Source organism: Nissabacter archeti (assembly GCF_018257325.1).
Taxonomy (GTDB): domain Bacteria; phylum Pseudomonadota; class Gammaproteobacteria; order Enterobacterales; family Enterobacteriaceae; genus Chimaeribacter; species Chimaeribacter arupi.
This window is the reverse complement of the sequence record NZ_JAERKB010000015.1, coordinates 1-114,825: the sequence shown is the minus strand read 5'-3', so window position 1 is coordinate 114,825 and position 114,825 is coordinate 1. Positions and strand designations below refer to the sequence as shown.

General features: G+C 59.2%; 105 protein-coding genes, 6 tRNA genes and 1 rRNA gene (1 of these 112 only partly in view). 30 read left to right on the top strand and 82 right to left on the bottom strand.

What is annotated here, in order from left to right; translation table 11 throughout:
• From tatC to JK232_RS19545, 9 genes are all read right to left on the bottom strand, one after another.
• A protein-coding gene (gene tatC, locus JK232_RS19585; RefSeq protein ID WP_072931429.1) for a Sec-independent protein translocase subunit TatC crosses the window boundary here: on the bottom strand, positions 1–684 show its 5' portion. It extends 90 nt beyond the left edge of the window; the window shows 684 of its 774 coding nt (coding positions 1–684); its start codon is at positions 682–684; the stop codon falls past the left edge of the window.
• Positions 685–687: 3 nt separating this feature from the next.
• Positions 688–1,311: a Sec-independent protein translocase protein TatB gene (gene tatB / locus JK232_RS19580; RefSeq protein ID WP_101829363.1), complete on the bottom strand. Its 624-nt coding sequence runs from the start codon at positions 1,309–1,311 to the stop codon at positions 688–690.
• Positions 1,312–1,314: 3 nt separating this feature from the next.
• The gene (tatA, locus tag JK232_RS19575; protein WP_072931425.1) at positions 1,315–1,581 is read right to left on the bottom strand and encodes a twin-arginine translocase TatA/TatE family subunit; all 267 of its coding nucleotides are present in this window, start codon (positions 1,579–1,581) and stop codon (positions 1,315–1,317) included.
• Positions 1,582–1,689: 108 nt separating this feature from the next.
• Complete coding sequence (gene ubiB / locus JK232_RS19570) at positions 1,690–3,324, bottom strand: ubiquinone biosynthesis regulatory protein kinase UbiB (protein WP_072931423.1); 1,635 nt, start codon at positions 3,322–3,324, stop codon at positions 1,690–1,692.
• Positions 3,321–3,929 carry a ubiquinone biosynthesis protein UbiJ gene (gene ubiJ / locus JK232_RS19565; RefSeq protein ID WP_072931421.1) on the bottom strand — a complete coding sequence of 203 codons (609 nt, stop codon included), beginning with the start codon at positions 3,927–3,929 and terminating at the stop codon, positions 3,321–3,323. The genes ubiB and ubiJ overlap by 4 nt, the downstream gene beginning before the upstream one ends.
• 12 nt (positions 3,930–3,941) lie before the next feature.
• Positions 3,942–4,697, bottom strand: coding sequence for a bifunctional demethylmenaquinone methyltransferase/2-methoxy-6-polyprenyl-1,4-benzoquinol methylase UbiE (gene ubiE, locus JK232_RS19560; protein ID WP_072931419.1), 756 nt, complete (start codon positions 4,695–4,697; stop codon positions 3,942–3,944).
• 122 nt (positions 4,698–4,819) lie between these two features.
• Positions 4,820–6,379, bottom strand: coding sequence for a DNA recombination protein RmuC (gene rmuC, locus JK232_RS19555; RefSeq protein ID WP_212589602.1), 1,560 nt, complete (start codon positions 6,377–6,379; stop codon positions 4,820–4,822).
• 335 nt (positions 6,380–6,714) lie between these two features.
• Positions 6,715–7,476: a uridine phosphorylase gene (gene udp / locus JK232_RS19550; RefSeq protein WP_072931415.1), complete on the bottom strand. Its 762-nt coding sequence runs from the start codon at positions 7,474–7,476 to the stop codon at positions 6,715–6,717.
• An 804-nt stretch (positions 7,477–8,280) separates the two neighbouring features.
• Positions 8,281–8,622, bottom strand: coding sequence for a hypothetical protein (locus JK232_RS19545; RefSeq protein WP_165698511.1), 342 nt, complete (start codon positions 8,620–8,622; stop codon positions 8,281–8,283).
• Position 8,623: 1 nt separating this feature from the next.
• Between JK232_RS19545 and JK232_RS19540 the strand changes: the two genes are divergently transcribed.
• Together JK232_RS19540 and JK232_RS19535 are read left to right on the top strand one after the other, a co-directional pair.
• Complete coding sequence (locus JK232_RS19540) at positions 8,624–11,197, top strand: autotransporter family protein (RefSeq protein ID WP_212589601.1); 2,574 nt, start codon at positions 8,624–8,626, stop codon at positions 11,195–11,197.
• A gap of 174 nt (positions 11,198–11,371) precedes the next feature.
• On the top strand, positions 11,372–12,205 hold the full coding sequence (locus JK232_RS19535; protein WP_212589600.1) for a dienelactone hydrolase family protein: 834 nt from the start codon (positions 11,372–11,374) through the stop codon (positions 12,203–12,205).
• A 112-nt stretch (positions 12,206–12,317) separates the two neighbouring features.
• Here JK232_RS19535 and metE read toward each other — a convergent pair whose 3' ends face one another.
• The gene (gene metE / locus JK232_RS19530; RefSeq protein WP_212589599.1) at positions 12,318–14,609 is read right to left on the bottom strand and encodes a 5-methyltetrahydropteroyltriglutamate--homocysteine S-methyltransferase; all 2,292 of its coding nucleotides are present in this window, start codon (positions 14,607–14,609) and stop codon (positions 12,318–12,320) included.
• 105 nt (positions 14,610–14,714) lie between these two features.
• Between metE and metR the strand changes: the two genes are divergently transcribed.
• Entirely contained in the window at positions 14,715–15,671 is a 957-nt protein-coding gene (gene metR, locus JK232_RS19525; protein WP_072931407.1) for an HTH-type transcriptional regulator MetR, read from the top strand.
• Here the strand turns inward: metR and JK232_RS19520 are convergent.
• Positions 15,556–16,455, bottom strand: coding sequence for a carboxylate/amino acid/amine transporter (locus tag JK232_RS19520; protein WP_101829357.1), 900 nt, complete (start codon positions 16,453–16,455; stop codon positions 15,556–15,558). The two genes, metR and JK232_RS19520, sit on opposite strands and share 116 nt — an antisense overlap.
• A 198-nt stretch (positions 16,456–16,653) precedes the next feature.
• On the opposite strand from JK232_RS19520, the gene JK232_RS19515 reads away from it, so the two are divergent.
• Positions 16,654–16,941: a DUF2756 domain-containing protein gene (locus JK232_RS19515; RefSeq protein ID WP_101829356.1), complete on the top strand. Its 288-nt coding sequence runs from the start codon at positions 16,654–16,656 to the stop codon at positions 16,939–16,941.
• Between the two features lie 13 nt (positions 16,942–16,954).
• On the opposite strand, the gene JK232_RS19510 is transcribed toward JK232_RS19515, so the two are convergent.
• The 12 genes from JK232_RS19510 to JK232_RS19455 all read right to left on the bottom strand — a co-directional run bounded on the left by JK232_RS19510 (position 16,955) and on the right by JK232_RS19455 (position 29,313).
• Positions 16,955–17,911 (bottom strand): AEC family transporter, encoded by a 957-nt coding sequence (locus tag JK232_RS19510; protein WP_212589598.1) that lies wholly within the window; start codon positions 17,909–17,911, stop codon positions 16,955–16,957.
• A gap of 95 nt (positions 17,912–18,006) precedes the next feature.
• Positions 18,007–18,750 carry a glycerophosphodiester phosphodiesterase gene (gene ugpQ / locus JK232_RS19505; protein WP_072931400.1) on the bottom strand — a complete coding sequence of 248 codons (744 nt, stop codon included), beginning with the start codon at positions 18,748–18,750 and terminating at the stop codon, positions 18,007–18,009.
• Entirely contained in the window at positions 18,750–19,823 is a 1,074-nt protein-coding gene (locus JK232_RS19500; RefSeq protein WP_072931397.1) for a sn-glycerol-3-phosphate import ATP-binding protein UgpC, read from the bottom strand. The genes ugpQ and JK232_RS19500 overlap by 1 nt, the downstream gene beginning before the upstream one ends.
• A gap of 3 nt (positions 19,824–19,826) precedes the next feature.
• A complete protein-coding gene (gene ugpE / locus JK232_RS19495; RefSeq protein ID WP_072931395.1) occupies positions 19,827–20,672 on the bottom strand; it encodes a sn-glycerol-3-phosphate ABC transporter permease UgpE in 846 nt (281 codons plus the stop codon).
• Complete coding sequence (gene ugpA, locus JK232_RS19490; protein WP_072931393.1) at positions 20,669–21,556, bottom strand: sn-glycerol-3-phosphate ABC transporter permease UgpA; 888 nt, start codon at positions 21,554–21,556, stop codon at positions 20,669–20,671. Before ugpA ends, ugpE begins: the two co-directional genes overlap by 4 nt.
• A gap of 15 nt (positions 21,557–21,571) precedes the next feature.
• Positions 21,572–22,906, bottom strand: coding sequence for a sn-glycerol-3-phosphate ABC transporter substrate-binding protein UgpB (gene ugpB, locus JK232_RS19485; protein ID WP_212589597.1), 1,335 nt, complete (start codon positions 22,904–22,906; stop codon positions 21,572–21,574).
• Between the two features lie 211 nt (positions 22,907–23,117).
• A complete protein-coding gene (locus JK232_RS19480; protein WP_072931390.1) occupies positions 23,118–24,305 on the bottom strand; it encodes an aminotransferase-like domain-containing protein in 1,188 nt (395 codons plus the stop codon).
• Between the two features lie 66 nt (positions 24,306–24,371).
• A complete protein-coding gene (livF, locus tag JK232_RS19475; RefSeq protein WP_072931388.1) occupies positions 24,372–25,073 on the bottom strand; it encodes a high-affinity branched-chain amino acid ABC transporter ATP-binding protein LivF in 702 nt (233 codons plus the stop codon).
• 20 nt (positions 25,074–25,093) lie between these two features.
• Complete coding sequence (livG, locus tag JK232_RS19470) at positions 25,094–25,864, bottom strand: high-affinity branched-chain amino acid ABC transporter ATP-binding protein LivG (RefSeq protein ID WP_072931386.1); 771 nt, start codon at positions 25,862–25,864, stop codon at positions 25,094–25,096.
• Positions 25,861–27,162 (bottom strand): high-affinity branched-chain amino acid ABC transporter permease LivM, encoded by a 1,302-nt coding sequence (locus JK232_RS19465; protein WP_072931384.1) that lies wholly within the window; start codon positions 27,160–27,162, stop codon positions 25,861–25,863. The genes livG and JK232_RS19465 overlap by 4 nt, the downstream gene beginning before the upstream one ends.
• A complete protein-coding gene (gene livH, locus JK232_RS19460; protein ID WP_072931382.1) occupies positions 27,159–28,085 on the bottom strand; it encodes a high-affinity branched-chain amino acid ABC transporter permease LivH in 927 nt (308 codons plus the stop codon). The genes JK232_RS19465 and livH overlap by 4 nt, the downstream gene beginning before the upstream one ends.
• Before the next feature lie 112 nt (positions 28,086–28,197).
• Positions 28,198–29,313 (bottom strand): branched-chain amino acid ABC transporter substrate-binding protein, encoded by a 1,116-nt coding sequence (locus tag JK232_RS19455; protein ID WP_072931380.1) that lies wholly within the window; start codon positions 29,311–29,313, stop codon positions 28,198–28,200.
• Positions 29,314–29,708: 395 nt separating this feature from the next.
• Between JK232_RS19455 and panM the strand changes: the two genes are divergently transcribed.
• Positions 29,709–30,089 (top strand): aspartate 1-decarboxylase autocleavage activator PanM, encoded by a 381-nt coding sequence (panM, locus tag JK232_RS19450; RefSeq protein WP_101829352.1) that lies wholly within the window; start codon positions 29,709–29,711, stop codon positions 30,087–30,089.
• Between the two features lie 62 nt (positions 30,090–30,151).
• On the opposite strand, the gene rpoH is transcribed toward panM, so the two are convergent.
• The 4 genes from rpoH to ftsY all read right to left on the bottom strand — a co-directional run bounded on the left by rpoH (position 30,152) and on the right by ftsY (position 34,356).
• Positions 30,152–31,009 carry an RNA polymerase sigma factor RpoH gene (gene rpoH, locus JK232_RS19445; RefSeq protein WP_072931376.1) on the bottom strand — a complete coding sequence of 286 codons (858 nt, stop codon included), beginning with the start codon at positions 31,007–31,009 and terminating at the stop codon, positions 30,152–30,154.
• Positions 31,010–31,296: 287 nt separating this feature from the next.
• The gene (ftsX, locus tag JK232_RS19440; RefSeq protein WP_072931374.1) at positions 31,297–32,277 is read right to left on the bottom strand and encodes a permease-like cell division protein FtsX; all 981 of its coding nucleotides are present in this window, start codon (positions 32,275–32,277) and stop codon (positions 31,297–31,299) included.
• Positions 32,267–32,938 (bottom strand): cell division ATP-binding protein FtsE, encoded by a 672-nt coding sequence (gene ftsE, locus JK232_RS19435; protein WP_072931372.1) that lies wholly within the window; start codon positions 32,936–32,938, stop codon positions 32,267–32,269. Before ftsE ends, ftsX begins: the two co-directional genes overlap by 11 nt.
• Before the next feature lie 5 nt (positions 32,939–32,943).
• Positions 32,944–34,356 (bottom strand): signal recognition particle-docking protein FtsY, encoded by a 1,413-nt coding sequence (gene ftsY / locus JK232_RS19430; protein WP_101836060.1) that lies wholly within the window; start codon positions 34,354–34,356, stop codon positions 32,944–32,946.
• Between the two features lie 224 nt (positions 34,357–34,580).
• Here ftsY and rsmD point away from each other — a divergent pair, with 224 nt between their 5' ends.
• Positions 34,581–35,204 (top strand): 16S rRNA (guanine(966)-N(2))-methyltransferase, encoded by a 624-nt coding sequence (gene rsmD / locus JK232_RS19425; protein WP_072931369.1) that lies wholly within the window; start codon positions 34,581–34,583, stop codon positions 35,202–35,204.
• A complete protein-coding gene (locus JK232_RS19420) occupies positions 35,194–35,478 on the top strand; it encodes a DUF1145 family protein (RefSeq protein WP_072931367.1) in 285 nt (94 codons plus the stop codon). Before rsmD ends, JK232_RS19420 begins: the two co-directional genes overlap by 11 nt.
• A gap of 7 nt (positions 35,479–35,485) precedes the next feature.
• On the opposite strand, the gene JK232_RS19415 is transcribed toward JK232_RS19420, so the two are convergent.
• Complete coding sequence (locus JK232_RS19415) at positions 35,486–35,845, bottom strand: DUF2500 domain-containing protein (protein ID WP_212589596.1); 360 nt, start codon at positions 35,843–35,845, stop codon at positions 35,486–35,488.
• Positions 35,845–36,165, bottom strand: a complete 321-nt coding sequence (locus JK232_RS19410) for a DUF1820 family protein (RefSeq protein ID WP_072931364.1) — start codon at positions 36,163–36,165, stop codon at positions 35,845–35,847. Before JK232_RS19410 ends, JK232_RS19415 begins: the two co-directional genes overlap by 1 nt.
• A 205-nt stretch (positions 36,166–36,370) precedes the next feature.
• Here JK232_RS19410 and JK232_RS19405 point away from each other — a divergent pair, with 205 nt between their 5' ends.
• Positions 36,371–36,997, top strand: a complete 627-nt coding sequence (locus JK232_RS19405; protein ID WP_072931362.1) for a lysoplasmalogenase — start codon at positions 36,371–36,373, stop codon at positions 36,995–36,997.
• A gap of 56 nt (positions 36,998–37,053) precedes the next feature.
• Here JK232_RS19405 and tusA read toward each other — a convergent pair whose 3' ends face one another.
• Positions 37,054–37,302 (bottom strand): sulfurtransferase TusA, encoded by a 249-nt coding sequence (gene tusA / locus JK232_RS19400; protein ID WP_072931360.1) that lies wholly within the window; start codon positions 37,300–37,302, stop codon positions 37,054–37,056.
• A gap of 250 nt (positions 37,303–37,552) precedes the next feature.
• Here tusA and JK232_RS19395 point away from each other — a divergent pair, with 250 nt between their 5' ends.
• A complete protein-coding gene (locus tag JK232_RS19395) occupies positions 37,553–38,218 on the top strand; it encodes a 7-cyano-7-deazaguanine/7-aminomethyl-7-deazaguanine transporter (protein ID WP_101836058.1) in 666 nt (221 codons plus the stop codon).
• Positions 38,219–38,319: 101 nt separating this feature from the next.
• Positions 38,320–38,889, top strand: a complete 570-nt coding sequence (locus JK232_RS19390) for a DcrB family lipoprotein (protein WP_072931357.1) — start codon at positions 38,320–38,322, stop codon at positions 38,887–38,889.
• A 76-nt stretch (positions 38,890–38,965) separates the two neighbouring features.
• On the opposite strand, the gene JK232_RS19385 is transcribed toward JK232_RS19390, so the two are convergent.
• Genes JK232_RS19385 through JK232_RS19375 form a run of 3 tightly spaced genes read right to left on the bottom strand, consistent with a single transcriptional unit; the run spans position 38,966 to position 42,509 of the window.
• Positions 38,966–40,054, bottom strand: a complete 1,089-nt coding sequence (locus JK232_RS19385) for an ABC transporter ATP-binding protein (RefSeq protein ID WP_101829438.1) — start codon at positions 40,052–40,054, stop codon at positions 38,966–38,968.
• Between the two features lie 16 nt (positions 40,055–40,070).
• Complete coding sequence (locus tag JK232_RS19380) at positions 40,071–41,450, bottom strand: phosphohexomutase domain-containing protein (protein WP_212589595.1); 1,380 nt, start codon at positions 41,448–41,450, stop codon at positions 40,071–40,073.
• A gap of 42 nt (positions 41,451–41,492) precedes the next feature.
• Entirely contained in the window at positions 41,493–42,509 is a 1,017-nt protein-coding gene (locus JK232_RS19375) for a LacI family DNA-binding transcriptional regulator (protein WP_212589594.1), read from the bottom strand.
• A 256-nt stretch (positions 42,510–42,765) separates the two neighbouring features.
• Between JK232_RS19375 and JK232_RS19370 the strand changes: the two genes are divergently transcribed.
• Genes JK232_RS19370 through JK232_RS19350 form a run of 5 tightly spaced genes read left to right on the top strand, consistent with a single transcriptional unit; the run spans position 42,766 to position 48,391 of the window.
• Positions 42,766–44,037 carry an extracellular solute-binding protein gene (locus JK232_RS19370; RefSeq protein WP_246538733.1) on the top strand — a complete coding sequence of 424 codons (1,272 nt, stop codon included), beginning with the start codon at positions 42,766–42,768 and terminating at the stop codon, positions 44,035–44,037.
• Positions 44,038–44,040: 3 nt separating this feature from the next.
• Positions 44,041–44,916 carry a carbohydrate ABC transporter permease gene (locus tag JK232_RS19365; RefSeq protein ID WP_072931347.1) on the top strand — a complete coding sequence of 292 codons (876 nt, stop codon included), beginning with the start codon at positions 44,041–44,043 and terminating at the stop codon, positions 44,914–44,916.
• Between the two features lie 2 nt (positions 44,917–44,918).
• Positions 44,919–45,746 carry a carbohydrate ABC transporter permease gene (locus tag JK232_RS19360; RefSeq protein WP_212589609.1) on the top strand — a complete coding sequence of 276 codons (828 nt, stop codon included), beginning with the start codon at positions 44,919–44,921 and terminating at the stop codon, positions 45,744–45,746.
• A gap of 10 nt (positions 45,747–45,756) precedes the next feature.
• A complete protein-coding gene (locus tag JK232_RS19355; protein WP_072931344.1) occupies positions 45,757–47,352 on the top strand; it encodes an alpha-amylase family glycosyl hydrolase in 1,596 nt (531 codons plus the stop codon).
• The gene (locus JK232_RS19350; RefSeq protein WP_212589608.1) at positions 47,333–48,391 is read left to right on the top strand and encodes a glycoside hydrolase family 130 protein; all 1,059 of its coding nucleotides are present in this window, start codon (positions 47,333–47,335) and stop codon (positions 48,389–48,391) included. The genes JK232_RS19355 and JK232_RS19350 overlap by 20 nt, the downstream gene beginning before the upstream one ends.
• Positions 48,392–48,436: 45 nt before the next feature.
• Here the strand turns inward: JK232_RS19350 and yigL are convergent, their stop codons facing one another.
• Together yigL and pldB are read right to left on the bottom strand one after the other, a co-directional pair.
• The gene (gene yigL, locus JK232_RS19345; RefSeq protein WP_072931337.1) at positions 48,437–49,246 is read right to left on the bottom strand and encodes a sugar/pyridoxal phosphate phosphatase YigL; all 810 of its coding nucleotides are present in this window, start codon (positions 49,244–49,246) and stop codon (positions 48,437–48,439) included.
• A gap of 27 nt (positions 49,247–49,273) precedes the next feature.
• On the bottom strand, positions 49,274–50,305 hold the full coding sequence (pldB, locus tag JK232_RS19340; protein WP_101828928.1) for a lysophospholipase L2: 1,032 nt from the start codon (positions 50,303–50,305) through the stop codon (positions 49,274–49,276).
• Positions 50,306–50,419: 114 nt separating this feature from the next.
• On the opposite strand from pldB, the gene rhtB reads away from it, so the two are divergent.
• Entirely contained in the window at positions 50,420–51,040 is a 621-nt protein-coding gene (gene rhtB, locus JK232_RS19335) for a homoserine/homoserine lactone efflux protein (protein ID WP_101858063.1), read from the top strand.
• A 513-nt stretch (positions 51,041–51,553) separates the two neighbouring features.
• On the opposite strand, the gene rhtC is transcribed toward rhtB, so the two are convergent.
• The 3 genes from rhtC to pldA form a co-directional block, all read right to left on the bottom strand.
• Entirely contained in the window at positions 51,554–52,177 is a 624-nt protein-coding gene (gene rhtC / locus JK232_RS19330) for a threonine export protein RhtC (protein ID WP_072931448.1), read from the bottom strand.
• Positions 52,178–52,276: 99 nt separating this feature from the next.
• On the bottom strand, positions 52,277–54,109 hold the full coding sequence (gene recQ / locus JK232_RS19325; RefSeq protein WP_101828927.1) for an ATP-dependent DNA helicase RecQ: 1,833 nt from the start codon (positions 54,107–54,109) through the stop codon (positions 52,277–52,279).
• 67 nt (positions 54,110–54,176) lie between these two features.
• The gene (pldA, locus tag JK232_RS19320) at positions 54,177–55,055 is read right to left on the bottom strand and encodes a phospholipase A (RefSeq protein WP_072931322.1); all 879 of its coding nucleotides are present in this window, start codon (positions 55,053–55,055) and stop codon (positions 54,177–54,179) included.
• Between the two features lie 211 nt (positions 55,056–55,266).
• On the opposite strand from pldA, the gene JK232_RS19315 reads away from it, so the two are divergent.
• Positions 55,267–55,737 carry a thioesterase family protein gene (locus JK232_RS19315; RefSeq protein ID WP_072931320.1) on the top strand — a complete coding sequence of 157 codons (471 nt, stop codon included), beginning with the start codon at positions 55,267–55,269 and terminating at the stop codon, positions 55,735–55,737.
• A gap of 82 nt (positions 55,738–55,819) precedes the next feature.
• Positions 55,820–56,707: an EamA family transporter RarD gene (gene rarD, locus JK232_RS19310; protein WP_072931317.1), complete on the top strand. Its 888-nt coding sequence runs from the start codon at positions 55,820–55,822 to the stop codon at positions 56,705–56,707.
• Here the strand turns inward: rarD and JK232_RS19305 are convergent.
• From JK232_RS19305 to JK232_RS19265, 9 genes are all read right to left on the bottom strand, one after another.
• On the bottom strand, positions 56,704–57,777 hold the full coding sequence (locus JK232_RS19305; RefSeq protein ID WP_246538727.1) for an AbrB family transcriptional regulator: 1,074 nt from the start codon (positions 57,775–57,777) through the stop codon (positions 56,704–56,706). The genes rarD and JK232_RS19305 overlap by 4 nt on opposite strands.
• A 132-nt stretch (positions 57,778–57,909) precedes the next feature.
• A complete protein-coding gene (gene corA, locus JK232_RS19300; protein WP_072931315.1) occupies positions 57,910–58,860 on the bottom strand; it encodes a magnesium/cobalt transporter CorA in 951 nt (316 codons plus the stop codon).
• 384 nt (positions 58,861–59,244) lie between these two features.
• A complete protein-coding gene (uvrD, locus tag JK232_RS19295) occupies positions 59,245–61,407 on the bottom strand; it encodes a DNA helicase II (RefSeq protein WP_072931313.1) in 2,163 nt (720 codons plus the stop codon).
• Between the two features lie 86 nt (positions 61,408–61,493).
• Positions 61,494–62,210 carry a 5-amino-6-(5-phospho-D-ribitylamino)uracil phosphatase YigB gene (yigB, locus tag JK232_RS19290; protein ID WP_072931311.1) on the bottom strand — a complete coding sequence of 239 codons (717 nt, stop codon included), beginning with the start codon at positions 62,208–62,210 and terminating at the stop codon, positions 61,494–61,496.
• The gene (gene xerC / locus JK232_RS19285; protein ID WP_101828926.1) at positions 62,210–63,136 is read right to left on the bottom strand and encodes a tyrosine recombinase XerC; all 927 of its coding nucleotides are present in this window, start codon (positions 63,134–63,136) and stop codon (positions 62,210–62,212) included. Before xerC ends, yigB begins: the two co-directional genes overlap by 1 nt.
• Positions 63,133–63,837, bottom strand: a complete 705-nt coding sequence (locus JK232_RS19280; protein WP_072931307.1) for a DUF484 domain-containing protein — start codon at positions 63,835–63,837, stop codon at positions 63,133–63,135. Before JK232_RS19280 ends, xerC begins: the two co-directional genes overlap by 4 nt.
• On the bottom strand, positions 63,834–64,658 hold the full coding sequence (dapF, locus tag JK232_RS19275; protein ID WP_072931305.1) for a diaminopimelate epimerase: 825 nt from the start codon (positions 64,656–64,658) through the stop codon (positions 63,834–63,836). Before dapF ends, JK232_RS19280 begins: the two co-directional genes overlap by 4 nt.
• Before the next feature lie 76 nt (positions 64,659–64,734).
• On the bottom strand, positions 64,735–64,932 hold the full coding sequence (gene lptM, locus JK232_RS19270; RefSeq protein ID WP_072931302.1) for an LPS translocon maturation chaperone LptM: 198 nt from the start codon (positions 64,930–64,932) through the stop codon (positions 64,735–64,737).
• Between the two features lie 159 nt (positions 64,933–65,091).
• Complete coding sequence (locus tag JK232_RS19265) at positions 65,092–67,647, bottom strand: class I adenylate cyclase (protein ID WP_101828925.1); 2,556 nt, start codon at positions 67,645–67,647, stop codon at positions 65,092–65,094.
• A gap of 314 nt (positions 67,648–67,961) precedes the next feature.
• Here JK232_RS19265 and hemC point away from each other — a divergent pair, with 314 nt between their 5' ends.
• The 6 genes from hemC to JK232_RS19235 all read left to right on the top strand — a co-directional run bounded on the left by hemC (position 67,962) and on the right by JK232_RS19235 (position 73,497).
• The gene (gene hemC, locus JK232_RS19260; RefSeq protein ID WP_072931298.1) at positions 67,962–68,903 is read left to right on the top strand and encodes a hydroxymethylbilane synthase; all 942 of its coding nucleotides are present in this window, start codon (positions 67,962–67,964) and stop codon (positions 68,901–68,903) included.
• Complete coding sequence (gene hemD, locus JK232_RS19255) at positions 68,900–69,640, top strand: uroporphyrinogen-III synthase (RefSeq protein WP_072931294.1); 741 nt, start codon at positions 68,900–68,902, stop codon at positions 69,638–69,640. The genes hemC and hemD overlap by 4 nt, the downstream gene beginning before the upstream one ends.
• A gap of 22 nt (positions 69,641–69,662) precedes the next feature.
• The gene (gene hemX, locus JK232_RS19250) at positions 69,663–70,790 is read left to right on the top strand and encodes a uroporphyrinogen-III C-methyltransferase (protein ID WP_072931292.1); all 1,128 of its coding nucleotides are present in this window, start codon (positions 69,663–69,665) and stop codon (positions 70,788–70,790) included.
• A gap of 3 nt (positions 70,791–70,793) precedes the next feature.
• Positions 70,794–71,987, top strand: coding sequence for a protoheme IX biogenesis protein HemY (gene hemY / locus JK232_RS19245; protein WP_072931290.1), 1,194 nt, complete (start codon positions 70,794–70,796; stop codon positions 71,985–71,987).
• A 702-nt stretch (positions 71,988–72,689) separates the two neighbouring features.
• Positions 72,690–73,085: a polymorphic toxin type 44 domain-containing protein gene (locus JK232_RS19240; protein ID WP_212589593.1), complete on the top strand. Its 396-nt coding sequence runs from the start codon at positions 72,690–72,692 to the stop codon at positions 73,083–73,085.
• Positions 73,063–73,497, top strand: coding sequence for a hypothetical protein (locus JK232_RS19235; protein WP_101828922.1), 435 nt, complete (start codon positions 73,063–73,065; stop codon positions 73,495–73,497). The genes JK232_RS19240 and JK232_RS19235 overlap by 23 nt, the downstream gene beginning before the upstream one ends.
• A 218-nt stretch (positions 73,498–73,715) precedes the next feature.
• Here the strand turns inward: JK232_RS19235 and JK232_RS19230 are convergent.
• From JK232_RS19230 to trxA, 18 genes are all read right to left on the bottom strand, one after another.
• Positions 73,716–73,792 (bottom strand) — tRNA-Pro (locus tag JK232_RS19230).
• A 55-nt stretch (positions 73,793–73,847) separates the two neighbouring features.
• Positions 73,848–73,934: transfer RNA gene (locus tag JK232_RS19225), tRNA-Leu, on the bottom strand.
• A 13-nt stretch (positions 73,935–73,947) separates the two neighbouring features.
• Positions 73,948–74,023: transfer RNA gene (locus JK232_RS19220), tRNA-His, on the bottom strand.
• 84 nt (positions 74,024–74,107) lie between these two features.
• A tRNA-Arg gene (locus JK232_RS19215) sits at positions 74,108–74,184 on the bottom strand.
• Positions 74,185–74,327: 143 nt separating this feature from the next.
• The gene (gene thrP / locus JK232_RS19210) at positions 74,328–75,722 is read right to left on the bottom strand and encodes a bifunctional threonine/serine APC transporter ThrP (protein WP_072931288.1); all 1,395 of its coding nucleotides are present in this window, start codon (positions 75,720–75,722) and stop codon (positions 74,328–74,330) included.
• Between the two features lie 313 nt (positions 75,723–76,035).
• Positions 76,036–76,776: a lipopolysaccharide N-acetylmannosaminouronosyltransferase gene (wecG, locus tag JK232_RS19205; protein ID WP_212589592.1), complete on the bottom strand. Its 741-nt coding sequence runs from the start codon at positions 76,774–76,776 to the stop codon at positions 76,036–76,038.
• Positions 76,777–76,784: 8 nt separating this feature from the next.
• Positions 76,785–78,155 (bottom strand): ECA oligosaccharide polymerase, encoded by a 1,371-nt coding sequence (gene wzyE / locus JK232_RS19200; protein WP_212589591.1) that lies wholly within the window; start codon positions 78,153–78,155, stop codon positions 76,785–76,787.
• Positions 78,152–79,237 carry a TDP-N-acetylfucosamine:lipid II N-acetylfucosaminyltransferase gene (locus JK232_RS19195; RefSeq protein ID WP_101855094.1) on the bottom strand — a complete coding sequence of 362 codons (1,086 nt, stop codon included), beginning with the start codon at positions 79,235–79,237 and terminating at the stop codon, positions 78,152–78,154. The genes wzyE and JK232_RS19195 overlap by 4 nt, the downstream gene beginning before the upstream one ends.
• Positions 79,234–80,484, bottom strand: a complete 1,251-nt coding sequence (gene wzxE / locus JK232_RS19190) for a lipid III flippase WzxE (RefSeq protein ID WP_072931281.1) — start codon at positions 80,482–80,484, stop codon at positions 79,234–79,236. The genes JK232_RS19195 and wzxE overlap by 4 nt, the downstream gene beginning before the upstream one ends.
• Position 80,485: 1 nt before the next feature.
• Positions 80,486–81,616, bottom strand: a complete 1,131-nt coding sequence (rffA, locus tag JK232_RS19185) for a dTDP-4-amino-4,6-dideoxygalactose transaminase (protein ID WP_072931279.1) — start codon at positions 81,614–81,616, stop codon at positions 80,486–80,488.
• Between the two features lie 4 nt (positions 81,617–81,620).
• Positions 81,621–82,328, bottom strand: a complete 708-nt coding sequence (rffC, locus tag JK232_RS19180) for a dTDP-4-amino-4,6-dideoxy-D-galactose acyltransferase (protein ID WP_072931277.1) — start codon at positions 82,326–82,328, stop codon at positions 81,621–81,623.
• A complete protein-coding gene (gene rfbA, locus JK232_RS19175; protein WP_072931276.1) occupies positions 82,306–83,187 on the bottom strand; it encodes a glucose-1-phosphate thymidylyltransferase RfbA in 882 nt (293 codons plus the stop codon). The genes rffC and rfbA overlap by 23 nt, the downstream gene beginning before the upstream one ends.
• A 63-nt stretch (positions 83,188–83,250) precedes the next feature.
• On the bottom strand, positions 83,251–84,513 hold the full coding sequence (wecC, locus tag JK232_RS19170; RefSeq protein WP_212589590.1) for a UDP-N-acetyl-D-mannosamine dehydrogenase: 1,263 nt from the start codon (positions 84,511–84,513) through the stop codon (positions 83,251–83,253).
• Positions 84,510–85,640, bottom strand: a complete 1,131-nt coding sequence (wecB, locus tag JK232_RS19165; protein ID WP_072931272.1) for a non-hydrolyzing UDP-N-acetylglucosamine 2-epimerase — start codon at positions 85,638–85,640, stop codon at positions 84,510–84,512. The genes wecC and wecB overlap by 4 nt, the downstream gene beginning before the upstream one ends.
• Before the next feature lie 66 nt (positions 85,641–85,706).
• Positions 85,707–86,756, bottom strand: a complete 1,050-nt coding sequence (gene wzzE, locus JK232_RS19160) for an ECA polysaccharide chain length modulation protein (protein WP_072931271.1) — start codon at positions 86,754–86,756, stop codon at positions 85,707–85,709.
• Positions 86,757–86,776: 20 nt separating this feature from the next.
• Positions 86,777–87,874, bottom strand: a complete 1,098-nt coding sequence (gene wecA, locus JK232_RS19155; protein ID WP_101828919.1) for a UDP-N-acetylglucosamine--undecaprenyl-phosphate N-acetylglucosaminephosphotransferase — start codon at positions 87,872–87,874, stop codon at positions 86,777–86,779.
• 297 nt (positions 87,875–88,171) lie between these two features.
• Positions 88,172–89,431: a transcription termination factor Rho gene (rho, locus tag JK232_RS19150; RefSeq protein WP_072931267.1), complete on the bottom strand. Its 1,260-nt coding sequence runs from the start codon at positions 89,429–89,431 to the stop codon at positions 88,172–88,174.
• Between the two features lie 462 nt (positions 89,432–89,893).
• Entirely contained in the window at positions 89,894–90,220 is a 327-nt protein-coding gene (trxA, locus tag JK232_RS19145) for a thioredoxin TrxA (RefSeq protein WP_072931266.1), read from the bottom strand.
• Between the two features lie 118 nt (positions 90,221–90,338).
• Between trxA and rhlB the strand changes: the two genes are divergently transcribed.
• Together rhlB and gppA are read left to right on the top strand one after the other, a co-directional pair.
• Complete coding sequence (gene rhlB, locus JK232_RS19140; protein WP_072931264.1) at positions 90,339–91,631, top strand: ATP-dependent RNA helicase RhlB; 1,293 nt, start codon at positions 90,339–90,341, stop codon at positions 91,629–91,631.
• 5 nt (positions 91,632–91,636) lie between these two features.
• Complete coding sequence (gppA, locus tag JK232_RS19135; protein WP_072931262.1) at positions 91,637–93,127, top strand: guanosine-5'-triphosphate,3'-diphosphate diphosphatase; 1,491 nt, start codon at positions 91,637–91,639, stop codon at positions 93,125–93,127.
• Positions 93,128–93,210: 83 nt separating this feature from the next.
• Here the strand turns inward: gppA and rep are convergent, their stop codons facing one another.
• Complete coding sequence (gene rep, locus JK232_RS19130) at positions 93,211–95,232, bottom strand: DNA helicase Rep (RefSeq protein ID WP_072931260.1); 2,022 nt, start codon at positions 95,230–95,232, stop codon at positions 93,211–93,213.
• Positions 95,233–95,403: 171 nt separating this feature from the next.
• On the opposite strand from rep, the gene ppiC reads away from it, so the two are divergent.
• Entirely contained in the window at positions 95,404–95,685 is a 282-nt protein-coding gene (ppiC, locus tag JK232_RS19125; RefSeq protein WP_072931258.1) for a peptidylprolyl isomerase PpiC, read from the top strand.
• A gap of 61 nt (positions 95,686–95,746) precedes the next feature.
• Here ppiC and ilvC read toward each other — a convergent pair whose 3' ends face one another.
• A complete protein-coding gene (gene ilvC, locus JK232_RS19120; protein WP_072931255.1) occupies positions 95,747–97,225 on the bottom strand; it encodes a ketol-acid reductoisomerase in 1,479 nt (492 codons plus the stop codon).
• Positions 97,226–97,414: 189 nt separating this feature from the next.
• Between ilvC and ilvY the strand changes: the two genes are divergently transcribed.
• A complete protein-coding gene (gene ilvY / locus JK232_RS19115; RefSeq protein ID WP_072931253.1) occupies positions 97,415–98,296 on the top strand; it encodes an HTH-type transcriptional activator IlvY in 882 nt (293 codons plus the stop codon).
• Positions 98,297–98,346: 50 nt separating this feature from the next.
• Here the strand turns inward: ilvY and ilvA are convergent, their stop codons facing one another.
• The 7 genes from ilvA to JK232_RS19080 all read right to left on the bottom strand — a co-directional run bounded on the left by ilvA (position 98,347) and on the right by JK232_RS19080 (position 106,294).
• A complete protein-coding gene (gene ilvA, locus JK232_RS19110; RefSeq protein ID WP_072931252.1) occupies positions 98,347–99,891 on the bottom strand; it encodes a threonine ammonia-lyase, biosynthetic in 1,545 nt (514 codons plus the stop codon).
• A 3-nt stretch (positions 99,892–99,894) separates the two neighbouring features.
• Entirely contained in the window at positions 99,895–101,745 is a 1,851-nt protein-coding gene (ilvD, locus tag JK232_RS19105) for a dihydroxy-acid dehydratase (RefSeq protein WP_072931250.1), read from the bottom strand.
• 67 nt (positions 101,746–101,812) lie between these two features.
• Positions 101,813–102,742, bottom strand: coding sequence for a branched-chain amino acid transaminase (locus JK232_RS19100; protein ID WP_072931248.1), 930 nt, complete (start codon positions 102,740–102,742; stop codon positions 101,813–101,815).
• Positions 102,743–102,763: 21 nt separating this feature from the next.
• Positions 102,764–103,021, bottom strand: coding sequence for an acetolactate synthase 2 small subunit (gene ilvM, locus JK232_RS19095; protein WP_072931246.1), 258 nt, complete (start codon positions 103,019–103,021; stop codon positions 102,764–102,766).
• Positions 103,018–104,664, bottom strand: coding sequence for an acetolactate synthase 2 catalytic subunit (ilvG, locus tag JK232_RS19090; protein ID WP_072931244.1), 1,647 nt, complete (start codon positions 104,662–104,664; stop codon positions 103,018–103,020). The genes ilvM and ilvG overlap by 4 nt, the downstream gene beginning before the upstream one ends.
• Before the next feature lie 141 nt (positions 104,665–104,805).
• Entirely contained in the window at positions 104,806–104,904 is a 99-nt protein-coding gene (ilvL, locus tag JK232_RS19085; RefSeq protein ID WP_072931242.1) for an ilv operon leader peptide, read from the bottom strand.
• A gap of 133 nt (positions 104,905–105,037) precedes the next feature.
• On the bottom strand, positions 105,038–106,294 hold the full coding sequence (locus tag JK232_RS19080; protein WP_101855090.1) for an MFS transporter: 1,257 nt from the start codon (positions 106,292–106,294) through the stop codon (positions 105,038–105,040).
• A 322-nt stretch (positions 106,295–106,616) separates the two neighbouring features.
• Here JK232_RS19080 and JK232_RS19075 point away from each other — a divergent pair, with 322 nt between their 5' ends.
• Complete coding sequence (locus tag JK232_RS19075) at positions 106,617–108,140, top strand: YifB family Mg chelatase-like AAA ATPase (RefSeq protein WP_212589589.1); 1,524 nt, start codon at positions 106,617–106,619, stop codon at positions 108,138–108,140.
• Between the two features lie 37 nt (positions 108,141–108,177).
• Here the strand turns inward: JK232_RS19075 and JK232_RS19070 are convergent, their stop codons facing one another.
• The gene (locus JK232_RS19070) at positions 108,178–108,516 is read right to left on the bottom strand and encodes a MaoP family protein (RefSeq protein ID WP_072931236.1); all 339 of its coding nucleotides are present in this window, start codon (positions 108,514–108,516) and stop codon (positions 108,178–108,180) included.
• Between the two features lie 119 nt (positions 108,517–108,635).
• Here JK232_RS19070 and hdfR point away from each other — a divergent pair, with 119 nt between their 5' ends.
• Positions 108,636–109,463, top strand: coding sequence for an HTH-type transcriptional regulator HdfR (gene hdfR, locus JK232_RS19065; protein WP_072931444.1), 828 nt, complete (start codon positions 108,636–108,638; stop codon positions 109,461–109,463).
• Here hdfR and yjfF read toward each other — a convergent pair.
• The 7 genes from yjfF to rrf form a co-directional block, all read right to left on the bottom strand.
• A complete protein-coding gene (yjfF, locus tag JK232_RS19060) occupies positions 109,460–110,458 on the bottom strand; it encodes a galactofuranose ABC transporter, permease protein YjfF (RefSeq protein ID WP_072931234.1) in 999 nt (332 codons plus the stop codon). The genes hdfR and yjfF overlap by 4 nt on opposite strands.
• Positions 110,458–111,477, bottom strand: a complete 1,020-nt coding sequence (gene ytfT / locus JK232_RS19055; RefSeq protein ID WP_101828915.1) for a galactofuranose ABC transporter, ATP-binding protein YtfT — start codon at positions 111,475–111,477, stop codon at positions 110,458–110,460. The genes yjfF and ytfT overlap by 1 nt, the downstream gene beginning before the upstream one ends.
• A 9-nt stretch (positions 111,478–111,486) precedes the next feature.
• Complete coding sequence (ytfR, locus tag JK232_RS19050) at positions 111,487–112,992, bottom strand: galactofuranose ABC transporter, ATP-binding protein YtfR (RefSeq protein ID WP_072931230.1); 1,506 nt, start codon at positions 112,990–112,992, stop codon at positions 111,487–111,489.
• A gap of 79 nt (positions 112,993–113,071) precedes the next feature.
• Entirely contained in the window at positions 113,072–114,028 is a 957-nt protein-coding gene (ytfQ, locus tag JK232_RS19045) for a galactofuranose ABC transporter, galactofuranose-binding protein YtfQ (RefSeq protein ID WP_072931218.1), read from the bottom strand.
• A gap of 446 nt (positions 114,029–114,474) precedes the next feature.
• A tRNA-Trp gene (locus JK232_RS19040) sits at positions 114,475–114,550 on the bottom strand.
• 8 nt (positions 114,551–114,558) lie between these two features.
• Positions 114,559–114,635: transfer RNA gene (locus tag JK232_RS19035), tRNA-Asp, on the bottom strand.
• Positions 114,636–114,716: 81 nt separating this feature from the next.
• Positions 114,717–114,825 (bottom strand): 5S ribosomal RNA (rrf, locus tag JK232_RS19030); the annotation flags it as partial.

Genomic DNA, 114,825 nt, shown 5'->3' with positions numbered 1-114,825 from the left:
AATTTCAAACAGCAGATACATCGGGATCGCCAGCAGCGTCTGTGAGAACACATCCGGCGGGGTCAGTAACATCCCCACCACGAACGCCCCCACCAGCACGTAAGGGCGCTTGGTTTTCAGCTCTTCCGGTGTGGTGATACCGCTCCAGCACAGGAGCACAATCGCAATCGGCACCTCAAACGACACCCCGAACGCCATAAACAGCGCCATCACAAAGTCGAGGTAATTATTGATGTCAGTCGCAATCAGCACGCCCGCCGGGGCTGTTTTCGCGAAAAAGCCGAACGCCAGCGGGAAGACGATAAAGTACGCAAACGCCATCCCGATGTAGAACAGCATAGAACTGGAAAACAGCAACGGCATCATCAGCCGGCGTTCATGCTTATACAGCGCCGGGGCGATGAAAGCCCATACCTGATACAGAATGATAGGGGCGGAAACAAATACCGACACGATCATCGTCAGTTTGATCGGGGTAAAGAACGGCGAGGCCACATCGGTTGCGATCATACTGGCCCCAAGCGGCATCTGTTTAATCAATGGTGCGGAAACCAATTGGTAGATGTCATTGGAGAAATAGGCCAATGCCAGGAAAACCGCCAGCACCGCAATAATGCAATTCAGCAACCGCTTACGCAGCTCAATTAAATGGCTGATAAGCGGTTGGGTATCTTCAACAGCCATGTTTTAACGATCGCCCGTGGGTTGATGAGAAGACGACGCAGGCTGCGGTGCCGCCACCGCTTTTTCCGCCTGCGGCACACTGTGTGTCGCCGGGATTACCGTGCCGGCAGCCTGCGGCGACATCGTATCCGCCGGAAGGTGACCCGCCGTTGCCGGTGTCACGTCCGCCTTTTTCAGCGACGGCGCAGTCGTTGCCTTTTCCGGTGCCGGCACGTCCGGTACCGAGGCGGGCGCGCTGGCGACCGTGGCAGCGTCGCCCGGCGTCACGCCGTCATGCAGCGCTTCAGGGTCGGTGACGGCCGGGTGATGAATGGTACGCGCGGCCTCATCGGCTTCACTGTAAGAGCGCTTCATCGATTCCGCCGCCTCTTTCAGTTCATCCATGGATGCCTTCAGCTCCGGCGTCAGGTTTTTCAGCCCAGCCTCTTCCGCTTTTTTCAGGCTGTCCTGCAACTCCTGCAGTTTCAGCTCCTGAGACAGCTCATTCTGCACCGAGGCAGCCAGCGAACGTAATGCGCGGATCCACCCCGCTACTGTTCTGACTGCGACAGGCAACCGCTCCGGCCCAAGCACCACCAGACCAATCACCATGACCAGCAACAGTTCACTAAACCCGATATCGAACACGGCTTACACCTGCTCTTTGTCTTTGCTCTTGGCATCATCCGGCTTCACCACGATAACCGGCTTTTCAGACAGGTTTTTGGTGGTGAAATCTGCGTCGTCAGACGGTTTCTCTGATTTGGCGGCCGGTGTTGAGTCATCATTCATCGCTTTTTTAAAGCCTTTGATCGAGGCGCCCAAATCGGAACCCAGACCGCGCAGCTTGTTGGTACCAAACAGCAGAACCACGATCACTGCGATAATCAGTAATTGCCAAATGCTAATGCCACCCATTTTATTTACCTCTCAAAGCCGGAATGTAGAAAAGGAATGTCGCTAAACAGTGCCGCATTATACGGCACCTTCTTACGCTTTCTTACTCAAACACGTTCTTGCTTCACTTCATTTACCGCTGCGTTGCCAGCCCACTATCCAGGTGACAATCCCGGCGGCCATCAGCCAGGCGGGGTAAACCTCTTCCTGGCCGAGCAACAGCAGCGTACCGCTCAACAGCAGGGTGGCGCCAATCCCGAACAGATACCGTGACTGGCCGCTGCGGACCCGGTGCTCACGCATCTCGGCCGACAGCTTCTCAACGCTGTGGTGCAGCTGGCGGTGACGTTGCAGGCTCTCAAACACCAGATCCGGCAACTCAGGCAGTTTCTCTGTCCAGAACGGGGCTTTCTGTTTGAAGGCCCGGATCATGGCCGGCAGGCCAACCTGATCACGCAGCCACTCTTCCAGGAACGGCTTGGCGGTGGTCCAGAGATCGAGCTGCGGGTAAAGCTGACGCCCCAGCCCTTCCACATAGAGCAGCGTCTTTTGCAACAGCACCAGCTGTGGCTGCACTTCCATATTAAACCGACGGGCGGTGTTAAACAGGTTAAGCAGCACATTACCAAACGAGATATCTGCCAGCGGCTTCTCAAAGATCGGTTCGCACACCGTCCGGATCGCGAATTCGAAATCCTCGACGTTGGTATCCGGCGGCACCCAGCCGGAATCCACATGCAGCTCTGCCACCCGCCGGTAGTCGCGGTTAAAGAAGGCGATAAAGTTTTCCGCCAGGTAGCGCTTGTCTTCTTTGTTGAGCGAGCCGACGATGCCGCAGTCAATGCCGATATAGAGCGGGTTGGCCGGGTGCTCGTAACTCACAAAAATATTGCCGGGGTGCATATCGGCATGGAAGAAGCTGTCGCGGAACACCTGGGTAAAGAACACCTGCACGCCCCGCTCTGCCAGCAACTTCATGTTGGTACCCTGCGCTTCCAGCGCCGGCACATCCGACACCGGGATGCCGTAAATCCGCTCCATCACCAGCACGGTTTCCCGGCAGTAGTCAGAGTACACTTCCGGCACATACAGCATATTGCTGCCTTCGAAATTACGGCGTAACTGGATGGAGTTGGCGGCTTCACGCAACAGGTTCAGCTCGTCGAGCAGGGTTTTTTCATACTCCCGCACCACTTCCAGCGGGCGCAGGCGGCGGCCGTCCGGCAGCAGCCGCGGCAGCCAGCCCGCCAGCCGGTTCATCAGGCGCATGTCGGCCTTGATCACCGGCAGGATGTCCGGGCGGATCACCTTCAGCACCACCTCTTTGCCGTTCTCCTTCATGCGCGCGGTATGCACCTGCGCGATAGAGGCCGAAGCGAGCGCCTTCTCATCAAACTCATCAAACCATTTTTCCAGCGGGCCACCGAGGGCAGCCTCGATGTGGCGACGCGCCTGGCGGCCGTCAAACGGCGGCACGCGGTCCTGCAACAGGGCCAGCTCATCGGCAATCTGCGGCGGGAACAGATCGCGGCGGGTAGACATCATCTGCCCGAACTTGATCCAGACCGGCCCCAGCTCCTGCATGGCCAGCCGCAGCCGTACCCCCAATTGCTTGTCATGGTGCCGGTTCGGCATCCAGAACAGCAAGCGGCGGCCAACACGCAGCGGAAGGGTTAAACGCATCCGGGGGATCAGCTCATCCAGCCCATAGCTCAGCACAACACGTATAATCAGATAGAGGCGACGCAGTTCACCTGGGGTCATGGCTTCGTCTCCATAGCGTTGATGCGGGCGTCGAGCTTGTCCAGCTCGCGGGCCAGCGCATCGACTTCTTCATTAAACCAAACAATTTCCAGCGGGGCCGGGGCGAGTTTCCACTCCTCCGTCAGCACTTCGCTGAGGTGCCCCTGCCGGCGCACCAGCGCCGAACGGAACCGTTGTGCGCCCTTCCACAGTGACTGTGAAATGCCTTGCGCAGCGATATCACCGAGGTAAGGGGCGAGCAGATCTGCCGGTTCCCACTCTGCCATATCCAGCAGGGCCACCAGTTGCTGAACGACCTGCAAATCGCCGTCAACAATCAGTTCACCCTGGCGCATCAGCGGCGACAGTTGCTGGCGGTCACGTAATTTCATCAGCACGCCCAGGCGGGTTGAGACGGTGCAATCCGCCTCGCCGGCCCATTCCCCGACGACGTCGGCCTGGCGTTCGCTGAAGATCAGGGTGAGGGGCGTGTCCAGCTCCTGAAGCCGGATGCGCAGGATCTTGCCGGCCAGCCGCAGGCGGGCGGCTTTCATGCTGGGTTCACGGTAGAGCAGCCGGTTCAGGGCCGTTTCCAGCCCTGCCGTCAGTAGCGGGGTTAACAACATGGCATTACCCCGTCAGAATTTGAAACCGCGATGTAAGGCAACAATGCCTCCGGTGAGGTTGTGGTAGTTGACGTTGTCAAACCCGGCATCACTCATCATGCCCTTCAGGGTTTCCTGATCGGGGTGCATCCGGATCGATTCCGCCAGGTAGCGGTAACTGTCGGCGTCTTGCGCCACCAGCTCACCGATGCGCGGCAGCAGGTGGAAGGAGTAGGCGTCATAGGCTTTGTTCAGCGGCTCCAGTACCGGTTTGGAGAACTCCAGCACCAGCAGGCGGCCGCCCGGCTTGAGCACACGGAACATGGAACGCAGCGCCTTCTCTTTTTCGGTGACGTTACGCAGGCCGAATGAAATGGTAATGCAATCGAAGTAGTTGTCCGGGAACGGCAGCGCCTCGGCGTTGGCCTGCACATAGCTGACGTTGCCGACCACGCCCAGGTTGCGGAGTTTTTCGCGGCCCATTTTCAGCATGGAATCATTGATGTCCGCCAGCACGACCTCGCCCTTGTCACCCACCAGACGGGAGAATTTCGCCGTCAGGTCACCGGTGCCGCCTGCCAGATCCAGCACTTTCTGCCCACGGCGCACGCCGCTGCAATCGATGGTAAAACGCTTCCAGATACGGTGGATGCCGAACGACATCAGGTCGTTCATCAGGTCATATTTCGCCGCCACGGAGTGGAAGACGTCTGCCACCATGCCCTCTTTTTCATCTTTAGCCACGGTGCGGAAACCAAAGTGAGTGGTTTCCTGAGTCTGATCTACCATGTTTTATGCCCGCTTTTCAGTCAATCTCATGGGGGTGAGGCGTGGCCCCACCCCGCCGGTGTCCCCGCCGTGCCGGCAGGGGTCGCTTCAGTTATCGTGCTAACGTATGCAGTGCTAACGTATTAAGGGTACTGCTCATTAATGGAGGTTTTTTCAGGAGGGAAGAAGCCTGCCGGCTGATCTTCCTGCGGCTCCTCCTGCTCCGGCAACACGCTGTCGGGCGCATCCTCTGCCCTGGCCGTGGCGGCAAGCGCCGGGCTGATAGGCCGTTTAACTTCAACGCCCATCGCCCGGAAACCTTCAACTTGTCCTATAAGGTTACCACGCCCTTGCGCCAGTTTGTTCATTGCCAGCCGATAACTTGCCTGCGCCTTGTCCAGGCTCTGGCCCATCGACTCCATGTCATCCACGAATAAGCGTAATTTGTCATACAGCCGGGCGGCGCGCTCTGCAATGCGCTGCGCGTTCCGGCTCTGGTGCTCATAGCGCCACAAATTGGTGATGGTGCGCAGGGCCACCAGCAGGGTGGTCGGGCTGACCAGCATAATATTGTGCTGCAGCGCCTCGTTAATCAGCTCCGGTTCGCGGTCGATCGCCAGCAGGAAAGCCGGCTCCACCGGAATGAACATCAGTACATAATCCAGGCTGCGCAAGCCGGGCAGTTGCTGGTAATCCTTACGGCCAAGCAGGCGGATGTGGCCGCGCAATGAACTGAGGTGCTCGCCCAGCGCGATCTCCCGTTCGGCATCGTCCGTGCTGTTGAAGTAGCGCTCGTACGCCACCAGCGACATCTTGGCGTCAATCACCACATCTTTTTCCTGCGGCAGGCGCACAATCACGTCCGGTTGCATCCGGCTGCTGCTGTCCACACGGATACTGACCTGGGTTTCATACTCATACCCTTCACGCAGCCCGGAGGCTTCCAGCACCCGGCTCAGCACCACCTCACCCCAGTTGCCCTGGGTTTTGTTGTCCCCTTTCAGGGCTTTGGTGAGGTTAATCGCCTCCTGCGCCATCTGCGCATTCAGCTGCTGCAAATGGCGGATCTCATGGGCCAGCGTATGGCGCTCACGCGCTTCCTGCCCGAACCCTTCCTGTACCTGACGGCGGAAGCCATCCAATTGTTCGCGCAGCGGCAGCAACAGCCGGTCAAGGCTCTGTCGGTTTTGCTCATCCACCCGGCGGCCATTCTGTTCAAAAATGCGGTTGGCCAGCTGTTCAAACTGCGCATTCAGCCGCTGCTCGCTGTTCATCAGCAGCCGCTGTTTCTCTTCCGCCGCCATCCGCGTCTCTTCCAGCCGGATGGTGACCTCACGCAGCTCCGCCTCCTGCGCGCTGTTGTTTTCACGCTGGGCGCGCAACTCCTGATCAAGCTGTTCGCATTCACGGCGCCAATGCGCCAGTTGCTGCGCCTTCTCCTGCCCGGCCGCCACCTGGCTGTGGAGCGTGCGCAGCTCCAGCTCATTGTCACGCAGGCGCTGCTGGCCCTGTTGCACCTGCGCCAGCAGCGCCTGTTGTGCGCTTTGTGCCTGTGCCAGTGACTGCTCCAGCAGGCGCAGGGCGGTGTCATGCCGGGCCTGTTGCTGCTGTTGCCGCACCCCGGCCAGCAGCCAGCCACCCCCGACGCCCACCAGACAGGCCACCAGACAGGCCACCAGGCTGTACATTATGCTGATATCCATGCTTGTTCCGCTGTGAAACGCTGATAGCCTGCCACGTTAAGGAAAGCGCCCTCCCCTGTCCAGCAAGGTTTGGTACGCTGCGTAATGCCTCGCAAAAAGCCTCTGCATCAGCCTGCCATCACAGGAACCTGACAGGATACGCCGCCCTGAACCACCAAGCCCGTAACCTTGCGTAAACAAAGATAAACTTTTGTATAACAACCGGGCCGCCGTGTGACCGCTCTGCCTGCGCCCCCGGCCACGCATGGACTCTGAACTGACCTTATCAGATCCCTCGGGGGAATAAAAAAAGGGGCCGCCAATGCGACCCCTTTTCAGACTACAGGCAGTGCCGGTCAGAGCAGACGGCGGGCAGCTTCCACCACGATTTTCACCGCGTGGCTCTCTGTCTGCTTCATGGTTTCCGCGTTCGGGATCTCCTGCTGGGTGCGGTTTACGATAACCCCAGCCACCATCCCGGCGCGCAGACCCTGGCTGGCGCACATGGTCAGCAGCGTTGCGGATTCCATCTCGTAGTTCATCACGCCCATCTCCTGCCACTCTTGCATCGATTCTTTGAAGCGGCGCACCACGCGGCCGGAGAAGGTGTCATAGCGCTCCTGGCCTGGGTAGAAGGTGTCAGACGAGGCGGTCACACCGATGTGCGTGGTCGCACCCACGGCTTTCGCGGCGTCGACCAGCGCGGTGGTGCAGGCGAAATCAGCCACCGCCGGGAACTCCATCGGGGCGAAGTGCAGGCTGGCACCGTCCAGACGGACTGCGGCGGTGGTCACCAGCACATCACCGACATTAATGTGGTTCTGGATGGCGCCGGTGGTGCCGATACGCAGGAAGGTACGCACACCCAGCTGCGCCAGTTCTTCGACGGCGATAGAGGTGGACGGGCCGCCGATACCGGTAGAGCAGACGATCACAGGTTTGCCGTCCAGCTCCGCACGCCATGACGTAAATTCACGGTGAGCCGCCAGCTTGACCGGGTTCTCCATCAGTCGGGCAATTTTTTCCACCCGCTCCGGATCACCGGGAACGATGGCCAGCGTGGCACCTTGCAGGTCAGCCTTGGTCAGGCCAAGGTGAAAAACGTCAGATTTGGACATACGGAACTCCTGTTAACGATTCATTTCCGAAAGGAAGAGAAAGGGACTTTACTGAAATCCGGGGCTGCTTTTTGTGATGAACATCACTTACACCACAGAGAACATGCATCAGCTACAACATTTATGTGATGGATTTCACAGTAAAACCCATTATTGCGCTGATTATAAGCGACTGCACCTCATCTTGTCCTGCTTTACTCTGCCCCCTCAGGCAGCGCCCTGCCTTGCGCCAAACCTAAAAGGTAGCACCTTTCCGGTAAAGGATAACCCTCATTGCCGGAGGCAGGCGGTAAGTCCGTTTTATTTCACGCCGGCTGCCCGTTTCTCTTTGGCATTTCCTCCCACGTCTTTATAAAAAACATCCAGAAAATACTCTCTATTTTCTTATTCCTTTCTGTTTTTTTCTTATTAAAGCAGCTTGGTTTTAACGCTATATATAATTAAGTTTTAATAAAGTCATTTTAAAGAATAAATAAATATTTAGACGTTTTATTAGTTCATAGAATTGCGAGTTTCCTCACTTTTCTAATTAACTAAAATGTATAAAGGATGACATACATTGAAAAAGCTCAACACAACACGTACCCCCTTATCCTCTGGTATTATTAAAGCATTTCCAATCCTTATTGTTATGGCCGGTGGATTCGGTGTTTCCTCTTCTTTTGCTATGTCAATTAATGATCAAGGAGTTGATGGCAGTTACCCTATCTATGCTAATGGGAATTCAGAAACTGATCATACTGCTGATATTTACTATGCCGGAGGTCTTGTTATAACAACTACGGGTAAAGCTTCTCACGGGATTTATGCATTAGACGGCGGTAAGGTTTTTGAACGTAACCCATCAACCGTAGACATTATAATTAATGGTGAGGGTGCCCACGGTATATATGTTGAAAATGGCAGCATCATTGATTTATTAAGTCCGCTTTCCATTGACACTTCAAATAAAGACGCCTCAGCCCTTTTTATCACCGGCGACAATAACAGCGTTAACATCGCGTCAACCGCTACGCTGTCTACGCTGGGGGAGAACAGCGCCGGCATTAACATTAACGGCAATAAAAATATCGCCACATTTGACACGCTGGCGGCCACCACCGCTGGTGCAAACAGCGCGGCAGTGACGCTGACCGGTGACAACACGATGTTTACCGTGATGTCAGGCACCACCCTGGCGACGGAAGGCGAACACAGCGCGGGCATCGCCATTAACGGCAAAGAGAATATCGCCACGTTCGACACGCTGGCGGTCTCGACAACAGGCGCGAACAGTGCGGCGGTGACGCTCAGTGGCGACACCAACACCTTTGATGCCGCGGCAGAGACGTCCCTGACGACACAGGGTGATAACAGCGCCGGGGTGGCGATTAACGGCCCGGGGAATACCACCACCTTTAACCAGCTCGCGGTCACGACAACAGGCGCGCGCAGCCATGCCCTCAGTGTGGCCGGCGCGGGGAGCAGCCTGAGTGCACAAGGCGGCAGCCTGATTACCGGCGGGGAGAATGCTTATGGCGTCCTGGCCGCAGAGAGTGCCGTGGTTACCCTGACCAATACCGACATTATCTCGGCGGGAGCGGACGCGGGCGGGGTGCTGGCCACCGGCAACAGTGTCGTCAACCTGACCGGCGATGCGGCCACGCTGAATACCGTAAAAAGTACCGGTGCAAGTGGGGCCACGCTGGCAGCCAAATCTGGCGCACAGATCAACATCAAAAATATGCAGGTGCTCACTGAAGGTACGAAAGACCAATCGTTATTTATCAGCACCCAGGCGGCTGTCCACGGTGAAAATATTCAGATAGCTAATCACGCTGACAGCGTATCGACGTTGCATTTCTATCAACAGCAAAGCGTCGCTGCCGATCAGCAAGGCGGCACCTTAACCCTGAAAGACTCCACCGTGACCAGCGATCAGGCGAAAACAGCCCTGTATGCTGATGGCGGTCACTGGAATGCCACGTTCGACCACACCGACCTGACCGCCAGCCAGGGCACGGCGATTTATGTCGCCAACGATCTGACGGCGGCCAAAGAGGCGGAGTTACAGGCGCAATCGGCCACTCTGGCGTTTACCGCAAAGAACAACAGCACCCTCAACGGCGACGTCATTGTCGAGGCGCAGGACACGCTCGCCAACGCCCTGACCATGAACCTGCTGGATTCCACCTTTAACGGCGCGTCCCAGGGCAACATCGACCTGTCGGCCGAAAACAGCACCTGGAACATGTCCGCATCGTCGACGGCAAATTCGCTGGCGCTGAATAACAGCCGCGTCTATTTCTCCCCCGAGGGGGATTACAAAACGCTGACCACCCAATCGCTGTCCGGCACCGGGGATTTTTACCTGAATACCGAACTCAATGAGGGCGGCACCAACAGCAAAACCGACAAGATTATTGCAGGCACTGCGGATGCCGCCGGTGATTTTACCCTGCATATCAATGGCCGCGGCAAGGGTGCCTACACCGAAGGCAACGGCATTGAGGTCGTCCAGATTCAGGACAGCAGCCATACCCATTTCACCCTGGGTGACACCGTCAGCATCGACGCCTTTGATTATTACCTGTTTGAAGGCGGCAAAGACGGCGCCGCAGACACCGCCAATGACTGGTATCTGCGGGCTGAGTTTGTGGAGCCGGATCCCAATGACGGCGGCAACGGCGATAATGACGGCAACGGTGATAACGACGGCAACGGTGATAACGACGGCAACGGCGATAACGACGGCAACGGCGATAACGACGGCAACGGCGGCGACGCCTCCCCGAAACTGTACCGTGAGGAAGTCCCTGGTTATATCGTGACCCCTTATTTGAACCTCTATTACGGTTTGCAAACGGTCGGCACGCTGCATGAACGCATGGGCGATGCCGAACAGTACGCACGTAACTACAACAACCTGGCCTGGGCGCGCACCGGCGGGGATAACACCTCGTTCAATGCCGGGCGCTTTGGTTATGACACCCACGCCTGGTTCGCGCAGTTTGGTAAAGATCTCTATCAGGATGAGCTGGACAACGGCACCCGTGTGCATGGCGGCGTGATGGTGACACTCGGCCATCAAAGCAGTGATGCGCAAGACCAGGAACGCTCACGCGCGAATAAAAAGGTCATGACCGGTGCCGTCAATACCGATGCCTACAGCCTCGGCGGCTACTACACCCGTTACGCGCAGGACGGCGGCTATATCGACGCGGTCGGCCAGTTCACCTACTACCGTAACCAGTATGAAAGCCGCTACAACGCCCGGCAGGACAGCGTCGGCACCCTGCTTTCGCTGGAAGGCGGCAAACCGTTTGGCGTCAGCGAGAACTGGAAAATTGAGCCGCAGGGCCAGCTGGTGTATCAGTACCTGGTCGGCGAAGATTTCAGCGATGCCGTTTCTGACGTCTCCGGCACCCACAGCAGCGCGCTGACGGCGCGGGCGGGCGTGCGCCTGTTCCGCGATCAGCAGGAAGACAAGCACACTGAGACGTTCAAACCTTACCTGACGGCAGACATCGTGCATAACGTCACGGATGCCCCGACAGTACGGGTCGGCAGTACGGACGTTCAGGCCGATCTGGCGACCGACTGGTGGCAGACCGGGGCGGGCTTCACGGCGAAAGTCAGCGAAAACACCTGGTTCTATGCCGATGCGCAATATATGAAAGGCTTCAGTGACGATATGGAAGGCTATGTCGCTCATATCGGTATTCAGGGAAGTTTTAAATAATCATTTCCTGATAATGTGACCCATCCGCGCCTCAGGGCGCGGATTTTCTTTATGCCACAGAATGCCCTTGCCTGCTCTGCTCCCGCCACGTATTAGTATCCCGCTTACCATTCTGATTTTATTTCCTATAGTTAATGCTGCGCAGCGCTACTCAATTACTATGCGGAGACCGCAATGAAAACCAACGAACATCTGACCCAGCAGGCCACCGGCGGTTTTGCACCCGCTGTCGCACCTGTCGCCTCGACGACCCGCCACACCGACGATCAGGGTTTACACACCAGCGAAACCACCATTCCGACCCAGGGTGAAAATATGCCGGCGTATCTGGCACGCCCGGCGACAGCCTCCGGCCCGCTGCCGGTGGTGCTGGTGGTGCAGGAGATTTTCGGGGTGCATGAACATATCCGCGATCTCTGCCGCCGGCTGGCGAAAGAGGGCTATCTGGCGATTGCGCCGGAGCTCTATTTCCGCCAGGGCGATCCGCAGCAGTACGCCACCATTGATGAGCTGCTCAGCAAGCTGGTGAGCAAAGTGCCTGACCAGCAGGTGCTGGCGGATCTGGACCACACGGCGCACTGGGCAACCCGCCACGGCGGCGAGGCCAACCGGCTGGCGATCACCGGTTTCTGCTGGGGCGGGCGCATCGCCTGGCTCTACGCCGCCCATAACCCGCAACTGAAAGCCGCCGTCGCCTGGTACGGCAAGCTGGTGGGCGAGAAATCCCTCAACCAGCCGAAACACCCGGTGGACATTGCGGTGGATCTCAACGCCCCGGTGCTGGGGCTGTATGGCGGGCAGGACAGCGGCATCCCGCAGGACACGGTAGAGACGATGCGCCAGGCGATCCGCGCGGCCAACGCCACCGCCGACATTGTGGTCTACCCGGACGCCGGGCACGCGTTTAACGCCGATTACCGCCCGAGTTACCATCAGGAAGCCGCCGAAGATGGCTGGCAGCGGATGCTGACCTGGTTCAAACAGTACGGCATGGCAGGAGCCGGCTGATTCACCGCCATGAAAAACGCGCCGTGCTGCCTACGCGTCGGCATGGGAAAACCGGCCGGTAATCCGATCAAAAAAGGGCGCATCTGCGCCCTTACGTTTGCCCACACTCCCCTTACTCTGCGCCTTCCCCCTGTTCCGCCCGCAGGCGCCGGGCGGCTTTCACCATGTTCGCCAGGGCCTGGCGGGTTTCCGGCCAGCCACGGGTTTTCAGGCCGCAATCCGGGTTCACCCACAGGCGTTCCGCCGGGATAGTCTGCGCGGCTTTGCGCAGCAGTGCTTCAATCCATTCCACGCCCGGCACGTTCGGCGAGTGGATGTCATAGACGCCGGGGCCGATTTCGTTCGGGTAGGCGAAGGCGTTGAACGCGTCCAGCAAATCCATATCTGAACGCGAGGTTTCGATGGTGATCACATCGGCATCCAGCGCGGCGATGGACGCCATGATGTCATTGAACTCGCAATAACACATATGGGTGTGGATTTGCGTTTCATCCCCGGCCACCGCGGCCGTGAGTTTGAATGCCTCCACCGCCCAGGCGAGGTAGTCCTGCCAGTCGGCACGGCGCAATGGCAGCCCCTCGCGCAGGGCCGGCTCATCAATCTGGATGATGCCGATGCCGGCGTTTTCCAGATCCGCCACTTCGTCACGCAGTGCCAGCGCGATCTGTCTGGCAATCACCTCACGGGAGACATCCTCACGCGGGAAGGACCAGCAGAGTATGGTCACCGGGCCGGTCAGCATCCCTTTGACCGGCTTGTCAGTCAGGGACTGGGCATATGTCGCCCACCCGACGGTGATCGCCTCCGGGCGGCTGATGTCACCGATGATCACCGGCGGCTTCACGCAGCGGGAGCCGTAGCTCTGCACCCAGCCGTTCTGGGTGAAGACGAAGCCGTCCAGATGCTCGCCGAAGTACTCCACCATGTCGTTACGCTCGGCTTCACCGTGCACCAGCACATCCAGCCCCAGGCGCTCCTGCTCGGCAATCGCCTGCCTGATGTGCCCGCTGATGCCGGTGCGGTAGTGGTTGCTGTCCAGGCGGCCCTGTTTGAAGTCCAGGCGCAGGCCGCGGATTTCCGGGGTCTGCGGGAAGGAGCCGATGGTGGTGGTCGGCCAGGCAGGCAGGTTAAATCTGGCGCGCTGTTTTTCAGCCCGGATCGGGTAGGCGTGCGGGCGCTCGCTCTCCTGGGCGGTGATCGCCACCAGGCGTTGGCTTACGGCGGCGTTATGCACGCGCTTAGAGTCACGCCGCGCGCGGATCGGCGCGCTGTACGCAGCCACCTCCTCCAGCGTTGCCTGATCGCCCTGGTTCAGGGCGCGGGTCAGCAGGGCCAGCTCACCACATTTTTGCAGGGCGAAGGCGAACCAGCTTTTTACTTCCTCATCCAGCCGGGTTTCCACGCTCAGGTCGATCGGGCTGTGCAGCAGGGAACAGGTGCTGCCGAGCCACAGCGTACGCGGCCCCCCCGCCAGCGGTTGCAGGCGATCCCGCCAGCGGCTGAGGTCAGCACGCCAGACGTTGCGGCCGTTGATCACGCCCAGCGAGAGCACCCAGTCAGCGGGCAGCACGTGGTTCAGCGCCGCGATGTCATCATGCCCTGCCACCACGTCCACATGCAGCCCCTGCACCGCCAGGTGGCGGATTGTCTCAAGGTGATGGCCGATGCTGTCGAAATAGGTGGTCAGCAGCAGCTTGACCCGGCCGTTCAGCGCGGCATAGGCGGGTTTGAACGCGTCCCGCCAGGCGGACGGCAGCTCCAGCACCAGCGCCGGTTCATCAATCTGCACCCACTCAATGCCGCGTTTAGCCAGTTCGGCCAGCACCTGCTGGTAGACCGGCAGAATCTCGTTCAGCAGCGAGAGGCGGTCGAACGGCTCACCTTTGACTTTGCCGAGCCACAGGTAAGTTACCGGGCCAAGCAGCACCGGTTTCACCGGGTGGCCCAGCGCCAGCGCCTCATCCACTTCCTCCAGCAGTTGCGTCCAGGTCAGGGCAAAACGCTGGCCTTGATGGAATTCCGGCACGATGTAGTGGTAGTTGGTGTTGAACCATTTGGTCATTTCGGCCGCCGCCGCCGGCTCACCGGCCGGTGCCCGGCCGCGGGCGATGCGGAACAGGGTGTCCAGATCCACCTTACCGGACGCGTCCTGGTGGCGCGGCGGCACGTTGCCCAGCAACAGGCTGGTGGTCAACACATGGTCATACCAGGCGAAATCCCCCACCGGCAGCAGATCGACCCCGGCATCGCGCTGTTGCTGCCAATGGCGGGCGCGCAATTCACGACCCACAGCCAACAGGTCTTCCTGCGTTGACGTGCCGGCCCAGTAACTTTCCTGTGCTTTTTTCAGTTCACGACGCAAGCCAACGCGTGGAAAACCCAGAGTGTGGTTCAGAATTGTCATGGTCAAATTCCTCATTTAGCCGTCCAGATGTTTACACATCCATAATCCGCAGGTACTGTATAATCCACAAGCGCAAAATATTCACTGTCACTGTGAAGGACTCTCATGATCGAACTTAAACACTTACGGACGTTGCAGGCGTTGCGGAATACCGGCTCGCTCGCCGCCGCCGCCGCGCAGCTCCATCAGACGCAATCGGCGCTGTCGCACCAGTTCAGCGACCTGGAGCAACGGCTGGGGTTCCGGCTGTTCGTCCGTAAGAGCCAGCCGCTGCGCTTTACCCCGCAGGGGGAGATTTTGCTGCAACTGGCGGAACAGGTGTTGCCGCAGATCCAGCAGGCGCTTCAGGCCTGCCATGAGCCGCACCAGACCACCCTGCGCATCGCCATTGAGTGCCACAGTTGCATCCAGTGGCTGACCCCGGCGCTGGACAACTTCCGCCAGCGCTTCCCGCAGGTGATCATGGACTTCAAATCGGGTGTGACTTTTGACCCACAACCCGCGCTGCAACAGGGCGAGCTGGACGTGGTGCTGACGTCAGACATCCTGCCGCGCAGCGGGCTGCATTACTCACCGATGTTTGATTTCGAGGTACGGCTGGTGCTGGCCCCGGATCACCCGCTGGCAACCAAAGCGCAGATCCTGCCGGAGGATTTAAGTGACGAGACGCTGATGATCTACCCGGTGCAGCGCCAGCGGCTGGACATCTGGCGGCACTTCCTGCAACCGGCGGGGGTCAGCCCGGCGCTGAAAAGTGTGGATAACACGCTGTTGCTGGTTCAGATGGTGGCGGCACGCATGGGCATTGCCGCGCTGCCGCACTGGGTGGTTGAGAATTTTGAGCGTCAGGGGTTAATCGTGACCAAGACGCTCGGCAGTGGGTTATGGAGCCGGCTGTACGCGGCGGTACGCGAAGGCGAGCAGCGCCAGCCGGTCACTGAGGCCTTTATTCGTTCGGCGCGCCAGCACGCCTGCGATCATCTGCCGTTTGTGAAGGACGCGGCGCGACCCAACGCCGGTGCACCCAAAGCGACGCCATTATCACTGCACCTCCCAGAATAAAGCTCGGCCAGTGGGGCTGCTGTTGCCAGATCGCCAGATTGACCAGCAGCCCGGCCGGGACGTGAAAGTTGTTCATAATCCCCAGCGTGCCGGCATCCACCTGCGTTGCCCCCACGTTCCACATGAAGTAGCCCAGCGCGGACGCGCCAACCCCCAGCCAGATCAGGATGCCCCATTGCAGGTGGGTGGTTGGCAGCTTATGCGGATTACCGAACAGCACCCACGCCACAATCGCGCATAACACTGCACCGATGTAGAACCAGGAAAACGCCGTATGTTGCGGCATCGGCCGCGTTTCCATCAGCCGCTTATAGCCGACCTGCCCGATGGCGAAACAGAGGTTCGCCGCCTGCACCAGCAGCAGCCCGATCACAAAATGCTCGCTGATGTGGTCGTAACGGATAATTGCCGCGCCGACCACCGCCAGCAGCGCGCTGAGGGCATACCCCATACGCACGCCGCGCCCGCTGATCAGGTCATAAATCAGCGTCACGTAGAGCGGTGTCATCACGGTAAACAGCAGGAATTCCGGCACCGTCAGGTAGAGGTACGCCTGGAAGCTGATCAGGTACATGATGCCGAGCTGCATCGCCCCGACGCCCATATAGAGCAGCAGCGTCGAGGCTTTATGGCCGCGCCAGCGCAAAAACGGCAGGAATACCAGCGCGGCCAGCACCAGCCGCACCAGCACAGAAAAGACGCTGTCCACCTGCCCGGCCAGGTACTCGCCAATCAGGCTGAAGGAGAACGCCCACAAAATGGTGGTGATAATCAGTAAAAACACAGTGATTGTCGCTATCAAAGGGAAAAGGGGATTGTAACGGATACGCGCGCGTAAAAATTCCCGAAGATGGTTTACGTGTGATTATTATTTACACAAACAGACAGGCCTTTACCGGCCGGATCACGCACAGCCCTGCCGGGATGGCATACACTGAAAGGGTAGGAAGGCAACGCCCGAGACGGGCAATGGAGAAGCAACATGAAAAAAATGACCCTGATCGCCTGTGCACTGGCCACCGGCCTGATGGCCGGCAGCGCCGTGGCAGACGCCCTGAAACCGCTGTCGCCGCAGCAACGCCAGCAGCAATTGCTGAATAACCCGGCGCAGCGCAACACCCAGCAGCGGATGCAGACCAACCAGCAGTTGCAGCAGCGCCAGCTGGAGATCGATCGCCAGACCAGCGCCCAGCAGCAGAATCAGCAGTTACGCACCCAGATGCAGACCGATCAGCAGCGGATCCAGCAGAACCAGCCCGGCAGCAAATAACCCGCGCAGGGCGTCAGATACGGACGCCCAGCATCGTCAGAATCAACGGCGTGGTGATGCCCGACAGCGCCGTGGACATCACCAGGCTGGCCGCCGCCGGCCCGGCCAGCACGTTGAACTGGCGTGACATCAGGTACACATTCACCCCGACCGCCATCGACCCGAGCAACACCACCACGCGGGTTTCCATTGCCGGCAGATCCAACGCCACCGCCAGCAGCCAGACCACCAGCGGCTGCACCAGCAGCTTCATCACACAGATGGCGGAACTGAGCCGCCAGCCGTCCCGCACCCGGTACTCTGCCAGCCCCATGCCCAGCACCACCAGCGACAGCGGCGCGGCACTCTGCCTGAGCATCGACACCGGCTGGTCGATGATATGCGGCAGCGGCAGGCGGGTCAGGCTGAACAGCGTGCCGGAGATAATGCCGATAATCAGCGGGTTGGTAAGCACACTGCGGGCGGTTTTGGCGAAGCCCGCCAGCGTCGGCGAGCCGTTGCGCGCCCACTCAATGGAAATGGTCACCAGCGTCCAGAGGATCAGGCCGTTGAATACCAGCACCAGCGCCACTGACGGCACGGCGGCCTCGCCCAGCATCACGGTGGCGATCGGCAGCCCCAGCATCACGTTATTGGAAAAGATGCCGCCGAGGGCAAACACCGAGCCGGAGATGCCGTCCAGCCGGAACAGGTGCTTTGCCAGCACCCGGCCCAGCACAAACACGATCAGGCAACTGCCGAAAAAGGCGATAAGCAGGCGGGCATCCACGGCGGGGCGTTGGGTGAAATCACACATCATGCGGAACAGCATCGCGGGCAGCGCGACGGAGAACACCAGGCGGGTCAGTGCATCGGTAAAAGCGGTGGGCCATTTTCCCCAGCGGATCAGCCCATATCCCAGCACAATCAACACAAATAACGGCACCGACAGCAAAACCTGATGCCACAGCGACAGCATAAAAGCAGGCATGACAATCCTTGTGTAAAGGCGGACGCCAGACGGTGCAGGCCCCGGAAGTGAGTGACGGCGGCCTGCGTATTGTTAGGCGACTCTTGATTTGCCTGCTACGTAAAGTCCGCGCCCATCAAATCTATCCGGTCAGTACAGATGCAGTCAACGCCCCAGCTGAGCAAAAGTCGCGCACGTTCCGGGCTGTTGACGGTGTAGACCAGGATCCGCAACCCGGCGGCTTTCAGTGCCTCAGTGCGTGCCTGCGTCAGCGCCTGGTGGTTGATATGCAACGACACGCAGGCCAGTTGGGTGGTCAGCGCCTGCCAGTGCTCGTCCCACTCATCCAGCAGCAGGCCTCGCGGCAATTCCGGCACCGCCCGTTGGGCGGCGGCCAGCGCCCCGACGGAGAATGACGAGAGCAGCGGCGGCACCGGCTGCCCTTCCCACAGCAGCCGCGCAGCCGACGCCACCACTTTGCCCGTCTCCTCCTCGGTGCCGGTGGTGGGTTTGATCTCGATGTTCGCCATCAGCCCATGCTGCGCACAGCGATCCGCCACTTCCGACAGCAGCGGCAGTTTTTCGCCGCGAAAGGCGTTGCTGTACCAGTTGCCCGCGTCCAGCGTCACCAGTTTCTCCCACGGCAAGTCGCCCGCCACGCCCCAGCCGTTGCTGGTGCGATCCAGCGTGTCGTCATGCAACAGGAAAATCTGGCCGTCCTGCGCCAGTTTCACATCAAATTCAATCATCCGGTGGCCGAGGCGCACCCCGGTTTCAATCGCCGCCAGCGTATTTTCCGGGGCCAGCGAACCGCCGCCCCGGTGCGCCACGATGCGTGGGTATGGCCAGTCTGTTGTCATTATTCCATCCGTAATCCATCAGCCGTATCAAAGAAGTGTAGCGCCTGCGGCGGCAATACCAGCGACAGCATAGAGCCGACCGCCGGGCAGTGCTCATGGGAGAGCCGCACCACCATGCTTTGCCCGCCCCACTGGCCGTGGGCGAGGTTATCCGCCCCCAGCCGCTCCAGCGTCGCCACCTTCAGCGGCAGGCCGCGCGTGTTGCCGTCTGCCAGCTGAATATGCTCCGGCCGGATGCCCACGGTCAATGCCCGCCGGCTCCAGGCCGGGCGCACTTCCGGCAACGCCAGGGCGGTGCCGTCCGCCAGCAGCAGCGCGCTGCCCTCGGCATCCACCTGCCCTTCCAGCAGGTTCATCGCCGGTGAGCCCATAAACCCGGCGACGAAACGGCTGGCCGGACGCTGGTAGATCTCCGACGGCGTGCCGATCTGCTCCGCCACCCCTTTGTTCATCACAATCACCCGCTGCGCCAGCGTCATCGCCTCGACCTGGTCATGGGTGACGTAGAGGCTGGTGGTGCGCAGGCGGCGGTGCAGTTGTTGCAGCTCCAGCCGCATCTGCACCCGCAATTTGGCATCCAGGTTCGACAGCGGCTCATCAAACAGGAACACCGCCGGTTCGCGCACAATCGCCCGCCCCATCGCCACCCGCTGGCGCTGGCCGCCGGACAGTTCGCGCGGTTTGCGCTTGAGCAGCGGCTGGAGTTCCAGAATGCGCGCCGCCTCTTCGACCTTTTCTGCAATCTGCGCTTTGCCGAGGCCGCGGATTTTCAGGCCGTAGGCCATGTTGTCAAACACGCTCATGTGCGGGTAGAGCGCATAGTTCTGGAACACCATCGCGATGCCGCGATCTTTCGGCTCCAGATCGGTCACGCGCCGCCCGCCGATATAAATATCGCCGCCGCTGGTGCGTTCCAGCCCGGCAACCATCCGCAACAGCGTGGATTTTCCGCAGCCGGAGGGGCCGACCATCACAATAAATTCGCCGTCGGCCACATCCAGATCAATCTGGCGGATCACCGGGGTTTTGCCGTCATAACTCTTGCTGACCGCCTGCAATTTCAGATTCGCCATTACTCACTTCTCACTGTCAACCAGACCACGAACAAACCAGCGCTGCATCGTCAGCACCACCACCAGCGGCGGCAACAGGGTCAGCAGCATCGCTGCCATCACCTGGTTCCACTGCGTGACGCCATCGCCCAGCGAAATCATGCTTTTGATCCCGGCGACGGCAGTGCCCATTGAGGCGTCACTGGTGATCAGAATCGGCCACAGATACTGGTTCCAGCCATAGATAAAGGTGATCACAAACAGCGCTGCCAGGTTGGTCTTCGACAGCGGCAGCACCACATCCCAGAAGAAACGCATCGGCCCTGCGCCGTCGATCCGCGCCGCTTCCAGCAGCTCATCCGGCAGCGTCATAAAGAACTGGCGGAACAGGAACGTTGCGGTGGCAGAGGCCATCAGCGGCAGCGTCAGGCCGGTATAGCTGTCCATCAGATGCAGCCCGGCCATCACCTCCACCGTCGGGAAGATCCGCACTTCCACCGGCAGCATCAGGGTGAGGAAAATCATCCAGAAAAACAGGCTGCGCAGCGGAAAACGGAAATAGACAATCGCGTAGGCCGAGAAGATCGACACGCTGATTTTGCCCAGCGTAATCACCAGCGCCATCACAAAGCTGTTGAACAGCAGCAGGCTGAACGGCGCACTGTGGCGGCTGACCCCTTGCGTCCAGATGGTGCTGATGTTCTGCCACAACTGGCTGCCGGGGATCAGGGTCATCGGCACCTGAAATACCTGCTGGTTATCCAGCGTGGCCGCCACAAAGGCCACATAGAGCGGGAACAGCACCACCAGCACGCCGAGCAGCAGCATCACATGGCAGAAAATATCCAGACCTCTCCGGTTTTCGATCATTGGTAACGCACCTTACGCTCGACAAAGCGGAACTGGAGTACCGTCAGCCCAATCACCAGCAGCATCAGCACCACCGATTGCGCCGCGGAACTGGCCAGATCCAGCCCGGCAAAGCCCTCACGGTAAATCTTGTAGATAAGCGTGGTGGTGGCCTGCACCGGCCCCCCGGCAGTGGCTGCGTCGATCACCGGGAAGGTATCGAAGAAGGCGTACACCAGGTTGACCACCAGCAGGAAGAAGCTCACCGGTGAGATCAGCGGCAGCACCAGGTTGAAGAAACGCCGGACCGGCCCGGCGCCGTCAATCGCCGCCGCCTCCACCAGCGAGCGCGGAATGGATTGCAACGCCGCCAGGAAAAACAGGAAGTTGTAGCTCACCTGTTTCCAGACTGACGCCACCACCACCAGCGTCATCGCCTGCCCGCTGTACTGAGCGTGGTTCCAGTCATAGCCCAGGGTGCCCAGCCAGTGGCTGATAAGCCCCATACCGGGGTTGAACAGGAACATCCACAGCACCGCGGCCACCGCCGGGGCGACCGCATAGGGAAGGATAAACAGCGTCTGGTAAATCCGGCGCGCCCGCAGCACACGGTCAACCATCGCGGCCAGCAGCAGCGAGATGATAAGCCCGCTTACCGCCACCAGCCCGCTGAAGATAAGCGTGGTGGAGAACGATTCCAGATAGGTGTCGTCCTGCCACAGGGCGCTGAAATTCTCCAGCCCGACGAACTCGCTGGAGATGCCGAACGGATCGAGGCGCTGTACCGAGTACCACAGCGCCTCCCCCGCCGGCCAGATAAAGAAGATCACGGTAATCAGCAGTTGCGGCAGCACCAGCACATAAGGCAGCCAACGGCTGTGGAAACCGGGGCGCGACAGGGACATCAGGCGATCCTTGTGTTACTTGGTGGAGGATTCGAACCGGCGCAGCAGCACGTTGCCGCGCTGTACGGCGGAATCCAGTGCCTGTTGCGCGGTTTTCTTGCCGGTCCAGACGCTTTCCAGCTCCTCATCCACCACAGTACGGATCTGCGGCATGTTGCCCAGGCGCAGGCCGCGGGTGAACGGTAACGGCGGCTTGTTCAGCATCTGGCGGGTGGCGGTGTCCGCCCCTGGGTTTTTCTCATAGAAGCCCTGCTGGCGCGTTAGCTCGTAGGCGGCGGTGGTGATCGGCAGGTAGCCGGTTTTCTGGTGCCACTCGGCGGCGATCTCCGGCTGGGTCAGGAACTGCATGAACTGCGCCACGCCTTTGTAAGTGGCGGCATCTTTGCCGTTCATCACCCACAGGCTGGCCCCGCCGATGATGGCGTTCTGCGGTGCGCCTTTCACGTTGGCGTCATACGGCATCATGCCGACGCCATAGTTGAATTTGGCGTAGTGGCGGATGTCCGCCAGCGAGCCGGAGGAGGCGGTGGTGATGGCGCAGTCGCCGTTGTAGAACTTGGCGGTGGACTCATCTTTGCGGCCAAAGTAGGTGAAGCCACCTGATTTGTTCAGGTCAGCCAGCATCTGGATGTGCTTGACCTGCTCCGGCTTGTTGAATTCCAGCACTGCGTCCGTGCCGTCAAAGCCGTTGTTTTTGCTGGCGACCGGCAGCCCGTGCCAGGCGCTGAAGTTTTCAATCTGGATCCAGCCCTGCCAGCCGCTGGCGTAGCCGCACTTCATGCCGGCCTCACGCAGTTTGGCGGTGTAGGCCGCCAGATCCTGCCAGGTTTTCGGCGGCTGCTCCGGGTCAAGCCCCGCTTTCTTGAAGGCGTCTTTGTTGTAGTAGAGCACCGGCGTGGAGCTGTTGAACGGCTGGGAGAGCAGGTGGCCGCTCTTGGCATCGGTGTAGTAGCCGGACACCGTCGGCACGAATACGGATTCATCGAACGGCAGGCCCGCGTCGCTGAACACCTGATAAACCGGTTTAATCGCTTTGCTGGCCATCATGGTCGCGGTGCCGACTTCATACACCTGGAGAATGGCTGGGGCGTTGCCGGAACGGTAAGCGGCGATCCCGGCCGCCAGGCTCTGCTCATAGTTCCCTTTATAAACCGGCACAATTTTCACGTCCGGGTGGGCCTGGTTGAAGCGATCTGCCAGCGAATCGACTTCCACGCCCAGCTCGCCTTCCATCGAGTGCCAGAACGGAATGGTGGTCACGGCCAGCGCGTGGGTGCTGTAAGAGAGCGCCAGTGCCGTACAGAGGGCAGCGGTTTTAAGGCGGGGTGAAAAGGTAAGGGAAATAAACATGCCTGTCTCCTGAAAAGGGGGGGTGTACGGCATGGCGAGGTAAACCCCTCATGCATGAACACATTTTCGAAACCGGGAGCTAACATGACACGATAAAATGATAGAAAAATAACCGTTAAATGACAATAAAATGACAGGTGAATGAAGTGAGAGTGACGGGCAGATGGCAAAAAAGGGGCGAAGCGCCGGAAAGACGCCTCGCCGTTAACCCTTACAGGGCGCGCTTCAGGCGGGCAACCGCCTCCTGCATCTGTGCTTCTGTGGCGGTGGCAAAAGAGAGGCGGAAGGTGGAGTGGTCCGGCTCGGCGGCAAAGAAATACTCGCCCGGCACAAACACCACGCCCTGCTTCAGTGTCTCCTGCAACCAGTCTGCGGTGTTGCGCGGTTGGCGGAATTTCGCCCACAGGAACATGCCGCCTTTCGGCATCTCAAAGGTCACATGTTCACCCAGCTCCTGCTCCAGCAGGGAGGCCAGCACCTCACACTTGTGTTTGTAGGCGGCGCGGATGGTTTCGATCTGCGCCGGTAACCGCCCCAGCCCGAGGTAATATTCCGCCACCACCTGCGACAGCGAACTGGCGTGCAAATCTGCCGCCTGTTTGATGCTGGCCACTTTATGCAGCAGCCACGCCGGCATGATCACCCAGCCCAGGCGCAGCCCCGGTGCCAGGATTTTGGAGAAGGTGGAGGTGTAGATAATGTTATCGGTGTGGCCGTTCAGCGCAGCCGCCAGCTCAAACAGCGTCGGGTTGCGTTCGTCGGTGAAACGCAGCTCGCCGTACGGGTCATCTTCAATGATCAGGAAACGGTGCTCGGCGGCCAGTGTCACCAGCTGTTCGCGGCGCGCGCGGCTCAGCGAAACGCCGCTCGGGTTGCCGAAGGTCGGTACCAGATACACGCCCTTGATGGTCTGCGTTTTCAGCAGCTCCGCCAGGTCGTCCACGATCATGCCGTCACGGTCAGAGCGCACCGTCAGCAACTGCGCTTCGGCCAGTTCCAGCGTTTGCAGCGCCGCCAGGTAGGTCGGGCTTTCCACCACAAAAATGTCGCCGGGGTTAACCAGCGCACGCATCACCAGATCCAGCGCCTGCTGGGAACCGGCAGTCACCACGATGTCTTCCGGGCGGGTCACGATGCCGCGCTCCGCGCACAACCCTGCGATCTGCTCACGCAGGGTGTGGCTGCCTTCGGTGAGGCCATACTGGAACGCATTCTTCGGCTGCTCGGTGATCGCACGCTGCGTCGCCTGGCTCAGCCCGTCAAAATCAAACAGCGCATCCGACGGAATACCGCCGGCCAGCGAGATGACGTTCTCCATTTTACTGTGTTTAAGCAGCTCGCGGATGGCCGAACTTTTCAGCCTGATCATGCGCTGTGCCAGTAATCCCTCAGTGTTCATCTCTTTCTTCATGTTGATTCACTAAAAATAGGTGCCTGAAAAAGGGGCGTTGCCGCCCCGCTCCGGTCAGCCGCCCAGATAGGCGCTGCGTACCGCTTCGTTTGCCAGCAGGGCGTCGCCGCTGTCCTCCAGCACCACGTGGCCGTTTTCCAGCACGTAGCCGCGGTCAGCCAGTTTCAGCGCCTGGTTGGCGTTTTGTTCCACCAGGAAGATGGTCATGCCCTCTTCCCGTAATTGCTGGATGGTGTCAAAAATCTGCTGGATGATGATCGGCGCCAGCCCCAGCGACGGCTCATCCAGCAGCAGCAGTTTGGGCTGGCTCATCAGCGCACGGCCGATGGCCAGCATCTGCTGCTCGCCGCCGGACATCGTCCCGGCGCGCTGCGCCTCCCGCTCTTTCAGCCGGGGGAACAGGGTGTAAACCCGCGCCAGCCGTTGCTGGAACTGATCTTTCGCGGCAAAAAAACCGCCCATCGCCAGGTTCTCTTCCACCGTCATACGGGAAAAGACCCGCCGCCCTTCCGGGACAATGGCGATCGCCCCGCGCATGATCTGCGCCGTCTGCCAGTCGGTAATATCACTGCCTTCAAAGCGGATACGCCCGGTGGTGGCGCGCGGCTCGCCGCACAGGGTGCCGAGCAGCGTAGTTTTCCCGGCACCGTTGGCACCGATCAGCGTGACGATCTCACCCTTGTCGATATGCAGACTGACATTATGCAGCGCCTGAATCTTGCCATAGTGGGCGGAAACCTGGGTTAACGACAACATCGGATTTAATGACAAAGTAATTATTCCTCGCCCAGATAGGCCCGGATCACATCCGGGTTGTTACGGATTTCTGCCGGGGTGCCGTGCGCCAGCGGCGTGCCCTGATTGACCACGTAGATGCGGTCCGAAATGCCCATCACCAGTTTCATGTCATGCTCAATCAGCAGCACCGACACATTATGGTGGCCGCGCAGCTCGGCGATCAGCTCGTCCAGTTCGTCAGTCTCTTTCGGGTTCAGCCCGGCGGCGGGTTCATCCAGCATCAGCAGTTCCGGGCGCGTCACCATGCAGCGGGCAATCTCCAGCCGCCGTTGCTGGCCGTAGGCCAGATTCCCGGCCTGGCGGTTTGCCATCTCCAGCAGCCCGACGCGCTCCAGCCACACCGCTGCCCGCGCCTGCGCATCCGCTTCTGCCCGGCGGAAGCCCGGCGTCTTGAACAACCCGGCCAGCACGCCGCTTTTCAGGTGCTGGTGTTGCGCCACCAGCAGGTTTTCAATCACCGTCATTTCGCGGAACAGCCGCACATGCTGGAAGGTGCGCACCACACCCATGCGGGCGATTTTCTGCCCCGGCAGCCCCTCCAGGTGCTGATCGTTGAGTTTGATGCTGCCGCCGGTAGGCTTGTAGAAGCCGGTCAGGCAGTTGAACACCGTGGTTTTGCCCGCGCCGTTCGGGCCAATCAGCGACACAATTTCGCCCCGGTTGAGCGTCAGCGCCACGTTATTGACGGCCAGCAGGCCGCCGAAACGCATCATCAGGCCATCCACCTGCAATAAAGGTTGGGTACTCATGCCTGCTCTCCTTTATCGCCGGAATGGGCCGCCTGTTGCAAGGCCGCTGCGTTCATTTTCAATTGTGGCCGCTTCATCGGCAGCAGCCCTTGTGGCCGCCAGATCATCATCAGCACCATCAGTGCGCCGAGCACCAACATGCTGTACTCATTAAGGTCACGCATCAGCTCACGCGACACCACCAGCAGGATTGCCGCCAGAATCACCGCGAACTGCGAGCCCATGCCGCCGAGCACCACAATCGCCAACACAAAGGCCGACTCGGCAAAGGTGAAGGATTCGGGGCTGACGAAGCCCTGCCGCGCCGCAAACAGCGTCCCGGCAAAGCCGGCAAACGCGGCGCTGATGGTAAACGCCGTCAGCTTGATGCGGGTCGGGCTGAGGCCGAGCGAGCGGCAGGCTATCTCATCTTCGCGCAGCGCTTCCCAGGCGCGCCCCAGCGGCATCCGCAGCAGGCGGTTGATGACAAACAGCGTCAGCACCACCAGCAACAGCGCCACCATGTAGAGGAAGATGATGCGGTCGCTGGGGTCATAACGCAGGCCGAAGAAGTTGCTGAAGGTGTCCCAGCCGCCGTCCCGCGCGGTACGGCTGAACTCCAGCCCGAACAGCGTGGGTTTCGGGATCTGGCTGATGCCGTTCGGCCCGCCGGTGATCTCGGTGTTGTTCAACAGCAAAATGCGCACGATCTCGCCGAAGCCCAGGGTGACAATCGCCAGGTAATCGCCGCGCAGGCGCAGCACCGGGAAGCCCAGCAGGAAGCCAAACGCCGCACTGACCAGCCCGGCCAGCGGCAGGCTCTCCCAGAAGCCCAGCCCGTAATAGTGGTTCAGCAGCGCGTAGGTGTAGGCGCCGATGGCGTAAAAGCCGCCATACCCCAGCACCAGCAACCCGGACAGCCCGACCACCACGTTAAGGCCCAGCCCCAGCATGATGTAGATAAGCGTCAGGGTGGCGACGTCCACCGTGCCGCGTGACACCAGGAACGGCCAGGCGATAGCGGCCAGCAGCAGCACCAGCGCCAGCACTTTCTGCCGTGTGGTGGTGCCGTCAAAACTCGGCAACACGAACGACGGCGCACTGCCGCGTTTCAGGGTATGTTGCAGCAGCGGGCGGAACAGCTGGAAGAAAAACACCACCACGCAGCCGATGCCGATCCACTCCCAGCGCACGCTGGAGGCGCCGTTCACCACCAGCCGGGTGCCGTCGAGGCTCAGTTGCAGCCCCATCAGCAGCGAGGCCAGCACCAGCAGCACCAGCGTGGAGACCAGCGCATTGACCAGATTGAGTTGTTTCATACTTTCTCAACCTCCGGGCGGCCAAGGATGCCGGTCGGCATCACCAGCAGTACCACAATCAGCAGCGCAAAGGAGACCACATCTTTGTATTCGGTGCTCAGGTAGGCGGAGGTGAGCGCCTCGGCCACGCCGAGGATCAGCCCGCCAATCATCGCGCCCGGGATGCTGCCGATGCCGCCCAGCACGGCAGCGGTAAAGGCTTTCATCCCGGCCATAAAGCCGATGTAGGGGTTAATCACACCGTAGAACTGGCCGAGCAGCACGCCCGCCACCGCCGCCATGCCCGCGCCGATCACGAAAGTCAGCGAGATCACCCGGTCGGTGCTGATGCCGAGCAGGCTGGCCATCTTCAAATCTTCCGCACAGGCACGGCAGGCGCGGCCCATCCGCGAATAGCGGATAAACAGCGTCAGGCCCAGCATGGCGAGGAAGGTCACGATCCAGATGGTGAGCTGCATGGTGCTGATGGTGGCGGCAAAGCCGTTGCTCTCGCCCAGCGTCCATTTGCCGGTAACGATGCTCGGCAGCGCCAGATCGCGCGAGCCTTGCGTCAGGCTGACGCTGTTTTGCAGGAAGATCGACATCCCGATGGCGGAGATCAGCGCGATCAACCGCTTCGAGTTGCGCACCGGCTTGTAGGCCACGCGCTCAATGCTCCAGCCGTAGGCGCTGGCGATCACAATCGCCACGATAAACCCGGCGCCGATCAACAACCAGCCCGCGTCGATGCCCATCATCATCAGGGCGGCGATCACGATAAAGGAGACATAACTGCCGATCATATACACCTCGCCGTGGGCGAAGTTGATCATGCCGATGATGCCGTACACCATGGTGTAACCAATGGCGATAAGTGCATAGGTGCTGCCCAACGTGACGCCGTTGAACATTTGTTGCAGGAAATAGAGAAACTGCTCTGACATACGCTGACCTTAACGTGCGGACGCCCGGCCCGGAGTGATAAAGGCAGAAGAGGCGCGGTTCTCCGCGCCCCTCCCTGTGACTTCACCCGCCGGCGTCCTGCAATAACGGGGCTTATTGAATCGGTGTGGAAGTACCGTCTGCGTGCCACTGGAAGACGCCGAACTCGAACCCTTTCAGGTCGCCTTTCTCATCCCAGCTCAGCGGGCCCATGACGGTGTCCACGGGTTTGGCTTTGAGGTCTTTGACGATATCTTCCGGCTCCTGGCTGCCGCTGCGCACCATGCCGGTGGTCAGGGATTGCAACGCCGCGTAGGTTGTCCAGACAAACGGGCCGGTCGGGTCGAGTTTCTTGGCTTTCAGCGCGTCCACAATCGGCTGGTTGGTCGGTACCTGGTCATAGCGTTTCGGCAGGGTCACCAGCATCCCTTCGGACGCGGCACCGGCGATGTTCGACAGCGAGGAGTTGCCGACCCCTTCCGGCCCCATGAATTTGGCCGTCAGCCCGGCCTGTTTGGCCTGGCGCAGCATCTGCCCCATCTCCGGGTAGTAACCGCCGAAGTAAACGAAATCGACGTTCTCTTTCTTCAGGCGCGCCACCAGCGTGGAGAAGTCTTTATCCCCGGCGGTGATCCCTTCGAACAGCACCACGTTGGCCCCGGCTTTCTTCAGGCTCTCCTGCACTGAGCGCGCCAGCCCTTCGCCGTACTGCTGTTTGTCATGCACCACGGCGATACGCTGCGGTTTGATGTTGTCGACAATGTATTTTGCCGCCGTCGGCCCCTGGTCAGAGTCCAGGCCGGTGGTGCGCATAATCATCTTGTAACCACGGGTGGTCAGGTCGGCGTTGGTGGCTGCCGGGGTGATCATGATAATGCCTTCGTCTTCATAGATATCGGACGCGGGCTGGGTAGAGGAGGAGCAGAGGTGGCCGATGACATAACGGATGCCGTCATTGATCACTTTGTTGGCGACCGCCACCGCCTGTTTCGGGTCGCAGGCGTCGTCATACTCCACGCCCACCAGGGTGTCACCCTTGAGCAGCCCTTTGGCGTTGATGTCCGCGATCGCCTGGCGTGCGCCGGTGAACTCCATGTCGCCATACTGGGCGACCGGCCCGGACATGGCCCCGACAATGGCAATTTTAATCTCTTTGGCCACTGCTGTTTGCGCCATCGCCAGAGCAATACACCCGGCCAGCAGTACCGAACCCGTTTTGGTTACTTTCATCCGAACTACCCCATCTGTGGTTGTGATGTCATCGTTGTGGTTATTGCCTGAAAAACCGCCGCTTATTCCTTTTTCTGTATAGGTAATAACGGGTTAGTTTTCTTACAGGCGTTTTTTTATAATAAGACTTTATTTTTCATGCCATTAAACAGGAATTTTCTTCTGCAAATCAACTCACACACTCAGAAACAAGCGGTACAAACAGAATAAAAATCGGAGTAAATTCGCGCACCCTGAGATCAGTATGGTCGCTTATGCTGGCTTTTGCCGCAGTCGGTGATCTATAACTCTGAAAATGCGTGCGGAAAAAAACGTTGTGCGCAGTTAAAAAAAATAGCGTGCGCCATTTTTATATAGCGCAAATACCATGACCGCGTATTCCCAGGGCAGAGAGCATGAAACTCACGATTGAGCGGCTGACGGCGTTGAATCAGCAAGATGTGATTGATTTGGAAAAGATTTGGCCGCAACAGGCGTTCGCGCCCGGCCCGCTGGCCGGCAGTGGGCTGCTGTTTGCTGCCCGCTTCAATGCGCGGCTGCTGGCAGCGGTGAACGTTGAGGTTACGGGTGCCACCGCCGTGATGACCGGTTTCACGGTGCGTGAGGTGACGCGCCGCCGGGGTGTGGGGCGCTATCTGCTGGAAGAGACGATGCGGCAGGTGCCGGGCGTGCGCCGCTGGCGGCTGGAAGGCGATGCGGATGATGCGGCGCTACAGGCGTTTATGCTGGCGTGTGGGTTCCGGGCGGTTGCCGGGCATTGGGAACTCGCCGGATAACAGGCACAAAAAAGCCCGGCGAGCCGGGCTTTTTATCATTTACGGCCACACTGCGCCGGGCATTACGCCTCGATCGCCAGCCGCAGTTTCTTCATGGCGTTTTTTTCCAGCTGGCGCACGCGCTCAGCAGACACGCCGTATTTGTCGGCCAGCTCCTGCAGGGTGGACTTGTTATCGTCGTCCAGCCAGCGGGCGCGGATGATGTCCTGGCTGCGTTCGTCCAGCCCTTCCAGCGCGTAGCTGAGTTTGTCAGCGGCGTTGCTCTCCCAGTTGTCCTCTTCAATGCCCTCGGCAAAGTCAGAGCTTTTGTCCTGGAGGTAGAGCATCGGGGCCATCGCCTGGCCGTCACGCGCTTCGTCGTCCGGCGTCGGGTCAAAGGTCATGTCCTGCGCCGACATGCGGGATTCCATCTCCATCACGTCTTTGCTCGACACGCCGAGTTCACGCGCCACCAGCTCGACTTCATCCTGGTTAAACCAGCCCAGACGCTGCTTGGTTTTACGCAGGTTAAAGAACAGTTTGCGCTGTGCCTTGGTGGTCGCCACTTTCACGATGCGCCAGTTACGCAGCACATACTCGTGGATTTCGGCCTTGATCCAGTGCACCGCAAAGGAAACCAGACGTACCCCGACTTCCGGGTTAAAGCGGCGTACCGCTTTCATCAGGCCGATGTTGCCTTCCTGGATAAGGTCCGCCTGCGGCAGACCGTAGCCTGAATAGTTACGGGCTACGTGAGCGACAAAGCGCAGGTGAGACAGGATAAGCTGCTTAGCCGCATCCAGATCGCCCTGATAATGCAGCCGTTCAGCCAGCTCCCGCTCTTCCTCTGCCGTCAGCATCGGATAAGCATTGGCGGCCCGCACATAGGCTTCCAGGCTACCTTGGGGAATTAAGGCTAAAGTTTGCATTTCTTTGGTCATTCAAACCCTCTCTTGATTAGAACGTTCATGCAGGTTCGTTTACCGCCGGGCCTTTTTGATCTGTTTGCGTAGCCACGGGCGGACACCCTTACATTTGCTCACTCTTTGACCGTGATCGTCGTCACAAGTTCCCTGACAATCTTTTCCGGACAGCCAACCCTACGTGATGGCATCAAATTTGGGTAGGGAAAATGTGCGAAAGGAAGAGGCCGGAAAGGTGACTGCGTGGAGGCTCTTCCCCTGCGTACACAATCAGAGCAGCAGGGGAAGAGTATATCAAAAAATCGTTATTGTGGTGTAAAGCGCCGTAAATGTTGCACCGTGGCAAGCCACGCGGCGACCCAGCCAATCATCGCGGCAATCAGCAGCAGCAGCAGGCTTTCGTCCCAGCCCAGCCCATGCAGGGTGAAGGTGGTACCGAACACCGCGGCAACATGCAGCACCACGCTTTCCAGCCGCATGACCAGCGCCTGAGAGAGCACCAGCGACAGCAGCGCCCCAAACAGGCCGAGCATCGCGCCGCCATTCAGGAACGGCCGCAGGATAAAGCCGTCGGTTGCGCCAATCAGCTTCATCACATTGATGGTGTCACGGCGGCTGAAGATACTGAGCCGCACGCTGTTGCCGATCACCAGGAACACCGCCACGATCATCAGGATGCCGATCATCGCCGCCACCTGGCCAACCAGCCCGGTCAGCGCCGCCAGCCGGGCGAACCAGCTGTCATCCATCCGCACTTCGTCAATGCCCTGCACGGCCGCCACGCGGTCACGCAGGGTGTTGAGCGTCTCCTGGCTCTGGAAGTTGAGCTTCGGGGTGATGATCGCCACCGCCGGCAGCGGGTTCTCCTCCAGCATGTCCAGCGCGCCGCCGAACCCTGACCAGTTGCGGAACTCGCCCATCGCCTCGTCACGGGTGAGGTAGTTGACCTTCTCTACCCCGGCCTCTGCCCTCAGCGCTTTGATGACGTTTTCCGCCGCGTCATCATCCAGCGCCTTGTCGAGATAGACCGTAAGCTGCGGCGTCGGGTACCACTGCTGGGCCGCAGTGCTGACGTTTTTCCACACCAGGTAGCAGACGCTCGGCAGCGTCAGCGAAATGGCGATCACCATGATGGTGAGCAACGTCGCCAGCGGCTGGCGCAGCATGTCAGACAGCGCGTTCGACCAGGCGTAGCGCCACTGCTCATGCCAGCCGCCGCGCAATGATTTGCTTTTGGCCGTGTTGGCCGGTGCGGCGTTGCGGGTGGTTTTTGGGTTACTGGCCATGAGGGTGCCCTCCGCCCATACGGCCCTGGCTCAGGGTCAGGATGCGATAATCACGGCGGGCGATCAGGCCCATGTCGTGGGTGGCCATCAACACCGTGACGCCCACCCGGTTAAACTCTTCGAACAAACGCAAAATGCCTTCGGAGAGCGCTTCGTCAAGGTTGCCTGTGGGTTCGTCCGCCAGCAAGACCGCCGGTTTGTTTACCACCGCACGGGCGATGCCGACGCGCTGCTGTTCCCCGCCGGAGAGCTGGATCGGGAAGTTTTTCGCTTTGTCCAGCAGGCCGACCTTGTCCAGCGCGGCCGACACGCGGCGGCGGATATCTTCGGTGCTGGCCCCGGCGATCACCAACGGCATCGCCACATTGTCATACACCGTGCGGTCCATCAGCAGGTGGTGATCCTGGAAAATCATGCCGATCTGGCGGCGCAGGAACGGCACTTCGCGGCTTTTCAGGCGGCTGATGTCATGCCCGCCGAACCAGATATGCCCGGCGCTGGGGCGCTCAATGCCGCAAATCAGCTTGAGCAGCGTACTTTTCCCGGCGCCGGAGTGGCCGGTCAGGAACGCCATTTCCGCGGGACGGAGGTGGAAATCCACCCCCTGCAACGCTTGCCGGCCACCGAGATAAGCTTTACTGACCTGTTCAAAGCGAATCATCCGTATTAATCCTCTCGGGCAAAAAGTGCCTCAATAAAATCGTCGGCCTTAAACGGCCGCAAATCTTCAATGCTCTCACCGACGCCAATGTAGCGGATCGGGATGCCGAACTGGTCAGCGATGGAGAAGATCACCCCGCCTTTCGCCGTACCGTCCAGTTTTGTCAGCGTGATACCGGTCAGGCCCACGGCTTCATTGAACAATTTCGCCTGGCTGACCGCATTCTGCCCGGTGCTGGCATCCAGCGTGAGCATAACCTCATGGGGGGCGTTCTCGTCCAGTTTTTTCATGACGCGGACAATCTTCTTCAGCTCTTCCATCAGGTGCGATTTGTTCTGCAAACGCCCGGCGGTATCGGCGATTAACACGTCGATTTTACGCGCTTTGGCGGCTTGCAGGGCGTCGAAGATCACCGAGGCGGAATCCGCGCCGGTATGCTGCGCCACCACCGGGATGTTGTTGCGCTGGCCCCAGACCTGAAGCTGCTCCACCGCCGCGGCGCGGAAGGTGTCACCGGCGGCCAGCATCACGGATTTGCCCTGGGCCTCAAACTGGCGCGCCAGCTTGCCGATGGTGGTGGTTTTACCCACGCCGTTGACGCCGACCATCAGGATCACAAACGGCGTATGGGCGGTGACGTCGAGCGGCTCATCGACTTTCGCCAGAATCTCCGCCATCTCCTCTTTCAGCTTGCCGTAGAGCTGCTCGGCATCTTTCAGCTCTTTGCGGCTGGCGTGCTGGGTCAGCGAGGTGATGATGCGGCGGGTGGTTTCCACGCCGACGTCCGCGATCAGCAGCTGTTCTTCCAGCTCCTCGAACAGGTCATCATCGATTTTCTTGCCGCGGAACAGGCTGATAAAGCCGGAACCGAGATTCTGCTTGGTTTTGACCAGGCTGCGCTTCAGGCGGGCGAAGAAGCCCTCTTTGGTCGGGCGCTCCTGCTCCTGCGTCACGGCCTCGGCAGGCACAATCGGGGCCAGTTCCAGCGGCGCGGCCTGTTCTTCTTCCAGCACGGCGTCCGAAAGCGGCTCACCGCGGTCGTTGGCCAGCGCCGGGATGGCGGCGTCGGTCTGTTCTACCGGCTGGTGGGCGATGGCCTGCTCGTCCGCCACCTGTTCGGTGAGGGTCACAATTTCCTGCGCCAGCTGTTCCGGCACCGCGGCGGCCACCGGCTCGGCGTTTACCGGCTCAGGCAGGGTGGGTTCGGGTTTGACCGGCTCCGGCTGAGCAGGGGCGGCCTCCGGGACGTGCGTGATTTCCGGCTCAGCGGGCTTGGGTTCAGCAGGCGCTGCGTCAACAGGTGCGTCCGGTGCGGTGGTCTCTTCCGGAGAAACCACAACCTCTTCCTGTTCGGTTTTCTCTTCCTGACGGTTACGACCAAACCAGGAGAAAAACCCGCGTTTTTTCTCTTTTGCCATTTTTAGACTTCACTCCTCGCCTGTTGCTGGGCGTCAGGGCATTAAAACGTTATGAACCCGGCAGTCTATCACTTTATGTGAGCGGCAATACACCTCCGGCGGTGCAAAGCCGCTGTTTTCACGGGCATGGCGAAACATTTGCCCTGAAACCTGACACCGGTAGAATAGCGCACCAAACTGTATGTGAGTGCTGCCGGTTCGGCCGCTGAAAATTGAAACGAGATATGGCAAAAAAACCGCAAACCGCCCCGGCCGGGCAAATCCGCATTATTGGCGGGCAGTGGCGTGGCCGCAAACTTCCGGTTCCACACAGCCCCGGCCTGCGCCCCACCACCGACCGGGTACGTGAAACCCTGTTTAACTGGCTTGCGCCGGTTATTCGCGGCGCACGCTGCCTTGACTGCTTTGCCGGCAGCGGCGCGCTGGGCCTGGAGGCGCTCTCCCGCTATGCCGCGCACGCCACACTGCTGGAGTACGAACGGCCGGTGGCGCAGCAACTGGAGAAAAACCTGGCGCTGTTGCGCCCGGAGAGCGCGGAAGTGGTCAACACCAACGCGCTGAACTGGCTGGAGCAGCCCGGCACACCGTACGATGTGGTGTTCCTCGATCCGCCGTTCCGCAAAGGCATTCTGGATGCCACCGTGGCGCTGCTGGAGCAGCGCAACTGGCTGGCCCCGGACGCCTGGATCTATATTGAAGCGGAAGCCGAAAGCGCCGCCACCGCGGTGCCCGCAGGCTGGCAGTTACACCGTGAAAAAATCGCCGGGCAGGTCGCCTACCGGCTCTATATCCGCCTGAGTTCTGAGACATCACCGGCACCCGAGGAGAAACACACCGATGCTGATTAATATTGGCCGCCTGCTGATGCTCTGCATCTGGGGCTTTCTGCTGGCGAACCTGGTTCACCCGTTCCCGAAGCCGCTGAATATCTTCCTGAATGTGGCGATGATTTTTATGGCGATGATGCACGGGCTGCAACTGACGCTGCTGAAATCGACCCAGCCGAAAGACGGCCCGGCGCTCAGCCGTGCGCAGCAGTTCCGCATTTTCCTGTTCGGGGTGTTTGAACTGCTGGCCTGGCAGAAGAAGCAACCGGCACTGAAAAACCTGAAGAAGAAATAATCCCGCCTCAGGGCGCGGCGTCCGGGGTGAAGGCGATAAACCGCGTCCCCTGAAGCACCAGCGTGCCGCGCGCGCCCTTGTCGATCTGCTGGTAATCCGGTGCACTCAGCACCAACGTCACCGGGCTGTTGTCCAACGGCTTGAACGAGACCTCATAACGCATCTCCTCGACCGGGATCACCTCACGCTGGCGCGACCGGCGGTTGGGGGCCGGAAACTCACGCTTGCCCGCCACCGTCACCACCAGGTGCTGAACCGGCGCGGCATCATTCTCTGCGGCGGTGCGCCGCTGTTTCAGGTATTGCCGGGTCGCCAGCCCAACGATCAGCAGCACCACCAGCACAATAATCAGCGGCGGCTTACTCATCACGGCCGCTTGCCGGGCAGGTGCGGAAACGGCGCGACGTTATCGCCAAGTTCTGAAATACGTGCGCTGCCGCGTTCGGTGACGGCATCAATCCGGATCACCGCCTGCAACGGAATATAGCTGCGGGTGACCCCGGCAAACTCGCTTTTCAGCCGCTCGGCGGACGGGTCAACCAGCACCGTGGAGTGGCTGTCGAACACGAAATCCGCAATCTCGATAAAGCCGAACAGCGCGCCCTGCACCACTTCCCGCACATAGAGCTGATAGTTTTTACCGTTATTCATGAACTGAATCCGGTACAGCGGTTGTTCATTACTCATGACTTTCCCCTTTTCCTCCGCAGGAAATCTGACGCTTTTCGTTAACATAGCATGGCGGCGGCAGCCAGTGTAACGGACAGTAAAGCACCGGGAATCCGATTGTCCGCCGGCGGCGCTTTCCCCTACACTTATCCCGACAGAGGGAAATGCAGCCGCGCAGCGTGGCTGTAATGATGAAAAACATAAACGTTAAGAGGGAAACAGAATGAGTTGGCCTTTACTTGCGGTAGTTTTTTCGGCCTGGCTTTACGTAGATGCCAGTTATCGCGGCCCGGACTGGCAGCGCTGGCTGTTTAAGCCGATTACCTTGTTGCTGTTGCTGCTGCTGGCGCTGGAAACCCCGGTTCTGTCAGTGTACGGCTACCTGATCATCATGGGGCTGGTGGCGACGCTGCTGGGCGACGCGCTGATGCTGTTGCCGAAGTCACGCGTGATGTATGCGCTGGGGGCGTTTTTCCTTTCCCACCTGTTCTATACGCTGAGTTTTGCCACCCAGATGACCATCTCGTTGTTCTGGCCGCTGCCGCTGACGCTGGTGATTATCGGCGCGGCACTGCTGGCGGTGATCTGGACACGTCTGGAAGAGATGCGCTGGCCGGTGGTGACCTTTGTGGCGATGACGCTGCTGATGGTGTGGCTGGCAGGTGAGCAGTATTACATGCGCAGCACCGATTTCACCTTCTCGATTCTGGTCGGCACCTCCCTGCTGCTGCTGTCGGTGATCCTGGGGCTGGTGAACCATTACCGCCTGAAATTCCGCGCGGCGGATGCCCTGGTCGCAGCCTGCTACTTCGGCGGCCACTTTATGGTCGTGCGGTCGATGGTGCTGTAACCCGCCCTTCCCCCCAGTTTCACGGTCTGCGCCGCCTCAGGCGCAGACCTTTCCCTTCAGGCAACGCCTTTGCGCAACAGGTAACGGTACGGCAGGTTCTCGGTGTCCGAGGCCAGCAGGGTATGTTCCATAAACCGGCAGAAACCGGGAATGTCGCGCGTGGTGGCCGGATCGTCAGCAATAATCAGTAACGTCTGCCCTTCCTCCATATGGCGCACCGCTTTGCGCACCATCATCACCGGCTCCGGGCAACGCAGGCCCAGCGCGTCCAGCGTGTTATCTGCCTGGGAAAATTGGTCTGTCATGGTTTCTCTCAATCAAGGCTGGCGGGTGCGGCAACAGGCCGCAGCCGGAAAGGGGCACAGTTTACCGCCGCTGAAATCTGGTGCAAGCGACGTGAACGTTTGCGCAGCATTTAACCGTTTTCATCGGTTGCGCAAACAGGTAAGATGCGCGCCGCGCCGCCGGTTATGCGGCACTTTACCCGCCCGGCCCCCTGTGGCCGCCGGGCAGATTACTGGGTTCCCTCACCCCATCACTAAAAAGGTGACATCGATGTACGATTTTTCCCCGCAGCAGCGGATGTCTGCGCTGGTCTGGCTTTCCCTGTTCCACATTCTGATCATTACCTCCAGTAACTATCTGGTGCAGTTGCCGATTGATATTTTTGGCTTCCACACCACCTGGGGCGCGTTTACCTTCCCGTTTATCTTCCTGGCGACTGACCTGACGGTGCGCATCTTCGGCGCGTCACTGGCCCGGCGGATTATCCTGGCGGTGATGGTGCCGGCGCTGGTGATCTCCTACCTGGTGTCCGTGGTGTTTTACCAGGGCAGCTGGCAGGGCGTGGAGGCTGTCACGCAGTTCAACCTGTTTGTGGCGCGCATCGCCATCGCCAGCTTTATGGCCTATGTGCTCGGCCAGATCCTGGATGTGCATGTGTTCAACCGGCTGCGCCAGACCCACCGCTGGTGGATAGCCCCGGCGGCCTCGATGTTTTTCGGCAACATCAGTGACACGCTCTCCTTCTTCTTTATCGCGTTTTACAAAAGCAGCGACGTGTTCATGGCGCAGCACTGGGTGGAAATCGCGCTGGTGGACTACAGTTTCAAGGTGCTTATCTGCCTGATTTTCTTCCTGCCGATGTACGGTTTGCTGCTGAACCGCTTACTGAAACGCCTGAGCGAAGGCGGCCGGCAGATGCAGTACCATATGCATTGATTGGCGGGCAGTTTGCGTAAAAGTCTGACTTGCTTTTCGGCACTGAATAAGGTGCGATAAGGGCCGAAAGTCATGGATTCATGATCAAGAAGGAAGCCCTAATGCGTAAACTTGTTAAATATGCCGGAATTGGTCTGCTGGTCACGGGTCTTGCGGCCTGTGACGGTAACAGCGATGAGAAAGCCGGTGCCGCGCCGGACACTGACCAGACCACCACCCAGACCGCCGACGGCCGTCAGGTGAACCTGCTCGACGGCAGTGTGATGTTCACCATGCCGGGTGACATGACTGACCAGAGCGGCAAACTGGGCACCCAGGCCAATAATATGCACGTCTACGCTGATGAGAGCGGCCAGAAAGCGATTATTGTGCTGCTGAGCGACAACAGCCCGGACGGGCTGGATGTGCTGGCGAAACGCCTGGAAGACCAGCAACGCTCACGCGACCCGGATCTTCAGGTGGTGACCAATAAAAGCATCACGGTTGACGGCCAGCCGGCACAGCAACTGGACAGCGTGATCGCGACCAGCGGCAAAAAAGCCTACTCCTCTGTGGTGCTGGCGAAGGTGGCTAACCACCTGCTGACCCTGCAAATCACCCTGCCGGCGGACAACCAGCAGCAGGCGCAGAGCCAGGCGGAAAGCATCATCAATACGCTGAAGGTGAAATAACCTCAGGCGACACAGTCAAAAGGCGGGGCATCCCCGCCTTTTTTTCGTGCTTTTTCCGGCACACTCTTTTCGCGGCCTATGCCCGCGCCAGGCGTTGCCCGTCACTGCCAAACAGCAGCATGGCGTCTTCGTTCACCCCGAATGTCAGCGCCTCCCCGGCGGGGAACTGCAACTGTTTTGGCGACTTAAGCTTCAGCGGCTGCTCACCGGCACGCGCATAAACCAGCGTTGCGTCGCCCTGCAACTCGGTGAACTCCACCTCTACCGGCAGGTAAATCCCGTGCGCTTCCGGTAACCGGCCCTCTTCCCGTAACCAAAAGTGCTCCGGCCGGATGCCGACCCACAGCGCCTGCCCCGGCTGCACCCCCTGCGGCGGGCGGCGCAGCGTCACCGGCGGCTGTTGCGCCATCACCAGTTGCCCGTCCTGCCAGTGGGCGGGGATCAGGTTGATTTTCGGCGTGCCGATAAACTCCGCCACGAACGTGTTCTGCGGGCAGTTATACAGCTCAACCGGCGTGCCGATCTGCTCAATCTGCCCTTTGTTCAGCAACACGATGCGGTCAGCCAGCGTCATCGCCTCGACCTGATCGTGCGTGACGTAAATCATGGTGTTTTTCAGCCGGGTATGCAGGCGGCTGATCTCCTGGCGCATCTGTACCCGCAGGGCGGCGTCCAGGTTGGAGAGCGGTTCATCAAACAGGAACACGTCCGGCTGCTGCACAATCGAGCGCCCGATCGCCACCCGCTGCCGCTGCCCGCCGGAGAGCTGTTGCGGCAGGCGGTCGAGCACCTCCTCCAGCCCCAGCATCCGGGCGGCCTCCTGCACGCGGCGTGTAATCTCCGCCGCCGGGGTGCGGCAGTTCTTCAGGCCGAACGACAGATTCTGCCGCACGGTCATATGCGGGTATAGCGCGTAGGACTGAAACACCATCGACAGGCCGCGCTTACCGGCGGGCAACTGGGTGACCTCTTTGCCGTTGATGAACACCGCGCCGGAGGTGAGCGTTTCCAGCCCGGCAATAATGCGCAGCAGCGTGGATTTCCCACAGCCTGAGGGGCCGACCAGCACCAGGAATTCGCCCGGCTGCACCGAAAGGGATAATGCGTTGATAACGTTGTTTTTCTGATAACACTTGGTGATGCGATCCAGCGTGACGCCTGACATAGTAAACCTCCTTGACCTACACTCCGGCGGCCGGTGACGGGGCGATCAGCGCCAGCAGTTCACTGGTTTTAGCCTGCATCAGTGGCCGATCGCCGCGCGTTTCCACATTCAGCCGCAGCAACGGTTCGGTATTTGAACGGCGGAGATTGAAGCGCCACGCCGCAAACGCCATGCTCAGCCCATCGGTGTGGCTGACTACCACGCCCTCTGCCCTATAGTGCGCCTCGACGGTGCGCATCACCTGCGCCGGGTCTTCCACCTGGCAATTGATCTCCCCGGAGACCGGGAAACGCGCCTTGAGTGCGGCCACCCAGGCTGAAAGCGGCTGCGGGCGTTCGCCGAGCAGTTGCAACATCAGCAATGCCGGGATCATGCCGCTGTCGCAATAGCCGAACGCACGGAAATAGTGGTGGCCGCTCATCTCGCCGCCGTACAGCGCATTCTCCTGCCGCATACGTTCCTTCATAAAGGCGTGGCCGGTTTTGGTTTCCAGCGCAATGCCGCCGCATTGGGTGATCGTCTCGCGCGCCGCCCAGATCAGCCGCGGATCGTGCAGGATCGTTTCGCCGGGCGCACGCGCCAGCAGGGCCTCCGCCAGCAGGCTGACCACGTAACAGCCTTCGAGGTACTCGCCCCGCTCGTCGAAAATAAAGCAGCGATCGGCATCGCCGTCCCAGGCGAGGCCGATGTCCGCCCGGTAGCGCCGGATCGCCGCCTGGGTGGCCGCCCGGTTCTCCGGCAGCATCGGGTTAGGGACGCCGTGGGGGAAGTGGCCGTCCGGCGCGTGGTGGAGGGTGAGCCAGGTCATCTCACTGCCCATCAGGCGCAGCCGCTGTTCCAGCGCGTCCAGTATCGGCCCGGCGGCCCCGTTTCCGGCGTTCACCACCACCCGCAGCGGGCGCAGCGGTTGCCCGTGCAGGTAGCTGAGCAGATGGTCGATGTAGGGCGTGCGGTGGTCCAGCTGGCGATAGCGGCCTGTGGGCGACACAGGGAACACGTTGGCTTCCGCCAGCGCCCTGATTGCCGGTAACCCGCTGTCACCGCTGATGGGCTTTGCCCCTTCCCGCACCAGTTTCATCCCGTTGTAGTGCGCCGGGTTATGGCTGGCGGTGACCTGAATGCCGCCGCAGGCGTGCAGGGCGCGGGTGGCGAAATAGACCTCCTCCGTGCCGACCATGCCGATATCAATCACCTCTGCACCGCCCGCCTGTAACCCGTCGGCCAGCGCCTGTTTCAGCCCGGCGGTGGAGAGGCGGTTATCCCCGCCGATCACCACCCGTGCCGGGCGCAGCCAGGCGCTGTAGGCCCGGCCGATACGCCGGGCTATCGCCTCATCCAGCGTCACCCCCACGTCACCCCGGATGTCATACGCCGTAAAACAGCTCAATGTGTCCATGCTCTATCCTGCGTTAGCTACGGTTCCGGGTGCCCCTGCCGTTCAGGTTGATTCGCGCACGATCAACTCAAAACCCAGGTCGTGATGCACCCCCTTTTTCCCCTCCAGTAACAACCCGGCGGCAATCTCCCCCTTTTTTTCCGCATCCTGGGAAATGGTGGTCAGGCCGGGCAGGCTGGCGGGCAGCGGGATATTGTCGAAGCCGGTGATGGCAATCTCCTGCGGGATCGCGCGCCCCGCCGCCCGGCACGCCTGCACCGCCCCCAGCGCAAAGCGGTCAGAGAGGCAAATCAGCGCGGTCATCGCCGGGCTGTCACGCAGCAATGCCTGTGCAGCCAGCGCGCCATGCGGTTCGTCATGCTCCGTCTCGTATAACCGGCACAGGGACAGATCGATACCGTGCGCCGCCAGCGTGGTTTTGCAGGCATTGACCCGCGTCAGCATCAGGCTGTTATCACCGCAGAGCGGGGCCGACAGCGCAGACATCCCCTGCCTGCCCTGACGGGACGGAAACGAGATGATGCCGACACGCCGGTGGCCTTTCGCCAGCAGATGCAGGCAGATCTGCTGCATCGCCCGCGCGTTATCAATCGACACGCTGCTGTGGTGTGGGATGGCGAAATCAGTGGTGACCATCGGCAACCCTTTCGCCAGCGCTTTTTCAATGATCTGATCGTTATTAAACGTCGCATTCAGGATATAGCCATCCACCACGGCATTAATCGCCTGTATTCTGGCGTTGTCTTTCTGCTTTAACGGAATCAGCACGATATTCGCGCCTTTTTTCTCACAGGCATTGGCAATGCCTTTCATCAGATTTAAATCATGGTGATCGGTAAAGACATAACTCAAGGCGTCATTAAAAATAACGCCGATAGCGTCTGACTTTCCGGTACGCAATGCCCGGCCGAGATTATCCGGGCCATGAAAATAATGGGCCGAGGCGTAACTTAAAATCCGCTCCCGCAAGGCAGGCGAAAGTTTATCCGGATTATTATAGGCATTCGACACCGTGGTATGGGTGACGCCTAATTCACGCGCAATGGACTTCAATGTCATTTTCTTCCGCACAGACAGACTCATTACGTTATTCCTTTAATAAAAACCACGCCGCACCTTATGCGATTAATTCGCGAAATGTATGCATAACACGCCTTTCCCGTCAGGCAGGGAGTTTAACGATAAACAAAATGAAATCTGTGACAGGTTTAACGTTAAACCGCGAACCCCACATGCTAGCGTTAAAAAAGACTTCGAGCTTGCCTGAAATAAATAACACGGATGACTGCCGAATAATTATTTAAATGGTGAATATATGCTAGCCAAATTATTATTGCCGGTTATATTTACCGGCTCAACGCTATTACTCAGCGGCTGTGGGCCGGAAGAAGAAAAAGAAACCTCAACCCTGAAAATGTGGGTCGCCCCCAATATTACCCAGGAAACCTTCTGGGGCGGCATTATCCGTGACTGGAACGCCATTCCGGGTAACCCAAAAATTGAATTCACCGCCATCCCGGTGGCCGGCAGTTCGGAAGAAGCGATCATGAACGCGCTGGCCTCCGGCACAGAACCGGATATTTCCACCAACATTTTCATCGGCTTTGCCACCCAACTGGCGGAGTTGGGCCAGCTTACCAACCTCTCCACCCTGGAAGGTTATGACGCGCTGGTGGACACGCGGAAAATGAAACCCTTCACCCAGGCGTGGGAAATCAACGGCGAAAATTATGTCATCCCGATTTACGTCAGCCCGATAGTGTATTGGTGGCGCGGCGATCTGCTGGAAAAAAGGGGCATTGGCCGGGTGCCGGTGACCTACGAAGAGGTCTATGCGCTGTCAGAAAAGAATGTGGCGGCGGGCGGCCGTTATTCCATGCAGGTGACGGCCGGGAAAAACTGGTGGGATCGCTGGTTTGATTTCGTTCCGCTCTATTATGCGGCGTCCGGCAATAAACCCTACCTGAATAACGACCGCGCAGTATTTAATAATCCGGCCGGGCTGGAGGTATTAACTTTTATCCAGAAAATGTTCCTGAATAAATGGTCGAGTTACGATTTCACCTCGGCGGATGACCCGCTGGTGACCGGGGATGTGATTGGCGCGGTGCGCGGCCCGTGGGATATTACCCGCTACCGCGAACAATACCCGGCGATATTAGCGACTATCCGCATCGGCCCCATGCTGACTGCCGCCGGTCACGCTGCCCCGGCGACGATGGCCGACAGCAAAGGGCTGGTGTTATTTAACAGTTCCGATAAAAAAGAAGAGGCCTGGAAATTTATCCAATGGGTTTATTCCAACCCGAAATATGATGTGAAATGGCTGGAAGCCACCAATATGCCGCCGGCGCGGGAAGACTTGCTGACCAACCCGTTGTTTTCCGCTTACCTGGAAAATAACCCGCTGGCCAAAGAGATTATCTCTTACGTCAACCGCGCCACCCCACCGGCGGCCACCACCCGGACTATTGACGTCCAGCGCAGCATGACCCAAATGATCGAGCGCACGATATTTGAGAACCGCTCCCCGGCGCAGGCATTGCAGACATCAGCAGACGAGATTAACCACGCCCTGGGTAAATAACCTATGTTCAAGCTGACGATAAAAGAGTCTTCATTAGGCGGCCTGCTGGCTTCCACCTATCTCGGGTATACGCTGGTATTCTGGCTCTACCCTTTTCTCTGGCTGGGAATATTAAGCTTTACCGACTGGCAATTTATCGGTCTGCCGACCTTTAGCGGGCTGAAAAATTGCCTGGCGGTGCTGCATGACCCGCTGTTCTGGAAAGCGATGAAGAACGTGTTTCTGTTCTTGCTCTATTACCTGCCGATCGTGCTTTCCGCCTCGCTGTTATTTGCGTTCGGCCTCAGCAAACTTAACTATGGCAAGGCGTTTATTGCGTTGAGTTTTCTGCTTGCCAATGTGTCATCCGGGGTGGCGTACTCGATTGTCTTTTCCAAGCTGTTCAGTGAATACGGCCCAATCAATCTCTTTTTACAAGCGCATTTCGGCCTCAATGTGCCGTGGTTTACCGCGCCCGATGTCGCGATGATCTCCATTGCCCTGATCGTGACCTGGAAATTTGTCGGGTATTACGGGCTGATTTTTTATTCCGGCCTGCTCGCCATTCCCAAAGAGATCTATGACGCCGCTGCCCTTGACCAGACCCGCCCGGTTAAACGGCTATTCCGCCTGACGTTGCCGCTGATGAATGCGCAAATCGTGATGGTGCTGGTGCTGGCAATTTCAGTGGCCTTTGCCCTGTTTACCGAACCCTATCTGATCACCGGCGGCGGCCCGCTGGACAGCACCACCACGCCGATGGTGGTGATGTATGAAGCGGCGTTCCGGCGTATGCAACCGGGCTGGGCGGCCACCATGTCCATCTTCGTCGCCGCGTTCAGCTTCAGCCTGATCTGGCTGGTGCGCAAGCTGCTGGAAAAAAACATTGAGATAGTATGACCATGAAAAGAGACACCTTTACCTCAGTGATTATCCATGGCCTGATGCTGTTATTGGCGCTGACCTGGCTCTACCCCTATCTCTGGATGTTTTTCTCCTCACTGAAAGAGACCACAGAGATTTATACCACCCCCCTGTTCGGCGGCCATTTCTCTTTTGATAATTACCGGTTCTTATTTGATGACGCCGGGAAAGCGGAAAAGCCTTTTTTACGCACCCTGCTTAATTCGCTGTTTATTACCCTGACCATTACCGGCTGCGTGACGGCCAGCTCCGCGCTCATCGGCTATGCGCTGGCGAAAATGACCTTCCGCGGGCAGGCCGCGTTTAAAAACCTGCTGATTCTGCAAATGGTGTTCCCGGCCTTTATGTTTATCATCCCGCATTTTGTGTTGATCCGCGAACTGGGGCTGATAAACAGTTACGGGGCGCTGATCCTGCCGTTTGTGATGAGCGCCTGGGGCATTTTCATGGTGTCCCAGAGTTTTAAAGGCACACCGAATGATTATATTTACGCCGCCAGGCTGGATCACGCCTCGCTGTGGAAAATCCTGCGGCACATCATGGTGCCGCTGAATAAATCGATCCTGGCGATTGTGGCGTTATTTACCTTTACCGCCGCCTGGGACAATTTCCTCTGGCCGTTGATTGTGATGCAGGACGCGCAAAAAATGCCGCTGTCGGTATTACTGGCCACCTTTAATAAATCCTACGGTATTTATCTCGGCCCGGTGATGGCCGGTTCCGTGGTGCAGACCTTCCCGATTTTTATTCTGTTTATCCTTTTCAGGAAACATTTCCTGGAAGGGATGTCACTTTCCCTGAAATAAGGAGCGCGCGATGGGTGAGCCGGTGGCGTGGTGGCGCAAAGGGGTGTTTTACCAGGTGTATCTGCCCTCGTTTTGCGATGGCAATGCAGATGGGCTGGGCGATTTCCACGGCCTGCTGAGTAAACTCGACTACCTGGCGGAACTGGGGATTGCGGGCATCTGGATCACGCCGTTTTACCCCTCGCCGCGGGTGGATAACGGCTATGACATCTCTGACTATTGCGGCGTTGACCCGCGTGTCGGCAACCTGGCGCTGTTCGGTGAGCTGGTCACGGGCTGCCGGCAGCGCAATATCCGGGTGATTATTGATCTGGTGATTAACCACGTCTCCAGCGCCCACCCGTGGTTTCAGCAGGCGCTGAACGCCCCCGACAGCCCCTGCCGGGATTACTTTCTCTTCCGGCCACAACCGAACAACTGGCAGAGCTTCTTTGGCGGCCCGGCCTGGACGCGCGAATCCCCTACCGGCGAGTACTACTACCACAAGTTCTCCCCGCAGCAGGTTGACCTGAACTGGGGCAATCCGCAGGTCTGCCGGGAGATCGAGCGGGTGATCGACTTCTGGCTGGCGCAAGGGGTGGACGGTTTCCGCTTTGATGTGATCAATTTCCTCACCACTGACGGCATCGGCGCTGACAACCCCTGGGACGGCAGCACGCAGCGCCACGAGCATGACATCAATCAGCCGGGGCTCATCCCGGTGCTCACGCACCTGTGCCGTTACATCCGGCAGCGCAGCGAGGCGTTTTTGATTGGCGAAGTCGGCAGTGAGGATCTGGAGACCCTCTGCCGTTATCAGGGCGAGGCACTGCTGGATGTGGTGTTCAACTTCAACCTCGGCAGCCAGAAAACCTTCAGCGTCAGTGCGATCTATCAGCAATTGGTGGAGATGGAGGCCCGGCAACCGGGTGTGCCGACGCTGTTTTTCTCCAGCCATGACATGTCACGCATGATCAGCCGCTTTGGCGAGAACGCGCGCGATGTGGCCCGCGCCGTGGCGCTGTTTGCACTGCAAATCACCGCCAAAGGCGTGCCGTTTATCTATAACGGCGATGAACTGGGCCTCACCGATTTTGTACCGGAATGCCTGGAGCAGTTGCAGGATATCCAGGGCATTACGCACTACCACACCGCCCGCGCGGCAGGGGAATCCCACCCGGCGGCGCTGGCACTGGCGATGACGCAGTCACGCGATGCCTCACGCGCACCGATGCAGTGGGACGACAGCCCACACGCCGGGTTCTCCGCGGTGCCCCCCTGGCTGCCGGTGCACCGCAATGCGGCCACCGTCAACGCCCGCGCACTGCGCCGGCAGCCGGATTCGATTCTGAACCAGTACAAACAATTGATTCAGCTCCGTAACTGCCACGCTGCCCTGCAAAACGGCGCGTACCAGCAGCTTGAGCAGCAAGGCGATTGTTTGCTGATCACCCGGAAAAATGCGCAAGAGACCCTGCATATCCTGATCAACTTTGGTGCCCCGCGCCCCAATCCGCTGTTTGGCAACGGCCTGCCTGTTTTATTTGGTGATGACAGCCGCGACCTCGAAAAAAATCACGTTCTGATTAAGAAGGGAAACCATGAAAATAGTCCGCAGTCCTGCTAACCCACTGATTACCCCGCGCGACGTCACGCCCTCCCAGCCGGGCATGAAAGTGGAGTGCGTGTTTAACGCCGGGGTGACCCGCTGGGGCGACGAGATCATCCTGCTGTTACGGGTGGCGGAGAGCGTCATCTCCGCTGACCCGGATGAGCTGATTGTGCCGCTGCTGGTGAAGGAAGACGGCACCTGGCGGCCGCGCACCAAAACCTTCCACCGCCACGACCCGCGTTATGATTTCAGCGACCCGAGAGCCATTACACGGAAGGCCGATCCCAGTGATGTTTATCTGACGTCACTTTCCCACTTACGGCTGGCCCGCAGCCGTGACGGCGTAGAATTCACCCTTGATGACGCGCCGTTTATTTTCCCGGATAACGAATATGAGCAGTTTGGCTGTGAAGATGCGCGGATTACCCTGATTGACGGGCGCTATTACATCAACTATTCCGCGGTGTCGCCCTATGGGATTGCTACTGCGCTGGCCGTCACTGACGATTTCAACCAGGTGGAAAAAAGGGGGATTATCCTCTGCCCGGATAACCGCGACGTCTGTTTCTTCCCGGCGCGTATCAACGGCAAATTCCAGGCGCTGACCCGCCCATCGCCCAAATATTTCGGTAAACCGGAGATCTGGCTGAGTGAATCACCGGACATGCTGCACTGGGGCAACCACCGGCACCTGCTGGGCAGCGCCACCGGCGAATGGGACGCGCTGAAAATCGGCGGCGGCGCGCCGATGCTGGAGACCGATCGCGGCTGGTTGCAGGTTTACCACGGCGTGGATCAGCAACAGCGCTATTGCCTCGGCGTGATGCTGTTGGAGAAAACCAACCCACTGGAGATTCTGGCGAAATCGGCCACACCGCTGTTACAGCCGGAGGCAGACTATGAGGTGGAGGGCTTTTTCGGCAACGTGGTGTTTACCTGCGGCGCACTGATTGAGGATCAGCAATTGATGATTTACTACGGCGCGGCCGACGAATGCATGGCGCTGGCACAGATAAGCCTGGCCGACCTCTGGGCGCACCTCGGCCTGGCCTAAGCGTTAACGGGCACCCGGTGCCCGTTTATCCCGTGTGCCCGGCCGTTACGCCGGGTCGGACAGGTACATTTTGCGCAGGTAATGCGGCACCGCATCATCCACGTTCGACCCAATCACTTCCAGGTGCGGCAGGCGATCTTTCAGGCGCTGGTGCGCGTCACGCATCACGCAGCCCTTCCCGGCGACCGAAAGCATTTCGAAATCGTTCATGCCGTCACCAAAGGCGATACAGTCCGCCAGCGAGTAACCCGCCAGTGCCGCCACCTGCTCCAGCGCATGGCCTTTGGAGACGCCGCCCGCCATCACTTCCAGGCAGGTCGGGAAGGAGAAGCTGACGTTGACCCGCTCGCCCCAGCGCGCGTTGATCGTCTCTTCCAGTTGCAGCAGCTCGTCATGGTCTTCACAAGTGAAGTAGACCTTGCAGATGCCGTCGGTTTCCAGCAGCGTCGGCTCAAACAGGGTGTATTTGAACACGGATTCCTGGAAGAACTCATCCTGGTCCGGGCGGTCACGGTTCATAAACCAGTCGTCATTGCGGTAGACGTTGGTCAGGATCTTCGGATTGTCATGGACGATCCCGTAGAGATCGCGGGCGATCTCACCGTCGAGGTTATGCGAGAAAATCAGCTCCCCTTCGGTATTGTGCACACGCGCACCGTTGGAGGTGATCATAAAGGCGCTGATCTCGAGGTTATCCCGGATCTGCCCGACGTCCACATGGTGGCGGCCGGTGGCGAAAACAAAATGGATGCCCTGACGGGTCAGCAGTTTCAGCGTCTCTTTGGCATAGGGTGTCAGGGTATGGTCGGGCGACAGCAGCGTGCCGTCTAAATCGGATGCGACAACATGGTACATAGGAATACGTTCTAACCTCTGATGGTGTTAAGGGCAGCCCTCGCCGCCGGATTGAGGATGTTGCGCATAAAAGCGCATGATGGCGTTCAGCGCCTGCGCGCGCAGGTCGTCCCGTTCGAACAGGATCTCATGGCGTGCGCCTTTAATGACCAACGGCTTGCCCCCTTCACACGGGCGCCCCGCTTTCGCCATCGCCTGACAAAAGAGCCACTGCGAGCGGTTATCCACCACCCGGTCTTCACTGGCCTGCAACAGCAGCAGCGGCGTATCAATATGTTTGGCCTCTGCCAGAATTTGTTCGCCCGCCTGTACCCCTTCACGCACCCAATGGTACGTCGGGCCGCCTACCTGCAATTCAGGATAGTCCGCGTAGTAGCGCACGGCGCGCCGGTAGCGCTCACGGCTGTGGGTTAAGCGGTTCACCAGAAACGGTAATGGCTGCCAGTGGCCGGTGCCGATGGCGTAGAAATCACGCCGCGCCGGTTTGCTCTCCGCCCAGTTCAGGATGCGGCGTGCCATCCACCCCGGCATCGGCAGGAAAATGCCGGTCATCGGGGCGCACAGGGCGGCAGCATCAAACGGGGGCGGCACACCGGCAGCCCGGCGGCGCGCCAGGTAGAGCGCGAGGATCGCGCCGCCCATGGAGTGCGCCAGCGCATAGTGATGGCGGTAACCGGCCGGTGCGACCACGTCCCGGCAGAAGGTGGCGAAATCCTCCACGTAATCATCAAACAGATGCACATGGCCGCGGTGGCTGTCTTCCAGCACCCGGCCGGATCGCCCCTGCCCGCGGTGGTCAAGGATCATCACGTCATAGCCGCAGTGGAACAGATCATAAGCCACCTCCGGGTATTTCATGTAACTTTCAATGCGCCCCGGTGACACCACGATCACTTTGTCATGGCCAGGACGGCAAAAGCGGACGTAGCGGATCGCCACGTTATTGACGCCCATGAATTCGCCTTCCTGCCTGCCGCGCCAGAAATCCAGCAGCGGCCCGGTGGAGAAAGCGGCGAAGCCTAATTCCCGGGTGAGCCAGCTATCATAAATATGTGACATCGCGTCTGTCCGTAGCCCTGTGATGCAGCAAAATACGCGCGCGGTGAGGCCGTAGCGCAACCCCTGACAATAGCGTATTGTGGCACAAAACAATGTAATCAGGGAGCCTTGCCCATGACCTTGGATTGGTGGTTAACCTACCTTCTGACAACCGTTATTCTCAGCCTGTCGCCTGGTTCAGGTGCCATTAATACCATGAGTACCAGCCTCAGCCACGGTTACCGCGGCGCGGTGGCCTCTATCGCCGGGTTGCAGCTGGGCCTGGGCCTGCACATCGTGCTGGTGGGGATCGGGCTGGGCGCGTTGATTTCGCAGTCGCTGCTGGCGTTTGAGTTGCTGAAGTGGCTGGGTGCCGCCTACCTGATCTGGCTCGGCATCCAGCAATGGCGCGCCGCCGGGGCGGTAGACCTGCACGCGCTGGCAGGCAGTATGCCGCGCCGCCAGCTGTTCCGCCGCGCGTTGCTGGTGAACCTCACCAACCCGAAAAGCATCGTGTTCCTCGCGGCGTTGTTCCCGCAATTTATCGTGCCGCACCAGCCGCAGGCGATACAGTATGTGATCCTCGGCGTGACGACCGTGGTGGTGGATATCATCGTGATGATTGGCTACGCCATGCTCGCCCGCCGCCTGGCCAACTGGGTAAAAGCGCCGAAACAGATGACGCTGCTGAACCGCATTTTCGGCTCACTGTTTATGCTGGTCGGCGCCCTGCTGGCCACCGCCAGACGGGTGTAAAAACCCCTCACGCAAAAGGGCAGCCAAGAGGCTGCCCTTTTTTATCGCGTTGTTTTATCGCCAAGCTGGGTGAGCACTTAACACACCTACCGCCTACCTTCTCCTTACATACCAACAAAAAGGCAGTCTGGTAGAGGCGTAAAAATCATTGCCGAATGGAGCCGCAGCGCCGGGCAAACATACAACACGCCACCCCCCAACTACCTTTTCCTTACATATCAACAAAAAGGCAATTCTGGTGGGGGCGTAAAAATCATTGCTGAGTGAGCCGCAGGGCCGGGCGAGCACACACGACGTGTGCGAGAGTCGCAGCCACGCCGGGAGCGTGTCTGCGGCGGCCCGAAAAGCCCGGAGGTGAAGCGAAGGCACCCGCTACGCGGGCAATGATTCAGCCGGGGCACCGAAAGTGCGCGGGTGCAGGGCGAGCGCACTGGCGCGCCCTGCTCGGTTGAGGCGCGGCGGCTCAGGCAGAGTGCAATGCTGAACAACCGAAACATGCCACCAATCCAGCCCTCACCGCGAAATAATCAAATGAATCCCAAACCCGGCAAACAACACCCCCGCCACCCCATCAATCCATTTCGCCAGCCGCTGATAGCCGCGGCGCATCACCGGCAGGGCGAACACCATCGCGACGATGGAGAACCAGGCAAAGGTTTCCGTCACGATCAAGACAAACAGCCCCCAGCGCTCGGCGCTGCCGACATCATCCCCGACAAACAGGGAAAACACGCTGCCGAAGTAGATCACCGCTTTCGGGTTGGAGAGGTTGGTCAGGAAGCCGCGCATAAAGGTACGGCCGCGCGCCGGCAGCTCCACCTTCGGGGCCTCATCGGTAGGAGCCGCCTGTTTGGCCCTGGCGGAGCGCAGCAATTGCCAGCCCATCCACAGCAGGTAGAGGCCGCCGCCGACCATGATCACCTGATGCAGCCAGGCCATTTTTTCCAGCAGCAGGTGCAGGCCCATCAACGCCACGCCTGCCCAGACCACAATCCCCAGCGAAATGCCGATCACGCCCATCATCGCCTCACGGCGCGATCGGCTGACGGCGGTCTGGGACACAAAAAAGAAGTCAGGGCCGGGACTGATCAGGGCCACCAGATGCACCAAAGCCACAGTCAAAAACAGGATTAACATCAGCAGGACGCTCACAAGAAAAGGGAGGAAACCAGAATAGTATGTGATGGCCGGTTAAGTTGCCATCACATCAGGTTATGTTTTCAGGGAGCGGGTCAATCAGTCGTCGTCGTTGTCGAGATGGTCACGGATCATGCTGAGGAACGGCGTGCCGAAGCGCTCCAGTTTGCGCTGGCCGACGCCGTTGACGCTGAGCAGCTCGCCCGGCGAAGTCGGCATCTGTTCCGCCATCTCCAGCAGGGTGGCGTCATTGAAGACCACATAGGGCGGCACGTTCGCCTCATCGGCAATAGATTTGCGCAATTTACGCAATTTGGCGAACAGCTTGCGGTCGTAATTGCCGCCGTAGCTTTTGGGGGTACTGCCGCTGCGCGTTTTCGGTGCCTGGATACGCGGCACCGCCAGTTGCAGCGGCGCGTCACCGCGCAGCACCGGCCGCGCCGCCTCGGTGAGTTGCAGCGCCGAATGCATGGCGATGTTCTGGCTTATCATCCCGAGGTGGATCAGCTGGCGGAACACGCTGACCCAGTGCTCGGTGGTCTGGTCGCGGCCCAGGCCATACACCGACAGCTTATCGTGGCCGTTGTCACGGATACGCAGGTTATTCGCGCCGCGCAGCACTTCCACCACATAGCCGATGCCGAACCGCTGGCCGACCCGCGCCACCGCGGAGAGCGCTTTCTGCGCGTCCAGCAGCCCGTCGTAACGTTTCGGCGGATCAAGGCAGATGTCGCAGTTGCCGCACGGCGTCTGCCGCCCTTCGCCGAAGTAGTTCAGCAACACCAGGCGGCGGCAGGTCTGCGCTTCCGCAAAGGCCCCCATCGCATTGAGTTTGTGGCGTTCCACGTCCTGCTGCGGCCCGGCGGGTTTCTCCTCCAGGCAACGGCGTAACCAGGCCATGTCGGCCGGGTCATACAGCAAAATCGCCTCGGCGGGCAGGCCGTCACGCCCGGCGCGCCCGGTTTCCTGATAATAGGCCTCGATGGTGCGCGGGATGTCAAAGTGCACCACGAAACGCACGTTGGGTTTGTTGATGCCCATGCCGAACGCCACGGTCGCCACCACCACCTGCAAATCATCACGCTGGAAGGCGTCCTGCACCCGGGCGCGCTGCTCACTCTCCAGCCCGGCATGGTACGCGCCGACACTCAGGCCGCGCGCCTGCAACCGTGCGGTGGTGTCTTCCACTTTCGCCCGGCTGCCGCAGTAAATGATGCCGCATTTGCCGCGCTGGTCCTGCACGAAGCGCCAGAGCTGGTCGAGCGGTTTGTACTTTTCCACCAGGGTGTAGCGGATGTTCGGCCGGTCAAAGCTGCTGATCTCAACCAGCGGGTCATGCAGCGCCAGCCCACGCACGATGTCATTGCGCGTGGCGTCGTCGGCGGTGGCCGTGAGGGCGATCACCGGCAGATCGGGGAAGCGGGATTTCAGTTGCCCAAGCGCACGGTACTCAGGGCGGAAATCATGGCCCCATTGGGAAATACAGTGTGCTTCGTCAACCGCCAGCATCGCCGGGTTAAGTTGCGGCAACTGGTCGAGGAAGTTGTCCATCATCAGCCGTTCCGGCGCGATGTAGAGCATCTTGATCTGGCCGCTGCGGCAGGCTGCCAGCACCTCGTGCTGCTGCTCGCGGGTCTGGCTGGAATTCAGGCATGCCGCGGCCACACCGTTGGCCAGCAGCTGGTCAACCTGGTCTTTCATCAGGGAGATCAGCGGTGAGACCACCAGCGTCAGGCCATCCATAACCAGGGCAGGGATTTGGTAACACAGGGATTTGCCGCCACCGGTGGGCATCACCACCAGACAGTCGCGCCCTTCAAGCGCGGTGTTAATGATGGTTTGCTGACCCGGACGGAATTGCTGGTAGCCGAAGGTGTCGTGTAACACCTGCTCGGCCAGCAACGCTTTATTGATTACTGCCGCCGTAGACACTCGTTTCCCCAATTTTTACGAACCGGCGGGCAATGGCCCCGCCGGTGATGATGCACAAACAGCGCAGTTACATAATGTCGTTGAGCATGACACCGACACCAATACGCGTCTGCTTATAGTTGTAGTCGATCAGCGATTCGCCGTAGCCGCTGAAGACCTTCGTGTAGAAGCGGACATGGCGGGTGATAGGATAGCTCCACCCCGCCTCTGCGCCGCCGTAGCCGGTGTTCCAGTTATAGCGGCCGTTGATGCTGAAGACGCTGTCACCCCAGGCATAGCCGACTTTCAGGCGGTAATAGCCCATGTATTTGGTGATGTCCGGGTTATCGTCGTTGGCGTCGCTCTCCGGGAGGCGATACCAGGGTTTGAGGTCCACCTGCCAGTTGCCGTGCTGCGCCATAAACCGCATATAGAGGCGGTTCCAGCTGCGGGACGTCGGGTCAGAGCGGCCGTTGGAGTCGTGGTTAAACCCGGTTTCCACTTCGCGCAATGTCCAGCCGGCGAAGCTGTAATCTGTGGCCCAGCCGACGAAGACCTGCGGCTCATAGTTGGTTTCACGGAACGGTGACGACTCGCCCCGGTTGGAGAGCTGCCAGAACGAATGCTGGGTATAAGACGCCGCCAGCAGGGAGTTGTCCCCCAGGATGCCGCGCCAGATCGGGAAGCCCAGGCTCAGCTGGAACTCCACCTCATCTTTTTTCGTGTTGTCGGCCCAGTCATAGGACTGGATGGCCTTGGTATTTATCTTATCTGAGTAGGTATACAACAGATAGTTCGTTTCGTAAGGATACAGGGTAAAAGGGTTATCATGTTCCTGCAACATACTGGCGATGACGCTGCCACGCACTGTGGGGTAATCATGAATTTCTTTAACGGTGGCTTCTTCTGCCTGAACCAGAGCCGGTGCTGCCAGCAACACCATACCGATCCCCCAATAACTGCGCATAACCCCTCCAATCACTCTGAAAAAAATAAATAGGCTCACCCCGAAGGGAGGCCATTTTACACACAAATACGACCAGCGATTAGTGGTGTTTCGAATTATCGGCGCGCGGCTGGAAAGCAACAAATGAGAAGCATAGAATCCACATTAAATTAACATAACGGCGCTTGCCCGCCTGTTTTCCCACAGGGTATGTTTTCCCACAAGGAGATGTATGTCTGCCACGTTACTTTCCCAGGATGCCGCCCGCCGGCTGATTGGCGCAATCTTTGTCTACGATATGCCGTTCAACCGTGAGCTGGGCCTGGAGCTGGCCGCGTTCGATGAACAGCACGTTGAACTGACCTTTACGCATCAGACCCGGCTGGTCGGCAACGCCGCGCAGCGGATTTTGCACGGCGGGGTGATCGCCTCCGTGCTGGATGTGGCCGCCGGGCTGGCGTGTGTCGGCAGCGCCCTGCTGCGCCATGACGAACTCACCGAACAAACGCTGCGCGAACGCATGGCCAAAATGGGCACCATCGATCTGCGGGTGGATTACCTGCGGCCGGGGCGTGGTGACCACTTCATTACCACCAGCAGCCTGCTGCGTGCCGGGAATAAAGTCGCGGTTGCACGGGCAGAGCTGCATAACGACGCCGGGCTGCATATCGCCAGCGCCACCGCCACCTATCTGGTGGGCTAACCCGCACGGATGTGCAAACAGGCCGGGCAAAGGCCCGGCAACCTCAGTACACTGAGCCCTCTTTTTCTTTCAGGCCAAACACATGGATGCTAAACAGACCCGGCACGGCATTTTCTTTGCCCTTGCCGCCTATTTTATCTGGGGCATCGCCCCTGCCTATTTCAAGCTGCTCGAGCAGGTGCCGCCCGGCGAAATCCTGACCCACCGCGTGGTCTGGTCTTTCTTCTTTATGCTGATCCTTCTCTCGGTCAGCCGCAACTGGGACAAGGTGCGCGCCATTGTGCACCAGCCGAAACGGCTGCTGCTGCTCGCCGTGACGGCCCTGCTGGTGGGCAGCAACTGGCTGCTGTTTATCTGGGCGGTGAATAACCATCACATTCTGGAGGCCAGCCTCGGCTACTTTATCAACCCGCTGGTGAATGTGCTGCTTGGGATGCTGTTTTTGGGAGAGCGCTTCCGCCGTTTGCAATGGCTGGCGGTAGCGATGGCGGTGTGCGGCGTGCTGGTACAGCTCTGGCAGTTCGGCTCACTGCCGGTGATTGCGCTGGGGCTGGCGTTCAGCTTTGCGCTGTATGGCCTGCTGCGCAAAAAGATCGGCATTGATGCGCAAACCGGGATGCTGATTGAGACATTGTGGCTGTTGCCGGCGGCGGTGATTTACCTGTTTTTTATTGCCGATACGCCGACCAGCCACCTGACGGCCAACCCCATGACGCTGAACCTGCTGCTGGTGGCGGCCGGGATTGTCACCACCATCCCGCTGCTGTTTTTCACCGCCGCGGCCACCCGCCTGCGTCTCTCCACGCTGGGCTTTTTCCAGTACCTCGGCCCGACGCTGATGTTTGTGCTGGCGGTGACGTTCTACGGTGAAACCATCGGCAATGACAAACTGGTGACCTTTGCCTTTATCTGGGGCGGCCTGCTGCTGTTTACGCTGGACGCGCTCTACAGCACACGCAAACCGCGCTAACGCATGCCGGACGGCGGCTTACCGGCATGGCGCGAAATAAAACGCGCCATCGCCGGGCCGGTGACCAGGATGGTGACCAGCCGCAGCGTCTGCATCGCCATCACAAATGACATATCCACTTTCGTGCCTGCGGCAATGATCGCGACCGTGTCCAGCCCACCGGGGCTGGTGGCGAGGTACGCCGACATCAGATCCACCGGCAGCACCTGGGTCAGCCCCCAGGCCATCGCCCCGCACACCAGCATCAGGCCAAAAATCGACGCCAGCATCTGCGGCAGGGTGCGCAGTGCCAGCAGCACGATATCGCGCGTGAAGCGCAACCCCACCGTCCAGCCGATCAGCGCATAGGCTGCCGCCAATAACCATTCCGGGATTTGCAGCGTCATCAGGCCGCCGGAGTGCACCACCGCGCCGAGGATGGCCGGTACCAGCAGCGCGCCGGAGGGGATCCGCAGCCGTGGCGCGAGCAGAATACCCACCAGCGCGATCGCCAGGGTGCCGATGAAACGCCCGTCCAGCGCCGGAAACCACACCTGCGCCACGGCCTGGCTGCCTGCGTCGTCCCCCAGCCCGATGCGCGCCACCAGCGCCGCCGCCGTAGCGACAAACAGCACCCGCAGGTATTGCATAAAGGCCACCAGCCGCACATCCGCGCCGAAATCCCCGGCCATCGCCACCATTGCCGACGCCCCGCCGGGTGACGATCCCCAGGCCCCGGTCGGCCCCGGCAGCGCGCTGAAGCGCACCAGCAACCAGCCGGAGAGGCCGCTCGCCAGCAAAGTACCGAGCAGCACCGCCACCACCATCGGCCAGTCCTCCAGCAGCGGCGTAAGAATACCGGGTGACAGGCTCTGGGCAATCATGCAGCCCAGGATGCCTTGTGAAAGGGTGAAACAGCGCGGCGGCACACGGATCGACGCGCCCATTAATCCCATCATTACCCCGACGATCATCGGCCCGAGCAACAGCGCCGCCGGCAGATGACAGGCCTGCAAACCAAAGCCGACGATCCCAGACAACACCAACAGCAGTGCCCATTGGCTGATGGGCGACATCCTTTTTATCTGCATGTGTATTTCTACATTTCATTAACAATCAAAACAGTAGTGTACGCCGGATCAGGCAGAAAAGGGGACGATGTGTGCGGGAAATCACAGAAGGGGGGCAAACGGCTCCCCGCGAAGCGGGGAGCGAACCGGCGATTACAGCCAGTTTTTGCGCTTGAAATAGAGGTAAGGGGCCAGACCGGCCAGGATCATCAGGCCGATCGCGGCAGGGTAACCGAATGACCACTGCAACTCCGGCATAAATTCGAAGTTCATGCCGTAACTGGACGCCACCAGCGTTGGCGGCAGGAATACCACGGAGACCACCGAGAAGATTTTGATGATGCGGTTCTGCTCAATGTTGATAAAGCCCATCGCCGCCTGCATCAGGAAGTTCACCTTCTGGAACAGGGATTCGTTGTGCGGCAACAGGGATTCGATGTCACGCAGCACTTCACGCGCCTGCTCCAGCTGGCCGTTCGGCAGCCGCGCCTTGCGCACCAGGAAGTTGAGCGCCCGTTGGGTATCCATCAGGCAGAGGCGCACTTTCCAGCCAACGTCCTCCAGCTCCGCCAGCGTTGAGAGCGCCGCGTCATATTCGTCGCCCTGCTGGCCTTCCATGATCACCCGGCTCAGTTTTTCCAGATCGCTGTAGATGTTTTCGATCTCATCGGCCAGCTGTTCGATTTTGGTTTCAAACAGATCCAGCAGCAGCTCGTAGGCATTGCCGTCAATCAGCATCTGGTTGCGGGCGCGCATCCGGTAAAGGCGGAAAGCCGGCAGTTCGCGTTCGCGCAGGGTATAGAGGCGGCCGTCCCGGATGGTAAAGGCCACGGTGGAGTTACCACCGTGATCTTCCGCATCTTCGAAATAGAAGAAGGAGTGGATATGCAGGCCGTCTTCGTCTTCAAAGAAGCGCGCAGAGGCTTCGATGTCATCCAGTTCCGGGCGGGTGGCGAGGCTCTGGCCCAGCTCCGTCTGTACTTTTTCGCGTTCATCCACGTCGGGTTCGATCAGATCTACCCACAGCGAGGTGGTGAGATCGTCTGCGTCATCCAACTCTAAACGGGATAAGCGGCTGTTATCTAATTTGAATGCGCTCAGCATAGGCGATTGCTCCCTTGTGACGACAAAAAGAGGCAACGCAATGGATCACAGAAACCAAAAGGGTGTGTAACACCGGCGTGTTTCAGACCGCGATAGGCTCTGACTCAGGGCGACACAATAGGAGGGTCGCTGACAACCACGAAGGCTATCAGCAAGGAGGATAGCCTTAGAAGTTGCACCTTATGAACAGGTTATTGAGCCAGTATCTACTGGGTGTGTCCAAGGCGAAGATCCTCATTAAGAATAGTGCGCGCATGTTACGCTGAGACGAAAAAGACTGTCAACCGCCGCCCGACAGTTAATGTGCAACAAACAATCACCGCCCGCCGGGCGTCAGGGAGGGGCCGGGCGCCGCCTCACTGCGGGCGTCCGGCCGGGCAGGGATTACACCGTTTCGAGCCGGGCATAAGCGGCCACCAGCCACTTGATGCCCTCGCCGTTGAAGGCAATCTGCAAGCGGCTGTGGTCGCCGCTGCCTTCCAGATTGATAATGGTGCCTTCACCAAATTTCGGGTGGCGCACACGCTGGCCGAGGCTGTAGCCGCTGTCATTTTCCACCACCGGCGCGCCCATGCGGCGGGTGTTGACCGGGCGTGAGACGCTGGCGCGCAGCCGTACCTCTTCGATGCAGGTTTCCGGCAGTTCCGCGATGAACCGTGAGGGCCGGTGGAATACCTCTTTGCCGTACAGGCGGCGGGTTTCGGCGTAGGTCAGCGTGAGTTTCTGCATCGCACGCGTCACGCCGACGTAGGCCAGCCGCCGCTCCTCTTCGAGCCGCCCGCCTTCGTCCAGCGCCATCTGGCTCGGGAACATGCCCTCTTCCATCCCGACGATAAACACCTGTTTAAACTCCAGCCCTTTCGCCGAGTGCAGCGTCATCAGCTGCACGGCATCCTGGTAGGCGTCCGCCTGCCCTTCGCCCGCTTCCAGCGCGGCATGGGAGAGGAACGCCTGCAACGGCATCAGGTCTTCATCTTCATCCTGATAGCTGTACTGGCGTGTGGCGTTCACCAGCTCCTCAAGGTTCTCGATACGCGCCTGGCCTTTTTCGCCCTTCTCCTGCTCGTACATCATCCACAGGCCGGAATCCTTGATTACCCGGTCAGTCTGCACATGCAACGGCATCTCGCTGGTGTCATGCGCCAGCGCGTCCACCAGTTCGGTAAAGCGTTGCAGTGCCGAGGCCGCCCGGCCCGCCAGCGCCTTCTCCTGCAACAGGGCGCGGGTCGATTGCCACAGTGTCAGCTGGCGCTCACGCGCCGTCTGGCGCACCACGTCAATGGTGCGGTCACCGATGCCGCGGGTCGGTGTATTGACCACGCGCTCAAAAGCAGCGTCGTCATTGCGGTTGGCGATAAGGCGCAGGTAAGCCAGCGAATCCTTGATCTCCTGCCGTTCGAAGAAGCGCATCCCGCCATAGATGCGGTACGGCATCGACACCTGTAACAGCGCCTCTTCCAGCACGCGTGACTGGGCGTTGCTGCGGTAGAGGATCGCGCAATCATTCAGGGCGTTACCGGTTTCCTGCCAGGTTTTGATGCGGTTCACCACGAAGCGCGCTTCGTCCAGTTCGTTGAACGCGCAGTAGATCGAGATGCGCTCGCCCTCGGCGTCCTCCGTCCAGAGGTTTTTGCCCATCCGCCCGTTGTTGTTGGCGATCAGGGTGTTGGCCGCGGTCAGGATATTGCTGGTGGAGCGGTAATTCTGCTCCAGGCGGATAGTTTCCGCCTTCGGGAAATCTTTCAGGAAGCGCTGGATGTTCTCCACCTGCGCGCCGCGCCAGCCGTAAATCGACTGGTCATCATCGCCGACGATCATCACATTGGCCTGGTCCCCGGCCAGCAGGCGGATCCAGGCGTACTGGATGCTGTTGGTGTCCTGGAACTCATCTACCAGAATATTGGTGAAACGCTCGCGGTAATGGTTAAGGATGTGCGGTTTGTTGAGCCACAGCTCGTGGGCGCGCAGCAGCAGCTCGGCGAAATCCACCAGCCCGGCGCGGTCACACGCTTCCTGATACGCCTGGTAGACGCGCAGCCAGGTCTGCTCCACCGGGTTGCCGTAGCTCTCGATATGCTGCGGGCGCAGGCCGTCATCTTTTTTGCCGTTGATGTACCACATCGCCTGGCGCGCCGGCCACTGCTTCTCATCCAGGTTCATCGCCTTGATCAGGCGCTTGAGCAGGCGCAGCTGGTCTTCGCTGTCGAGGATCTGGAAATCCTGCGGCAGCCGGGCATCCAGGTGGTGCGCACGCAGCAGGCGGTGCGCCAGCCCGTGGAAGGTGCCGATCCACATCCCGCCCTGGCTGGTGCCGATCAGGTGCTCGATGCGGTGGCGCATCTCAGCCGCTGCTTTGTTGGTGAACGTCACCGCCATAATCGAATAGGGCGAGCAGTTCTCCACCGAGAGCAGCCAGGCGATGCGGTGCACCAGCACCCGCGTTTTGCCGCTGCCCGCGCCGGCCAACACCAACAGGTTGCTGCGTGGCGCCGCCACGGCTTCACGTTGTTTATCATTCAGGCTGTCGAGCAGGTCAGAAACGTCCATAGGCACCGTCTGTCTGGGTAAGGAGAAAACGCCGGGCAACCGGATGCCGGGCATTTCACTGGGGATATATACAGAATCGCAGAGGATTATAACAATGCTGTCAGCGAAGCCAACCGCGAAATCTCGATATGGGGCAATAAGCGCGCGTCACGGATTTTCATCAGATTGCCTTCGCGCAGGTTAATCCAGCAGGATTGCATCCCGCAGCGTACCGATCCGGCCACGTCGGTGGTGAGGTCATCGCCGACATGCAGGATTTCATGCAGCGGCAGATTGAGCTGGCGCGCCGCCAGGTGGTACATGTCTTCATAGGGTTTGGCGCGGCCGTGCGGGCCGGATCGCAATACACACTCAAAATAGTCACTCAGCCCGAACGCTGCCGGGTCGGCGTTGCCGTTGGTGACCGCCACCAGCGGCCAGCGCGCCGCCAGCGCCTTCAGGGTATCGTGCGTCTCCTGCGGCACCTCAATGCGGCTGCGCCATTGGGCGAAGTGCGCCATCGCCTCGTCTGCGCCCTGTGAGGCTTCTGCGTCGCTCAGCCCCAGCCGGGTCAGCCCCAGGTGCACCGCCCGCCAGCGCCATTGGGTGACGTCATGGTAGATTTCCGGGTCCTGTTGCCGCAATTCGGCGCGCAACTGCTGGAAGTGGCCGGATTCCACTTCCGCCAGCAGCGGATGGTAACCGCGCAGGAAGTTCATCGACTCCAGCTCGGTACGGCGGATCACCGGCGCGTTGTCATACAACGTGTCATCCAGATCGAACGTGAGGGCCGAAAGGGTCTGTAACGGACGGTAGACGATCATCAGGATTTTCCTCGTTTGGCTCGCGGGTGCGCGGCATCATACACCGATGCCAGATGCTGGAAGTCGAGGTGCGTATAGATCTGGGTGGTGGAGAGGTTGGCGTGGCCGAGCAATTCCTGCACCGCACGCAGATCGCCGCTCGACTCCAGCATATGCGTGGCAAATGAGTGGCGCAATTTATGCGGGTGGATATGGCTGTTCACCCCCTGTTTGATGCCCCACTCGGCAAAGCGTTTCTGCACATTGCGCGCCGAGATGCGTTTCCCCTGTTTTGACAGGAACAGCGCGTCATCCGAGGGGCCGAACTGGTCACGCAGCGCCAGCCACTTCTCCAGCCACAGCAACGCGGTGCTGCCGATCGGCACTTTACGCTCTTTGCTGCCTTTGCCGAGCACCCACACTTCACCGCCGGCGCGGTCAACGTGGCGGCAGTCGATGCCTACCGTCTCTGCCAGACGCAGCCCGGCACCGTACATGATCTCCAGCATCGCCCGGTCGCGGATCGCCAGCGGGTCATTGATGTCGATGGAGAGCAGTTTATCGACTTCGTCCACGTCCATGTTTTTCGGCAGATGGCGCGCCGCACGCGGTGTGGAAATGCCTTTGGCAGGGTTGGCCGGTAACGCGCCCTGGCTCACCATCCAGTCCAGGAAACTGCGCAACGCGGACATCCGCAACGCCAGGCTGGCGGCTTTCAGGCCGCTGCGTTTGCTGTTGGCGGCCAGTGACCGCACGCGCGCCGGGTCAAGCTGCGGCCACGCCTGCACCCCGGCTTTGGCGGCCATCTCCACCAGCACCTCAAGTTCATGGCCGTAACTTTTAATGGTCAGCGGGCTGAGCTGCCGTTCGTTTTTCAGGAACCGCAGAAAGTGCGCCACCGGTTCGCTGAGTGCCGGAAACCGGGTGCCGCCCGCATTTACGGTCATGCGCGTTCCACCCAGCGCGCCAACAGGCCGGGCAACATACGCGCCAGCTGGTCAAGCATCACGGTGCCCATGCCGGTGTGATAGTGGTGCGGGTCGCGGCTGCTGAAAATCAGCATCCCCAGTTCGCCCTGCTCCCCCATCAGCGACAGCGCAACCGAACCGACCTGCTTCGCCTGCGGCAACAGCAGTAACAACTCCGGGCCGGTCAGGCTGCCGAGGAAGTGGTTATCCTCGCCCATCCGCGGAATGCGGAACGCATCGAACGCCATACGTGTCAGCCCGAGGTGGGTAAAGTGCGACGGTGCGCCGAGCTTCCAGCTGTCAGAGAAGAGGCGCACATGCGCGCCCGCCAGCCCGAGGCTGCGCGCCCAGCGGTGCAACCTGTCGAGCATGTCCTGCAAACTTTCCGCCCCGGCCAGATCGGCCTGGAGCTGGATCAGGCGGCCAAACAGTGACTCATTCACCGTGGCCTGTTCCATCAGCAGGGTGATCTCCTCTTCCAGATGGCGTATCTGGTTGCGCTGGCGGCCAAGCTGCCACTCCACCAGTGACACCGACCCGCGCACCGGGTGCGGCACGCGCATCTGTTCCACACGGCGCGCATTGCGGATAAAGAAATCAGGATGTTGCAGCAGATAGTGCATCACCCGCTCATCGTTAAGGTCAGCGACGGCGGTCGCCTGATCGTCTGCATTGCTCATAAATGAATGAATCCGTCATAAACATGGGTGGCCGGCCCGGTCATAAACAGCGGATGGCCCGGCCCTTTCCAGCGGATGTTCAGGTTGCCGCCCGGCAACTCCACCAGCACGCTCTCGGTGAGCAGCTCCTGCAAAATGCCGACGGCCGCTGCCGCACAGGCACCGCTGCCGCAGGCCTGGGTTTCCCCCGCGCCGCGCTCAAACACACGCAGTTTGATGTGATCGCGGCTGACCACCTGCATAAAGCCGACGTTCACCCGCTCCGGGAAGCGGTCATGGCTTTCCAGCACCGGCCCCAGGGTTTCCACGTCAGCGGTCAGCACATCGTCCACCTGAAGCACGCAGTGCGGGTTACCCATCGACACCACGCCGCACAGGATAGTTTTCTCCGCAGCGCGCAGGATATAGGTTTTTTCTGCTTTGGCGGCGCGGAACGGCACGCCTTGCGGCTCGAAATTCGGCTCGCCCATGTTGACGCAGACGTCGTCATTTTCCGTGACGCTCAGCACCATGCGGCCGGTCTGGGTACTGACGCGGATGTCGCGTTTGTTGGTCAGCCCTTTCAGGCGCACAAAGCGGGCAAAACAGCGGGCGCCGTTGCCGCACTGGGCCACTTCACTGCCGTCCGCATTAAAGATGCGGTAATGAAAATCCAGTTCCGGGTCGTAGGGCGGTTCGACGATTAACAGCTGGTCAAAGCCGACACCGGTGTGGCGATCGGCCAGCCGCCGGATCAGGTCGGGCGAGAAATAGACGTTCTGTGTGACGGCATCGACAACCATGAAGTCGTTGCCCAGCCCATGCATTTTGGAGAACTGCATATCATACTCCGCTTACTGCCGGCGAATTCCGGACGCCGGGTGTGCCTGACAGGCCGCGCCTGCCTGGGCTACCCTGTTACATACCGGCAGACGATGAGGTGCTCTGCGTACCGGACGTTGATTGTTGGTTTTTCTGCACGTCACCGGAGTCGGACGGTGCGGTAGAGACCTTTGGTTTTTCCGCCGGGGGGAAATAGAGCGGGCCTTTCAGACCACAGCCGGAAAGCCCCAGCAACGCGACCGCAGCCAGCGCCCAGCGTAATTGTTTTTTCATGCGATTGATGCCTGTGTTTCGTGCGTCCAAGCTCTCTATAATCGCAGGTGGATCATGAAAAGCAATAGGAATTGCATCGGAGCCGCGGCAATGCGATGGCGGGCGCACCATAAAAAAGGGCCCGGCAAGCCGGACCCTTTTCCAGAGCGGTGTCAGGCATTAATGCAGCTGGTAAAACTGCTTCAGTGATTGCGGCAAGGCGTCGTTGTTGACGGCCAGGTTCAGCGCCGTAAGCGCCTTGCTGCGGAACGGGATCACCTGCTTGCGCCCCTCAAGCACCACGATCTGGTAAAACTGCGGCAGATTGAAGTTAATGAAGCTGGAGCCATAGGTGAAGCGGTCATGGGAGGAGGAGTAGAAGCGGCTGACATCTTTCACCAGCTCCTCTTTGCTGCCTTCACAATGGTGGAACACCTCTATCCGGTTCGACTCATCCAGAATATAGATATTAAAGCCGCGGTCGTCCGGCGAGTCTTCAAAGAAGAACTGGATAATGCCTTCGCTGGCGTAGCCATCCACCACCGCCGGCAGGTGCACCTGATCGGATTCCATCTTCACCGACAGGCCGTGCAGTTTGTTGTTGGAGATGGCGCCGTAAAACTCCACCGCGTTCTCCAGCTTCTGCACCGACACGCTTAAACGCTCAAAGAACAGCCCCCAGGTCTGGCCGGACACCCGCACCGCCTTGAAGCGCCCCGGCTCCTGCCGGGTACTGGAGAGACGCAGCTCAATGCACTCGGACACCAGTTGTTGCAGGCGCGTGCGGATAAGCCCGCGCAGGTGCTGGCTGTAGCAGAAGACCTCCACCGATTCCGGCGGGGCGGCGTCCTGATGCATTTTGCCGAGGATGGTTTTCAGCGCTTCCAGCACCGCCTGTTCACCGCTGAAATGCAGCGTCCGCACCTCATTCCAGGAGTTGCGGTAGAGCAGGTCAATGCTGCCCACCAGGCACTGCTGCTGCTGGCCAAAGCTGAACACGTCGAGTTTGCGGAAATCAAAATGCACCACCTGGTTGCGGAACGCCGCGGTCGGGTCGTGCTCAAGGTTCACGATAATCGCCAGATGGCGGATCTCACACGGGCTGTAGAGCGCTTTCGGCGTCGGGGCCGGCAGGCGCAGCGGGAAATGGTGCGACACATCCGCTACCAGTTCCTGCAATTTGGCGATGTCACACAGGCTGCCGCCTTTAATATGCAGGCGGGTGCGCGGCGTCAGCAACCCGTTGAAATAGGCCCAGGCCACCAGCTTGTTCAGGTAGCGGTTATATTCCAGCGGCTGATGGCTGATGATGGCGTCCATTGACGGGGCCTGGTTATAGAGATACCAGCCAGTGCGGTTGGCCCGGCCCACCGGGACATGGATAAAGGTCAGATCGTTTTCTGACAGGTCCGGCGAAATCTGCGGGTTCACCAGCGTCACTTTGCCCGGCAGCGCCTCAAAGGCGGCGTAGAGTTTACGGGTCAGCACGCCGATGTCCTGCGGGCTGGCGCTGACGCTTAAATTATTGCGGCGGGCGAAACGGATCAGGTTGCGGTAGCTCTGCATCATCGCGTCCAGCAACTCGTTGTGTGCCTCACGTACCCGGCCGATTTTCCAGTTGTTGCGGTTGTCCAGGATCGCCAGCTTCTCGCTGCTCCAGCCCCACTCCTGCACCAGCTGTACCAGGATTTCACGCCGCCAGCCCACACACTCGCGCCCCTGTGACAGCTTTTCGCACACTTTCAGGTAGAAGCAGCGGCGCACCAGATCGAGGCGGGTTTCATCCTCAATCGCCGTCAGGTAGCGGGTCACGCGGTCCAGCATCATGCAGTAGGCGTCCAGCCCGAAGGAGACAATCTCCCCGCCGTGCAGGCGACGCTTGATGTCCATCGCCAGCAGTTGGGTGTCCGGGTATTCCCAGGAGTAGGCTTCCAGCAGCAGGGTTTTCAGCACCGCCTTGTAGGGCGAGTCGATGCTTTTATAGAGCTGCCACAAGCTGGCACCGAAATACTCCTCCGCTGACAGCGTGCTCAGGCCGCCGAGATCCAGCCACTCATTTGGCGTCAGCGCGCCCTGCGCATAGAGCGACATGACGTAGTCGTCATAATTGCCCTCTTCCTCGCACGGCACCATGTTCCACAGAATACGTTTGCCGGCCAGCCTTACCGCACTGCGGTAGAACTCGTCCAGCAACAGAATATGTTGGGTAGAACCACAATCCTCGCCGCCCAGGCTGCCGCTCTCATTATGGCGGAAGCGGTTCTCATCAATCAGGAAGAAGCTGACTTCAACGCCCAGATCGGCGGCCCAGGACTCCAGCAGGCTGCATTTTTGTTGCAGGCGCTGGCGCTCTTCCGGGTCGAGCCAGGATTGGTGGCACACCCAGATGTCGAGGTCTGAACTGTCGCTCTGGCCGATCGAGGAGGTGCTGCCCATGGAGTACAGCGCGGTGACCGGCAACTCGCCGTGGGGGGTCTTGTCCAGCGGTTTGCCGATTTTTTCTTCCAAATCAGCAAGATAACGCGATTGCTTTTCATCAGGCGTGAACAGGCAAATGCCGCATGGAACGCTGCCTTCAAGGTAGCCGGGCATCAGAGGGTGGTGATAATGCAATAAGATCGGCAGCAGACTGTAGACCTGTTGGAAAACCGGCCCGGTGGCCGCCAGGGCGCGATCGACACGCAGTTGGTTGATCGCATCCAGTCTCTGCTTGAGTGTCTCAATGTAGAGGTACAAGACGTTTCGCCTGATTTATCCCAGTGTCTTTGAAAATCCCCGATTTCCACCCTGTCTCTGTTTTAGACGAATAATTGACAGGTAATTGCTGGAAACGTGATCAATTTAACACCTTGCTGATTGACCGTAAAGAAAGTATAGCACCAGACTTATTCTGGTCCCTTTGTATACTCCTCTCTACCCGCCATGTCATGTAAAACCTGTTGAGCGTGCCGTTCTGACCGATCGCTGCCCGGCATACCGGGGCTTCTTCCGCTGACAGCTTTCCCCGGTAGATGGTAGGATGTGGGCGAAATCGTAAAACGGTAACAAGCATGTTAGACAAAATTATCCGGATTGCCACCCGTCAAAGTCCGCTGGCCCTGTGGCAGGCTCACTACGTTCAACACTGCCTGGAGGCAGCCCATCCCGGCCTGCGCGTCGAGCTGGTGCCGATGGTGACACGCGGCGACATTATTCTTGATACGCCGCTGGCGAAAGTGGGCGGCAAAGGGCTGTTCGTCAAAGAGCTGGAGCTGGCCCTGCTGGAAAACCGCGCGGACATCGCCGTGCATTCGATGAAAGACGTGCCGGTTGATTTCCCGCAAGGGCTGGGGCTGGTGACGATCTGTGAGCGCGATGACCCGCGTGATGCCTTCGTCTCCCCGCATTTTGAGAGCCTGGCGCACCTGCCGCCGGGCAGCGTGGTCGGCACGTCCAGCCTGCGCCGCCAATGCCAGTTGCGTGAAATGCGCCCGGATCTGGTGGTCCGCGATCTGCGTGGTAACGTCGGCACCCGCCTTGCAAAACTCGACAGCGGCCAGTATGACGCCATCATCCTGGCGGTGGCCGGGCTGAAACGTTTGGGGCTGGAGTCGCGCATCCGCAACGCCATCTCGCCGGAAGAGTGCCTGCCGGCCGTCGGCCAGGGTGCAGTCGGCATTGAATGCCGGCTGGACGACGACGTCACCCGCGCCCTGCTGGCCCCGCTGAACCACACCGAAACCGACATCCGCGTCCGCGCGGAACGGGCGATGAATACCCGCCTTGAGGGCGGCTGCCAGGTACCGATCGGCAGTTATGCGGTGCTGGAAGGCGATCGCCTCTGGCTGCGTGCGCTGGTCGGCGCGCCGGACGGCAGCCAGATTGTGCGCGGTGAGCGCCATGGCAGCGCGGAAGATGCCGAGCAGATGGGCATTGAACTGGCCGAGGAGCTGCTTTCACGCGGTGCGCGTGAGATCCTCGCCGAGGTCTATCAGGGGAACCCGCCTGCATGACCATCCTGGTGACCCGCCCTTCCCCGTCAGGCGAACAGTTGGTCAGCCGGTTACGCCAGCGTGGCCTGGCCGCGTATCACGCGCCGCTGATTGCGTTCACCCCGGGGCGGGACGTGGCCACCCTGCCGGATCGGCTGGCGGCGTGCTCGCCGGGCGATCTGGTGTTTGTCCTGTCGCAGCATGTGGTGGATTATGCCCACCACGCCCTGACCCTCCGCGGTGCCGTCTGGCCGCCGGCTCTTCATTATTATGCCATCGGCCGTACCACCGGCCTGAAATTGCATACCCTCAGCAGCCTGCCGGTGACGTACCCGCCGGGCAGCGAAACCAGTGAAACCCTGCTCTGCCTGCCCGATCTGCAACAGGTCACGGGTAAGAAAGCGCTGATTCTGCGCGGCAACGGCGGGCGGGAGCTGCTGGCACAGACGCTGGCGGAACGCGGGGCTGAGGTCAGTTACTGTGAATGCTATCAGCGCAGCCCAATCCACTATGACGGCAGTGAACAGAGCGCCCACTGGCAACGCATGGGCGTCAGCAGGCTGGTCGTCACCAGCGGTGAAATGTTACAACAGCTCTATACTTTAGTTCCTGATTACTATCGGACTTCATGGTTGCTGCGCTGCAACCTGGTCGTGGTCAGCGAACGCCTGGCAACACTGGCGCGCCGGCTTGGCTGGCAGGATGTCCGTGTTGCTGACAATGCCGATAATGACGCGCTGATCCGCGCGCTACAATAACCTGACTATGGGATGTGCCAACATGACGGAACAAAAAACCCCATCCGCGCCGGAAGATGACATCACGCCAGCGGTGGAGACACCCCTCCAGCCAGATGCTGAACCCCGCAACGCGCACCGTACCGGTGTGGTGCTGGGCGCCGTGGCCATTGCGCTGGCGCTCGCGCTGGGCGCCGGTCTTTACTACCACGGGCAACAGCAGACCAAAGCGCAGTTGGCAGAAAACGAAGCCCTGCGTACGCAGATAACCGCGTTGCAACAGAGCCAGCAGCAGGACAAGCAGCAGCAAGGGACGCTGTTGCAACAGCAGGCCAGCGCGCTGCAAAACGCCGATCAGCAACAGGCGGCGTTGGGCCGTCAGTTGAATGAGTTGCAGGAGAAAGTCGCGACCATCTCCGGCAGTGATGCCAAAACCTGGCTGCTGGCGCAGGCGGATTTTCTGGTCAAGCTGGCCGGGCGTAAGCTCTGGAGCGATCAGGACGTCACCACCGCTGCTGCCCTGCTGAAAAGCGCCGACGCCAGCCTGGCAGACATGAACGACCCCAGCCTGCTGGAGGTGCGCCGTGCCATCACCGAGGATGTCAGCACCCTGTCCGTGGTATCGCAGGTCGATTTCGACGGCATTATTCTGAAAGTAAACCAGCTCTCGAATCAGGTGGATAACCTGCGGCTGGCAGACGACAACACTGACGGTTCACCGATGGACGAAGACAGCGGCACGCTGTCGGCCTCGCTGTCGGAGTGGCGCCAGAACCTGACCAAAAGCTGGCACAATTTTATGGATGATTTCATCACCATCCGCCGCCGTGATACCAGCGCCGAGCCGCTGCTGGCCCCGAACCAGGATGTTTACCTGCGTGAAAACATCCGCTCGCGTCTGTTAGTCGCCGCCCAGGCGGTGCCGCGCCACCAGAACGAGGTGTACAAACAGTCACTGGAGACGGTGTCCGGCTGGGTGCGCTCTTACTTTGATGCCAATGACCCGGCCACCAAAGCCTTCCTGGATGACCTGGATGAACTGAGCCAGCAATCTATTTCGATGGATGTGCCTGCGGAACTGAAAAGCCAGCCGATGCTGGAAAAACTGATGCAGACCCGCGTCCGTAACCTGCTGGCGCAAGCGCCGGCCGCCGCCAGCCAGGAGGGCTAAAACATGATTCGTGTTTTAGTGCTGTTCCTCATCCTGATTGCCGGCGTGATTGTCGGGCCGCTGCTGGCCGGGCACCAGGGCTACGTCCTGATCCAGACGGACAACTATAACGTTGAAACCAGCGTCACCGGCCTGGTGATTATGGCTGTGCTGCTGTTTGTGGCGCTGTTTATCATTGAGTGGATTCTGCGCCGCATCTTCCGGACGGGTGTGCGCACCCGTCGCTGGTTCAGCGGGCGTAAACGCTCCAAGGCGCATAAACAGACGCAGGCCGCGCTGGTGAAACTGGCGGAAGGCGATCACCGCCAGGCAGAAAAACTGCTTACCCGCCACGCTGACCATGCCGAGCAACCGGTGGTGAACTACCTGCTGGCAGCGGAAGCAGCGCAACAGCGTGGGGATGATTTCCGCACCAACCAGTATTTAGAGCGTGCGGCGGAAATTGCCGATAACGATCAGCTGCCGGTGGACATCACCCGCGTGCGCATCCAGCTGGCACAGGGTGAAATCCATGCTGCCCGCCACGGGGTGGATAACCTGGTGGGCCAGGCACCGCGCCACCCGGAAGTCTTGCGGCTGGCGGAACAGGCTTACCTGCGCAGCGGGGCTTATGACGCCCTGCTGGAGATTATCCCGTCGATGGCGAAAATCCACCTCTATGACGATGCTCATCTCCAGACCCTGCGCGAGCAGGCCTATATTGGCCTGATGAATGAGGCGATGGCAAAAGAGGGCAGCGACGGCCTGAAACGCTGGTGGAAAGCGCAGAACCGCAAAACCCGCCACGACACCGCCTTGCAGATTGCGATGACGGAAAACCTGATTGCCTGTAACGATCATGATATGGCGCAGGAAGTGCTGCTGGATGGGCTGAAGCGCCACTACGATGAGCGCCTGGTATTGCTGATGCCGCGCCTGAAATCCGGCAACCCTGAGCAACTGGAGAAAGTCTTGCGCCAGCAGATCAAACAGCATGGCGCGACCCCGTTGCTCAACAGCACACTGGGCCAGATGCTGATGAAGCATGGCGAATGGCAGGCGGCGAGTGAGTGCTTCCGTGCTGCGCTGGCAGAGCGCCCGGACGGCTATGATTATGCCTGGCTGGCAGACACGCTGGACAAGCTGCATAAGCCTGAAGAGGCCGCCCAGCTGCGCCGTGAGGGCCTGCACCTGACGCTGCAACGCCCGGAAGAGTAATCGCCCTGTATATTAACCAAAAGGCTCCCACGGGAGCCTTTTTTACGTCTGTCGCCGGCGTACAGGCAAAAAAAAACACTTGCCCGCCGGGACAAGTGTTGAAACAAGCAAATTCAGGTCTAGGACAACCGGGGGTGGTACCTCACTCAACGTTATGTCCGCTTTGTGATAACAGGCGTTATCGATAAGGTGGACACTAGGTACCGAAATTGGCTCTGCATCATTCCAGGTTTTATGAAGCCGAAGCAGTCATAACAGGGTGAATGAGCATCTACGTATAGAGTATTGCACAAGGCGTGCCAATTTTCATCTTCATCAAAATTAAAATATTAACCTATTGATTATAAATAAAATTAAAAAATGAAACGGAAAGAGGGAATGGCACAATTCATTATGGCGCTTTTTCTTTTCAGCCGGTTATGTCGTCTGGTAACGACACTCATAAAGGCTTCTCTATTTTACCTTTAAACTCAATGGCCTGTATGTCACTGATTAACGACAGCGCTTATCTGCTCTATGGCTAGCGATGAAAGGGAAAAGATAAAAAGAGCAGGATACTTGCACATTCCAACAACATCGGGTTATCTGAAATAAATAATAACCAATTGATTTAAATCAAATTTCTTTAAATTCCCACTACCTCCGTCAGGGCGTTATTGATACCGTTGGCTTTTACCCATACCAAGAAAAAGGTTATCGCCTATGACATCTATCCCCTTATCTGGTCCAGTTTCGGGCTCAAAAATTATTCATAATAATATGCGGGAAGCTCGTCAGCATGGAATGTCCCGCAACATGGCCACCGCCGGCACCTATTATTGGTTTTATCAAAAAGTCAGGAACAAAGGGCCTTGGGACTATAAACAGTTCAACCCTTACTGGGCGGCTTTTGGAAATTTCAATTTTGGAGCTGCAGGGACGGCAGCAGGCATGCCCACAGAAACGTTACTTATGGGCGCAGGTTATGCACAAATACGTGCGGGAACATCAAAACCAGAATGGGGGAAATGGTATCGGAAGCCCCCATACGGTGACGATCCTACCGATCAGCGAAACATCCGGGAAGGAATAGCCTATGCCATTCAACACGGCTATTAGATGGGTACATGGTTTTATCACTCTGGCGCTGTTGATTCTGGTCGTGGGGTGTTGGTTTATGCATTCAGACAATGCTTCTGATGCGGAAGAGGAATTACAGCATACTTACAAGCTGAATAATCAATTGTGGCTTTATATGACTGAAAACCGTCATGGCGGGGCAACGGTTCCCATTATCTACCGCTATTATCTGGGAAAAGAAATTAAAGGCAGCGAGCGCGAGATAGTAAAACATCTCAATGCGGATATGCTTTTTCTGTCGGGAACCGGCACCATTTCGGCTATACATGCGGATAATGAAAATCGGGTTGAGGTCACCTACAGTGGCGAGGTTTTCTCGCTAAGCCGCAAGGTTTATTATCAGAACGCCGATCAGACCATGACTGCACATATTAATTATCAGATTAGGTAAATGTAAGAGAAGGGTTTTGCTTTGGTCGCCGTATCATCCGCCTGTTGTCGCAGGATGGGACTACGCCACAATGGGACTACGCGCGCATAGTCCCAAATGTAGTCCCAAACCATCAGGCTAACCGGTAAATACCGGGCAACAAAAAACCCGCAAACTCAGAGAGCATGCGGGTTTCTGTATGCATTCCGCTAGTAACAGGTACTAACCGAATAAGAATGTGGTCGGCGAGAGAGGATTCGAACCTCCGACCCACTGGTCCCAAACCAGTTGCGCTACCAAGCTGCGCTACTCGCCGATTTTTACTTCTACTGTCTTCTTTATTGCAACAACATCCTGAGATGTTGTTTGTGTGGTGCGAAGAGAGGGACTTGAACCCTCACGTCCGTAAGGACACTAACACCTGAAGCTAGCGCGTCTACCAATTCCGCCACCTTCGCATCGCCACAAATCTGGGGTGGCTAATGGGACTCGAACCCACGACAACTGGAATCACAATCCAGGGCTCTACCAACTGAGCTATAGCCACCATCACTTACTGCTTTACTGCCACTTCACGCGGTACGTTCTTTCCGAAGAAAGTGTCCACCGCAGCTCTTGCACACAAACTTAATGGTGCGCCCGACAGGATTCGAACCTGAGACCTCTGCCTCCGGAGGGCAGCGCTCTATCCAGCTGAGCTACGGGCGCTTAGCGCCGTTGCGGGGCGGGATATTACGGCTTTAGTGCTGGGCTGTCTAGTGCTTTTTTAGAAGAAATATCGCGTCTGCTTAGAGTTTGTGCGTTTCGTCCTAAAAGTGAGCGCTAAAGCCCTTAATCCCGCCCCTGCCCTGCTATTCTGCGCTGTTTTTCAACACATCCTGACGTTTATGCATGCCTGTGCTGAAGTAAATTAATGAGACGCCCGCAATAAAAATTCCCCCTACCAGCAGAGAAATTCGCGTATCCGGGTTAATTCCCATCCCGACCAGCACACAAAGCAGGAAGGCGATGGTCAGGTAGTTGGCGTAAGGGAACAGCAGCGACTTAAACGGATGGGTTTTCAGCGCCTGCTGGTGCACCGCACGGAATTTCAACTGGCTTATCAGCACCACGAACCACGGCACCATGCCCGGCAGCACACTGGCGCTGTAGACGTACACAAACACCTTCTCCGGGTTCGGGATGAGGTAGTTCAGGCAGGAGCCAATCAGCAGGCAAAGAATGGTGATGGCAATGCCATACACCGGCACGCCGCCTTTCGAGACGCGGCCCAGGAACGCCGGCAACTGGCGGTTTTTCGACAGCGCATAGAGCATACGCCCACAGCTGTACATGCCGCTGTTGCAGCCGGAGAGCGCCGCCGTCAGCACCACAAAGTTAATGATGCCGGCCGCGGCGGTGATCCCAATCTTCGAGAAGGTCAGTACAAACGGGCTGCCGTGGGTACCGATCTCATTCCACGGGAAAATGGTGATGATGACGAAGATCGCGCCGACGTAGAAAATCAGGATGCGCCACAGGATGTTGTTAATGGCGCGCTTCAACGTCACCTGTGGGTTTTTGGCTTCGCCGGCAGTGATGCCGACCAGCTCCACGCCCTGATAGGACGCCACAACAATACAGAGCGCAAACAGGAAGCCTTTCCAGCCGCCGGCAAAGAAACCGCCGTGGGTGGTGAGGTTCTCAAAGCCCAGCGCCTGGCCGTGGTTGCCGAAGCCGAAGAAGATCACGCCCAGCCCCACCACGATCATCACAATGATGGTGGTGACTTTAATCAGTGCAAACCAGAACTCAAATTCGCCATAGAGCTTCACCGCAGCCAGGTTAGCGAGCGCCACCAGCGCAATTGCCGCCAGGGCCGGTATCCATTGCGGCAAATCAGGGAACCAGTACTGCACGTAGACGCCTACGGCCGTTATCTCTGAGATCCCCACCGCTATCCACATAAACCAGTAGCTCCAGGCGGTCAGGTAACCGAAGTAAGGGCTGAGGTATTTATGGGCGTAGACGGCAAACGAACCGGCGACCGGCTCCAGGTGCAGCATCTCGCCCATCGCGCGCATGATGAAGAACACAAACAGCCCGGCGACGATGTACGCCAGCAGAACCGACGGCCCCGCCCATTTCAGCGTACTGCCCGCCCCCATAAACAGCCCGACACCAATGGTGCCGCCGAGGGCAATCAGCTCGATATGCCGCGCCTCCAACCCCCGGTGCAACCCTTTTTTCTCTTCGTGACTCGCCATAGATCCTCTGTTTTCGCGTGTTGTGTATGCCTTCCGGACAGGCCGGAATGTTATTTTTTTGGTGGTAGACCGAAAAAAGCAGCGGAACGCTGCCTGGGCAAGCGGACTGTGCCGGGGATTCCCTATAGAAAGAGGATAGGGAAGAAATGGCCCAACCGCCGTCCGGCAGGTGCCTGCCGGGTTTTACCGGGCGCTATGGTTCCGTATTTTCTCAACAGAAGCAAACCAGAATGTGCAAGCCTTGAAGCAAGCTCACCGCTTTTTTTGCAAAAAGTGTGCAAATTACGCCCTGTTGTGCAGGGCGTACGCAGAATCAGAGTTGGTTGGTGAAGTGGTAACGCAGGTATTTCAGCAGTTTTAACTGGCGGCCGAGGCGGCTTGGTTGCAGGAGAAGCCGGTAGAGCCACTCCAGCCCGGTGTTCTGCCAGAATTTCGGCGCACGCTTTACATGGCCGGTAAACACATCGTAGGTACCGCCAACGCCCATATAGAGCGCGTGCGGGTAGAGCGCCCGGCAGTCGCGCATCAGCACTTCCTGCCGCGGTGAGCCCATCGCCACGGTGACAATGGCCGCGCCGCTGGCTTTTACCCGCTCGAACAGTGGCTGGCGCTGCTCCGGCGTGAAGTAGCCGTTCTGGCTGCCGACAATGTTGACGTTCCACTGCGCGCGCAGCTTTTCTTCCGTCTGGGCCAGAATCTCCGGTTTGCCGCCAATCAGGAACACCGGCGTGCCCTCCTGCCCGGCGCGCGCCATCAAGGCTTCCCAGAGATCCGCCCCGGCGATGCGCGACACCTCCGCCCCAGGGTATTTGCGCCGGATAGAGCGCACAATGCTGATGCCGTCGGCGTACTTATACTCCACACCGTTGATCAGCGCGTGCAGGGCAGCGTCGCGTTCTGTCGCCAGCACCTTTTCAGCGTTAATCGCCACCAGTGTGCCGGTGCGCACCTGGCGGCCGGCAAACAGGTGGTCGAGAAACTGCGCCATATTTTTAAAACCCCAAATCTCCAGGCCACGGATGGTGTATTTGGGGACAGAACATAATGAGTCCATGAATTTCCTTACAGGATGCCGTCCGCCGGGGGCGACGCCGGGGAAACCCTTTCCCCGCGACCGCCGCGCGGCCTTACCAGACCGCCTGCATCAAGCATCCAGTACAACAGTTTCGCCGCTACCAGACAGGCACCAAAAATCAGGCAGAAGAAGACCACGCGGGAGCCAAAGGCGTCAACGCCCTCGCGTGCCAGCACGATCATATTAAACACTGCCCCAAAACAGAACGCCTGCAACACCGCCGATTTATAGCGGTTGTTCTCCGCTTTGCCCTGCTCATACAGCCAGTCAAACCATTTGATCACCCAACCGACCGCCACGGCACCAAGCGGGATAAACCAGACGCCGCCCATCACCACCAGCGACCCGATAAGCGTGGGCGAGATGGCGAGGCCGGAGTGGTTGTCCAGCACTTCCCAGGTAAAGTAGTTGGCGCTGTTGAGCACTTCCGACGGCCGCCCCGGCCAGAGCCAGCTGGGAATGAACACATAGAAGTCGCGCGCCATCGGCGCCAGCCCCTGGAAGTCGATCTTGTCATAGTTTTGCAGCAGCAGCGCCAGGTTTTCCCACGGCGAGAAGGTGTCGCGCGTCAGGTACAGGAAGGTGTAGAACGCCTCCGCACCGCTGACGTCCAGGCTATAGCGCTTCAGCGCCAGCCAGAACATGCCGACGATGCCGAACACCCCGGCGGCCGCCAGCATCCACAAGGTAATCCAGCCGCGCACAATGCCGATGAACAAAAACAGCGCAAACGCGATGATGATGTTGGCGCGCGTGCCGCCGACGATCATATAGGTCAGGATGCCGAAGGCCACGGTGCTGACCAGGAAGAACAGCCAGCTGCGCAGGTCCTGCCGCAGGAAGTAGACCACCAGCATCGCCGGGATGAAGAAGTAGAAGAAGCGCTTCAGCGCCACACCGGACACCTCACTGGAGAAGATCTCGCTGTAGGCGTTGAGCTTAAACAGCAGGAAGCCGTTGTGCATAAAGAACACGGTGACGGTGCCTATCGCAATCAGCGCCAGCAGCCCCCAGGTGAGGTGCGCCTCTATCCGGTTCAGGGTGAACACCGGTGGCCGCGCCGCCGCCGTGGTGGTGCGTATCCGCGTTTTATAGGCCACGTAGTAAATGGCGTAGAAACAGGTGGCCGCCAGCAGCGCCTGCAACAGGAATTCCGGCGGCACCACCGCGACATCAAATTCAAACACCAGCACGCAGGTGAGCGGGAAGCCGAAATAGAAGGTCAGCAGATAGAGCAGCGAGAAAAAGACGTTGAAGTTAAACCGCACCCGGCGAAATTCCCGGTAGCTCAGCGTCAGGATAAACAGCAGCGATGCGAGATAAACCACACTCAGCCCGCCAAATTCGCCCAGCGTCATTGTACCTCCCCCGCTGCCTGCGCCAGGGCGCTTACCCAGCCCTCAATATAGTTTGGGTTGAAGAAGGCGATCGCCTGCTTATCCACCAGCGCCATCTGCCGTTGCGCTTCGCGCACCGTGGCCTCATCCAGCGCATCGCCATAAAACAGCACCGGCAGGTGCTGTTCCGCCAGATCCTGCCAGAACGGGTTTTTGCGGCTCAGCACAAACGGAATGCCGAACTGAATCAGCAAACAGAGCGTACCGATGCCCTGCTGGCGGTTAAAGATAAAGTAGCCGAGGTCGCAGCGTTGCAGCAGCGTCAGGTAGTCCGGAAACGCCATCTGCTCCGTCAGCAGTTGCAGGTTTTCCGCCGGGAACAGCGCCGCGCCCGCCTGCCGGATCTGCGCAATATACGCCTCGTTATTGGCCGGGTAGCCCAGCGGCACCACCACGTTGACCTGGCTGCCGAACTCACGGTGGATCGCCTGCAACGCCTCAATGTGGCGGTTGGTTGGGTCGCCGGAGTTCCCGACCAGAATCGTCAGCGGTTGGCCTTCCACCTGGGTACGCACGGGCGCGGTCAGCGCCGGGTCCATGCGCGTCGGGAAATAGAGCAACGAGGCCGGCACGCGCGGGTGGCGCTGCCGGTAATACTGGATGTCTCCGCGCGTGGCGAACACATGCCCAACCCGCCCTTGCGCCAAACGGCGCAGCAGGTAGAAGGCGCGGAATTTCCAGCCTTTCGCCTCTTCATACAGATCCGCCCCCCAGACATGCCAGTAAACCTGTTGCGGCCGGATCTTGCGCTGCAACAGCGCCAGCCACAGCGCCGGGTTAAATTGCCCGTGCAGGAAAAAGCGTGTCTGCCGATCCTGCTGCGCGCGGCGAACCACGGCCTGCGCCAGCGCCGGTTTATCCGGGAAAACCTCAATCTCAAGGTGACGGAAATCGGCGAACGCAGCGGCGTCAGCGGCGGCGACCATAAAGGCCCGCGCCTGCCCGGCCGGGACGCGCTTCGACAGCACATCGTTAAAGAAGCGCAGCACCGTGAGGTTATGGTGTGGGATGTCAGATCCCAGAACGTGAATAAGTGTTGTCATGCCCGCCTACGATAAATCAGGAAAACAGTGCTACAGAGCAAGAAATAGAGGCAATAGGTGGCCATATACGCCTGTGCCGCCCCCAGCGCGCCGTGTGCCGGAATCAGCCAGTGGGCAAAACCGGTGAGCAGCAGGAACTGGCTCAGCTCGGTGAGCAGGTAAAAACGCAGCGAGGCACGGGCAATCACCAGGTAGCCATAGACATAAGCCCCGACCTTGAACACGTCACCCACCAGTTGCCAGGCGAACAAGTCACGCATTGCGGTAAATTTTTCAGAGAACAGCAGCCAGATCGCCACATCACGCAGCAGCCAGACGCCGAAGCTCACCACCGCCACTGCCGGCAACACGAACGCCAGCGAGCGGCCGATCTCACGGGTGACGGCGGTTTTCTCCGTCAGGCGTGACAGCGTCGGCAGCAGGTAAACGCTGAACGACGCGGTGATAAATTGCAGGTAGGCATCAGAAATGCTGCTCACGCCCTGCCAGATGCCGACGGCGTCCCAGCCGTCGTGCGCGGCCAGCAGGTTACGCATCATGATATAGGCGACCGGCAGGGTCACGGCGGTCATCAGCGCCATCAGCGTGAACTTGGCGTACTGCCCGGCCAGCAGCCGGTCCCAGCCTGGCTTCAGGTCACGCAACGGGAAGCGGCGGCGTTTTGCCAGCAACAGCCCGGCCGGGATCACCGCCAGCGCCGGCACCAGCGCCAGCCCGGCCAGCGCGCCCTCATACCCCCCCAGCCGGACACAGAGGATATACGCCACCAGCCCGATCAGGCTGCCGCCGACAATCGCCAGCGCGTTGCCCAGCGCGTCGCGGTAACCTTTCAGGATCGCCAGGAAAAAGTTGGCGTAGGCGATCCCCATCTGCACCAGCGCCACACTGCGCACCACATTCTGGTAGCGGTCATGGCCGAACAGCCCGACGCTGACCGGGGCCGCCGCCAGCAGGAACACCAGCGCCAGCAGCGTGGAGAAGCCGAGGATCAGCGTTGACGCGGTGCCGAGCACCGCCCGCAGCCGTGCTTCGTCCTGCTGGTGCTCCGCCACATATTTGGTGACGCCGTTGAAAATACCCGCGCCGGAGAGCACGCCCAGCACGGTGATCAGTTGACGAAAGTTACCCGCCTGCCCGACCCCGCTGGGGCCGAAGCTGACGGCAAGAAGTTTGACCACAATCAGCCCGACGCCAATTTTGACTAACGTCGAGCCTGCGGTCCAGACAGATGCTTTGGCCAGTGACATATCAGGCAAAGAAGCTCAGAAGCGTATTAATGACCGTGCGTTGGTTAACATCAGGCAGGTTGTAGAACAGCGGCAAGCGCACCAGCCGCTCGCTTTCTGCGGTGGTGAAGCGGTCTTCCCCGGCGAAACGGCCAAACTGTTGCCCGGCCGGGCTGCTGTGCAGCGGGATATAGTGGAACACCGTCATGATCTCCGCCTCTTTCATGTAGGCGATCAAGGCGTCACGCTCCGCGATGTCCCGCAGCTTGATGTAGAACATGTGGGCGTTGTGCACGCAACTGGCCGGAATGGCAGGCAGCGAAATGCGGCCCTGTTTTGCCAGCCGTGACAGCGCCTCGTAATAGTTCGTCCAGAGCAGCAGGCGGCGCTGGTTGATGCGGTCAGCCGCTTCCAGTTGCGCCCAGAGATACCCGGCCTGCAGGTCAGACATCAGGTAACTGGAGCCGATGTCCCGCCAGGTGTATTTGTCGACCTGGCCGCGGAAGAACTGGCTGCGGTTGGTGCCTTTTTCACGGATGATCTCGGCCCGCTCAATCAGCGCGCGATCATTGATAAGCGTCGCGCCGCCCTCACCGCCTGCGGTGTAGTTTTTGGTTTCATGGAAGCTGAAGCAGCCGATGTGGCCGATGGTGCCGAGCGCTTTGCCTTTGTATTTCGACATCACGCCCTGGGCGGCATCTTCCACCACGTACAGGTGGTACTTTTCTGCCAGCGCCATGATGGTGTCCATTTCACAGGCCACGCCCGCGTAGTGCACCGGCACGATGGCGCGGGTGTTCTCAGTGATTGCCGCCTCGATTTTGGTTTCATCAATGTTCATGGTATCCGGGCGGATATCCACAAACACGATTTTCGCGCCGCGCAGCACAAAGGCGTTGGCAGTCGAGACAAAGGTGTAGCTCGGCATGATCACTTCATCACCCGCTTTGATGTCGAGCAGCAGCGCGGCCATCTCCAGCGACGCGGTGCAGGACGGGGTGAGCAACACTTTCGGGCAGCCAAAATTCTGTTCAATCCACTGCTGGCAGCGGCGGGTGTAGCCGCCGTCGCCGCACAGTTTGCCGCTGCTCATGGCAGACTGCATGTAATCAATTTCAGTGCCCACTACCGGTGGCGCATTAAATGGAATCATAGGATCACCTGTACAACCAAAATGAAGTGGCCGCCACTGACGCACCACTGCCAATATAGAGACGCATTGCCGCGACGTTTCCGCTCTGGGTCGCCACGTGCAGGTGTGAACGCTGTTCTGCCCGGCACCACTGTTTTGCTGCCTGCATCAGGCACTTGCCCACGCCGCGCCCGGCGGCACCCGGCCAGGCGGCCAGCAAACCGATGCGCGCGTCATGTTCGCCCGTCCGCCGCAGGGTGACAAACCCCTGTGGCCGTTGCTGCTCATCCTCCGCCAACAGGCAAAGGTGGTCAAAGCTGCCGCGCACCGCGTTGGTGACCCACTGGGCATAGAAGCGGCCGCTGTCCTGCGGCAGGTACCAGGGCGCACGGAACCGGCTGAGGGCAAAGGCGGTGGCCGCGGCCTGTTGCAGGGCGGGAATATCCGCCTCATTGGCAGGCCGGAGGGTCAGTGAATGGGAGGGCGCGGCATCATCCGGCGCGACGGCCAGGGTAAAATCAACTTCCCCTTCCGCCAGGCGGAACCCCAGCCCGGCCAGCGCATCGGCCAGCGGCAGATCGGCGGCCGCAATTTTGGCCTGCACAATCTGGTAAGCATCCAGCCGCTCGCCGGTCAGCGGCGCGGCTTGTGCCGTGAAATGAAGCTTTGCGCTGGTGCGCTGGAAGAAATCACTCTCCCAGGCCAGCGGCTCAATATTGGCGTGGACGCGCATGTAACAGATCCAGCAGGTATTTGCCGTAGCCGGTTTTCGCCAGCGACTGGGCAGCGCGGCGGATCGCCTCGTCATCCAGCCAGCCGTTGCGCCAGCCAATCTCTTCCAGACAGGCAATTTTGAAGCCCTGGCGTTTTTCCACCGTCTGCACGAAGCTGCTCGCCTCGATCAGGCTGTCATGGGTGCCGGTATCGAGCCAGGCGAAGCCGCGCCCCAGCAATTCCACCGTCAGTTCACCGCGGTCCAGGTACATCTGGTTAATCGAGGTGATCTCCAGTTCGCCGCGCACCGACGGTTTTACCTGTTTGGCGAACTCGACCACCTGCGCATCGTAGAAATAGAGGCCGGTCACCGCCCAGTTGGAACGCGGTTTGAGCGGCTTCTCCTCCAGCGACAGGGCGCGGAAGTTCTCGTCAAATTCCACCACGCCGAAGCGCTCCGGGTCCATCACCTGATAGCCGAACACCGTGGCACCGCGCTCACGCGCCGCCACATTTTTCAGTTTCGGGCTGAACGCCTGGCCGAAATAGATGTTGTCGCCCAGCACCAGGCAGGTAGGCTCGCCGTTGATGAATTCTTCACCAATCAGAAACGCCTGCGCCAGCCCGTCCGGACTGGCCTGCACCTCATACTGCAGGCGGATGCCGAACTCTTCGCCACTTCCCAGCAAACGCTGGTAAGAGGCCATATCCTCCGGCGTGGAGATAATCAGGATGTCGCGGATACCCGCCAGCATCAGCACCGACAGCGGATAGTAAATCATCGGCTTGTCGTAAATCGGCAGCAGCTGTTTGGATACGCCGCGGGTGATGGGGTGAAGCCGGGTGCCGGAGCCGCCCGCCAGAATAATGCCTTTCATATGCTCTCCAGTCCCGCCACGGCGGGGAATCGTTCAGCCCTAAACGCTCCGGGTAGGTGCGGCTCAGCGCCACACCCCTTTGGTATCCACAATCCACGGCTGGCGGATGTCCGCCGCCGGAATGGCGTTAAATACCTGATGGTCTACCAGCATCACCACCACGTCCGCACGCTGCAACGCCTCATCGAGGCCCACCAGCGTGGTGTGGCCGGTCAACGCGGGCGGCAGGTGGTCAACATGCGGCTCGACGACCAGCGTGTCGCCGCGGTGCCATTCAGCGATCATCTTCGCGACTTCCACCGCCGGGCTTTCGCGCAGGTCATCAATGTTGGGTTTGAACGCCAGGCCAAAGCAGGCGATGGTCACCTCTGAGGCGCGCTGGTCATTGGCGGCCAGGCAATCCGCCACGGCAGCTTTGACCTGCTCCACCACCCAATGCGGTTTGCTGTCATTCACTTCACGCGCAGTGCGGATAAGCCGCGCCAGATCCGGGTTCTGTGCCACGATAAACCACGGGTCAACCGCGATGCAGTGGCCGCCGACACCGGGGCCGGGTTGCAGGATGTTGACGCGCGGGTGGCGGTTCGCCAGCCGGATCAGCTCCCAGACGTTGATGCCCTGTGCAGCGCAGATCAGTGACAGCTCATTGGCGAAGGCGATGTTCACATCGCGGAAGCTGTTTTCGGTGAGTTTGCACATCTCTGCGGTGCGCGCGTTGGTTTCCACGCACTCCCCTTCCAGGAAGATGTTGTACAGCGCGCTGGCGCGGGCGGAACAGGCGGGCGTCATGCCGCCGATCACCCGGTCATTCTTGATAAGCTCCACCATCACCTGCCCCGGCAGCACGCGCTCCGGGCAATAGGCGATGTTGACGTCCGCCTGGTCACCTGCCTGCTGCGGGAAGGTCAAATCCGGGCGTGAGTCCGCCAGCCAGCCGGCCATCTGCTCAGTGGCACCCACCGGCGAGGTGGACTCGAGGATCACCAGATCGCCCTTTTTCAGCACGGTGGCGATGGCGCGGGCCGCGGCCTCGACATACACCATGTCGGGCTGATGGTCGCCTTTAAACGGGGTCGGCACCGCGATCAGGAACGCATCGGCGGGCTGCGGGGCAATCACGGCGCGGAGGAACTTCTCCTCCACGGCGCGTTTGACCACCACATCCAGATCCGGCTCGACGATGTGAATCGCGCCGCGGTTGATGGTTTCCACCGCGTGCGGGTTGATGTCCACACCGATCACGTTTTTCTGGCGGGAGGCAAAGGCCGCCGCCGTCGGCAGGCCGATGTAGCCCAGGCCGATCACAGAGATAGTTTCAAAACTCATGGCTTCACCTGATGGGTCTTTAATGCGTGAAGAATACGCTGGCAGGCGTGTCCGTCGCCGTAAGGGTTATGCGCCCGGCTCATGGCGTGATATTCGTTTTCATCGTTCAGCAGGCGAGTCACCTCCTGCACGATTTTTGCCATGTCAGTGCCGACCAGCCGCACGGTGCCGGCGTCCACGGCTTCCGGGCGCTCTGTGGTATCGCGCATCACCAGTACCGGTTTGCCGAGCGACGGGGCTTCTTCCTGAATGCCGCCGGAGTCGGTGAGGATCAGGTAGGCGCGATCCATCAGATAGACAAACGGCAGGTAGTCCTGCGGTTCAATCAGGAAAACGTTGCCGATGCCGCTGAGGATGCGGTTAACCGGCTCGCTGACATTCGGGTTGAGGTGCACCGGGTAGACCACCTGCACATCCGGGTGCTGGCGGGCAATCTCGGCCAGGGCGGTACAGATACGCTCAAACCCGCCGCCGAAGCTTTCGCGCCGGTGGCCGGTTACCAATATCAGTTTCTTGTTATTGTCTAAAAAGGCGTAGCGCTGGGCCAGCTCCCCGACCAGCGCCGCGTTACCGAGGATGCGGTCACGCACCCACAGCAGCGCGTCAATCACCGTATTGCCGGTGACCACGATGCGGTCTTCCGGTGTGGACTCGCTCAGCAGGTTGCGGCGCGAATTCTCCGTCGGCGCAAAGTGCCAGGTGGCGAGGGTGCCGGTAAGCTTGCGGTTGGCCTCTTCCGGCCAGGGGGAAAAGAGATCGCCGGTGCGTAACCCGGCCTCCACATGGCCGACCGGGATGCGCTGGTAAAACGCCGCCAGGCTGGTGGCCATGGTGGTGGTGGTATCGCCGTGTACCAGCACCACGTCCGGCCGGAACGCCTCCAGCACCGGCTTCAGCCCCTCAAGGATGCGGCAGGTGATTTCGGTCAGCCCCTGGCCGGGACGCATAATGTTGAGATCAAAATCGGGTTCAATATCGAACAGACGCAGAACCTGATCCAACATCTCACGATGTTGAGCCGTTACGCATACTTTTGCTTCAAAGGCCTCATCCTGGGCCAGAGCGTGTACCAGCGGGGCCATTTTAATGGCTTCCGGGCGGGTGCCGAAAACAGTCAACACTTTCACAGCGAATCTCTTTTAAGTCGTAGGGACGCGGCCCGCGGGTGCCTGGCGCGTCCGTTTATCGTTCAGTTAAGCCCGTCGGCGCACCAGAGCAATTCCCGCGCCGATCAACGCTCCCACAACGCCCCACATTACCATCAGGAATGCGCGGCGCGGGCTATCACGCGTCACCGGCTCCTCCGGTGTACGCAGATAGCGATAGGTCTGGAATTTTGCATCTAACGTCGGCCCTACGTTGAGGGTCGATAACATGGCCCGGTTCTGATCGTAACTGATGTCATAACTCGGGCCGGACGCCTGTAAAGACTCCAGGCGGGCCTGCAACATGGGCGTGCCCAATAAAAACATGTCGGAATCCGGCAACTGCTCAGCCGGGGTATCCGTCTGGCTGCGGCTGATGTTTTGCTGGCGGGCAATTTTCAGCGCCTGCTCCACGCTGTTCAATGCACGCTTATACACGGCCGCGGCCACGGCTTCCTGGCGTTTGACCTGCGCCAGCATCGAGACGGTGCGCGCTGCCCACGCCCCCTGCAATTCATCGTTCAGGTGTTGCACTGCCCGCTGGCTGGCAAAAGCCACATACTGACGCAACAGGGTATTGGCATCCACGGCGGTTTCTGCCGTGAGTTTCACATTGTCATTCAGGAATTTTTTATCATCACGCGGGGTGAACTGGATGGTGCTAATCAGCCTGTCCAGTAACGCCGCATCCGCTTTGACATCATTTTCCTGACGTTGTTTGTAATAATCCGTCTGCAACCAGAAATCGCGGCGCGTGTCATACGCCGCCAGTTGCATAATGAATTCATTATAGGCTTCATCTGAGATCGAAGGCTGCTCACCCAACGGCGCAACGGCGGCCCGCATATCGAGGTTACGCAGGAACTGCTGCTGCGAATAGTAACCGCCCAGGTTATTGACCGTCGGCCGGTCAGTGATGGCCGTGGTGCTCCACTTTTGTACCATCAGATAAGAGACGCCCAGCGCCAGCGCGGCAAACAGCAAAGCCAGCCCGATAATCCAGCGTTTGCCGCGCCACAGCGCACAGCACAGCCCGCGGATATCCAGTTCATTTTCTACAGGGTGTGTCTTGGAAGTCGCTAACGTCTCAGATTTCATCACTGCCGGAACACCTCGGGTTAAGATACGTGCTTATTGATCGTGGAGCGGCGCATACGGCGCTTGATACGTTTGATAAACCGGGCCACGCGCCAGGCGCGTTTGATGCAGTAGCCATACAGCAGAAACGCCAGCAGGAACAGCAACAGCATCATCCATTCCGGCACAAACACCAGCCGTTCACCAATCACCCCGATCGCCGCCAGAATGGCCGCGGCCAGCGTAATCAGCACGAACGCCTGCCGGGAAGAGAACCCGGCGCGCATAATCAGGTGGTGGATGTGCTGGCGGTCCGGCGAGAAGGGGCTCATGCCCTTGCGCAGGCGGCGGTACATGATGGCGATCATGTCCATCAGCGGGATGGCAATCAGCCACAGCGCCGTGACCGGGTTCATCGGCGGGGTTGGCCCCTGGGTGCTCTGCATCAGGATCCAGATAGCGGTAAAGCCAATCAGCGTGCTGCCGGCATCCCCCATAAACACTTTATAACGACGGCCCAATGCGCCGAGGTTAAGCAGGATATAGGGGATGATGGCGGCAATCATCGCGAAGCACCAGAGCGCCAGATCGACATGCCCGGCCTGATAGACCAGGATGCCCATCGCCCCGAAGGAGACGCAGGAAAGCCCGCCCAGCAGGCCGTCAATGCCGTCCACCATGTTGAAGGCGTTGATCGCCGCCCACACGGCAAACAGCGTGACCAGATAACCAAACGGCCCCAGCACCATCTCCCACGGCCCCAGGATATGCCCCAGGCTTTTCAGCGTCAGCCCGGCGAACACCATCATGGCGATACCGACCAGCGCCTGCACCAGCGCACGGATTTTCACGCTGATGTCATAGCGGTCATCCAGCGCACCGACCAGCACCAGCACACCGGCGCAACTCAGGTACAGCAGGGAATGGGGGATATGGAAATCGGAAATCAGGAAGGTAAAACAGATACCGGCGAAAACCGAAATGCCGCCGACCAGCGGGATCAACCCCTGATGACGTTTACGGTAGTTAGGTTTATCAACGAGACCAATTTTCTTCGCGACTTTACGGGCAGCAAATAAAAAACAGAAGGAAAACAGGAAGATAAAGAGAAGATCAGTACTCATAGTGAGTAGATTCACAGTTAACAGCTCTCTGCAAAATGATAAGGCACTTTGGTTTGCAACCTGGCAATGTCATAAACCCTCGCGGCCTTACAGTCCTATCCTATGGTGACAGTTATGGTTGTGGCGTGTCAAAAACCTTACGGATTGCGCTGCGTGCTCACCCGGAAAATCCATTAACTTAGAAAAACAGTCACTAAAACGCCATCCGTCATTATCTGAATATGACATTCATGAAACTTTTAATGGCTTATCGTAACTATCAAAAGCAAAAAACGCCACGACTTAGCGTGGCGTTCCCCGAGTTTTACAGAATTATGAGCGCTTCATCATGTCGAAGAATTCATCATTCGTTTTGGTCATCGCGAGTTTATTAATGAGGAATTCCATCGCGTCGATTTCACCCATCGGGTGAATAATCTTACGGAGGATCCACATTTTTTGCAGTTCTTCCTGCGTGGCCAGTAACTCTTCTTTACGCGTACCGGAGCGGTTGTAATCAATCGCCGGGAAGACACGTTTTTCAGCAATTTTACGCGCCAGGTGCAGTTCCATGTTACCTGTACCCTTAAATTCTTCGTAAATCACTTCGTCCATCTTCGAACCGGTATCGACCAGCGCGGTGGCGATGATGGTCAGGCTGCCGCCCTCTTCCATGTTACGTGCCGCACCGAAGAAGCGTTTCGGACGGTGCAGGGCGTTGGCGTCCACACCACCGGTCAGCACCTTGCCGGAGGCCGGCACCACGGTGTTGTAGGCACGCGCCAGACGGGTGATGGAGTCGAGCAGGATGATCACGTCTTTTTTGTGCTCAACCAGGCGCTTGGCCTTCTCGATCACCATTTCCGCAACCTGTACGTGACGGGAAGCCGGTTCGTCGAAAGTCGACGCGACCACTTCACCTTTCACCAGACGCTGCATCTCGGTCACTTCTTCCGGGCGCTCGTCAATCAGCAGCACCATCAGCACGCAGTCCGGGTGGTTATAGGCGATGCTCTGCGCAATGTTCTGCAGCAGCATGGTCTTACCGGCTTTCGGCGGTGCCACGATCAGGCCACGCTGGCCGCGGCCAATCGGGGAGGCCAGGTCCAGCACGCGTGCGGTGATGTCTTCGGTGGAACCGTTGCCGCGTTCCATACGCAGACGGGAATTGGCATGCAGCGGGGTAAGGTTTTCGAACAGGATTTTGTTGCGGGCGTTTTCTGGTTTGTCGTAGTTGACTTCGTTAACTTTCAACAGCGCGAAATAACGCTCACCCTCTTTCGGGGGACGAATCTTACCGGAAATGGTGTCACCGGTACGAAGGTTAAAGCGGCGGATTTGGCTGGGAGAAACGTAGATGTCATCAGGACCGGCGAGGTAGGAGCTGTCTGCAGAACGGAGGAAGCCGAAGCCATCCTGCAATATCTCCAGTACGCCGTCGCCGAAGATATCCTCACCACTCTTCGCATGTTGCTTAAGAATGGAGAAGATAATGTCTTGTTTGCGCATACGGGCCAGGTTTTCCAGCCCCATATTTTCGCCGAGAGTAATCAGCTCAGAAACCGGCGTGTTCTTTAATTCGGTAAGATTCATAATGGTGGGTTCTTAAACTCGGGGTATGTCTCGAACTTTGTCGTGAATGGTATGGCAGCGAATTCCGTGCCTGTTTACTGGCATTCAATCTCAGTGCGTTTTATCTGAAGAGAGACCGTGAGCAAAATTACGGTATTCATGAAAATGTGGCAGACTGAGAACGAAAATGCCTAAATGATTTTAGCAAAACCGTGTGACTGTTAAATGCATCGTAAGTTTCGTGCTGGTGAAGAATAACGTGATGTTATTGCCGCGCAGAAAGCGATGCGTTCAACACAGAGCAAACCCGGAAGGTTCAGGATCTACACTGTTTTAGGATTCAAACTACTTTAGGATTCAAACTACAGGTAAGTTCTATATGCAGTAGAAGTAAACTTAACACGCTTCTTTGCAGGCGTCTAGCGGCCAACGTGAATTTCACATTCCCCGCTAAACACCTGGCTTATCGGACGTCCGTGCCGATTACATATTGGCGGTCAGGAACTCTTTCAGCTGACCTTTAGACAGCGCGCCCACCTTGGTGGCAGCGACTTCACCGTTCCGGAACAACAGCAGGGTCGGGATACCGCGGATGCCGTATTTCGGCGCGGTTCCTGGGTTGTCATCGATGTTCAGCTTGGCGATGGTCAGCTTGCCGTCAAACTCTTGCGCAATTTCATCCAGAATCGGAGCAATCATCTTACAAGGACCACACCACTCTGCCCAGAAATCGACCAGAACCAGCCCCTCGGCTTTCAGCACATCGGTGTCGAAACTGTCGTCAGTCAGGTGAATAATTTTATCGCTCATGTTTTACTCCAAAGGATTATGTCTACCTAGTTGATGTAGCATTAACCAACATTAGGTTGACTTTATTTCACCGGATACGCTTTCGTAAAGCAATAGTTAGCTGATATTCTACCACACTATGAGCAAAACACACTTAACCGAACAGAAGTTTTCCGACTTCGCCCTGCATCCGCTCGTCGTAGAAGCCCTTGAAAAGAAAGGCTTTCACAACTGCACGCCTATTCAGGCGTTAGCACTGCCGATTACCGTCTCCGGACGGGACGTCGCGGGTCAGGCGCAAACCGGTACCGGCAAGACGCTGGCGTTTCTGGCGTCTACTTTCCACTATTTATTGTCGCACCCGGCTGACGCCAACCGTCAGACCAACCAGCCGCGCGCCCTGATCATGGCACCGACCCGTGAGCTGGCCGTCCAGATCCATGCGGATGCGGAAGCGCTGGCCCAGGTGACCGGCCTGAAACTCGGCCTGGCCTACGGCGGTGATGGCTACGACAAACAGCTCAAAGTGCTGGAGAGCGGCGTCGACATCCTGATCGGTACGACCGGCCGCCTGATCGACTACGCCAAGCAGAACTACATTAACCTGGGCGCTATCCAGGTTGTGGTGCTGGATGAAGCTGACCGCATGTTCGACCTCGGCTTTATTAAAGACATCCGCTGGCTGTTCCGCCGGATGCCGCCGGCTGACCAGCGCCTGAACATGCTGTTCTCCGCCACCCTCTCCTACCGGGTGAAAGAGCTGGCGTTCGAGCATATGAACAATGCGGAATCCATTGAAGTGGAACCGGAACAGAAAACCGGCCACCGCATTCAGGAAGAGCTGTTCTATCCGTCGAACGAAGAAAAGATGCGCCTGCTGCAAACGCTGCTGGAAGAAGAGTGGCCGGATCGCTGCATCATTTTCGCCAACACCAAACACCGTTGTGAGGACATCTGGGGCCACCTGGCCGCGGACGGCCACCGCGTCGGCCTGCTGACCGGCGACGTCGCCCAGAAAAAACGCCTGCGTATTCTGGATGATTTCACCAAAGGCAACATCGACATCCTGGTGGCGACAGACGTCGCGGCGCGCGGCCTGCACATCCCGGCGGTGACGCACGTCTTTAACTATGACCTGCCTGACGACTGCGAAGACTATGTGCACCGCATCGGCCGGACCGGCCGCGCCGGGGCCAGCGGCCACTCCATCAGCCTCGCCTGTGAAGAGTATGCGCTGAACCTGCCGGCGATTGAGGCCTATACCGGCCACAGCATCCCGGTGAGCAAATACAACAGCGATGCGCTGCTGACCGGCCTGCCGGCACCGAAACGCCTGGCCCGTGCCCGTACCGGCAACGGCCCGCGCCGCAACGGTTCCGCACCGCGCCGTAACAACGGGGCGCCCCGTACCAACCGTAAACGTCCGGGCTAATCACGATGCTCAGCTCCTCCCTCTATGCCGCCATCGATCTGGGCTCCAACAGTTTCCATATGTTGGTGGTGCGGGAGGTGGCGGGCAGCATCCAGACGCTGGCACGGATCAAACGCAAAGTCCGGCTGGCCGCCGGGCTGGGCCATGATAACCGGCTGTCACCCGAGGCGATGCAGCGCGGCTGGCAGTGCCTGAAACTCTTCTCTGAACGCTTGCAGGACATCCCGCGCGATCAGGTGCGGGTAGTGGCGACTGCCACGCTGCGGCTGGCGACCAACGCGGATGAGTTCCTGGAGAAAGCGCAGGCGATCCTGGGCTGCCCGATTCAGGTCATCACAGGGGAAGAAGAGGCGCGCCTTATCTATCACGGCGTGGCACACACCACCGGCGGCCCGGATCAGCGCCTGGTGGTCGACATCGGCGGCGGCAGCACCGAGCTGGTGACCGGCACGGGCGCGCAAGCCACCGCCCTGTTCAGCCTGTCGATGGGTTGCGTTACCTGGCTGGAGCGCTATTTCGGCGACCGCACTCTGGGCAAAGCGAATTTTGACCGGGCTGAAGAGGCCGCGCTGGCAATGATTGCGCCGGTGGCCGGGGCGCTGATGGCGAAAGGCTGGCAGATTTGCGTCGGGGCGTCCGGCACGGTGCAGGCGTTGCAGGAGATCATGGTGGCGCAGGGGATGGATGAACACATCACCCTGCCCAAGCTGCAACAGCTGAAGCACCGCGCCATCCAGTGCGGCAAGCTGGAGGAGCTGGAAATTGAGGGGCTGACGCTTGAGCGTGCGCTGGTGTTCCCCAGCGGCCTGTCGATTCTGATCGCCATCTTTAAAGCGCTGAACATCGATACCATGACGCTGGCCGGCGGCGCGCTGCGTGAAGGGCTGGTGTACGGCATGTTGCACCTGCCGGTGGAGCAGGACATCCGCCACCGCACGCTGCGCAATGTGCAGCGCCGCTACCTGCTGGACAGCGACCAGGCTTCACGCGTGGCCCAGCTGGCAGAAAGTTTTGCCCTGCAACTGGAACAGGACTGGCAACTGGATGCGCGCGCGCGCGAACTGCTCAACAGCGCCTGCCTGATCCATGAAATCGGCCTCAGTGTGGATTTCCGCCAGGCCCCGCAGCATGCCGCTTACCTGATCCGTCACCTTGATCTGCCCGGCTTTACCCCGGCGCAGAAAAAGCTGTTGGCGACGCTGCTGCAAAACCAGAACAGCACCCTCGACCTCACGCTGCTTGACCAGCAAAATGCGTTGCCGCCGCGTCAGGCTCAGCGCCTCTGCCGGCTGTTACGGCTGGCGATTATCTTTGCCAGCCGCCGCCGCGATGACACCCTGCCGGCGGTGCGCCTGCAGGCTGACGGGGACGCGCTGTTGGTACAGGTGCCGCAAGGCTGGCTGGAGCAGCACCCGCTGCGGGCCGAGGAGCTGGAGCATGAAAGCCACTGGCAGAGTTATGTCCATTGGCCGTTAACGGTAGAAGAGGTGGCGTAACGCCTGCTCAGCAAAAAGCCCGGCAAGCCGGGCTTTTTGCTGTCTGTCATGGGCGATCGCGCCGGGGGTGAGGCGTGGCCGCGTCAGCCGCCGCGCGCTTTTGCCAGCATTTCACGGATATTGGCCAGGCTGGACTGCCCTTTTTGCATCCGCTCCTGCGCGCTCACCACTTTTCGCTCGGTTTCCCACGCCAGATCGTCCTGCGGCAACTCCAGCAGAAAACGGCTCGGCTCCGGGCGCACCAGCTCGCCATACTGACGGCGTTCGCGGCACAGGGTAAACACCAGCTCTTTTTGTGCGCGGGTAATGCCGACGTACGCCAGGCGGCGCTCTTCGTCCACATTCTCTTCATCAATACTGCTCTGGTGCGGCAGCAGGCCCTCTTCCATGCCGACCAGAAAGACGTAAGGGAACTCCAGCCCTTTGGAGGCGTGCAGCGTCATCAGCTGAACCTGATCCGTCTCCTCATCGCTTTCGCCGCGCTCCATCATGTCGCGCAGGGTAAAGCGCGTCACCACCTGCGCGAGCGTCATCGGCTCGTCGAGGTCGGTGCCTTCGAGCATTTCAGTCATCCAGCTGAACAGCTGGTTCACGTTCTTCATGCGCATTTCGGCGGCTTTGGCGCTGGGCGACGTCTCATAAAGCCAGCTTTCGTAGTCGATGCCGTGGATCAGGTCACGCACCGCGGCCACCGGGGTGCGTTCGGCCAGATCGGCAATCCCTTTCAGCCAGTGGGTAAAGCGCTGCAACGATTCCAGCCCGCGCCCGGTCAGGTACTGGCCCAGCCCCAGATCGAAACTGGCGGCAAACAGGCTTTTATTGCGCTGGTTGGCCCATTCGCCCAGTTTTTGCAGCGTCGCCGGGCCGATTTCCCGTTTCGGCGTATTGACGATGCGCAGGAAGGCGCTGTCATCCCCTTCATTGGTCAGGATGCGCAGATAGGCGAGCAAATCTTTAATCTCCGGCCGGGAGAAGAACGAGGTGCCGCCGGAAATGCGGTACGGGATGCGGTTTTGCATCAGCATCTTTTCAAACAGCCGCGACTGGTGGTTACCGCGGTAGAGAATCGCATAGTCGCTGTACTGGGTTTTCCGCACGAAGCGGTGGGCGATCAGTTCCCCGACCACCCTTTCCGCCTCGTGATCTTCATTATTGGCGGTCACCACTTTCAGCGCCTCGCCGTAACCCAGTTCTGAGAACAGGCGCTTCTCAAACACGTGCGGGTTGTTGGCGATCAGGATATTGGCCGCTTTCAGGATGCGCCCGGTGGAGCGGTAATTCTGCTCCAGCTTGATCACCTGCAACGCCGGGAAATCCTCTTTCAGCAGCACCAGGTTCTGCGGCCGCGCGCCGCGCCAGGAGTAAATCGACTGGTCGTCATCGCCCACCACGGTAAAGCGCGCGCGGTTGCCCACCAGCAGCTTCACCAGTTCATACTGGCTGGTGTTGGTATCCTGGTATTCATCCACCAGCAGGTAGCGGATGCGGTGCTGCCAGCGTTCGCGCACCTCTTCATTGCGTTGCAGCAGCAGCGTCGGCAGCAGGATCAGGTCGTCAAAGTCCAGCACGTTGCAGGCCCGGAGGTGATCGTGGTACAGGCCGTAGCAGTGGGCGAACAGCTTTTCGCGCTCGGATCGCGCCAGGCCTGCTGCGCCTTGTGGATCGACCAGATCGTTTTTCCAGTTTGAGATCGTGGAGATCAATTGCTGGAGCAGGGTCTTGTCGTTTTCCAGCCATTTTTCGGTCAGTTCTTTCAGCAGCGCCAGCTGATCCTGATCGTCAAACAGCGAGAAATTGGATTTCATGCCGAGTGCGGCATATTCACGTTTAATAATCTCCAGCCCCAGTGTATGGAAAGTAGAGATCATCAGCCCGCGCGCCTCCTTGCGGCCCATGGTCTGGGCGACACGCTCTTTCATCTCGCGCGCGGCCTTGTTGGTAAAGGTCACGGCAGCAATCTGGCGTGCCTGATAACCACACTCACGGATCAGGTGGGCGATTTTGTTGGTGATCACCCGGGTTTTACCGGAGCCGGCCCCGGCCAGAACCAGACAGGGTCCTGTGACAAATTCGACGGCGTGTTGTTGGCTGGGGTTTAATCGCATGGCGCTATTTTGCTCAAGAGATGGACGGGCGGCGATTGTATCAGAAAGGCGGGCGGAGATTGACCGCCTTTACTTTCGGATTCTCGTGCAGTAAACCGGCAGGTTGTCCACATCCGGCGCGGCGGGTGGTAAAGTAGGCCCTGACATTCATTTCGTAAAAAAGGCTTTATTATGGCGAATACTGCGTCTGCACTGCATATCCTGGTCGATACCGAACAACAAGCCTACGACATTCTGGATAAACTGGCGCAAGGTGCCGACTTCCAGGAGCTGGCCCGCAAGCATTCTACCTGCCCGTCCAAGCGCGCCGGCGGCTCGCTGGGTGAATTCCGCAAAGGCGACATGGTGCCGGCGTTTGACAAAGCGGTGTTCAGCTGCGAATTGCTGAAGCCTTACGGGCCGGTCAAAACCCAGTTTGGTTACCACATCATTAAGGTGCTGTACCGCAACTGACCGGTGGCGGCAGGCATAAAAAAGGGCGACATGATGTCGCCCTTTTCTGTTTGCGCCGTGGTTAGCCGGCGACGGCGATGCGTTTCATGTCCGTCATGTAACCACGCAGTTTGCGGCCCACCGATTCGATCGGGTGGTTGCGGATCGCTTCGTTGACGTCACGCAGTTGCGCGTTGTCTACCGCGGTGCCGGCCACCGAGGTGCCCAGATCGCCGGTTTGCAGCGAGGCCATGAATTTCTCTTTCAGCAGCGGTACGGCTGCGTTGGCGAACAGGTAGTTGCCGTACTCGGCGGTGTCGGAGATCACCACGTTCATCTCATACAGGCGCTTGCGGGCCACGGTATTGGCGATCAGCGGCAGCTCGTGCAGCGATTCGTAGTAAGCGGATTCTTCAATGATCCCGGCATCGACCATGGTTTCAAACGCCAGCTCAACCCCGGCTTTCACCATCGCGATCATCAGCACGCCGTGGTCGAAGTACTCCTGCTCATCAATTTTGCCCTCTTGCTGCGGCGCATTCTCAAACGCGGTCGCGCCGGTCTCTTCACGCCAGGTCAGCAGTTTCACATCGTCTGCCGCCCAGTCCGCCATCATGCCGCTGGAGAATTCGCCGGAGATGATGTCATCCATATGTTTCTGGAACAGCGGTGCCATGATGCCTTTCAGCTGTTCAGACAGCGCATTGGCACGCAGTTTCGCCGGGTTGGAGAGGCGGTCCATCATCAGGGTGATGCCGCCCTGCTTCAGCGCTTCGGTGATGGTTTCCCAGCCGAACTGAATCAGTTTTTCTGCGTAGGCCGGGTCAGTGCCGTCTGCCACCAGTTTGTCAAAGCAGAGCAGCGAACCGGCCTGCAACATGCCGCACAGGATGGTCTGCTCACCCATCAGGTCAGATTTCACTTCGGCCACAAAAGAGGATTCCAGCACGCCGGCGCGGTGGCCGCCGGTCGCGGCAGCCCACGCCTTGGCGATCGCCATGCCTTCGCCTTTCGGGTCATTTTCCGGGTGAACGGCGATAAGCGTCGGTACGCCAAAGCCGCGTTTGTACTCTTCACGCACTTCGGTACCGGGGCACTTCGGCGCCACCATCACAACGGTGATGTCTTTACGGATCTGCTCACCCACTTCCACGATGTTGAAGCCGTGGGAGTAGCCCAGTGCCGCACCCTCTTTCATCAGCGGCTGTACGGCTTTGACGACCGCGCTGTGCTGTTTGTCCGGGGTCAGGTTAACCACCAGATCAGCCTGTGGGATCAGCTCTTCATAGGTGCCGACCTTGAAGCCGTTTTCTGTCGCTTTACGCCAGGAGGCGCGTTTTTCGTTAATCGCTTCCTGACGCAGGGCATAGGCGATGTCCAGGCCGGAGTCGCGCATGTTCAGGCCCTGGTTAAGGCCCTGTGCACCACAGCCCACAATCACCACTTTTTTCCCTTTCAGGTAGCCGGCTTCGTCGGCAAATTCGTCGCGGGACATAAAGCGACATTTACCCAATTGGGCCAGCTGCTGGCGCAGGTTCAGGGTGTTGAAGTAATTAGCCATGGTCAGACTCCGTTTGATGTTGTGTTCGCTGTTTTTTTCACTTCCCCCTCTCTGTGGGGGGGAATTCGTTGAAATCCACTATAGGCTATGCCGCGCATTGCTTAAATTGATATATTACGAATCTGTCATTGCATAAACTGCAACATGTGACCGCCTTCACACCCCTGCCAGGAGCCTGACGACTGCCCTATGGATATCCGTGACCTGAAACTGTTCCTGCACCTGACTGAAAGCCGCCATTTCGGCCGCACCGCCAAAGCGATGCATGTCAGCCCGTCCACGCTGTCACGCCAGATCCAACGCCTGGAGGAGAGCATCGGCCAGCCGCTGTTCCTGCGCGACAACCGCACTGTGCAACTTACCGATGCCGGTGAACAGGTGCGCGGGTTCGCCCAGCAAACGTTGCTGCAATACCAGCAGTTGCGCCACGCGCTGGGGCAGAAAGGGCCGACGCTGACCGGCGAGCTGCGGCTGTTCTGCTCAGTGACGGCGGCCTACAGCCACCTGCCGCCGATCCTTGATCGCTTCCGTGCCAAATACCCGTTGGTAGAAATCAAGCTGACCACCGGCGACGCCGCCGACGCGGTGCAGAAGGTGCAATCTAACGAGGCCGACCTCGGCATTGCCGGGCGGCCGGAAGCACTGCCCACCAGCATCGGCTTTACCAAAATCGGCGAGATCCCGCTGGTGCTGATCGCCCCGGCGCTGCCGGGCGCAGTGCGCAGCCAGGCCTCAGAGCCGCAACCTGACTGGTCACAGATTCCGTTTATCCTGCCGGAACATGGCCCGGCACGCCGCCGCATCGATTTATGGTTCCGCCGCCACCACATCACCAACCCACAGATTTACGCCACAGTGTCAGGGCATGAGGCAATTGTGTCGATGGTGGCGCTGGGGTGCGGCATTGCGCTGATCCCGGACGTGGTGCTGGATAACAGCCCGGAGCCGGTGCGCAGCCGCATCTCGGTGCTGGACCATATTTCGCTGGTCGCACCGTTTGAACTGGGGGTTTGCGTGCAGAAAAAACGGCTGAGCGAAACGCTGATTGAGGCGTTCTGGGGGCTGCTGTAAGCCAAAAAAAACGGGCCGCCTGAGCGACCCGTTTATGCGGTTAAGCCATGCTAGCCCGCCAGGAAAAAGCGGAACGACGGGTTGTTGGTTTCGTCGTGGCAGTCGTAGCCGAGCGCCGTCAGGTGGCGGTCAAATTCCGGCTCCTGCTCACCCAGCTCAAACGCCGCCAGTACCCGGCCGTAATCGGTGCCGTGGCTGCGGTAGTGGAACAGTGAGATGTTCCAGTGGGTGCCGAGGGTGTGCAGGAATTTCAGCAATGCGCCCGGTGATTCCGGGAATTCAAAGCTGTAAAGGCGCTCGCGCAGCGGTTTGCTTGGGCGGCCGCCGACCATGTAGCGCACATGCAGCTTGGCCATTTCATCATCTGAAAGATCCACCACCTTGTAGCCACCGGCGCTGAGATCGTCGAGGATCTCCTGCCGCTCCAGAGAGCCGCGCGTCAGCCGCACCCCCACAAAAATGCAGGCGTTATCGGCATCGGCATAGCGGTAGTTGAACTCCGTGACGGAACGGCCGCCGAGCAACTGGCAGAATTTCAGGAAGCTGCCCTTCTGCTCCGGGATGGTCACCGCCAGCAGCGCTTCACGCTGCTCGCCCAGTTCACAACGCTCAGAGACATAACGCAGGCCGTGGAAATTGAGGTTGGCCCCCGACAGCACATGCGCCAGCCGCTCGCCCTGAATATTGTGCTGCTGCACATATTTCTTCATCCCGGCCAGCGCCAGCGCGCCGGACGGCTCGGCAATCGCCCGCACATCCTCGAACAGATCTTTGACTGCGGCGCAGATGGCGTCACTGTCAACGGTGATCACATCGTCGAGATACTCCCGGCAGAGCCGGAACGTCTCATTGCCGATGCGCTTCACTGCCACCCCTTCGGCAAACAGCCCGACGCGCGGCAAATCCACCGGTTCCCCGGCATCCAGCGCGGCGCGTAAACAGGCGGAGTCCGCCGCTTCCACGCCAATCACTTTGATCTGCGGCATCAGTTGTTTGATCAGTACCGCGACACCGGCCGCCAGCCCGCCGCCGCCCACCGGCACGAACACCCGGTCGAGGTGTGCGTCCTGTTGCAGCAATTCCATCGCCAGCGTGCCCTGCCCGGCAATCACCGCCGGGTGGTCAAACGGCGGCACAAAGGTCATGCCCTGCTGTTGCGACAGCTCAATCGCCCGCGCTTTGGCCTCGTCGAAATTAGCGCCGTGCAGCAGTACCTCGCCGCCGAAGCTGCGCACCGCGTCCACTTTAATGTCGGCGGTCGCTACCGGCATCACAATCAATGACTTAATCCCGCCACGTGTGGCGGAGAGTGCCACGCCCTGCGCATGGTTACCGGCCGAGGCCGTTACCACGCCGCGCGCTTTCTGTTCCTGCGTCAACCCGGCGATCATCGAATACGCGCCGCGTAACTTGAAGCTGTGTACCGGCTGGCGATCCTCACGTTTCACCAGCACGGTATTGCCCAGCCGGGCGGAAATTTTGTCCATCACCTGCAACGGGGTGACCTGCGCCACCTCATAGACCGGTGCGCGCAGCACCGCCCGCAGGTATTCCGCGCCGCACGGGGCATCGGGCAAAGGTTGTGATACCGCCATGAATCAGCCTCCCAGCTTGCTCTTATCACGGACTGCGCCTTTGTCGGCGCTGGTGGCGAGCGTCGCATAGGCCCGCAAGGCATAAGAGACCTGGCGTACACGCGCTTTCGGCGTCCAGGCATCATCACCGCGGGCAGTTTCCGACTCACGCCGCGCCGCCAGTTCGCTGTCTGCCACATCCAGGGCGATGCTGCGGCCAGGGATGTCGATGTCGATGATGTCGCCGTCCTGCACCAGGGCGATCAGGCCGCCGCTCGCCGCTTCCGGCGACACGTGGCCGATAGAGAGGCCGGAGGTGCCGCCGGAGAAGCGGCCATCGGTGATCAGCGCACAGCTTTTGCCCAGGCCCATCGATTTCAGGTACGTGGTCGGGTAGAGCATCTCCTGCATCCCCGGCCCGCCTTTCGGCCCTTCGTAACGGATCACCACCACGTCACCGGCCACCACTTTGCCGCCGAGGATCGCTTCTACTGCGTCATCCTGGCTTTCGTAGACTTTGGCCGGGCCGCGGAAGGTCAGGCTCTCTTTCTCTACCCCGGCGGTTTTCACGATGCAGCCATCTTCCGCGATGTTGCCGTACAGCACCGCCAGCCCGCCATCTTGGCTGAACGCGTGCTCGCGGGTGCGGATGCAGCCCTCTTTACGGTCGGTGTCCAGCGTCGGCCAGCGGCAATCCTGCGAGAATGCCTGGGTGGTGCGGATGCCGGCCGGGCCGGCGGCGAACATCTTTTTCACCTCGGCGTTGTCGGTCACCATCACGTCATACTCGGCCAGCGTCTGCGGCAGGGTCTGCATCAGGACGTTATTCACTTCGCGGTTCAGCAGCCCGGCACGGTCCAGCTCGCCGAGGATGCCGATCACGCCGCCGGCGCGGTGCACATCTTCCATATGGTATTTCGGCGTACTCGGCGCGACTTTGCAGAGGTGCGGCACTTTGCGCGACAGGCGATCGATGTCGGTCATGGTGAAATCGACTTCGCCTTCCTGCGCGGCGGCCAGCAGGTGCAGCACGGTGTTGGTGGAGCCGCCCATCGCGATGTCCAGCGTCATGGCGTTTTCAAACGCGGCTTTGTTGGCGATGCTGCGCGGCAACACGCTCTCATCATCGTGCTCGTAATACCGTTTCGCCAGGCCGACGATGCGCTCACCGGCTTTCAGAAACAGTTCTTTGCGGTCAGCGTGGGTGGCCAGCAGCGAACCGTTGCCCGGCTGTGACAGACCCAGCGCTTCGGTCAGGCAGTTCATGGAGTTGGCGGTGAACATGCCGGAACAGGAGCCGCAGGTCGGGCAGGCTGAGCGCTCGATCTGCGCGCTCTCTTCGTCGGAGACTTTCGGGTTGGCGCCCTGAATCATCGCGTCGATCAAATCCAGCTTGATGATTTTGTCGGAGAGCTTGGTTTTCCCGGCTTCCATCGGGCCGCCGGAAACAAAGATCACCGGAATATTCAGCCGCAGGGCGGCCATCAGCATCCCTGGGGTAATTTTGTCGCAGTTGGAGATACAGACCATCGCGTCCGCACAGTGTGCGTTGACCATGTACTCCACGGAGTCCGCGATCAGTTCACGCGAAGGCAGTGAGTAGAGCATACCGCCGTGGCCCATGGCGATGCCGTCATCCACGGCAATGGTGTTGAACTCTTTGGCCACACCGCCGGAGGCTTCGATCTGTTCTGCCACCAGCTTACCCAGATCGCGCAGGTGGACGTGGCCCGGCACAAACTGCGTGAAAGAGTTGACCACCGCGATAATCGGCTTACCGAAATCGTCGTCGGTCATCCCGGTTGCGCGCCACAGCGCGCGGGCACCGGCCATGTTACGGCCGTGGGTGGTGGTAGCGGAACGGTACTTAGGCATGCTCATTACTCCAGTTATTCTGATACGCAGGCGGGGAACGGCCGCCTGCTGTTTTTTTTAGTCGGCGTTACTGCGGGTTGACCGGATCGAGCCAGCCATATTTATCTTCGGTTTCACCGGTGAACAGGCCAAAGAAGGCTTGCTGGATGCGCTTGGTGACCGGGCCGCATTTGCCGATGCCAACCTGAATGCCGTCCACGCTGCGCACCGGGGTGATTTCCGCTGCGGTACCGGACATAAACACTTCGTCTGCCAGATACAGGGATTCACGCGACAGCACCTGTTCGCGCACTTCGATGCCCAGATCTTTCGCCAGCTTGATGATGGCGTCACGGGTGATGCCCGGCAGGGCGGACGAGGTGAACGGCGGGGTGAACAGGATGCCGTCTTTGACTTCAAACAGGTTTTCGCCTGCGCCTTCAGAAACATAGCCGTGCACGTCCAGCGCGATCCCTTCCTGGTAACCGTGGCGGCGCGCTTCGCTGCCCACCAGCAGGGAGGAGAGGTAGTTACCGCCCGCTTTCGCGCCGGTCGGGATGGTGTTGGCAGCTACGCGGTTCCAGGAAGAAACCATGGCATCGATGCCCTGGTCCAGCGCCTCTTCACCCAGATACGCGCCCCACGGGAAGGCCGCGATGATCACATCGGTCTGGTAATTATCCGGCGGGTTAACCCCCATGCCGACATCGCCCACAAACACCAGCGGGCGGATGTAGGCGCTGGTCAGGTTGTTTTTACGCAGGGTCGCGCGGCAGGCTTCCATCAGCTCATCCACGCTCTGGGAAACCGGCAGGCGGTAAATTTTGGCGGAGTCACGCAGGCGCTGCATATGTTCGCGGTGGCGGAAAATCGCCGGGCCGTTATGGGTCTGGTAGCAACGCACGCCTTCAAAGACAGACGTACCGTAATGCAGGGCATGGGACATCACGTGTACTTTGGCCTCTGCCCACGGAACCATCTCGCCATTGAACCAAATATAATCCGCTTTCTTAGTCATGCTTCTTTTCCCTCTGACGCTTCAGGCGCGTATTTGTTGTGATGTGTGTTGTTGGATTTCGACGCAGGCGACGTCCATCAGTTTGCGTAACTGACTAGACAGTAGATCCACCGGCCGCTGGCTGGCAACGGTCAATTCGATATTAATGTTGTCGCTGTTGCCGGTCTGGCCCATGTTCATCGCGCAGACCTGAAAACCACGGTGGCGCACCACGCGCAGGACACGTTCTAACATCTCGGGGCGGAAGCGGGCCTGAATGGATACCTGATGTTGCATCATGACATTTTCTCCAACATAGATTCGTTACCGGCGCCCGGCGGCACCAGCGGCCAGACGTTCTCGTTTTCGTCGATGGAAACCTGGAGCAGATACGGCCCTTCGCTGCGGTACAGGGCGTCCAGGGCGGCATCTACTTCTTCTTTACGGCTGATACGCTGGCCGGGGATGCCGAAAGCGGCGGCCAGCATCAGGAAGTCGGGGTTATCGGACAGGTTGGTTTCACTGAAGCGGCTCTCAAAGAACAGCTCCTGCCACTGCCGCACCATGCCCAACCGCTGGTTGTCGATCAGCACAATTTTCAGCGGCAGTTGCTTGCGCTTAATGGTGCCCAGCTCCTGTACGTTCATCATGAACGAGCCGTCACCAGACACGCAGATGACCGTGGCGTCCGGGCGGGCAACCTGCGCACCGACCGCGGCCGGCACGCCAAAGCCCATAGTGCCCAGCCCGCTGGAGGTGATGAAATTCTCCGGGCGCCGGAACGTCATGTGCTGGGCGGCCCACATCTGGTGCTGGCCGACGTCCGTGGTGACAACGGTGTCTGCGGGTTTGCGGTCAGAAAGCTGTTTCAGGAACAGCGGCGCGTAAATGGCGTCGCCGGGGTGATCGTAACGCCAGCCGTTGGCCGCTTTCAGCGCCATGACCTCCTGACGCCAGCCGTCAATCTCCAGCGGCTGTTGCAGGGCAGGCAGCAAGGTATTCAGGTCGCCTTGTAATGCCACATGCGCCTGGCGCAGTTTGTTCATTTCCGCCGGGTCGATGTCCATGTGGATGACCTTGGCGTGCGGGGCGAACGCGTTCAGTTTGCCGGTGACGCGGTCATCAAAGCGCGCGCCGACGGCGATCAGCAGGTCACACGCCTGTACTGCCAGGTTGGCGGCTTTGGTGCCGTGCATCCCGAGCATCCCGAGATAGCACGGGTGGTCCGCATCCGGCGCGCCCAGCCCTTTCAGGGTCACGACCGCCGGGATGCCGGTTTCCGCGATAAAGGCGCGTAAGGCCGGTACCGCCTGCGCCATACCGACACCGCCGCCGACGTACAGCATCGGCTGGCGCGCCTGCGCCAGCATCTCACGTGCCTGCGCCAGTTCGGCTGCCGGGTGAACCTGCTGCTCTTCGACCGGCATCAGATGCGGCGTCAGATCACCGACGGCCAGCTGGATATCTTTAGGGATATCAATCAGTACCGGGCCGGGGCGGCCGCCCGCGGCGATAGCGAAGGCTTCAGCGATGATGCCCGGCAGCGCGTCCAGTGATTCCACCAGGAAACTGTGTTTGGTGCAGGCCAGCGACAGGCCCAGCACGTCGATTTCCTGGAAGGCATCGGTGCCGATCAGCGCGGACCCAACCTGGCCGGTGATGGCGACCACCGGGATGGAGTCGAGCAGCGCATCGGCCAGGCCGGTGATCAGGTTAGTTGCGCCGGGGCCGGAAGTGGCAATGCACACCCCGACTTTGCCGGTGGCGCGGGCATAGCCGATTGCTGCCATCGCAGCGCCTTGCTCATGGCGACACAGCAGGTGTTCTACACCGCCGTCATACAATGCATCGTACACCGGCATGATGGCTCCGCCGGGGTAGCCGAATACCGTGTCCACTTCCTGTGCGCGCAACGCTTGTACAACCCACTGTGCACCATTCATAGTTATTCCCCCGCCTTACTGCGGGAAGCGCAGAATTTTATGCTGTTGTTCATCTTCTGTCCTCGCTTCACTTTTCACCGGCCATAAAAAAACCCCCGGACCTGACGGTGCGGGGGTTCTCTTCAGTTTCAGACTTGTTTTCTAAGCCTTTCTTCGTCCAAGTGCAGCCCCGCACGGTGGGATAATAATCACCACCACGCTAATCACGACTAGGCTAACTACCTGGAACAGGGCTTTCATATACGGGTCTGACACTCTTCATCTGTCGAATTAATGTCTACAGAGTTATCACAGGCGCTTAAACGATGACAATACTTTTTTTGCGTGACTATTCACCAGCCCGCCGGAAGCGTTTAAATAATTAGTTTGAAAATCAATGGCTCACCCCTGAATGGGTAGCCACACTTTTTCCAGATGAATTTTTTGCAACATCACGGTTCAGGGCCTGCCCACGGGTATCACGCCCCAATGCCACCAGCACCGCAATCACGATGGCGACCGTCCCGGCGACGATAGCCATCGCCAGCCCATAATTGCCGCCGTGGCTTTCAGCGATGTACGCCTGCAAGGTGGCATTAACCGAGGCGATCAGGTTACCCAGCTGATAAACGAAGCCCGGCAGCACCGCTCTGGTATTCGGCGGCACCAGCTCCGTCAGGTAACTCGGCACCACACCCCACGCGCCCTGCACCATGAATTGCATCAGGAACGCACCCAGCCCCAGCATCCAGCTGCCGCCGGAAAAGGCCCACAAGGGAATGACCGGCAAAGCCAGCAACGCGGCGATGATAATGGCTTTTTTACGGCCGATTTTTTCTGATAACACGCCAAAAAATACCCCGCCCATAATGGACGCGATGTTGTAGGCAACGGCGATGATACTGACCAATTGCGGGGTGAAACCGTGCTGAACTTTCAGGAAAGCCGGATAGAGATCCTGCGTGCCGTGGCTGAAGAAATTGAAGGCGGCCATCAGCAGCACCAGGTAAGCGCACAAACGCCAGTGCGTTTTGAGCACCGGCAGCAGCGCCGTGCTCTCATGACGCGCCCTGGCGGCAAGCCAGACCGGCGACTCCTGCACGCAAAAGTAGATAAAAGGCAGCAAAAGCAGGGGAACGGCACCGATAATGAACATACCTCGCCAACCGACGGCCTCAAAACAGAGGCCGTAAATCACTGCCGCCAGCAGGTAACCGAACGGGTAACCGGCCTGAAAAATACCGGACATCAGCCCGCGTGAGCGATCAGGGATGGTTTCCATCGCCAGTGACGAGGCCACACCCCAGATGCCGCCCATCGCAACGCCATACAGTACCCGCAGTACCAGAAAAAAGGCCAGAGAGGGGGACGCCGCGGAGCAGAGTTCAAACGCAGAAAAGAACAGGATATTGACCATCAGCACCGGCTTACGGCCAAAACGCTCCGCTGCCCGTCCAAACAACAGCGCGCCTATCGGCCGGACTGCCAGTGTCAGCAGGATCGCCAACGTTACCTGTTTAATATCAACCTGGAACGCCTGCGCGATATCGCTGAGCAGAAACACCAGCACAAAAAAATCAAACGCATCCAGCGTCCAGCTCAGGAAGCTGGCGATAGCAACATTACGTTGCTGGGGTGACCATCCAAACATGAGATATCCCTTTTATAGCGTACCGCGTGAGGAGCGCTGCCCCGGATCAGGGCGCGCCTGAGATGTTATTTTTTACCGCCATATGTTTTCTAATTGTTAAATACACGCCCGGCGTCCGGCTGCCAAGATAATTAGGAGGCTAATTTGTTTCAGCGCGCGAGGATCTGTTAGCGAGTATTGCCCATTGGAATGCGGCTCTCAGGAAAACCGGGTAACCGGCTGATGTACGAGTTTTTTCCGGCAGACGAGTTCCAGGATACGAGGTTGCTGCTATCCATGACACGAAGGCGGCGCGATGATGCGCTTTTTGCAAGGAGGCATTATGGCACTGGCCGTTGTCGCGACCCGCGCGACCCTGGGCGTACAGGCACCTGACGTCACCGTTGAAGTGCATATCAGCAACGGGTTGCCTGCCCTGACGTTGGTCGGCCTGCCGGAAACCACGGTAAAAGAAGCGCGTGATCGGGTGCGCAGTGCCCTGATCAACAGCGGTTTTGCTTTTCCGGCGAAGCGCATCACGGTGAATCTGGCCCCGGCTGATCTGCCCAAAGAGGGCGGCCGTTACGATCTGCCGATTGCGCTGGCCATTCTGGTCGCCTCAGAGCAATTAGCGGCAGATACGCTGTCCCGTTATGAGTTTCTGGGTGAACTGGCGCTCTCAGGGGATTTGCGTGGCGTGAATGGGGCCATTCCGGCGGCGCTGGAAGCGGTGAAAGCCGGGCGGCAATTAATTCTGCCTGCAGATAACGCCGCTGAAATGACGCTGATCGCACCGGGGCAGGCGCTGATCGCCAGGGATCTGTTACAGGTTTGCCACTTTCTGGCGGGTGACACCACGTTACCGGCTGTGGCACCGTTGCCGCCCCAGGAGGCAGAGAGCGATACCCCCGACCTGAATGACATTATTGGTCAGGAGCAGGCGAAACGGGCACTGGAGATCGCCGCCGCCGGTGGCCATAACCTGCTGTTGCTGGGGCCGCCCGGCACCGGGAAAAGTATGCTGGCCTGTCGCCTGAATGGGCTGTTGCCGCCGCTGACCGATCAGGAGGCGCTGGAGAGCAGTGCGGTCGCCAGCCTGGTGGAAGTGGGCGGCAATGCGCGGGCGTGGCGCACGCGCCCTTTTCGCGCCCCTCACCATAGTTCTTCAATGGCGGCACTGGTGGGCGGTGGTTCCCTGCCGCGGCCGGGCGAAATTTCGCTGGCCCATAACGGCGTGCTGTTTCTGGATGAGTTGCCGGAATTTGAACGCCGGGTGCTGGATGCCCTGCGTGAGCCGCTGGAATCCGGCGAGATTGCCATTTCACGGACACGGGCGAAGGTCTGCTTCCCGGCCCGCGTACAACTGATTGCCGCCATGAACCCCAGCCCGACCGGCAACTATCAGGGCCTGCACCACCGCACGTCTTCCCAGCAGGTGCTGCGTTACCTCGGCCGCCTTTCCGGCCCCTTTCTCGACCGGTTTGACTTGTCGATTGAAGTGCCGTTGCTGCCGCCGGGCACCCTGAGCCGCACGCGCCCGCCGGGAGAGACGAGCCGGGACGTCCGCCTGCGGGTGATGGCTGCGCGCGAAGTGCAACTGACGCGGGCGGGCAAAATCAATGCACAGCTCAACAGCCATGAAATTGATCGCTTTTGCGCGCTGTCATCAGAGGACGCGCAATTTCTGGAAAACGTGTTAACCAAACTGGGGTTATCAGTGCGCGCCTGGCACCGTATTTTGAAAGTGGCAAGAACCATTGCCGATCTGGCAGGTGCACCTGCCCTTCAGCGTTCACATCTCGCGGAAGCGCTCAGCTATCGCTGTATGGATCGACTACTCTTAACACTGCATCAGCAGAGTGAATAGCGGGCAAATAAAAACGGGGCGCAGGCCCCGTTGAGTATTAATCGTCGCTTTCGGTGTAGTCTTCGACGGTATCCATTTGCGGCTTGCCGCCCGACAGAGTATGGAAGCGTTTCGGACGGCGGATACGGGTTACGTATTTAGTCCAGACCTTCTCAGCCTCCGTCGCCGGCTCGCGCTCGCCGCGACAGACCGCCAGAAACTGCACTTCTTCATCAGTCACCGGGTCGCGTTTTCCCAAATCCAGCTCGTTGAACGCGAAGCCGTGGCGCTCTAGCAATTGCGCCTCTTTAATGGTGAAATCGCCGTGGCGGGAGAACCCGCGCGGATAGTGTTTGTTATCAAAAAAACGATTTGTCGTGGTGAAGCTTTCCGCCATCTGACACGCTCCTAATTCATTCATGGCCGTGCTGTTTATGGCGCGGAGTATTAGTTAGGCTTGACATTGTGTAAAACAAAACATTTAAATCTATACGACAAAAAATTTTGGAGATGGGTGTGGACACGGAATTACTGAAAACCTTTCTGGAGGTCAGTAGAACTCGCCATTTTGGTCGCGCGGCGGAATCACTGTATTTGACACAATCTGCGGTAAGTTTTCGTATCCGTCAGCTTGAAAACCAGCTGGGTGCCAATCTGTTCACCCGTCATCGTAATAACATCCGTTTGACGCCGGCCGGTGAGCGGCTGCTTCCCTATGCGGAAAGCCTGATGAGTACCTGGCAGCAGGCCAAGAAAGAGGTGGTGCGCTCCCTGCAACATGCGGAGCTGTCCATTGGTGCGACGGCCTCACTATGGGAAGCGTTTCTCACGCCCTGGCTGCAAACCCTCTATCAGACGCACAGCGCGCTACAGCTGGAGGCCAGGGTGGCGTTACGCCATTCTCTGGTTAAACAGCTGCATGAACGGGAATTGGATCTGCTGATCACCACAGAACAGCCGAAAATGGATGAGCTGGCGAGCCAGCTGATGGGTAATTTTTCGTTACGTCTTTTTACCGGTTTGCAGAACGGCCCGCCCTCCCGCAGAAATTACATCCGGCTGGAATGGGGCGCAGATTTTACTCAGCATGAGAGCCGGATCATTTCAAACGATCAGGAACCGATGTTAACCACCACCTCTGCCCATCTGACCCGTCAACTGGTTGAAACCACCGGGGGATGTGCTTTCCTGCCCAGCCACTGGGCACGCCTCTACCCGAAACTGGAGGTGAACGACGATATCCCTACCCTCGTCCGCCCCCTGTATGCGGTGTGGCTGCAAAACAGCGATCAGCAGGCGCTGATCCGGCTGTTGCTGAAAACGCCGGTACAGACCGAAGTCTAAGACGCTGCCGCGTCAGGACGGGGATGACGCAGCCTGGCCCGCCGGGCAATCCAGAAGACGTTCATGCCTTTTTGCATGCCGATAAAGACAAACAGCAGAATCCCGATCACGATTTTGGTCCACCAGGAACTGAGGGTGCCGTCAAAGGTGATGTACGTCTGAATCAGGCCCTGAATCATCACGCCGAACAGGCTGCCCAGCACGGTGCCCACGCCCCCGCTCAGTAACGTACCGCCAATCACTACCGCGGCTATCGCATCCAGCTCTACACCGCTGGCCGCCAGCGCGTAGCCTGCCGACGTATAGAGCGAAAACACAATGCCGGACAATACCGCCAGTGTGCTGGAGAGCATGTAGATATAGATGGTGGTTTTGCGTACCGGCACGCCCATCAGGCCCGCAGAATGCGCATTGCCGCCGATGGCGTACACGTTATTGCCGAAACGGGTGCGGTGCGCCAGCACGATACCGATCCCCACGACGATTAACATCACCAGCGCCAGTAACGTAAAACGGCCGCCGCCCGGCATTTTCCAGGCATAGCTGGCAAGCGTGGTATAGACCGGGTGATCAATGGGAATGGATTCCTCAGAGACGATGAAACTCATGCCGCGGATAAAGAACATCCCGGCCAGCGTAATGATAAAGGCCGGCAGTTTCAGCGTGTCGATAATCCATCCCATCACCCCGCCAAACAGCGCGCCCATCACCAGCACGATGCCAAACGCGGCAAAGGGGTTAATCCCCATATCGCCAATCAGTTTAGCCAACAGCACACCGGTAAAGGCAATCACTGAGCCGACCGACAGATCAATACCGCCGGACAGGATAACAAACGTCATGCCGACCGCGACGATGCCCAGAAATGCGTTGTCGGTCAGCAGATCCCCCATGACGCGGGTTGAGGCAAAACCAGGGAACTGGGTCAGGCAGTAGGCATACCCCAGGATAAACACCACGATGGTGATTAACAGCGGAAGATTACGTTTCAGCATCAGGGTTTTCTCCGTAACAGGCCACGCAGGGAGACGCGCGGCGACTGCACCACCAGAACGGCCAGCACCACTACCGCTTTCAGCACCAGGTTAAACTCCGGTTTAAAACCGGAAAGCAGAATGCCGGTGTTCATACCCTGAATGATCAGGGCGCCAATCACGGAGAGCAGCAGGTTAAAGCGCCCGCCAAGCAGCGAGCCGCCGCCAATGACCACAGCCAGAATCGCATCCAGCTCCAGCCATAACCCGGCATTATTGGCGTCCGCCCCGCGGATATCCGCCGTGACGATAACCCCCGCCACTGCGGCACAGATCCCACAAATCACATACACCGCAACCAGCACCAGCCGGGTATTGACCCCCGCGTTGTATGCAGAACGCAGGTTAATCCCCACGGATTCAATAAACAGCCCGAGTGCCGTTTTGCGGGTCAACAGCCATACGGCCAATAACATGACGGCGGCGATGATAATCGGCATCGGCAGGTAGAAAAGCGCACCGCTGCCCAGATGGGAGAAGGTGCCGCCATCAAAGGTGACGATCTGCCCTTGTGTGATCAGCTGGGCAATGCCGCGCCCGGCGACCATCAGCATCAGGGTGGCGACGATGGGCTGAATCTGTAAAACCGCCACCAGAAAACCATTCCATAACCCACACAGCGCCCCCACCGCCAACGCGGCCGGCAGCACCACAGCCAGCGGCTGCCCGGCACTGGTCAGGGTTGCGGCGGTGGCCCCGGCTATCGCCATCACGGCACCAACTGAAAGATCGATGCCGCCGGTGGCAATCACCAGAGTCATTCCCAACGCCAGCAAGGCCACCGGCGCACCACGGTTAAAAATGTCGACCAGGCTGCCGAACAGGCGGCCATCCTGAATGTGAACAGAGAAAAAATGCGGGGCGACCAGGCTGTCTATCAGCAAAATAATCGCCAGCGCGCCAAACTGCGTAGCGCCTTTAGGGATAACCCAGCGAATTTTGCGGGGAGTGCCTGTCATTGGTACGCTCCTGTGGTTCATGGCGGGCTCCTATTGCACGGCAATGGCTTTCATAATGGCCGGAACACTGATCTCATCATGCTCAATGGTGGTGATATGTCGCCGATCGCGCAGCACCACCACCCGATCCGCATACCCAGCCAGCTCCTCAAGTTCGGATGAAATCACCAGCAGCGCCAGCCCATCAGCACACAGCTTTTCAATCAGCCGGATAATCTCCGCATGAGCACCGACGTCAATCCCGCGGGTGGGTTCATCCAGAATCAGGAATTTGGGCCGGGTCGCCAGCCAACGGGAAAGCAGGACTTTTTGCTGGTTGCCGCCGGAAAGGTATTGGATCTCCTGTTCCGGCCCGGGGGTACGGATGCCGAGCAGTTTGATGAAGTCGGCCGCAATCTGCTGTTGTTCTTTAAACGGGATCGGACGTAGCCAGCCCCGCTGTGCCTGTAGAGCCAGAATGATATTTTCACGCACCGTCGCCGCCCCTACGATGCCGTCTGTTTTACGATCTTCCGGGCAATAACCAAAGCCGAGCCTGGCCGCTTTACGTGGGGTATTCACCTTCACCGCCCGCCCCTGCACTTTCGCCCGGCCGGAGTCATATTTCCGGATGCCAAAAATCAGTTGTGCCGTTTCCGTGCGGCCGGAACCCAGTAACCCTGCCAGCCCGACAATCTCGCCAGGCCGCACCGTAAGATCAAAATTCTCTACCACGCCCCGGCGGCCGTAGCCGGTAAACTCTACCCACGGTGCCCCCTGTGCCGGCGCATGGTCAGCCCTTTTCAGTAACGCCTCATCAAAGCTATGGCCCAGCATCATCTGCACCAGTTCCAGCCGGGGCAACGCCGCCGTGGCACGGGTGCCGACCAGCGCGCCATTACGCAATACCGTGATGCGATCGCTGATGCGGTATACCTGATCGAGGAAATGGGTAACGAAGATCATCGCGACACCGCGATCCCGCAGTTGTGCCAGGATCTCCAGTAACATACTGACCTCTTTGGCATCCAGGCTGGCGGTCGGCTCATCCAGAATCAGCACTTTCGCCGACAGATCAACCGCGCGGGCAATGGCCACAATCTGTTGTATTGCAATCGAATAGACAGACAACGGCTGGCTGACGTCCAGATGCAGCCCATAGCTTTCCAACAATGTCTCTGCCTGGCGTTCCATACGTGCCTGATTAACCATGCCAAAGCGGGTAGGCTCCCGGCCGATAAACAAATTGGCCGCCACGGAGATATTCGGCAGTAAATTGACTTCCTGATAAACCGTGCCAATACCGAGCGCTTGCGCCTGAGCAGTACTGACAGGATCAATGAATTGGCCCTCGAGCCGGATGGTTCCTTCTGCGCGGCGATAAACGCCGGTTAACGCTTTGATGAGCGTCGATTTACCGGCGCCGTTTTCGCCCAGCAGCGCCACAATCTCGCCGCGGTCTAACGTAAAATCAACCTGCTGCAATGCTTTCACGCCTGGGAATTCAACGGATAAGCCGCGAATCTCAAGCAAAGGTTCAGTGTGCGGATTTTCCATCGCTTACCTCTGTGCGCCCTGGTGTCAGTGCAACCTATGGTGAAAAAAGCCGGTACCGCAGGCGGTACCGGCTCAGCACTCAGTAACCCATATTTTTCTTTTGGTCATACTCTTCTTGCGCCGTATCCGGCAACATCAGCGTTGACGCCGTCTGGATAAATTTTGGCGGTTGGGTGCCGTTTTTCTTCATTGCCAGCAGCGCATCAAATGCCGGGCCGGCCATATTTGGCGTCAGCTCTACCGAGGCATTGGCCTCGCCATTCAGCATGGCTTTGTAGATGTCAGGCACGCCATCAATAGAGACAATTTTGATTTGTGAACCCGGCTTCAGGCCGGCTTCTTTAATGGCCTGTATTGCGCCAATGGCCATGTCATCGTTATGCGCGTAGACCGCACAGATGTTTTTGCCGTTTTGCTCGGCCTTGATAAAGCTTTCCATGACTTCTTTGCCCTTACTGCGGGTAAAGTCGCCGGACTGAGAGCGGATAATTTTGATCCCTGGCGCAGAGGCAATGCCTTCAGCAAACCCTTTCTTACGGTTAATGGCGACACTGGCCCCCACGGTTCCCTGTAATTCCACAACATTACACGGCTTGCCGGCAGCTTCCTTAACCAACCACTGACCCGCTACTTCACCTTCGTGCACGCTGTCTGAGGCGATAGCCGCGGTATAAAGCGAAGGGTCACTCACCTCAATGGTACGGTCGAGCAGGAAGACCGGAATATTGGCTTCTTTGGCTTCAGTTAATACCGGCGCCCAGCCGGTGGCGACCACAGGGGCAATGAAAATGGCATCAACACCCTGTGCAATGAATGAACGAATGGCTTTGATTTGGTTCTCTTGTTTCTGCTGCGCATCGGCAATTTTCAGGGTAATGCCACGCTTCTCTGCCTCCAGCTTCGAGACTTTTGTCTCAGCGGAGCGCCATCCTGATTCTGATCCTATCTGGGAAAAACCTACAACCAATGGGGCAGCCTGCGCTGCGCCACAGAGCGTGGATGCAACAGCAGCTGCTATCAGTAATCGCCTGTACATAATTCTTCTCCTCGCGGGTAGTCTTTGGCTACGCTGTTATTGTGATGTGTGGGGGGTACAGCAGACTTTCATCGCTCAGTGAGGGCCTGACATTCTGGCTTCAGGCAATATGAGTGGGCTTAGCCCTGCCCGTTTCAACTGGCACACTGACTCAGGATGATGCTTAGTTGTAGTACATAGGAAAAAATGAATAATGAGCCTGATCACATCCCTATAGAACAATCAATTCGTACATGTTTTCAGCGAAAACAGGCTAAAAAGGGAACGATTCCGCTCAGGAAACAATGAAGGCTTGAGCTGGTAGACGGAGTAAAAAGGGAAAACGAGAAGAAAAGGAGACTAAGACAAAAGGAGAGAGAAAAGGAAGGAGAAGGAGAAGGAGAAAATATGCGGTTGCCGATCGACAGGCGAAAAAAAACCCTTCGTATACACGAAGGGTTTTTATCTGGCAGGGGCGGAGAGACTCGAACTCCCAACACCCGGTTTTGGAGACCGGTGCTCTACCAATTGAACTACGCCCCTAAATAGGGTGGCGGTGCGGACGGGACTCGAACCCGCGACCCCCGGCGTGACAGGCCGGTATTCTAACCGACTGAACTACCGCACCACCGATTCTTTTACGTTAACAGAGAGGTCATTCTGTTAACCGGTGTCATTTGCCTGCCTTTCAGCAGGACTTTAATTTGATGCCTGGCAGTTCCCTACTCTCGCATGGGGAGGCCCCACACTACCATCGGCGCTACGGCGTTTCACTTCTGAGTTCGGCATGGGGTCAGGTGGGACCACCGCGCTAGTGC

Bases quoted from the DNA above. Each gene is read 5' to 3' on its own strand.
- rep (WP_072931260.1), bottom strand. From the start codon at position 95,232: ATGCGATTAAACCCCAGCCAACAACACGCCGTCGAATTTGTCACAGGA.
- panM (WP_101829352.1), top strand. From the start codon at position 29,709: ATGAAACTCACGATTGAGCGGCTGACGGCGTTGAATCAGCAAGATGTG.
- ilvM (WP_072931246.1), bottom strand. From the start codon at position 103,021: ATGATGCAACATCAGGTATCCATTCAGGCCCGCTTCCGCCCCGAGATG.
- ilvC (WP_072931255.1), bottom strand. From the start codon at position 97,225: ATGGCTAATTACTTCAACACCCTGAACCTGCGCCAGCAGCTGGCCCAA.
- JK232_RS19480 (WP_072931390.1), bottom strand. From the start codon at position 24,305: ATGAACACTGAGGGATTACTGGCACAGCGCATGATCAGGCTGAAAAGT.
- yigL (WP_072931337.1), bottom strand. From the start codon at position 49,246: ATGTACCATGTTGTCGCATCCGATTTAGACGGCACGCTGCTGTCGCCC.
- JK232_RS19080 (WP_101855090.1), bottom strand. From the start codon at position 106,294: ATGTTTGGATGGTCACCCCAGCAACGTAATGTTGCTATCGCCAGCTTC.
- ilvA (WP_072931252.1), bottom strand. From the start codon at position 99,891: ATGGCGGTATCACAACCTTTGCCCGATGCCCCGTGCGGCGCGGAATAC.
- JK232_RS19385 (WP_101829438.1), bottom strand. From the start codon at position 40,054: ATGTCAGGCGTCACGCTGGATCGCATCACCAAGTGTTATCAGAAAAAC.
- thrP (WP_072931288.1), bottom strand. From the start codon at position 75,722: ATGGCGAGTCACGAAGAGAAAAAAGGGTTGCACCGGGGGTTGGAGGCG.
- ubiB (WP_072931423.1), bottom strand. From the start codon at position 3,324: ATGACCCCAGGTGAACTGCGTCGCCTCTATCTGATTATACGTGTTGTG.
- JK232_RS19540 (WP_212589601.1), top strand. From the start codon at position 8,624: ATGTTTACCGTGATGTCAGGCACCACCCTGGCGACGGAAGGCGAACAC.
- hemD (WP_072931294.1), top strand. From the start codon at position 68,900: ATGACCATCCTGGTGACCCGCCCTTCCCCGTCAGGCGAACAGTTGGTC.
- JK232_RS19405 (WP_072931362.1), top strand. From the start codon at position 36,371: ATGAGTTGGCCTTTACTTGCGGTAGTTTTTTCGGCCTGGCTTTACGTA.
- JK232_RS19305 (WP_246538727.1), bottom strand. From the start codon at position 57,777: ATGCAGATAAAAAGGATGTCGCCCATCAGCCAATGGGCACTGCTGTTG.
- ubiE (WP_072931419.1), bottom strand. From the start codon at position 4,697: ATGGTAGATCAGACTCAGGAAACCACTCACTTTGGTTTCCGCACCGTG.
- JK232_RS19390 (WP_072931357.1), top strand. From the start codon at position 38,320: ATGCGTAAACTTGTTAAATATGCCGGAATTGGTCTGCTGGTCACGGGT.
- wzyE (WP_212589591.1), bottom strand. From the start codon at position 78,155: ATGACGCTGGGCGAATTTGGCGGGCTGAGTGTGGTTTATCTCGCATCG.
- ugpB (WP_212589597.1), bottom strand. From the start codon at position 22,906: ATGTTTATTTCCCTTACCTTTTCACCCCGCCTTAAAACCGCTGCCCTC.
- ytfT (WP_101828915.1), bottom strand. From the start codon at position 111,477: ATGAACCACAGGAGCGTACCAATGACAGGCACTCCCCGCAAAATTCGC.
- JK232_RS19375 (WP_212589594.1), bottom strand. From the start codon at position 42,509: ATGACATTGAAGTCCATTGCGCGTGAATTAGGCGTCACCCATACCACG.
- rhlB (WP_072931264.1), top strand. From the start codon at position 90,339: ATGAGCAAAACACACTTAACCGAACAGAAGTTTTCCGACTTCGCCCTG.
- corA (WP_072931315.1), bottom strand. From the start codon at position 58,860: ATGCTGAGCGCATTCAAATTAGATAACAGCCGCTTATCCCGTTTAGAG.
- JK232_RS19360 (WP_212589609.1), top strand. From the start codon at position 44,919: ATGAAAAGAGACACCTTTACCTCAGTGATTATCCATGGCCTGATGCTG.
- JK232_RS19510 (WP_212589598.1), bottom strand. From the start codon at position 17,911: ATGCCTGCTTTTATGCTGTCGCTGTGGCATCAGGTTTTGCTGTCGGTG.
- rffA (WP_072931279.1), bottom strand. From the start codon at position 81,616: ATGATTCCATTTAATGCGCCACCGGTAGTGGGCACTGAAATTGATTAC.
- JK232_RS19395 (WP_101836058.1), top strand. From the start codon at position 37,553: ATGTACGATTTTTCCCCGCAGCAGCGGATGTCTGCGCTGGTCTGGCTT.
- ytfQ (WP_072931218.1), bottom strand. From the start codon at position 114,028: ATGTACAGGCGATTACTGATAGCAGCTGCTGTTGCATCCACGCTCTGT.
- JK232_RS19075 (WP_212589589.1), top strand. From the start codon at position 106,617: ATGGCACTGGCCGTTGTCGCGACCCGCGCGACCCTGGGCGTACAGGCA.
- JK232_RS19365 (WP_072931347.1), top strand. From the start codon at position 44,041: ATGTTCAAGCTGACGATAAAAGAGTCTTCATTAGGCGGCCTGCTGGCT.
- livH (WP_072931382.1), bottom strand. From the start codon at position 28,085: ATGTCAGAGCAGTTTCTCTATTTCCTGCAACAAATGTTCAACGGCGTC.
- ppiC (WP_072931258.1), top strand. From the start codon at position 95,404: ATGGCGAATACTGCGTCTGCACTGCATATCCTGGTCGATACCGAACAA.
- pldA (WP_072931322.1), bottom strand. From the start codon at position 55,055: ATGCGCAGTTATTGGGGGATCGGTATGGTGTTGCTGGCAGCACCGGCT.
- JK232_RS19465 (WP_072931384.1), bottom strand. From the start codon at position 27,162: ATGAAACAACTCAATCTGGTCAATGCGCTGGTCTCCACGCTGGTGCTG.
- hemX (WP_072931292.1), top strand. From the start codon at position 69,663: ATGACGGAACAAAAAACCCCATCCGCGCCGGAAGATGACATCACGCCA.
- rfbA (WP_072931276.1), bottom strand. From the start codon at position 83,187: ATGAAAGGCATTATTCTGGCGGGCGGCTCCGGCACCCGGCTTCACCCC.
- metE (WP_212589599.1), bottom strand. From the start codon at position 14,609: ATGACAATTCTGAACCACACTCTGGGTTTTCCACGCGTTGGCTTGCGT.
- tusA (WP_072931360.1), bottom strand. From the start codon at position 37,302: ATGACAGACCAATTTTCCCAGGCAGATAACACGCTGGACGCGCTGGGC.
- hemC (WP_072931298.1), top strand. From the start codon at position 67,962: ATGTTAGACAAAATTATCCGGATTGCCACCCGTCAAAGTCCGCTGGCC.
- JK232_RS19355 (WP_072931344.1), top strand. From the start codon at position 45,757: ATGGGTGAGCCGGTGGCGTGGTGGCGCAAAGGGGTGTTTTACCAGGTG.
- JK232_RS19100 (WP_072931248.1), bottom strand. From the start codon at position 102,742: ATGACTAAGAAAGCGGATTATATTTGGTTCAATGGCGAGATGGTTCCG.
- rffC (WP_072931277.1), bottom strand. From the start codon at position 82,328: ATGCGCGTCCACGCCAATATTGAGCCGCTGGCCTGGGAGAGTGATTTC.
- wzxE (WP_072931281.1), bottom strand. From the start codon at position 80,484: ATGTCACTGGCCAAAGCATCTGTCTGGACCGCAGGCTCGACGTTAGTC.
- JK232_RS19415 (WP_212589596.1), bottom strand. From the start codon at position 35,845: ATGAGTAAGCCGCCGCTGATTATTGTGCTGGTGGTGCTGCTGATCGTT.
- metR (WP_072931407.1), top strand. From the start codon at position 14,715: ATGATCGAACTTAAACACTTACGGACGTTGCAGGCGTTGCGGAATACC.
- ilvY (WP_072931253.1), top strand. From the start codon at position 97,415: ATGGATATCCGTGACCTGAAACTGTTCCTGCACCTGACTGAAAGCCGC.
- JK232_RS19420 (WP_072931367.1), top strand. From the start codon at position 35,194: ATGCTGATTAATATTGGCCGCCTGCTGATGCTCTGCATCTGGGGCTTT.
- xerC (WP_101828926.1), bottom strand. From the start codon at position 63,136: ATGACCGTAAATGCGGGCGGCACCCGGTTTCCGGCACTCAGCGAACCG.
- livG (WP_072931386.1), bottom strand. From the start codon at position 25,864: ATGAGTACCCAACCTTTATTGCAGGTGGATGGCCTGATGATGCGTTTC.
- JK232_RS19380 (WP_212589595.1), bottom strand. From the start codon at position 41,450: ATGGACACATTGAGCTGTTTTACGGCGTATGACATCCGGGGTGACGTG.
- wzzE (WP_072931271.1), bottom strand. From the start codon at position 86,756: ATGAAATCTGAGACGTTAGCGACTTCCAAGACACACCCTGTAGAAAAT.
- dapF (WP_072931305.1), bottom strand. From the start codon at position 64,658: ATGCAGTTCTCCAAAATGCATGGGCTGGGCAACGACTTCATGGTTGTC.
- ftsY (WP_101836060.1), bottom strand. From the start codon at position 34,356: ATGGCAAAAGAGAAAAAACGCGGGTTTTTCTCCTGGTTTGGTCGTAAC.
- JK232_RS19370 (WP_246538733.1), top strand. From the start codon at position 42,766: ATGCTAGCCAAATTATTATTGCCGGTTATATTTACCGGCTCAACGCTA.
- ugpQ (WP_072931400.1), bottom strand. From the start codon at position 18,750: ATGACAACAGACTGGCCATACCCACGCATCGTGGCGCACCGGGGCGGC.
- rarD (WP_072931317.1), top strand. From the start codon at position 55,820: ATGGATGCTAAACAGACCCGGCACGGCATTTTCTTTGCCCTTGCCGCC.
- rsmD (WP_072931369.1), top strand. From the start codon at position 34,581: ATGGCAAAAAAACCGCAAACCGCCCCGGCCGGGCAAATCCGCATTATT.
- pldB (WP_101828928.1), bottom strand. From the start codon at position 50,305: ATGTCACATATTTATGATAGCTGGCTCACCCGGGAATTAGGCTTCGCC.
- ilvD (WP_072931250.1), bottom strand. From the start codon at position 101,745: ATGCCTAAGTACCGTTCCGCTACCACCACCCACGGCCGTAACATGGCC.
- JK232_RS19235 (WP_101828922.1), top strand. From the start codon at position 73,063: ATGCCATTCAACACGGCTATTAGATGGGTACATGGTTTTATCACTCTG.
- ilvG (WP_072931244.1), bottom strand. From the start codon at position 104,664: ATGAATGGTGCACAGTGGGTTGTACAAGCGTTGCGCGCACAGGAAGTG.
- JK232_RS19195 (WP_101855094.1), bottom strand. From the start codon at position 79,237: ATGACAACACTTATTCACGTTCTGGGATCTGACATCCCACACCATAAC.
- tatA (WP_072931425.1), bottom strand. From the start codon at position 1,581: ATGGGTGGCATTAGCATTTGGCAATTACTGATTATCGCAGTGATCGTG.
- JK232_RS19455 (WP_072931380.1), bottom strand. From the start codon at position 29,313: ATGAAAGTAACCAAAACGGGTTCGGTACTGCTGGCCGGGTGTATTGCT.
- ilvL (WP_072931242.1), bottom strand. From the start codon at position 104,904: ATGAAAGCCCTGTTCCAGGTAGTTAGCCTAGTCGTGATTAGCGTGGTG.
- udp (WP_072931415.1), bottom strand. From the start codon at position 7,476: ATGTCCAAATCTGACGTTTTTCACCTTGGCCTGACCAAGGCTGACCTG.
- ugpA (WP_072931393.1), bottom strand. From the start codon at position 21,556: ATGTCCCTGTCGCGCCCCGGTTTCCACAGCCGTTGGCTGCCTTATGTG.
- ytfR (WP_072931230.1), bottom strand. From the start codon at position 112,992: ATGGAAAATCCGCACACTGAACCTTTGCTTGAGATTCGCGGCTTATCC.
- rmuC (WP_212589602.1), bottom strand. From the start codon at position 6,379: ATGGATATCAGCATAATGTACAGCCTGGTGGCCTGTCTGGTGGCCTGT.
- ugpE (WP_072931395.1), bottom strand. From the start codon at position 20,672: ATGATCGAAAACCGGAGAGGTCTGGATATTTTCTGCCATGTGATGCTG.
- rhtC (WP_072931448.1), bottom strand. From the start codon at position 52,177: ATGTTAATCCTGTTTTTGACTGTGGCTTTGGTGCATCTGGTGGCCCTG.
- JK232_RS19070 (WP_072931236.1), bottom strand. From the start codon at position 108,516: ATGGCGGAAAGCTTCACCACGACAAATCGTTTTTTTGATAACAAACAC.
- wecC (WP_212589590.1), bottom strand. From the start codon at position 84,513: ATGAGTTTTGAAACTATCTCTGTGATCGGCCTGGGCTACATCGGCCTG.
- rpoH (WP_072931376.1), bottom strand. From the start codon at position 31,009: ATGACCAAAGAAATGCAAACTTTAGCCTTAATTCCCCAAGGTAGCCTG.
- ftsE (WP_072931372.1), bottom strand. From the start codon at position 32,938: ATGATTCGCTTTGAACAGGTCAGTAAAGCTTATCTCGGTGGCCGGCAA.
- yjfF (WP_072931234.1), bottom strand. From the start codon at position 110,458: ATGCTGAAACGTAATCTTCCGCTGTTAATCACCATCGTGGTGTTTATC.
- ubiJ (WP_072931421.1), bottom strand. From the start codon at position 3,929: ATGTTGTTAACCCCGCTACTGACGGCAGGGCTGGAAACGGCCCTGAAC.
- livF (WP_072931388.1), bottom strand. From the start codon at position 25,073: ATGTTGTCGTTAACCCAGGTTTCCGCCCACTATGGCAAGATTCAGGCG.
- JK232_RS19240 (WP_212589593.1), top strand. From the start codon at position 72,690: ATGACATCTATCCCCTTATCTGGTCCAGTTTCGGGCTCAAAAATTATT.
- ftsX (WP_072931374.1), bottom strand. From the start codon at position 32,277: ATGGCCAGTAACCCAAAAACCACCCGCAACGCCGCACCGGCCAACACG.
- rhtB (WP_101858063.1), top strand. From the start codon at position 50,420: ATGACCTTGGATTGGTGGTTAACCTACCTTCTGACAACCGTTATTCTC.
- JK232_RS19410 (WP_072931364.1), bottom strand. From the start codon at position 36,165: ATGAGTAATGAACAACCGCTGTACCGGATTCAGTTCATGAATAACGGT.
- gppA (WP_072931262.1), top strand. From the start codon at position 91,637: ATGCTCAGCTCCTCCCTCTATGCCGCCATCGATCTGGGCTCCAACAGT.
- rho (WP_072931267.1), bottom strand. From the start codon at position 89,431: ATGAATCTTACCGAATTAAAGAACACGCCGGTTTCTGAGCTGATTACT.
- JK232_RS19315 (WP_072931320.1), top strand. From the start codon at position 55,267: ATGTCTGCCACGTTACTTTCCCAGGATGCCGCCCGCCGGCTGATTGGC.
- JK232_RS19535 (WP_212589600.1), top strand. From the start codon at position 11,372: ATGAAAACCAACGAACATCTGACCCAGCAGGCCACCGGCGGTTTTGCA.
- wecG (WP_212589592.1), bottom strand. From the start codon at position 76,776: ATGGACTCATTATGTTCTGTCCCCAAATACACCATCCGTGGCCTGGAG.
- trxA (WP_072931266.1), bottom strand. From the start codon at position 90,220: ATGAGCGATAAAATTATTCACCTGACTGACGACAGTTTCGACACCGAT.
- yigB (WP_072931311.1), bottom strand. From the start codon at position 62,210: ATGATCGTCTACCGTCCGTTACAGACCCTTTCGGCCCTCACGTTCGAT.
- JK232_RS19515 (WP_101829356.1), top strand. From the start codon at position 16,654: ATGAAAAAAATGACCCTGATCGCCTGTGCACTGGCCACCGGCCTGATG.
- JK232_RS19500 (WP_072931397.1), bottom strand. From the start codon at position 19,823: ATGGCGAATCTGAAATTGCAGGCGGTCAGCAAGAGTTATGACGGCAAA.
- hemY (WP_072931290.1), top strand. From the start codon at position 70,794: ATGATTCGTGTTTTAGTGCTGTTCCTCATCCTGATTGCCGGCGTGATT.
- JK232_RS19280 (WP_072931307.1), bottom strand. From the start codon at position 63,837: ATGAGCAATGCAGACGATCAGGCGACCGCCGTCGCTGACCTTAACGAT.
- uvrD (WP_072931313.1), bottom strand. From the start codon at position 61,407: ATGGACGTTTCTGACCTGCTCGACAGCCTGAATGATAAACAACGTGAA.
- lptM (WP_072931302.1), bottom strand. From the start codon at position 64,932: ATGAAAAAACAATTACGCTGGGCGCTGGCTGCGGTCGCGTTGCTGGGG.